This is a genomic window from Mesorhizobium sp. LSJC269B00, from assembly GCF_000502815.1.
In the GTDB taxonomy this organism is placed as follows: domain Bacteria; phylum Pseudomonadota; class Alphaproteobacteria; order Rhizobiales; family Rhizobiaceae; genus Mesorhizobium.
On record NZ_AYVN01000008.1, the window covers coordinates 54,436 to 166,418 of the forward strand.

At 62.2% G+C, this 111,983-nt stretch carries 112 protein-coding genes, 2 tRNA genes and 2 pseudogenes (2 of these 116 only partly in view); 42 read left to right on the forward strand and 74 right to left on the reverse strand.

The window, feature by feature from the left end; translation table 11 throughout:
* Positions 1-442, reverse strand: partial view of a septum site-determining protein MinC gene (gene minC, locus X771_RS145520; protein ID WP_023689023.1) — the 5' portion only. It extends 383 nt beyond the left edge of the window; only the first 442 of its 825 coding nucleotides appear in the window; the start codon lies at positions 440-442; its stop codon lies beyond the left edge, outside the window.
* A gap of 278 nt (positions 443-720) precedes the next feature.
* Here minC and X771_RS1000000168820 point away from each other — a divergent pair, with 278 nt between their 5' ends.
* A complete protein-coding gene (locus tag X771_RS1000000168820) occupies positions 721-3,615 on the forward strand; it encodes a hypothetical protein (protein WP_198025845.1) in 2,895 nt (964 codons plus the stop codon).
* A gap of 7 nt (positions 3,616-3,622) precedes the next feature.
* Positions 3,623-4,201, forward strand: a complete 579-nt coding sequence (locus X771_RS1000000165950; RefSeq protein ID WP_280941960.1) for a C-terminal helicase domain-containing protein — start codon at positions 3,623-3,625, stop codon at positions 4,199-4,201.
* Between the two features lie 58 nt (positions 4,202-4,259).
* Here the strand turns inward: X771_RS1000000165950 and X771_RS145515 are convergent, their stop codons facing one another.
* From X771_RS145515 to X771_RS145500, 4 genes are all read right to left on the reverse strand, one after another.
* A complete protein-coding gene (locus X771_RS145515; RefSeq protein WP_023689024.1) occupies positions 4,260-4,577 on the reverse strand; it encodes a DUF2934 domain-containing protein in 318 nt (105 codons plus the stop codon).
* A gap of 85 nt (positions 4,578-4,662) precedes the next feature.
* Positions 4,663-5,253: a BA14K family protein gene (locus X771_RS145510; protein WP_023689025.1), complete on the reverse strand. Its 591-nt coding sequence runs from the start codon at positions 5,251-5,253 to the stop codon at positions 4,663-4,665.
* Between the two features lie 190 nt (positions 5,254-5,443).
* The gene (gene metH, locus X771_RS145505; protein ID WP_023689026.1) at positions 5,444-9,253 is read right to left on the reverse strand and encodes a methionine synthase; all 3,810 of its coding nucleotides are present in this window, start codon (positions 9,251-9,253) and stop codon (positions 5,444-5,446) included.
* A 147-nt stretch (positions 9,254-9,400) separates the two neighbouring features.
* Positions 9,401-10,522, reverse strand: coding sequence for a KamA family radical SAM protein (locus tag X771_RS145500; protein WP_031202855.1), 1,122 nt, complete (start codon positions 10,520-10,522; stop codon positions 9,401-9,403).
* Between the two features lie 201 nt (positions 10,523-10,723).
* On the opposite strand from X771_RS145500, the gene X771_RS145495 reads away from it, so the two are divergent.
* The 3 genes from X771_RS145495 to X771_RS145485 all read left to right on the forward strand — a co-directional run bounded on the left by X771_RS145495 (position 10,724) and on the right by X771_RS145485 (position 16,392).
* Positions 10,724-12,370 carry an acyl-CoA synthetase gene (locus X771_RS145495; RefSeq protein WP_023689028.1) on the forward strand — a complete coding sequence of 549 codons (1,647 nt, stop codon included), beginning with the start codon at positions 10,724-10,726 and terminating at the stop codon, positions 12,368-12,370.
* Between the two features lie 244 nt (positions 12,371-12,614).
* Positions 12,615-13,508 (forward strand): hypothetical protein, encoded by an 894-nt coding sequence (locus X771_RS145490; RefSeq protein ID WP_023689029.1) that lies wholly within the window; start codon positions 12,615-12,617, stop codon positions 13,506-13,508.
* 262 nt (positions 13,509-13,770) lie between these two features.
* Positions 13,771-16,392 carry an EAL domain-containing protein gene (locus X771_RS145485; protein ID WP_023827696.1) on the forward strand — a complete coding sequence of 874 codons (2,622 nt, stop codon included), beginning with the start codon at positions 13,771-13,773 and terminating at the stop codon, positions 16,390-16,392.
* 45 nt (positions 16,393-16,437) lie between these two features.
* On the opposite strand, the gene X771_RS145480 is transcribed toward X771_RS145485, so the two are convergent.
* From X771_RS145480 to X771_RS145460, 4 genes are all read right to left on the reverse strand, one after another.
* Positions 16,438-18,060 carry an ABC-F family ATP-binding cassette domain-containing protein gene (locus tag X771_RS145480; RefSeq protein WP_023689031.1) on the reverse strand — a complete coding sequence of 541 codons (1,623 nt, stop codon included), beginning with the start codon at positions 18,058-18,060 and terminating at the stop codon, positions 16,438-16,440.
* A 378-nt stretch (positions 18,061-18,438) separates the two neighbouring features.
* Complete coding sequence (locus X771_RS145475; RefSeq protein WP_023689032.1) at positions 18,439-19,182, reverse strand: 2OG-Fe(II) oxygenase; 744 nt, start codon at positions 19,180-19,182, stop codon at positions 18,439-18,441.
* Between the two features lie 570 nt (positions 19,183-19,752).
* Positions 19,753-20,292, reverse strand: a complete 540-nt coding sequence (locus X771_RS145465) for a hypothetical protein (RefSeq protein WP_023689034.1) — start codon at positions 20,290-20,292, stop codon at positions 19,753-19,755.
* Positions 20,293-20,336: 44 nt separating this feature from the next.
* Complete coding sequence (locus X771_RS145460) at positions 20,337-20,759, reverse strand: OsmC family protein (RefSeq protein ID WP_023689035.1); 423 nt, start codon at positions 20,757-20,759, stop codon at positions 20,337-20,339.
* A gap of 200 nt (positions 20,760-20,959) precedes the next feature.
* Between X771_RS145460 and X771_RS145455 the strand changes: the two genes are divergently transcribed.
* The 7 genes from X771_RS145455 (at position 20,960) to X771_RS145425 (ending at position 26,637) form a co-directional block, all read left to right on the forward strand.
* The gene (locus tag X771_RS145455; RefSeq protein ID WP_023689036.1) at positions 20,960-21,691 is read left to right on the forward strand and encodes a 3-keto-5-aminohexanoate cleavage protein; all 732 of its coding nucleotides are present in this window, start codon (positions 20,960-20,962) and stop codon (positions 21,689-21,691) included.
* Between the two features lie 102 nt (positions 21,692-21,793).
* Entirely contained in the window at positions 21,794-22,303 is a 510-nt protein-coding gene (locus tag X771_RS145450) for an Lrp/AsnC family transcriptional regulator (protein WP_023670324.1), read from the forward strand.
* Complete coding sequence (locus X771_RS145445; RefSeq protein WP_023689037.1) at positions 22,300-23,463, forward strand: saccharopine dehydrogenase family protein; 1,164 nt, start codon at positions 22,300-22,302, stop codon at positions 23,461-23,463. Before X771_RS145450 ends, X771_RS145445 begins: the two co-directional genes overlap by 4 nt.
* A 108-nt stretch (positions 23,464-23,571) precedes the next feature.
* On the forward strand, positions 23,572-24,360 hold the full coding sequence (locus X771_RS145440; RefSeq protein WP_023684789.1) for an ABC transporter substrate-binding protein: 789 nt from the start codon (positions 23,572-23,574) through the stop codon (positions 24,358-24,360).
* A 129-nt stretch (positions 24,361-24,489) separates the two neighbouring features.
* Complete coding sequence (locus X771_RS145435) at positions 24,490-25,167, forward strand: amino acid ABC transporter permease (RefSeq protein ID WP_023684788.1); 678 nt, start codon at positions 24,490-24,492, stop codon at positions 25,165-25,167.
* Positions 25,164-25,838 (forward strand): amino acid ABC transporter permease, encoded by a 675-nt coding sequence (locus X771_RS145430; RefSeq protein ID WP_023684787.1) that lies wholly within the window; start codon positions 25,164-25,166, stop codon positions 25,836-25,838. The genes X771_RS145435 and X771_RS145430 overlap by 4 nt, the downstream gene beginning before the upstream one ends.
* 70 nt (positions 25,839-25,908) lie before the next feature.
* The gene (locus tag X771_RS145425) at positions 25,909-26,637 is read left to right on the forward strand and encodes an amino acid ABC transporter ATP-binding protein (protein WP_023670319.1); all 729 of its coding nucleotides are present in this window, start codon (positions 25,909-25,911) and stop codon (positions 26,635-26,637) included.
* Positions 26,638-26,845: 208 nt separating this feature from the next.
* Here X771_RS145425 and X771_RS145420 read toward each other — a convergent pair whose 3' ends face one another.
* From X771_RS145420 to X771_RS145380, 9 genes are all read right to left on the reverse strand, one after another.
* Positions 26,846-27,913: a cyclic nucleotide-gated potassium channel gene (locus tag X771_RS145420; protein ID WP_023689038.1), complete on the reverse strand. Its 1,068-nt coding sequence runs from the start codon at positions 27,911-27,913 to the stop codon at positions 26,846-26,848.
* A 146-nt stretch (positions 27,914-28,059) separates the two neighbouring features.
* Positions 28,060-29,130 (reverse strand): adenylate/guanylate cyclase domain-containing protein, encoded by a 1,071-nt coding sequence (locus tag X771_RS145415; protein ID WP_023689039.1) that lies wholly within the window; start codon positions 29,128-29,130, stop codon positions 28,060-28,062.
* 3 nt (positions 29,131-29,133) lie between these two features.
* The gene (locus tag X771_RS145410; protein WP_023689040.1) at positions 29,134-29,628 is read right to left on the reverse strand and encodes a Rab family GTPase; all 495 of its coding nucleotides are present in this window, start codon (positions 29,626-29,628) and stop codon (positions 29,134-29,136) included.
* Between the two features lie 11 nt (positions 29,629-29,639).
* Positions 29,640-32,318 (reverse strand): OmpA family protein, encoded by a 2,679-nt coding sequence (locus tag X771_RS145405; protein WP_027048849.1) that lies wholly within the window; start codon positions 32,316-32,318, stop codon positions 29,640-29,642.
* 7 nt (positions 32,319-32,325) lie between these two features.
* Entirely contained in the window at positions 32,326-32,991 is a 666-nt protein-coding gene (locus X771_RS145400) for a hypothetical protein (protein ID WP_023670314.1), read from the reverse strand.
* Between the two features lie 196 nt (positions 32,992-33,187).
* Positions 33,188-33,589 (reverse strand): GFA family protein, encoded by a 402-nt coding sequence (locus tag X771_RS145395; RefSeq protein WP_023689042.1) that lies wholly within the window; start codon positions 33,587-33,589, stop codon positions 33,188-33,190.
* A gap of 21 nt (positions 33,590-33,610) precedes the next feature.
* A complete protein-coding gene (locus X771_RS145390; RefSeq protein WP_023689043.1) occupies positions 33,611-34,669 on the reverse strand; it encodes a Gfo/Idh/MocA family oxidoreductase in 1,059 nt (352 codons plus the stop codon).
* A 103-nt stretch (positions 34,670-34,772) separates the two neighbouring features.
* A complete protein-coding gene (locus X771_RS145385) occupies positions 34,773-35,558 on the reverse strand; it encodes a ThuA domain-containing protein (RefSeq protein ID WP_023689044.1) in 786 nt (261 codons plus the stop codon).
* A gap of 215 nt (positions 35,559-35,773) precedes the next feature.
* Positions 35,774-37,288: a DUF2778 domain-containing protein gene (locus X771_RS145380; protein WP_023805630.1), complete on the reverse strand. Its 1,515-nt coding sequence runs from the start codon at positions 37,286-37,288 to the stop codon at positions 35,774-35,776.
* Positions 37,289-37,818: 530 nt separating this feature from the next.
* On the opposite strand from X771_RS145380, the gene X771_RS145375 reads away from it, so the two are divergent.
* The 3 genes from X771_RS145375 to X771_RS1000000166975 all read left to right on the forward strand — a co-directional run bounded on the left by X771_RS145375 (position 37,819) and on the right by X771_RS1000000166975 (position 39,319).
* Positions 37,819-38,370, forward strand: coding sequence for a cytochrome c (locus X771_RS145375; protein WP_027048847.1), 552 nt, complete (start codon positions 37,819-37,821; stop codon positions 38,368-38,370).
* A 127-nt stretch (positions 38,371-38,497) separates the two neighbouring features.
* Positions 38,498-38,920, forward strand: a complete 423-nt coding sequence (locus X771_RS145370) for a hypothetical protein (protein ID WP_023684778.1) — start codon at positions 38,498-38,500, stop codon at positions 38,918-38,920.
* Positions 38,921-39,157: 237 nt separating this feature from the next.
* Positions 39,158-39,319 carry an FCD domain-containing protein gene (locus X771_RS1000000166975; RefSeq protein ID WP_023689048.1) on the forward strand — a complete coding sequence of 54 codons (162 nt, stop codon included), beginning with the start codon at positions 39,158-39,160 and terminating at the stop codon, positions 39,317-39,319.
* A gap of 324 nt (positions 39,320-39,643) precedes the next feature.
* Here X771_RS1000000166975 and X771_RS145365 read toward each other — a convergent pair whose 3' ends face one another.
* Both X771_RS145365 and X771_RS145360 read right to left on the reverse strand, forming a co-directional pair.
* On the reverse strand, positions 39,644-40,576 hold the full coding sequence (locus X771_RS145365; RefSeq protein ID WP_023689049.1) for a dimethylarginine dimethylaminohydrolase family protein: 933 nt from the start codon (positions 40,574-40,576) through the stop codon (positions 39,644-39,646).
* A gap of 19 nt (positions 40,577-40,595) precedes the next feature.
* Complete coding sequence (locus tag X771_RS145360) at positions 40,596-42,197, reverse strand: peptidase M20 (protein WP_031193513.1); 1,602 nt, start codon at positions 42,195-42,197, stop codon at positions 40,596-40,598.
* Positions 42,198-42,280: 83 nt separating this feature from the next.
* Between X771_RS145360 and X771_RS145355 the strand changes: the two genes are divergently transcribed.
* From X771_RS145355 to X771_RS145330, 6 genes are all read left to right on the forward strand, one after another.
* Entirely contained in the window at positions 42,281-43,177 is an 897-nt protein-coding gene (locus X771_RS145355) for a LysR substrate-binding domain-containing protein (RefSeq protein WP_023684774.1), read from the forward strand.
* 103 nt (positions 43,178-43,280) lie between these two features.
* Entirely contained in the window at positions 43,281-44,372 is a 1,092-nt protein-coding gene (locus tag X771_RS145350) for an ABC transporter ATP-binding protein (RefSeq protein ID WP_023689051.1), read from the forward strand.
* A gap of 82 nt (positions 44,373-44,454) precedes the next feature.
* Positions 44,455-45,570, forward strand: coding sequence for an ABC transporter substrate-binding protein (locus X771_RS145345; RefSeq protein WP_023689052.1), 1,116 nt, complete (start codon positions 44,455-44,457; stop codon positions 45,568-45,570).
* 21 nt (positions 45,571-45,591) lie between these two features.
* Positions 45,592-46,425: an ABC transporter permease gene (locus tag X771_RS145340; RefSeq protein ID WP_023670301.1), complete on the forward strand. Its 834-nt coding sequence runs from the start codon at positions 45,592-45,594 to the stop codon at positions 46,423-46,425.
* The gene (locus tag X771_RS145335; RefSeq protein WP_023689053.1) at positions 46,425-47,231 is read left to right on the forward strand and encodes an ABC transporter permease; all 807 of its coding nucleotides are present in this window, start codon (positions 46,425-46,427) and stop codon (positions 47,229-47,231) included. The genes X771_RS145340 and X771_RS145335 overlap by 1 nt, the downstream gene beginning before the upstream one ends.
* An 89-nt stretch (positions 47,232-47,320) precedes the next feature.
* Positions 47,321-47,953: a LysE family translocator gene (locus X771_RS145330; RefSeq protein WP_023684770.1), complete on the forward strand. Its 633-nt coding sequence runs from the start codon at positions 47,321-47,323 to the stop codon at positions 47,951-47,953.
* Between the two features lie 45 nt (positions 47,954-47,998).
* Here X771_RS145330 and X771_RS145325 read toward each other — a convergent pair whose 3' ends face one another.
* Positions 47,999-48,856, reverse strand: a complete 858-nt coding sequence (locus X771_RS145325; protein ID WP_198031602.1) for an alpha/beta hydrolase — start codon at positions 48,854-48,856, stop codon at positions 47,999-48,001.
* A gap of 32 nt (positions 48,857-48,888) precedes the next feature.
* Positions 48,889-49,224 carry a hypothetical protein gene (locus tag X771_RS145320; protein ID WP_023738659.1) on the reverse strand — a complete coding sequence of 112 codons (336 nt, stop codon included), beginning with the start codon at positions 49,222-49,224 and terminating at the stop codon, positions 48,889-48,891.
* A gap of 166 nt (positions 49,225-49,390) precedes the next feature.
* On the opposite strand from X771_RS145320, the gene X771_RS1000000168825 reads away from it, so the two are divergent.
* Entirely contained in the window at positions 49,391-49,771 is a 381-nt protein-coding gene (locus tag X771_RS1000000168825) for a hypothetical protein (protein WP_023684767.1), read from the forward strand.
* A gap of 160 nt (positions 49,772-49,931) precedes the next feature.
* Here X771_RS1000000168825 and X771_RS1000000169260 read toward each other — a convergent pair.
* The 3 genes and pseudogenes from X771_RS1000000169260 to X771_RS145305 all read right to left on the reverse strand — a co-directional run bounded on the left by X771_RS1000000169260 (position 49,932) and on the right by X771_RS145305 (position 50,746).
* Positions 49,932-50,253, reverse strand: a pseudogene (locus tag X771_RS1000000169260) (HigA family addiction module antitoxin).
* Positions 50,254-50,303: 50 nt separating this feature from the next.
* A tRNA-Arg gene (locus X771_RS145310) sits at positions 50,304-50,380 on the reverse strand.
* A gap of 60 nt (positions 50,381-50,440) precedes the next feature.
* Positions 50,441-50,746 (reverse strand): ETC complex I subunit, encoded by a 306-nt coding sequence (locus X771_RS145305; protein ID WP_023670294.1) that lies wholly within the window; start codon positions 50,744-50,746, stop codon positions 50,441-50,443.
* 173 nt (positions 50,747-50,919) lie between these two features.
* Between X771_RS145305 and X771_RS145300 the strand changes: the two genes are divergently transcribed.
* The 4 genes from X771_RS145300 to X771_RS145285 all read left to right on the forward strand — a co-directional run bounded on the left by X771_RS145300 (position 50,920) and on the right by X771_RS145285 (position 53,375).
* Positions 50,920-52,104 (forward strand): NAD(P)/FAD-dependent oxidoreductase, encoded by a 1,185-nt coding sequence (locus X771_RS145300; protein ID WP_050587464.1) that lies wholly within the window; start codon positions 50,920-50,922, stop codon positions 52,102-52,104.
* Positions 52,105-52,155: 51 nt separating this feature from the next.
* Positions 52,156-52,232, forward strand: a tRNA-Pro gene (locus tag X771_RS145295).
* 179 nt (positions 52,233-52,411) lie between these two features.
* Entirely contained in the window at positions 52,412-52,723 is a 312-nt protein-coding gene (locus X771_RS145290) for a hypothetical protein (RefSeq protein ID WP_023689055.1), read from the forward strand.
* Between the two features lie 391 nt (positions 52,724-53,114).
* A complete protein-coding gene (locus tag X771_RS145285) occupies positions 53,115-53,375 on the forward strand; it encodes a hypothetical protein (RefSeq protein ID WP_023689056.1) in 261 nt (86 codons plus the stop codon).
* Positions 53,376-53,682: 307 nt separating this feature from the next.
* Here the strand turns inward: X771_RS145285 and X771_RS145280 are convergent, their stop codons facing one another.
* From X771_RS145280 to X771_RS01000000165180, 5 genes and pseudogenes are all read right to left on the reverse strand, one after another.
* Entirely contained in the window at positions 53,683-54,099 is a 417-nt protein-coding gene (locus X771_RS145280) for a type II toxin-antitoxin system VapC family toxin (RefSeq protein ID WP_023689057.1), read from the reverse strand.
* Positions 54,096-54,350, reverse strand: coding sequence for a plasmid stabilization protein (locus X771_RS145275; protein WP_023670289.1), 255 nt, complete (start codon positions 54,348-54,350; stop codon positions 54,096-54,098). Before X771_RS145275 ends, X771_RS145280 begins: the two co-directional genes overlap by 4 nt.
* Positions 54,351-54,473: 123 nt before the next feature.
* Positions 54,474-55,178 carry a DnaA regulatory inactivator HdaA gene (hdaA, locus tag X771_RS145270; RefSeq protein ID WP_023689058.1) on the reverse strand — a complete coding sequence of 235 codons (705 nt, stop codon included), beginning with the start codon at positions 55,176-55,178 and terminating at the stop codon, positions 54,474-54,476.
* Positions 55,179-55,180: 2 nt separating this feature from the next.
* Complete coding sequence (locus X771_RS145265) at positions 55,181-56,374, reverse strand: AI-2E family transporter (RefSeq protein ID WP_023684761.1); 1,194 nt, start codon at positions 56,372-56,374, stop codon at positions 55,181-55,183.
* Positions 56,346-56,901 (reverse strand): annotated as a pseudogene (locus X771_RS01000000165180) (CDP-alcohol phosphatidyltransferase family protein). Before X771_RS01000000165180 ends, X771_RS145265 begins: the two are co-directional and overlap by 29 nt.
* 187 nt (positions 56,902-57,088) lie before the next feature.
* On the opposite strand from X771_RS01000000165180, the gene purM reads away from it, so the two are divergent.
* From purM to X771_RS145250, 3 genes are read left to right on the forward strand one after another with little or no spacing between them, the layout of a single operon-like run.
* Complete coding sequence (gene purM, locus X771_RS145260; RefSeq protein WP_023689059.1) at positions 57,089-58,168, forward strand: phosphoribosylformylglycinamidine cyclo-ligase; 1,080 nt, start codon at positions 57,089-57,091, stop codon at positions 58,166-58,168.
* Positions 58,165-58,872 (forward strand): phosphoribosylglycinamide formyltransferase, encoded by a 708-nt coding sequence (gene purN, locus X771_RS145255; protein ID WP_023689060.1) that lies wholly within the window; start codon positions 58,165-58,167, stop codon positions 58,870-58,872. Before purM ends, purN begins: the two co-directional genes overlap by 4 nt.
* 23 nt (positions 58,873-58,895) lie before the next feature.
* A complete protein-coding gene (locus X771_RS145250; RefSeq protein ID WP_023689061.1) occupies positions 58,896-59,402 on the forward strand; it encodes a histidine phosphatase family protein in 507 nt (168 codons plus the stop codon).
* Between the two features lie 193 nt (positions 59,403-59,595).
* On the opposite strand, the gene X771_RS145245 is transcribed toward X771_RS145250, so the two are convergent.
* The 6 genes from X771_RS145245 to X771_RS145220 form a co-directional block, all read right to left on the reverse strand.
* Positions 59,596-59,829, reverse strand: coding sequence for a DUF680 domain-containing protein (locus tag X771_RS145245; RefSeq protein WP_023689062.1), 234 nt, complete (start codon positions 59,827-59,829; stop codon positions 59,596-59,598).
* Positions 59,830-60,066: 237 nt separating this feature from the next.
* Positions 60,067-60,840 (reverse strand): 4-hydroxy-tetrahydrodipicolinate reductase, encoded by a 774-nt coding sequence (gene dapB, locus X771_RS145240; protein WP_023689063.1) that lies wholly within the window; start codon positions 60,838-60,840, stop codon positions 60,067-60,069.
* 63 nt (positions 60,841-60,903) lie between these two features.
* On the reverse strand, positions 60,904-61,707 hold the full coding sequence (gene speB / locus X771_RS145235; protein WP_023689064.1) for an agmatinase: 804 nt from the start codon (positions 61,705-61,707) through the stop codon (positions 60,904-60,906).
* Positions 61,708-61,803: 96 nt separating this feature from the next.
* Complete coding sequence (locus tag X771_RS145230) at positions 61,804-62,976, reverse strand: amidohydrolase (RefSeq protein ID WP_023689065.1); 1,173 nt, start codon at positions 62,974-62,976, stop codon at positions 61,804-61,806.
* Between the two features lie 15 nt (positions 62,977-62,991).
* On the reverse strand, positions 62,992-64,218 hold the full coding sequence (locus X771_RS145225) for a Zn-dependent hydrolase (RefSeq protein ID WP_031202860.1): 1,227 nt from the start codon (positions 64,216-64,218) through the stop codon (positions 62,992-62,994).
* 2 nt (positions 64,219-64,220) lie between these two features.
* Positions 64,221-65,423, reverse strand: coding sequence for a diaminopropionate ammonia-lyase (locus X771_RS145220; RefSeq protein ID WP_023689067.1), 1,203 nt, complete (start codon positions 65,421-65,423; stop codon positions 64,221-64,223).
* Positions 65,424-65,526: 103 nt separating this feature from the next.
* On the opposite strand from X771_RS145220, the gene X771_RS145215 reads away from it, so the two are divergent.
* Positions 65,527-66,003: an Lrp/AsnC family transcriptional regulator gene (locus X771_RS145215; protein ID WP_023689068.1), complete on the forward strand. Its 477-nt coding sequence runs from the start codon at positions 65,527-65,529 to the stop codon at positions 66,001-66,003.
* Between the two features lie 57 nt (positions 66,004-66,060).
* Here the strand turns inward: X771_RS145215 and X771_RS145210 are convergent, their stop codons facing one another.
* From X771_RS145210 to X771_RS145200, 3 genes are all read right to left on the reverse strand, one after another.
* A complete protein-coding gene (locus X771_RS145210; protein WP_023689069.1) occupies positions 66,061-68,169 on the reverse strand; it encodes a molybdopterin oxidoreductase family protein in 2,109 nt (702 codons plus the stop codon).
* Positions 68,170-68,328: 159 nt separating this feature from the next.
* A complete protein-coding gene (locus tag X771_RS145205) occupies positions 68,329-68,742 on the reverse strand; it encodes a GFA family protein (RefSeq protein ID WP_023689070.1) in 414 nt (137 codons plus the stop codon).
* Positions 68,735-69,649 carry an NAD(P)-binding domain-containing protein gene (locus X771_RS145200; RefSeq protein ID WP_081730967.1) on the reverse strand — a complete coding sequence of 305 codons (915 nt, stop codon included), beginning with the start codon at positions 69,647-69,649 and terminating at the stop codon, positions 68,735-68,737. Before X771_RS145200 ends, X771_RS145205 begins: the two co-directional genes overlap by 8 nt.
* 125 nt (positions 69,650-69,774) lie before the next feature.
* Between X771_RS145200 and X771_RS145195 the strand changes: the two genes are divergently transcribed.
* A complete protein-coding gene (locus X771_RS145195) occupies positions 69,775-70,113 on the forward strand; it encodes a helix-turn-helix domain-containing protein (protein WP_023689072.1) in 339 nt (112 codons plus the stop codon).
* 224 nt (positions 70,114-70,337) lie between these two features.
* On the opposite strand, the gene X771_RS145190 is transcribed toward X771_RS145195, so the two are convergent.
* The 5 genes from X771_RS145190 to X771_RS1000000168830 all read right to left on the reverse strand — a co-directional run bounded on the left by X771_RS145190 (position 70,338) and on the right by X771_RS1000000168830 (position 75,008).
* Positions 70,338-72,215, reverse strand: coding sequence for an ABC-F family ATP-binding cassette domain-containing protein (locus tag X771_RS145190; protein WP_023689073.1), 1,878 nt, complete (start codon positions 72,213-72,215; stop codon positions 70,338-70,340).
* 137 nt (positions 72,216-72,352) lie between these two features.
* A complete protein-coding gene (locus X771_RS145185; RefSeq protein ID WP_023670270.1) occupies positions 72,353-72,799 on the reverse strand; it encodes a MucR family transcriptional regulator in 447 nt (148 codons plus the stop codon).
* Positions 72,800-72,966: 167 nt separating this feature from the next.
* Positions 72,967-73,200, reverse strand: coding sequence for a hypothetical protein (locus X771_RS145180; protein WP_023684750.1), 234 nt, complete (start codon positions 73,198-73,200; stop codon positions 72,967-72,969).
* Complete coding sequence (locus tag X771_RS145175; protein WP_245262692.1) at positions 73,193-74,161, reverse strand: DMT family transporter; 969 nt, start codon at positions 74,159-74,161, stop codon at positions 73,193-73,195. The genes X771_RS145180 and X771_RS145175 overlap by 8 nt, the downstream gene beginning before the upstream one ends.
* 13 nt (positions 74,162-74,174) lie before the next feature.
* Entirely contained in the window at positions 74,175-75,008 is an 834-nt protein-coding gene (locus X771_RS1000000168830) for a hypothetical protein (protein WP_023689075.1), read from the reverse strand.
* Positions 75,009-75,118: 110 nt separating this feature from the next.
* On the opposite strand from X771_RS1000000168830, the gene X771_RS145165 reads away from it, so the two are divergent.
* Positions 75,119-76,087, forward strand: coding sequence for a LysR substrate-binding domain-containing protein (locus tag X771_RS145165; protein ID WP_023689076.1), 969 nt, complete (start codon positions 75,119-75,121; stop codon positions 76,085-76,087).
* A gap of 240 nt (positions 76,088-76,327) precedes the next feature.
* Here the strand turns inward: X771_RS145165 and X771_RS1000000168835 are convergent, their stop codons facing one another.
* On the reverse strand, positions 76,328-76,480 hold the full coding sequence (locus X771_RS1000000168835) for a hypothetical protein (RefSeq protein WP_023670265.1): 153 nt from the start codon (positions 76,478-76,480) through the stop codon (positions 76,328-76,330).
* Positions 76,481-76,616: 136 nt separating this feature from the next.
* Here X771_RS1000000168835 and X771_RS1000000168840 point away from each other — a divergent pair, with 136 nt between their 5' ends.
* The 3 genes from X771_RS1000000168840 (at position 76,617) to X771_RS145155 (ending at position 79,414) form a co-directional block, all read left to right on the forward strand.
* The gene (locus X771_RS1000000168840; RefSeq protein WP_023689077.1) at positions 76,617-76,784 is read left to right on the forward strand and encodes a hypothetical protein; all 168 of its coding nucleotides are present in this window, start codon (positions 76,617-76,619) and stop codon (positions 76,782-76,784) included.
* 38 nt (positions 76,785-76,822) lie between these two features.
* Positions 76,823-78,877 carry an ATP-dependent helicase gene (locus X771_RS145160; RefSeq protein ID WP_023689078.1) on the forward strand — a complete coding sequence of 685 codons (2,055 nt, stop codon included), beginning with the start codon at positions 76,823-76,825 and terminating at the stop codon, positions 78,875-78,877.
* Positions 78,878-79,111: 234 nt separating this feature from the next.
* Positions 79,112-79,414: a DUF982 domain-containing protein gene (locus X771_RS145155; protein WP_023670262.1), complete on the forward strand. Its 303-nt coding sequence runs from the start codon at positions 79,112-79,114 to the stop codon at positions 79,412-79,414.
* A 34-nt stretch (positions 79,415-79,448) separates the two neighbouring features.
* Here the strand turns inward: X771_RS145155 and X771_RS1000000169265 are convergent, their stop codons facing one another.
* Together X771_RS1000000169265 and X771_RS1000000169270 are read right to left on the reverse strand one after the other, a co-directional pair.
* The gene (locus tag X771_RS1000000169265; RefSeq protein WP_245262694.1) at positions 79,449-79,625 is read right to left on the reverse strand and encodes a hypothetical protein; all 177 of its coding nucleotides are present in this window, start codon (positions 79,623-79,625) and stop codon (positions 79,449-79,451) included.
* A 192-nt stretch (positions 79,626-79,817) separates the two neighbouring features.
* Entirely contained in the window at positions 79,818-80,225 is a 408-nt protein-coding gene (locus X771_RS1000000169270; protein WP_245262697.1) for a sterol desaturase family protein, read from the reverse strand.
* A gap of 688 nt (positions 80,226-80,913) precedes the next feature.
* On the opposite strand from X771_RS1000000169270, the gene X771_RS145150 reads away from it, so the two are divergent.
* The gene (locus X771_RS145150; protein ID WP_198025846.1) at positions 80,914-83,946 is read left to right on the forward strand and encodes a glycosyltransferase; all 3,033 of its coding nucleotides are present in this window, start codon (positions 80,914-80,916) and stop codon (positions 83,944-83,946) included.
* Here X771_RS145150 and X771_RS0134455 read toward each other — a convergent pair.
* The 6 genes from X771_RS0134455 to X771_RS145125 form a co-directional block, all read right to left on the reverse strand.
* Entirely contained in the window at positions 83,933-84,751 is an 819-nt protein-coding gene (locus X771_RS0134455; RefSeq protein WP_084566792.1) for a methyltransferase domain-containing protein, read from the reverse strand. The two genes, X771_RS145150 and X771_RS0134455, sit on opposite strands and share 14 nt — an antisense overlap.
* Before the next feature lie 272 nt (positions 84,752-85,023).
* Positions 85,024-86,532 carry a hypothetical protein gene (locus X771_RS145145; RefSeq protein ID WP_023689081.1) on the reverse strand — a complete coding sequence of 503 codons (1,509 nt, stop codon included), beginning with the start codon at positions 86,530-86,532 and terminating at the stop codon, positions 85,024-85,026.
* Entirely contained in the window at positions 86,532-87,953 is a 1,422-nt protein-coding gene (locus tag X771_RS145140; RefSeq protein ID WP_023689082.1) for an MBOAT family protein, read from the reverse strand. Before X771_RS145140 ends, X771_RS145145 begins: the two co-directional genes overlap by 1 nt.
* Positions 87,954-88,374: 421 nt before the next feature.
* Positions 88,375-89,160, reverse strand: coding sequence for a GGDEF domain-containing protein (locus X771_RS145135; RefSeq protein ID WP_023684736.1), 786 nt, complete (start codon positions 89,158-89,160; stop codon positions 88,375-88,377).
* Between the two features lie 393 nt (positions 89,161-89,553).
* Complete coding sequence (locus tag X771_RS145130; RefSeq protein ID WP_023689083.1) at positions 89,554-90,204, reverse strand: hypothetical protein; 651 nt, start codon at positions 90,202-90,204, stop codon at positions 89,554-89,556.
* Positions 90,205-90,651: 447 nt separating this feature from the next.
* Entirely contained in the window at positions 90,652-91,164 is a 513-nt protein-coding gene (locus X771_RS145125; RefSeq protein ID WP_023673440.1) for a DinB family protein, read from the reverse strand.
* A gap of 304 nt (positions 91,165-91,468) precedes the next feature.
* Here X771_RS145125 and bluB point away from each other — a divergent pair, with 304 nt between their 5' ends.
* On the forward strand, positions 91,469-92,104 hold the full coding sequence (bluB, locus tag X771_RS145120) for a 5,6-dimethylbenzimidazole synthase (protein ID WP_023689084.1): 636 nt from the start codon (positions 91,469-91,471) through the stop codon (positions 92,102-92,104).
* Between the two features lie 9 nt (positions 92,105-92,113).
* Here bluB and X771_RS1000000168240 read toward each other — a convergent pair whose 3' ends face one another.
* Positions 92,114-92,275 carry a hypothetical protein gene (locus X771_RS1000000168240; RefSeq protein WP_023689085.1) on the reverse strand — a complete coding sequence of 54 codons (162 nt, stop codon included), beginning with the start codon at positions 92,273-92,275 and terminating at the stop codon, positions 92,114-92,116.
* Positions 92,276-92,575: 300 nt separating this feature from the next.
* On the opposite strand from X771_RS1000000168240, the gene ndk reads away from it, so the two are divergent.
* A complete protein-coding gene (gene ndk, locus X771_RS145115) occupies positions 92,576-92,998 on the forward strand; it encodes a nucleoside-diphosphate kinase (RefSeq protein WP_023684731.1) in 423 nt (140 codons plus the stop codon).
* Positions 92,999-93,084: 86 nt separating this feature from the next.
* Here ndk and X771_RS145110 read toward each other — a convergent pair whose 3' ends face one another.
* Positions 93,085-93,540: a MarR family winged helix-turn-helix transcriptional regulator gene (locus X771_RS145110; protein ID WP_023673444.1), complete on the reverse strand. Its 456-nt coding sequence runs from the start codon at positions 93,538-93,540 to the stop codon at positions 93,085-93,087.
* A gap of 64 nt (positions 93,541-93,604) precedes the next feature.
* Between X771_RS145110 and X771_RS145105 the strand changes: the two genes are divergently transcribed.
* Complete coding sequence (locus X771_RS145105) at positions 93,605-94,084, forward strand: cupin domain-containing protein (protein WP_023689086.1); 480 nt, start codon at positions 93,605-93,607, stop codon at positions 94,082-94,084.
* Positions 94,085-94,086: 2 nt separating this feature from the next.
* On the opposite strand, the gene X771_RS145100 is transcribed toward X771_RS145105, so the two are convergent.
* The 6 genes from X771_RS145100 to X771_RS145075 all read right to left on the reverse strand — a co-directional run bounded on the left by X771_RS145100 (position 94,087) and on the right by X771_RS145075 (position 99,265).
* Entirely contained in the window at positions 94,087-94,854 is a 768-nt protein-coding gene (locus tag X771_RS145100; RefSeq protein WP_023689087.1) for a YbaY family lipoprotein, read from the reverse strand.
* Positions 94,855-94,924: 70 nt separating this feature from the next.
* Positions 94,925-95,398 carry a molybdenum cofactor biosynthesis protein MoaE gene (locus X771_RS145095; RefSeq protein ID WP_023689088.1) on the reverse strand — a complete coding sequence of 158 codons (474 nt, stop codon included), beginning with the start codon at positions 95,396-95,398 and terminating at the stop codon, positions 94,925-94,927.
* 4 nt (positions 95,399-95,402) lie between these two features.
* Entirely contained in the window at positions 95,403-95,660 is a 258-nt protein-coding gene (gene moaD, locus X771_RS145090) for a molybdopterin converting factor subunit 1 (RefSeq protein ID WP_023689089.1), read from the reverse strand.
* Between the two features lies 1 nt (position 95,661).
* A complete protein-coding gene (gene pgsA, locus X771_RS145085) occupies positions 95,662-96,258 on the reverse strand; it encodes a CDP-diacylglycerol--glycerol-3-phosphate 3-phosphatidyltransferase (RefSeq protein WP_023673449.1) in 597 nt (198 codons plus the stop codon).
* 170 nt (positions 96,259-96,428) lie between these two features.
* A complete protein-coding gene (uvrC, locus tag X771_RS145080) occupies positions 96,429-98,504 on the reverse strand; it encodes an excinuclease ABC subunit UvrC (protein WP_023689090.1) in 2,076 nt (691 codons plus the stop codon).
* Positions 98,501-99,265 (reverse strand): SDR family oxidoreductase, encoded by a 765-nt coding sequence (locus X771_RS145075; protein WP_023684725.1) that lies wholly within the window; start codon positions 99,263-99,265, stop codon positions 98,501-98,503. The genes uvrC and X771_RS145075 overlap by 4 nt, the downstream gene beginning before the upstream one ends.
* Positions 99,266-99,676: 411 nt before the next feature.
* Between X771_RS145075 and X771_RS145070 the strand changes: the two genes are divergently transcribed.
* Positions 99,677-100,327, forward strand: coding sequence for an outer membrane protein (locus tag X771_RS145070; protein WP_023684724.1), 651 nt, complete (start codon positions 99,677-99,679; stop codon positions 100,325-100,327).
* Positions 100,328-100,390: 63 nt separating this feature from the next.
* On the opposite strand, the gene X771_RS145065 is transcribed toward X771_RS145070, so the two are convergent.
* From X771_RS145065 to X771_RS145055, 3 genes are all read right to left on the reverse strand, one after another.
* A complete protein-coding gene (locus X771_RS145065; RefSeq protein WP_023689091.1) occupies positions 100,391-100,987 on the reverse strand; it encodes a glutathione S-transferase family protein in 597 nt (198 codons plus the stop codon).
* A 340-nt stretch (positions 100,988-101,327) separates the two neighbouring features.
* Complete coding sequence (locus X771_RS145060; protein WP_023673454.1) at positions 101,328-101,717, reverse strand: hypothetical protein; 390 nt, start codon at positions 101,715-101,717, stop codon at positions 101,328-101,330.
* A gap of 579 nt (positions 101,718-102,296) precedes the next feature.
* Complete coding sequence (locus tag X771_RS145055; RefSeq protein ID WP_348625474.1) at positions 102,297-102,899, reverse strand: DinB family protein; 603 nt, start codon at positions 102,897-102,899, stop codon at positions 102,297-102,299.
* Here X771_RS145055 and X771_RS145050 point away from each other — a divergent pair.
* Complete coding sequence (locus X771_RS145050; RefSeq protein WP_023689093.1) at positions 102,898-103,488, forward strand: TetR/AcrR family transcriptional regulator; 591 nt, start codon at positions 102,898-102,900, stop codon at positions 103,486-103,488. The genes X771_RS145055 and X771_RS145050 overlap by 2 nt on opposite strands.
* Positions 103,489-103,584: 96 nt before the next feature.
* Here the strand turns inward: X771_RS145050 and X771_RS145045 are convergent, their stop codons facing one another.
* From X771_RS145045 to X771_RS145020, 6 genes are all read right to left on the reverse strand, one after another.
* Positions 103,585-104,031: a hypothetical protein gene (locus X771_RS145045; protein WP_023673457.1), complete on the reverse strand. Its 447-nt coding sequence runs from the start codon at positions 104,029-104,031 to the stop codon at positions 103,585-103,587.
* A 202-nt stretch (positions 104,032-104,233) separates the two neighbouring features.
* Positions 104,234-104,656, reverse strand: coding sequence for a VOC family protein (locus X771_RS145040; protein WP_023689094.1), 423 nt, complete (start codon positions 104,654-104,656; stop codon positions 104,234-104,236).
* A 70-nt stretch (positions 104,657-104,726) separates the two neighbouring features.
* The gene (locus X771_RS145035) at positions 104,727-104,987 is read right to left on the reverse strand and encodes a MarR family transcriptional regulator (protein WP_023689095.1); all 261 of its coding nucleotides are present in this window, start codon (positions 104,985-104,987) and stop codon (positions 104,727-104,729) included.
* Positions 104,980-105,204 (reverse strand): hypothetical protein, encoded by a 225-nt coding sequence (locus X771_RS1000000168245; RefSeq protein ID WP_023689096.1) that lies wholly within the window; start codon positions 105,202-105,204, stop codon positions 104,980-104,982. The genes X771_RS145035 and X771_RS1000000168245 overlap by 8 nt, the downstream gene beginning before the upstream one ends.
* A 192-nt stretch (positions 105,205-105,396) precedes the next feature.
* Entirely contained in the window at positions 105,397-106,245 is an 849-nt protein-coding gene (locus X771_RS145025) for a 23S rRNA (adenine(2030)-N(6))-methyltransferase RlmJ (RefSeq protein ID WP_023673460.1), read from the reverse strand.
* A gap of 7 nt (positions 106,246-106,252) precedes the next feature.
* A complete protein-coding gene (locus X771_RS145020; RefSeq protein ID WP_023673461.1) occupies positions 106,253-106,867 on the reverse strand; it encodes a hypothetical protein in 615 nt (204 codons plus the stop codon).
* A gap of 182 nt (positions 106,868-107,049) precedes the next feature.
* On the opposite strand from X771_RS145020, the gene X771_RS145015 reads away from it, so the two are divergent.
* Positions 107,050-108,207, forward strand: a complete 1,158-nt coding sequence (locus X771_RS145015; RefSeq protein WP_031202872.1) for a hypothetical protein — start codon at positions 107,050-107,052, stop codon at positions 108,205-108,207.
* Positions 108,208-108,220: 13 nt separating this feature from the next.
* Here X771_RS145015 and X771_RS145010 read toward each other — a convergent pair whose 3' ends face one another.
* The 4 genes in view from X771_RS145010 to X771_RS09400 are tightly spaced (each overlapping or abutting the next) and all read right to left on the reverse strand, a layout consistent with a single transcriptional unit that may run on beyond the window.
* Positions 108,221-109,225, reverse strand: coding sequence for a Rieske (2Fe-2S) protein (locus X771_RS145010; protein WP_023689098.1), 1,005 nt, complete (start codon positions 109,223-109,225; stop codon positions 108,221-108,223).
* Positions 109,222-110,355, reverse strand: coding sequence for a GNAT family N-acetyltransferase (locus X771_RS145005; protein ID WP_023689099.1), 1,134 nt, complete (start codon positions 110,353-110,355; stop codon positions 109,222-109,224). Before X771_RS145005 ends, X771_RS145010 begins: the two co-directional genes overlap by 4 nt.
* Entirely contained in the window at positions 110,352-111,608 is a 1,257-nt protein-coding gene (locus X771_RS145000; protein ID WP_023689100.1) for a F390 synthetase-related protein, read from the reverse strand. Before X771_RS145000 ends, X771_RS145005 begins: the two co-directional genes overlap by 4 nt.
* On the reverse strand, positions 111,605-111,983 hold the 3' portion of the coding sequence (locus X771_RS09400; RefSeq protein WP_023689101.1) for an MBL fold metallo-hydrolase. 446 nt of this gene lie beyond the right edge of the window; only the last 379 of its 825 coding nucleotides appear in the window; its start codon lies beyond the right edge, outside the window — the gene reads right to left on this strand; the stop codon is at positions 111,605-111,607. The genes X771_RS145000 and X771_RS09400 overlap by 4 nt, the downstream gene beginning before the upstream one ends.

The following is a 111,983-nucleotide window of genomic DNA, read 5'->3' on the forward strand; positions in this document are numbered from 1 at the left end:
GTTTCAACTCGCCTGCCTTCAAATCTGCCTTGATGTCACCGGCCGCCTTCATGTCGCTTGCCGCCGTGGCATCCTCCGCCCTGCCCGCCTTGCGGCTCGGCTGCAGCAAAAGCCCGTCGGTGGTCGCCTCCTTGGCGCCGACCAGCGCCGGCGGCAGATGCGCGCCGAGTTCGCCGCCGCCATCGAGTTCGATGGCATAGATGCGGATGCCGCGCTGGCCGAGCAAATCGACCAGCGCTTCGATGGCCACGACATCAGGCTTCAGCACGTTCAGATCGAGCACCACCGGGCGCCCGGCAAAATATCCCGGCGAGTTGCCGACCCAGCGATCCAGGCTCTCCAGCCACACATCCAAAGGCGCCTCCGGCGTCAGCGTGAAAGCGACGAAAGAGCGGGCGCGAAAGCGAATGGATTTGGCCTCGAGGGGAGCGGCAAAGGTCACGGCGGGCGATTCCTTACTGAGAGGTAAACGCTAGGCCGAGCATGGTTAATGAAAGGTTAATGAGGGTTGGATGGGCGATCAGAATGGCTGGACTGACAGAGGGCTGACGGGCATGCAAGCGCGAACATATTCGGCAGGTTCGCTATAGACTGGGACAGCCGTGAAGAGGCACAAACGGACAGACACGTTTCAAAGCACTGACGGCACTGAGATGGCGCACCGGAAATCTGAGGTAAAATAAAAGAATTATGACTCGCAGACCACTAATACAAAAAGGTGTGGCGGAGCTTGAAAAGCTTTTCGATCACCAACGCGATGATCCGGATTTTCTGAAGGTTCTAATTGCTGAACTTTCGGAGAGAACAGTACCTCGTGCGCAGGAACTAAAGCGCCGAGCGATCCAGGCGGTTGGGACCAATTCAAGGACGGCGCCCCAACAACGCAACCACAGCCAAAATCAGGATGCTACAGCCACCGTCGCCGTGTCCACCCCCGGTGCGGCAACGCCTTTGCCACAAACTGATGTCAAAGAGTACCCGCTGCCGGAAAAAGCTGCGATTCCGCTGGTATCGCGCCCCGCACTGGAGCGGCCGCCTATCACGAACAAAGCAGCTGATGTGTTGTCGACATGGACCGCAATGGAGGTATTGTCGCCTCCATCCTTCCGCAAACCTGAGGACCTAACGAGCGGCGATCGTTCCCGAATTGCACCGTTAGATAAGCCTTACCTTCCATGGGAGAATAAAGGAGAACGCAGTCGACCAAAGCAGAAACTCTACTATCAGATCATTCTGGGCAGCGTTGATATGGAAGCCGCCATTTCCGCGCTGCTGCAGGTCTATACCGATAGCCGAATTGAGAGGCCGGCGGCGCGGGGCGAGGCTGTACTTGCAACCATCATGGTGGATCGCGAGGGTCGCCCCGTTGAAGATGACTGCGTAGCTATCTCCAGTTTCGGCTGGGGTATGCCTGTGGCACTAGCCGGGCGACTGAGTGACCTCGGCACGTGGTCCCAAGTCGAGCGGCATTTGGTCGAGGAACTCAGTCAGAAAGTTGTAGCCAAGGACAAAGAGGGTCGGCCGAAGCCTCTAACGCGAAAATCGATCGAGGCGGCGCACCGCTGGCTGGTGGTAAAGATCGGGATCGATTCACACTTTACGAAAGCTCCTGCCTTTGCCGTACGCTCGTATCAATATTTTAAATTACAGGACCCGCCGGAAGCGATCTTACTAAACTCGTTCTTTCTCGAAGACCTTGCCCGAGCACAAGCGCTGGTCGCGGACGGAAAGGCCACCGGCAATTTCAAACGGTACATCGGAACCACAAAGCCGAAAGCACGGCGAAATTTGATGAGCGACAACCGCGCTATTGCAGACGCGTTGGAGCCCGCGAAGTTTCCCTTAGGCTCTTGGCCCGGCAACGGACGACACCCTTTGGCAATGCTCCAGCAATGCGCCGTCAATCTTACCCTGCACGATTTGAAAACAGAGGGAATTGTTGCCGTCAACGGTCCACCAGGTACAGGCAAAACCACCCTGCTACGGGATGTTGTAGCGGCCATCGTTACGAATCGCGCCGAGCTTCTTTGCTCGTTCAGCGATCCAAAAGATGCGCTGTCGGCTTCTGGCCAAAAACTCAAAAGGGGCAATTCGTTTATTCACCTCTACAAGCTGGACGACAAGCTTCGCGGACATGAAATCATTGTCGCCTCCTCTAACAACAAAGCGGTGGAAAATGTCAGCGCCGAGCTGCCGGGAATGGGCGCCATCGCTGAGGAGGCAACCGGCCTGCGGTACTTCAAAACGGTTTCAGATGCGCTGTTGGGGCGCGATAGTTGGGGCGTTATTGCAGCTGTGCTCGGCAACGCCCGAAACAGAAGTGATTTCCGGCAAACCTTCTGGTGGGATGAGGATGTTGGGTTTCAGCGCTATTTGCAGCAGGCAAGCGGCAATCCGCAGCTAATCGAGGAAAAGACTGAGACCGGAACACGCCGAAGACCGCCTCGTATCGTCGCGCAGGAAAACGCGCCGGAAGATCATGACGAAGCATTGCGGCGCTGGGGTACGGCACGTCTGCGCTTCACTAAGGCACTCGCACAGGCGAAGACAGCTCTCACGGATTTGCAGGAGATCCACGACCTTCTGATTGCTTTTGCAAAGGGTCAGGTCGCAATCGCCACGGTTGACTCTGAGATCACGTCCCTTCAGCCACTTCTGGAGCGCTCTGCCCACCTTGCTCAGGCTGCAGCTCTCCTACACCAAAAACAGCGACCGAATGTAGAGACGCTTGAGCGAGATGCCACAGTTGCCATGCGCTCACGGCCCGGCTTTTTGGGCCGCCTTTTCCGAACTGCAGCTTACCGCAGATGGCAAGCAGAGCACGGTGCCTTATTGACAAGCCTGATTGAAGCGAGAAGCAAACTAGCTTTGCTGAAGAACGCGGCCGATGCCAAGAGCGCTGAGCATTCTCGGCTGGCGGGAGATGTTGAAAGGCTGCGAAAGTCACATGCGAGCCTAATAGCTGCGCTTGAGCAAAACAGACAACGCCACGCATCTCTTGTGCGCCAGTATCCCGGAACATCTATATCGGAGGATTTTTTTGAGCGGCGGCACGCGGATAAGCAAAAGACCGCGCCCTGGTTGGACGAAAAAAGTGCCCGGCTTCGCAATGATGTTTTTGAGGCGGCGATGGCACTACATCGCGCATTTGTCGACGCGGCGGCACAGCCAATTCGGCATAACCTTAATGCATTGATGGACGGATTCGGCACTCGCTCACTTGGCAGTGAGGAGAAGGACGCGCTCATTCCACACCTGTGGTCGACCCTTTTTCTTCTCGTGCCAGTGGTTTCCACGACGTTCGCGTCAGTCTCCCGCATGTTCCCCAAGATCGGGCCAGAAGAATTCGGCTGGCTTCTGGCTCGACGAGGCCGGTCAGGCATTGCCGCAGGCCGCTGTCGGAGCCTTGATAAGAACCAAGCGTGCAGTCGTTGTAGGCGACCCGATTCAGATCGAGCCTGTTGTGGTTTTACCAGACCAACTGACCGAAGCGATGTGTCATCAATTCGGGGTCGATCCCTTGATCTACTGCCCGCCCGGGGCGTCTTCACAGACGCTGGCAGACAGCGCCACAGAATATTACGGCACCTTCGAAACCAAATTTGGCACACGTGAAGTTGGGGTGCCCCTTCTGGTTCATCGTCGATGCGAAGAGCCGATGTTCAGCATATCAAATTCAATTGCCTACGAGAATCTGATGGTCCAGGCGAAAACTGCCAAGACCTCAGCTATCCGGGATGTCCTCGGTCCTTCATGCTGGATCGATGTGGAGGGACGCGGACAGGAAAAATGGTGCCCGCAAGAAGGCGAGATGTTGTTGGGTATGCTCCGGCAGCTTCGCCAACAAGGGGTTGTGCCTGACTTCTACATTGTGACGCCGTTTGTGGTGGTGCAGGACCGTATACGTGAAATGCTGCGTTCAAGCGGATTGCTTGATGAATGGGTCGAGAACCCTTTTGCCTGGGTGTATGAGCGTGTCGGAACCGTCCACACGGTCCAAGGGCGGGAAGCTGAAGCGGTTTTTTTCGTCCTCGGAGCTCCCAATGCCGAGCAACGCGGGGCACGAGGATGGGCCGGCGGGCGGCCTAATCTACTTAATGTAGCCGTCACCCGAGCGAAGGAAGCCGTATATATTATCGGCAACCGAACCCTCTGGAAAAGTGCAGGCGTGTTTCAGTCGCTTGATAAACTTATGCCGTAGGAAGCGGCGATGGCTACGGTGTCGCCGCCTTGCGCGAATGAATGCGGCGTCGGACCGATCATGACTTCGCCCGCCTCTTCCCCTCGATCCCCCTCGCCGCCTGCTCAACTGCAGCCCGGTCCGTGCCCAGCCTGTCAATCAGCTCCTGTGCCTCGTCGCCCGATATGCCGGTGCGCACGGCGAGTTCCTCGACCGCCAGGACGTCGGTGCTGGCGATCTCGCGCGGCAGGGCGTCGTCGGCCGTCAGCGGCAGCGCCGCCTCGCGGTCGATTTCGGCCTCGGCCCGGTGCCAGTGGTGCTCGGGGTCGCCAGTGCCTTCGCGCTCCCAGATCTGATAGGCGCGCTGCTGTATCTTGTGATGCCGGTCGTCTTCCATGGTGGTTCTCCCCTGGGCTTTGAGGACGATCCGAACGATCTCAGAAATCGCGCGGTCGCAATCGTTGCGGCGCCCTTCGCGCTGGCTATTCGCATTGCCGTCTCGGCCCGCCGGAATATGGCTGGTAGCTGTTGTCTTCCGGACGGTAGGAGCGATAGCGGCTGAAGCAGGAGGCGACATGGTCCGGTTCGCCGCCGGCAGCCGCGTAGGCGCCCGCGCCCTCGACGTAGCTTGCCTCTCGCGGCGCGACGCGGTCGGCGGCGAGATAGGGCGATACGCAGGTGCGCTGCTGTCCACTGTATGACATGTAACTGTTGTCGTCGGGATCGTAGGAGCGGTATCGGCTGGCGCACCAGGCGAGATGCGGCGGCGGCAGTTCGGTCCGCGCGATGGCGCCGGTGACTGTGGGATCGGGCTGCTGCCTGGCCGGGTCCTGAGCCGGCTCCTTGGCGGCGATGTCGGCAGGCGCGGACTGCTCGGGCGGCACACGTTCGAAGTCCTGCGCCGTCTTGTCCACCGGCCGCGCTTTCCGGGTCCACAGCTCCGCCACGCTGACGGTCGGCCTTGCCTCCCGCGCTGGCTTGGCGGCAAGCAGCCAGGCCGCGAAAACCAGCCCGCTGCCGAACACCGCAAGGGTCAGCACGAAGCCGCCGACCAGTCCCAAAATCGCTTTCACTCGACACTCCTTGTGTCCCTGCCAATAAAATGCGGGACATCACGGCTTGTTCCAGAAAAGCAGGCGCGAGGGACCTAAGTCTGACCGACCGACAACCGGCAGCTCGCCGAGAACCGGGTGCGGCGCGATTTTTTTCGACGGTGAAAAATCAAGGGAGCGGTCGAGCAGCCATTGGGCCACGTCGCAGCCGCTATTCCGCCGCCTCGGCATAGTGCTGAGGGACATAGTTGAGGATCGGGCCGAGCCAGCGCTCGACATCGGCCAGCGGCATGGCTTTGCGCCGGGCATAGTCCTCGACCTGGTCGCGTTCGACCTTGGCGACGCCGAAATAATAGCTTTCGGGATGCGCGAGATAGATGCCGGACACCGATGAGCCCGGCCACATCGCATAGCTCTCGGTCAGGCTGACGCCGGCATTGCGCTCACCATCCAGCAGTTGGAACAAGGTCGCCTTCTCGGTATGATCGGGCTGCGCGGGATAGCCGGGCGCGGGGCGGATGCCGCGATAAGGCTCGCCGATCAGTTCGTCGGGCGCCAGCTTCTCGTCTGATGCATAGCCCCAGAATTCCTTGCGCACCTTCTCGTGCATGCGCTCGGCAAAAGCTTCGGCGAAACGATCGGCCAGCGCCTTGACCATGATCGAGGAATAATCGTCATTGGCGCGCTCGAAGCGCTCTGATATCGCCACCTCCTCGATCCCCGCGGTGACGATGAAGCCGCCGATATAATCCGGCTTGCCTATGTCCTGAGGCGCGACGAAATCCGACAGCGCGACATTGGCCTTGCCGTCGCGCCTGGTCAGCTGCTGGCGCAGCGTGAAGAAGGTTGCCAGTTCCTGCGAGCGTGCCTCATCCGTGAACAACCTGATGTCGTCGCCGACGGTGTTCGCCGGCCAGAAGCCGATGACGGCGCGCGGCGCGAACCATTTTTCCGCGATGATCTTTTTCAGCATCGCCTGCGCGTCCTCGAAAAGCTGGCGCGCGGCGGCTCCCTGCTTCTCGTCGTCGAGGATCTTGGGGTAACGCCCCTTTAGCTCCCAAGTCTGGAAGAACGGCGTCCAGTCGATGTAGCGCGCGAGCTCCGTCAGGTCCCAGTTGCCGAAAACCTTGACGCCGGTGAAGGACGGCTTCGGCGGCTCATAGGTCGACCAGTCGACCTTGTGCGCATTGGCCCTGGCCTTGGCCAGCGGCAGCCGCCGCTTGTCGGCCTCGGAGCGGGCATGCGCGTCGGCGACCTTTTCGTACTCGGCCCGCACTGTGTCGACGTAGCCGCCCTTGGTCTCGTTCGACAGCAAGGACGAGACGACGCCGACCGCCCGGCTGGCGTCGTTGACATAGACCGTCTGTCCCTTGGAATAGCGCGGGTGGATCTTCACCGCCGTGTGCACGCGGCTGGTCGTGGCGCCGCCGATCAGCAGCGGAATGTCGAAGCCTTCACGCTCCATCTCGGCGGCCATGTGCACCATCTCGTCCAGCGACGGGGTGATCAGGCCGGACAGGCCGATGATGTCGACATTTTGCTCACGCGCCGTCTGCAGGATCTTTGCCGCCGGCACCATGACGCCGAGATCGATGATCTCGTAATTGTTGCAGGCCAGAACGACGCCGACGATGTTCTTGCCGATGTCGTGGACATCGCCCTTTACAGTCGCCATCAGGATTTTGCCGGCCGTCTGGCGCTCGCCATTGTCGATGCCATTGGCGGCGTTGGCCAGTTTTTCGGCCTCCATATGCGGCAGCAATCCGGCCACGGCCTGCTTCATCACGCGCGCCGACTTCACCACTTGCGGCAGAAACATCTTTCCCGCGCCGAACAGATCGCCGACGACATTCATGCCGGCCATCAGCGGGCCTTCGATGACATGCAGCGGCCGCTCGGATGCGAGGCGCGCTTCCTCGGTGTCGGCGTCGATGAATTCGGTGATGCCGTTGACCAGCGCATGCGAAATCCGCCGCTCGACCGTCCAGTCGCGCCAGGCGAGATCGCGCTCCCTGGCTTCCTTGCCGGCGGTGCCCTTGAAGCGCTCGGCGATCTCCAGCATGCGTTCGGTGGCGGTGCCGCCGGCCCTGGGCGCGCGGTTGAGCACGACGTCCTCGCAAGCCTCGCGCAGTCCCGGTTCGATCGTGTCGTAGACGGCAAGCTGGCCGGCATTGACGATGCCCATATCCATGCCGCGCTGGATGGCATGGTAGAGGAACACTGCGTGCATCGCCTCGCGCACCGGCTCGTTGCCGCGGAAGGAGAAGGACAGGTTCGAGACGCCGCCCGAGATATGCACATGCGGCAGCGTGGCGGTGATCTCGCCGGTGGCCTCGATGAAGTCGACGCCGTAATTGTCGTGCTCCTCTATGCCGGTGGCGACCGCGAAGACATTGGGGTCGAAGACGATGTCTTCGGGCGGGAAGCCGGCCTGTTCGGTGAGCAGCTTGTAGGCGCGGGTGCAGATCTCGACCTTGCGCGCCCTGGTGTCGGCCTGGCCGGCCTCGTCGAAGGCCATGACGACCACGGCCGCGCCATAGGCGCGCACCAGCTTCGCGTGATGCAGGAACGCTTCCTCGCCTTCCTTCATCGAAATGGAATTGACCAGCGGCTTGCCCTGCACGCATTTCAGCCCGGCCTCGATGATCTCCCATTTCGAGGAGTCGACCATCACCGGAACACGGGCGATGTCCGGTTCGGCGGCGATCAGGTTGAGATACTCGACCATCGCCTTTTTCGAATCGATCAGGCCTTCGTCCATGTTGATGTCGATGATCTGGGCGCCATTGGCGACCTGGTCGCGCGCCACGTCGAGCGCGGGGACATAGTCGCCCGCCGTGATCAGTTTTCGGAACTTGGCCGAGCCGGTGACGTTGGTGCGCTCGCCGACATTGACGAAGGGAATCTCATCGGTCAGCGTGAACGGCTCCAGCCCCGACAGGCGCATCTTGCGCTCGATCTCGGGAATGGCGCGCGGTGGATACTTCTTGACAGCCTCGGCAATCGCCCGGATGTGCTCCGGCGTCGAGCCGCAGCAGCCGCCGACGACATTGACCAGCCCTTCCCTGGCGAAATCCTCGATCTGCGCGGCCATGAAGTCCGGGCTCTCGTCGTATCTGCCGAATTCATTGGGCAGGCCGGCATTCGGATAGGCGCAGACGAAGGTGTCGGCGACGCCTGAAATTTCGGCCAGATGCGCGCGCATCGCATTGGCGCCGAGTGCGCAGTTGAGGCCGATGGTGAAGGGGCTGGCATGGCGCACCGAATGCCAGAAGGCGGTCGGCGTCTGGCCCGACAAGGTGCGGCCGGAGAGATCGGTGATGGTGCCGGAAATCATCACCGGCAAACGCACGCCCTTTTCGAGAAAAATCTCGTTGCAGGCGAAGATCGCCGCCTTGGCGTTCAGCGTGTCGAAGATGGTCTCGATGAGAATGATGTCGGCGCCACCGTCGACCAGGCCGCGCAACTGCTCGCCATAAGCCAGGCGCAATTCGTCGAAGGTCACCGCGCGGTAGCCGGGATTGTTGACGTCGGGCGACATCGAGGCGGTGCGGTTGGTCGGCCCGAGCGCGCCGGCGACGAAGCGCCGCTTGCCGTCCTCCTGCTGTGCCCTCGCCGCTGCCCGACGCACCAGCCGCGCGCCGTCCCGGTTCAGCGCGTAGACGGCATCCTCCATGCCGTAATCCGCCTGGGCGATCGAGGTCGAGGAGAAGGTGTTGGTCTCGAGGATATCAGCGCCAGCGATGGCGTATTGATAATGGATCTCCTCGATCGCCTTCGGCTGCGTCAGGATCAAGAGGTCATTGTTGCCCTGCTGGTGGCAGGCGCAGCCGGCAAAAGCCTCGCCACGGAAATGCTCCTCGTCGAAACCGAGACCCTGGATCTGCGTGCCCATGGCGCCGTCGAGGATGAGGATGCGCTCGCGTGCCGCTGCCGTCAGCGCCGCAAGCACTTCGGACCCATCGGGTCTGGCCGCGACGGGGCCGAACAATGCGTCCAGCGATGCAGAATTCTGCGACATTTTTTATCCTTGAGGCGACAACCATCACATAAGGATATCTTTATGTCAACATACGGAATGCAGGCGAACGCGTCGTGGCGATAGTTTGGTGCGATCGGTCGTTCTGATCGACAATGTGGGGCGGTCATTGGCGCCGCTGCGCCGTGCCTACACCACCACCTCCCGATATACCCTCACCTCGCCATCCTGGCCGCGGATGCGCCAGTCCTGCCCTTCCCGTCCCTCGACATGGCATGGCCCGAGCGGCACCTTGCCGCCGCCTTCCGGCAGGTCCAGCACATAGATCGGATTGCAGATGCCCGACAGGCGGGCGCGCAGCGCGCCGGCCAGCGCCTGTCCCTGCGCAATCGTGGTGCGCCTGTGCGCCATGCCGCGCGCGAGGTCGCCATGGTGCAGGTAATAGGGTTTGACGCCGAGCCGGTACATCAGTTCGCGGCAGAGTTCCTCCAGCACCTCGACCGTATCGTTGACGCCCTTGAGCAGGACGGTCTGGTTGAGCAGCACGAAGCCTGCCTGGCGCATGACGCGACAGGCCAATTCGGTGGCCGGCGTGATCTCCCGCGCATGGTTGAAATGGGTGACGATTGTGACCATCAGCCGGCCCTGCAAGGCGCCAACCAGCCCCGACGTGATGCGCGCCGGCAGCACGACAGGCACGCGCGTGTGGATACGCAGCAGCCTGACATGCGCGATCGCCTCGATGCGGGCGCGGATTTCAGCCAGCGCCTTGTCGGGCAGCGAAAGCGGATCGCCGCCGGTCAGGATCACTTCGCGGATTTCGGTATGGGCTTCGATATAGGCAAAGGCGTCTTCGAGCGCCTCGCGCGTATAGCCGCGGCCGATCGAGGTCAGAGACTCCTTGCGGAAGCAGAAGCGGCAATAGACCGCGCATTGGTAGGTCGCAAACAACAGCACGCGGTCGGCGTGGCGGTGCGTCAGTCGCGGCACCGGACTGAAGGCATGGTCGGCGATCGGATCGTCGAGCTCGCCTTCCGTTTCCGTCAGCTCATCCGGCGATGGAATGATTTGCGCGCGGATCGGGTCGGCGGGATCGTTCCAGTCGATCAGGTCGAGATAGGTTTTGGGGGCACGCACCTTGTGGCGTACGACCGCCTCCTGCGCCGCCGCGCGCTCGGCGGGTGACAGCGGCAGGGAGGCGAGATCGCGGACGCGGCGCACGCCCGCGCGGATGTCGTTTTGCCAGGCGGTGTCGGCATCGCGTTCTTCGTCGGCTGTGGCCGCGTCATCGAAAGTTGAGTCTGGGGTCATTGGGGCCTCGGGGCAATTCTGGCGGTGCTATCGGCCGGATGGACGGTTCGGTCAACTCCAGTGGCTGCGCGCGGATTGTCGCTGCGCTGCGATCCTTCGCATCCCCCGACTATCGCCGTAATCGACCAGCGCAGCAATTTCAGGCAATCTGACCGATAAGGCGCTCCAAGGGAGATGGGCGCCGCCTAGGGGAGGACCGCCATGAGCAAAATGCCGCGCTATGAGGATGCCGCTCAGCGCTTTCGCATCGAAGATGAGATCGCGCAGTTGTATGGCAACCCTGGAACCGGCATCAATGCCTATGTCGAATGCTGCGGCCGCTACACCGGACAAAACCGGCTGGCGCTGCGCGCGATCTCGGCCGGCGGTGAGCTTCGCGAATTCAGCTTCGACGATCTCGCCGACATGTCGGGGCGCGCCGCCAATGTGCTCAAGGCCGCCGGGGTCGGTGCCGGCGATGTCGTCGCCGGCATGCTGCCGCGCGTCCCCGAACTGGTGGCGCTGATCCTCGGGACATGGCGCATCGGCGCGGTCTACCAGCCGCTGTTCACCGCCTTCGGTCCGAAAGCCATCGAGCACCGCCTCGGCTATAGCGGCGCCAGGATCGTGGTGACCAACCCGGCCAATCGCGGCAAGCTCGACGAGGTCGAGACATCAGCGCAAATCGCCACCATTCTTGGCAATGGCGGTGTGCTACCTGCAGGCGACATCGATTTCCGCGCCGCGCTTGCCGCCGCCTCGCCCGAGTGCCAGCCGGTGATGCGCAAGGGCGACGACTTGTTCATGATGATGTCGACGTCGGGAACGACCGGCCTGCCCAAGGGCGTGCCGGTGCCGCTTCGCGCCCTGCTCGCCTTCGGCGCCTATATGCGCGACGCGATCGGCTTGCTGCCCGACGACATCTTCTGGAACATCGCCGACCCCGGCTGGGCCTACGGCCTCTATTACGCCATCACCGGCCCGTTGCAGCTCGGCATCGCCACGACCTTCTATGAAGGCGCCTTCAACGCCAAGAGCACTTACGACATCATCGAGCGGCTCGGCGTCACCAGCCTTGCCGGCTCGCCGACCGCCTATCGCCTGCTGATGGCGGAAGGCGCGGAAGCTGCGGCCCGCGTCAAAGGCAGACTGCGCGTGGTGAGCAGCGCCGGCGAGCCGCTCAACCCGGAAGTCATCCGCTGGTTCGACGCAAATCTCGCCGCGCCCATTCACGACCATTACGGCCAGACCGAGAACGGCATGATGGTCAACAACCATCATGGGCTCTCGCATGTCGTTCGCGCGGGCTCGGCCGGCTTCGCCATGCCCGGATATCGCATGGTGGTACTGGACGAGGCCGGCAACGAGCTCGGCCCCAACCAGCCCGGCATCCTCGCCGTCGACATCGCGAAGTCGCCGCTGCGCTGGTTCGACGGCTATCACCAGGCGCAAACGCCGGCGATCAGGGGCGGCTACTACCGCACGGGCGACACGGTGGAGTACGAGCCGGACGGTTCGGTCTCCTTCATCGGCCGCGCCGACGATGTCATCACTTCGGCCGGCTATCGCATCGGCCCGTTCGACGTCGAAAGCGCGCTGATCGAGCATCCGGCGGTCAACGAGGCGGCCGTGGTCGGCGTACCCGATCCGCAGCGCACAGAGATCGTCAAGGCCTTCGTCGTGCTGGTGCCGGCTTACAAGGGCAACCCCGACCTCGCCGAAGAGCTTGCCCAGCACGTCAAGAAACGGCTGTCGGCGCACGCCTACCCGCGCGAGGTCGAATTCGTCACCGAGCTGCCGAAGACGCCGAGCGGCAAGATTCAGCGGTTTTTGCTGAGGAAGGCGGAGGTGGAGAAGCGCAAAGGGTGATGTAGGCGCCAATCTCCCCCCTCGAGGGGGAGATGTCGCCGAAGGCGACAGAGGGGGTCGTTGCGCGTGAAGCGCTAACGTCGTCTCGCGCTGCAAAAGGAGTCAGCGCTTCACGCGCGGCGACCCCCTCTGGCCTGCCGGCCATCTCCCCATCAAGGGGAGAGATCTGCAGCTCCACGCCGTCTTTTTTCAGCCCAATGTTGTCATGTATCCTTGGAATCGAACGTAGAGCAGGGTTTATATCATGCGGTGGGTCTGGACGTTTCTGTTTGCGCTGGTGAGCAGCGTGGCTTTCGCGGCCTCGCCGGAGGACGACTATGTCGCCGCGCGTGACAAGGCGATGGCTGATATCGCGGCGCTGAACAGCGCGAACGCGGCAATCGAGACCATCGACGCTGAGAACGAGAAGGCCTTGGCCGATCTCCAGCATCGTCTTGCCGGCATCGTCGGCCCGCTGGCGGTCAAGGACTTTCCGCCAACCGGCACAATCAATATCGAAAGCCTCAGCGACTCCGATATCGGCTATGGCATGCTCGATGGGCTGCGATACACCAAGGACGACGACGGGCCTAGCCTGGTGGCAACGACGCGAGGGCTGCTGGAGCGCTGGCTCCAGTCCAGAACCGCCGAGACCGACGAGAGTTTCAAACTGCCCGTCGGCATCGATGAGGCGCTTAAGCTCGATGCCTTCTACACCCAGGCGATCAACAGCGACGCCGCCTTCGAGGGAACGCTCGACTTTCCATTGAAGAAGCCCGAGGGCGCCGACATCGCCTTCGCACGGCTCGGCGGCTGGACGCAGGACGTCGGGCCGATCTACGAGCAGGAAGTCGTCATTACGCTCGTCAAAGGCAACAGCGTGAGAATTATCGCAGCGCCGGCAGCCCCAGCCGTTCCGAAGATCGCCGCCTGCGACGCCGTGTGGGCTGCTGCGGACGCCGCCGCGCAGAAATTCCAGGAGGCCTACCAGGCATCGGACCTGAAGGACGAAAAAGCGTTCGATTCCTCCAACGCCGCCTGGGACAAGGGCGACAGCGACTACCGGGCCTGCATGGCGCAGCGCCTGCCGACTGACCCGGCTTTCCCGGCGCTGCTCGCCCAGGCGCAGGCGCTGGCCGGTCAAATGGCTGGGAAGTAAGCCTCCCGCAAGGGCCCGCGCGGCAAGATCAGGCGGCTTGTTGCAATCTGAGGCGAATATGACTTCGCCGCTGGGTTGCAGAACGCTGCAACCTGGCGTCCTACTTTCGGACACTCATTCAGATTTCGGCTGGACCCTGGCAGCCAAAAGCTTACCGTTTGTTCTCGGATTCGTCTCGAAGCTCAAACTTAAGCTTTAGCTACTATGGTCGACCGAAGGACTACTGTCCTGGAAAGGTCTTCGGATCGAGTTGGCAGGTGCAATGCTCAATTCCGGCCGGTTGAAACGGGCCGTTTTTTCTTCCGCCAACTTGCCGGCGGCGATTGCCTTTGTCGTGCTTCTCGTCTGCGCCCTGGTTGCCGACCAGAGGAACAGAGAGGTCTCCGATCAGCTGGCGCGCGCCGACGTCCTGGCCAAGGTCAACATCATACGCGCCAAGCTCGAAGGCAACATAGGCGGCAATCTCCAGCTGGTTCAGGGTCTCGTTTCGACAATCGTTACCGAGCCCTATATGGGCCAGCAAAGATTTGCGGCACTCGCCCGTAATCTGTTCGAGCAAAAATCGCAGTTGCGCGATATTGCCGGCGCCCCCGACCTCGTCATCGCGCTGATGTATCCGCTGGAAGGCAATGAAAAAGCCATCGGGCTGGACTACCGCAAGAGCGATACGCAACGCATGGCCGCGCTTCGCGCCCGTGACCAGCGCGCGCTGGTGCTCGCCGGGCCGGTCAAACTGGCGCAAGGCGGACGTGGCTTCATCGGCCGTATCCCGGTCTTCGTGCCGACGGCGGGTGGCGGCGACCGTTTCTGGGGTATCGTCTCGGCCGTGATCGATGTCGATCGGCTCTACGCTGCCAGCGGACTGACCGACCCTGATCTGGATATCGATGTGGCGCTTATCGGCAAGGATGCGCTCGGCGGCGGCGGGGAACTGTTCTTCGGCGGCGATAATGTCGTGTCCGGCAATCCGGTGATGGCAGAGGTGCAATTGCCTTCAGGCTCCTGGCAAATTTCAGCCATACCGAAGGGCGGCTGGCCGACCGCTCCGAAAAATGAGTGGCTGTTGCGTCTGCTCATGGCGCTTGCCGGCGCGCTGGTGGTGCTGCCGATCCTCGTGGCAGGACGTCTTTTCGGTGAGCGGCAGAAAAGTGACGCCGAGTTGAGGCGCCTGTCCCGGCGGCTGGAGCTGGCGTTGGAAGCCTCTGCTATAGGCGTGTGGGAGCACGATACCGTCAGCAACGAACTCGTATGGGACGACCGCATCAACGAAATCTATGGCAAACCCGGCGGCGGCAAGACCCGTAGCTATGACGACTGGGCGCTGGCGATCCATCCCCAAGACTTCGAACGGGCTAAAGCAGATTTCGATTCGGCTGTTGCAACACAAGGCCCCTACTCTTCGCAGTATCGGCTCCTGCGGCCGGACGGCACCATTCGCCATGTGCGCACCCGCGCCAGTTTCTTCCGGGACATCGACGGCACGCCAAAAATGATCGGCGCCGAATGGGATGTGACAGGCGACGTGCTGCTCAACGAGAATCTCGTGCGTGAACGTCGCCTTTCAGAATCGAAAAATGCCGAACTGAACCTGGCCAAAGCCCGCATCGAGCATGTCGCGATGCATGATTCGCTGACCGGTCTGCCCAACCGTCGGTATCTGGACGAGATGCTTGCCGAAAACCGCGAAGCCGACGGCCGTGCGGCGTTGCTGCATCTCGACCTTGACCGGTTCAAGCAGATCAACGACACGCTCGGCCATGCAGCGGGCGATGCATTGCTGGTGCATGCTTCGAAAGTCATCAAGGCCAGCGTCGGCAGTGCCGATTTCGTTGCGCGCATCGGCGGCGACGAGTTTGTCGTGCTGAGCCATGGACGCGACGACAAGGAACTCGCCGCGCTGGCCGACCACATTATCGATGCGATGCGCCAGCCGGTCGACTATCTGGGTCACCAGTGCCGGTTCGGCGTCAGCATCGGCATTGCGGCCAATAGCGGCGTCGATGCAAGGCAGTTGCTTGTCAATGCCGATCTGGCGCTGTACCGGGCGAAAGGCCGCGGCCGCAACCGCTACGAGTTTTTCAACGAAGAGCTGCAGAGCGAGATCGTGCGGACCAAGCAGACCGCCGACGAGATTCTGGGCGGGCTCGAGCGGAACGAATTCATCGTCTACTATCAGCCGCAGTTCGACGCCAAGACGCTGGAGATCGTCGGCGTCGAGGCGCTGTCGCGTTGGGATCATCCGCAACGCGGCATGCTGACCCCCGACGCCTACATCAAGGTGGCTGAAGAACTTAATGTCGTGGCGCTTATCGACCGCACCGTCCTGGAGCAGGCGCTCGATAATTTTGAGCGTTGGTCGCGCAGCCACCTCAACATCCCGCGCGTCTCGGTCAACGTTTCCGCACGGCGCCTGGAAGACAGGGACCTGATCAAGGGTTTGCGCAAGCTTCCGATCAAGGAAGGGACCGTGTCGTTCGAACTGGTGGAGTCGATTTTCCTCGACGAAAACGACGAGCTGGTCAGCTGGAACATCGAACACATCAAGGGGCTCGGCATCGACGTCGAGATCGACGATTTCGGCACCGGGCATGCCTCGATCGTCTCGCTGTTGAAGTTGCGGCCCCGTCGCCTCAAGATCGACCGCCAGCTGGTCACCCCCATCACCAGCTCAACCGCACAGCGGCAGCTTGTGTCGTCCATCATCGACATCGGCAAGTCGCTCGGGATCGAAGTGATCGCCGAGGGCGTCGAGACGATGGAGCACGCGCGCATCCTGAAAGAGCTTGGCTGCGACATCCTGCAAGGCTTCCTGTTCGGCTACCCGATGGATGCCAAAGCCTTCAAGGCCTTCGCGCAGTCGCGCAAATGGCTGGCGGCGAGCTGACAAATCCTGGCTTTGCTGGACGCAAATGCGGACGCAGGACCTGCGTCAGGTCCGCAGCCCCGGCGCCTCGTGCCCGGTCCTCTCCACATATTCGGTATAGCCGCCGCCATAGGTGTGGATGCCTTCTGGCGTCAGTTCCAGCACGCGGTTGGAGAGTGCGGCCAGGAAATGGCGGTCGTGCGAGACGAACAGCATGGTGCCTTCGTATTGCGACAGCGCCGTGATCAGCATCTCCTTGGTCGCGATGTCGAGGTGGTTGGTCGGCTCGTCGAGCACCAGAAGATTGGGCGGATCGAACAGCATCAGCGCCATCACCAGGCGCGCCTTTTCGCCGCCTGACAGAACCCGGCATTTCTTCTCGATCTCGTCGCCGGAAAAGCCGAAGCAGCCGGCGAGTGCCCTGAGCGGCGCCTGGCCGGCTTGCGGAAACGCGTCCTCCAGCGTCTGGAACACGGTGCGTTCGCCCTCCAACACCTCCATGGCGTGCTGGGCGAAATAGCCCATTTTCACACTCGGCCCCCGAGCAACTGTGCCGGCATCCGGGTCAGACGCGCCGGCCACCAGCTTCAGCAGTGTCGACTTGCCGGCGCCGTTGACGCCCATGATGCACCAGCGCTCGCGGCGGCGGACCTGGAAGTCTAGCCCCTCATAGATCGAGCGGCTGCCATAGCCCTTGTGGACGTTCTTCAGCGTCACGACATCCTCGCCGCAGCGCGGCGCCGGCTGAAAATCGAAATTCACGATCTGACGGCGCTTGGGCGGCTCGACACGATCGATCTTGTCGAGCTTCTTCACCCGGCTCTGCACCTGGGCGGCGTGTGACGCCCGCGCCTTGAAGCGCTCGATGAAAGCGATCTCCTTGGCCAGCATGGCCTGCTGGCGCTCGAACTGCGCCTGCTGCTGCTTGTCGGCGATCGCCCGCTGCTGCTGGTAGAATTCGTAATTGCCGGAATAGGCGGTGAGCGAACCGGCGTCGATCTCGACCACCTTGTTGACGATGCGGTTCATGAACTCGCGGTCGTGCGAGGTCATCAGCAGCGCGCCCTCATAACCTTTCAGGAACTGCTCCAGCCAGATCAGGCTTTCGAGATCGAGATGGTTGGACGGTTCGTCGAGCAGCATGACATCGGGCCGCATCAACAGGATGCGGGCCAGCGCCACGCGCATCTTCCAGCCGCCGGACAGTTTGCCGACATCGCCGTCCATCATTTCCTGGCTGAAGCCCAGGCCGTCCAGCACTTCGCGGGCGCGGCCATCGAGCGCATAGCCGTCGAGTTCCTCGAAACGGTGCTGCGCCTCGCCATATTTCTCGATGATCTCATCCATCCGGTCGGCCTGCTCGGGATCGGCCATGGCCGCCTCGAGTTCGGCCATTTCGGCCGCCACGTCGCTGACCGGCCCGGCGCCGTTCATCACTTCGGCCACAGCACTGTGGCCGGCCATGTCGCCGACATCCTGGCTGAAATAGCCGATGGTGACGCCGCGATCGACCTGCACCTGGCCCTCGTCGGGCTGCTCCTGGCCGGTAATCATGCGAAACAAAGTCGTCTTGCCGGCGCCGTTCGGACCGACAAGGCCGATCTTCTCGCCCTTCTGTAGCGAGGCCGAGGCCTCGATGAAGACAAGCTGGCGGCCGTTCTGTTTGCTGATGCTTTCAAGACGGATCATGCGACTGGAAGAACCTTGGAGGATTTTCCCCGGCCCTTACGCGATCGGCCGCGCCAGAGGAAGCGCCCATTTGACGCCGCGCGCAAAAGCCGCTGCGGTCCGCACCTCCAGAATGCAAAACAGCCCGCCGCGCGATTTTGCGCAACGGGCTGTTTTTGAACCAGCTTCTGTACTCAGTTCGGTGCGGGCACTTCCGCTTCTATTGACGGCACCTGCTGGGCGGCGAGCGAGGCGAGCTTGCCCCGTCTGACGAGTGTCGGCTTCTCATAGGATCGTTTCATAAATGCCCCTCTCTTACACAAGCGGAGACTGTTCCGCCGAACTCGCCATGTCAATAAGCAGCGGTAGTGAGGTGCTTTGGCTGTGTCCGACGAATTGTCACTTCGCGTCGTGGAAAATGATCCCCACTGTATGCCGCCTGCCGGAGCGCAGGCGGCTGACGCCGTGCCTGAGGTTGACGCGGTAATGGCCTTTCGTGCCTTGCACCGGGCGGTTGTGGACAGCAAAGATCACCGCATCGCCCCGGGTCAGCGGCACCACTTCGGCACGGCTTTGCATGCGCGGGCGCTGTTCGGTCAGGACGAATTCGCCGCCGGTGAAATCCTCGCCGGGCTGCGACAACAGGATCGCCACCTGCAGGGGAAAAGCGAGATCGCCATAGAGGTCCTGATGGAGGCAGTTGAAGTCGCCGGGGCCATATTGCAGGAGAAGCGGCGTCGGCCGCGTTTGGCCGCTTTCGTGGCAAAGCTGGAGGAAGGCGGCGTGGTCATCGGGATAGCGCTGTGCCACGCCCATGCGTTCGTTCCAGTCGTTGGCGACGCCGGCCAGCCTCGGATAGAGCGCGGTGCGCAGGCCACCGACCAGATCCGGCAGCGGATAGCGGAAATAGCGGTACTCGCCCTTGCCGAAGCCATGGCGGGCCATCACCACATGGCTGCGGAAATGGTCCTCATGCGGATAGAGACCGGCGATCTCGGCGCACTCCTCGGGTGAAAGCAGCGCCGGCATGACGGTGCTGCCGTGGCTGTTCAGGTCGCCGATCAGAGCACTCCAGTCCTGCGCTGCGGCGCGCGCTTCGGCCGAATGGGCTGCGCGTTTGGTGCTTATCGAATGGATGGTCATGGATGCCTCCTTTGCTTGCGGTCAAAGTGGGGCGAACGAGGCGCCTGGGCCACCCGATTCCTGCGACGAACATTGTCATCTGCTGCCGGCAGCGATTAACTGTGTACATGCATCTTTCGATCGAACCGCTAAATGGCGTCAAAGGGCTTCCTCTCGGATCGTCTAAGGCGACTGTCAGATCCTTCTTTTCAGGAGAGCTCAAGGTCTTCCGGCGGAGCCCAACCAGCGTTCCGGCCGACTATTGGCCGGACCTTGGAGTATTCGCCTATTACAAGGCCGATGGCGCACTCGAAGCGCTAGAATTCACCTCGCCTGCGATCTTGGAACTGGGTGGCGCGTCGCTGTTTCCGATTTCCATGGAGGTTGCGCTGAGGTTCTTGAGACAAACCGACCCCAATGTGAAGGTCGAGATCGATAGCGCGATTTCGAATGCTCTCGGCATCAGCATCTGGACAGCCATAGGAAAAGAAGCGGACTCCCAGGTGGAAACACTTTTGCTGTTTGGAGCCGGCTACTACGGCGGATCCTTCTGGGCGATATCCACTGCAGATCGACTGCGTATCGATCGCATCAGACCGGATCGGCACCCTTGCGGCGATACGCCTCCAACTCAGGGTCCAGATCGACCCTCACCGCATTCGTGAACACGCAGGTCGCCACCATGATGCCGGCGAAGGCGACGAGGTTGACCAGCAGTGTGTCGTCATAGCGAGCCTTCAGCGCTGCCCAGATGTCGTTCGGAATGACATTGGCATCGGCGGCGACTGCCTTGCCAAATTCGATCAGCAACGCCTCGTCGGAAGTTGGCTGGATTGCCTCGGGATCAAGGCCACCATCGATCAGCGCGCGGCGGAAGAAGGTAAGCGGTATCTCGGCGCGGCATCTCTCGGAGACCGCCAGCGACAACAGCCAGATGGCGCGGTCGTCGAGCGTGGGCTTGAGCAGATCGCGCAGGGTGAACCATTCGGCATAGATGCGGTGGGCCGCCGGTGAATGCAGCAGGATGCGCTTCATGTTGGTCATGCGCCCGCGCAGGCCAAGTTCCCTGTCGTGCTCGGCGCGGATCTCTTGCGATGCCGAGGCGTAGTCGATCGGCGGGATCATGGCCATGGGACGGTCCTTGGTTGGTGGTAGGGAGGCATTCTGCGAAGCCCTCACCCAAGCGTCGTATGCAATTGCGGCGCGGCGCGCAGCGTGTTGGACACCGTGCAGATCGCCTCGGCGTCCTTGACGATCCGCTGTTTCGTCGCCGCGTCGAGATCGCCTGCAATGTCGAGCCTGATGTTGAGCCTTTCGACGCGCGACGGCTCGTCCTTGGCTTTCTCGCCGCTGACTTCGGCGCGCACCTCGCCAAGCTCGGCGGCAACCCCGAGGCGCGAGGCGGCGATGCGCGCGCTCAGAACCATGCAGGCGGCGAGCGAGGCGTAGAGCAGGTCGAGCGGATTGAAGCCCGGCGCGCTCACGCCGGTGACTACGTCGACCGCGCCGCCGGTCGGCGTCGTGACAGCCGGCAAGCCGCCTGGCTGAAGCGTCGCCGTCGCGCCGGTGACACGGGTCCTGACCTTCAACTCAGCCATCGCAAATCCTTCTGGCCGGCAGTCCGGCAAAGGGGTAAGGATCGCCCGTGGCGTGTCCTGTCCCGCTATATGGTATGTCCTGGGCCGATACCGCAACCTCCGCAGAAGCGGCACCCTGTCACCAATCTTCACCACGCCCGTTCCCTCTCCGCCCTGCCCTGCGGTAGGCTCGCGCGATCCGCAACAGGATCGCGAGAGCCATGATCGTCCAGGCCTGCATCAATGGCGCGCGCGCCGCCGATTTTCACCCCACACTGCCGCTCGACTCCGACGCTATGGCGCGCGACGGGGCGGCTTCGATTGCCGCGGGCGCAGCTGAGCTGCATGTCCATGCCCGCAGCGCGGACCGCCGCGAGAGCCTTGCGCCGGCAGCGATGGATCCGACCATCGCAGGGCTGCGCCGTGCCTGCCCCGGTACGCTGATCGGCGTCTCCACCGGCGCCTGGATCGAGAATGACGATACAAGCACGCTGGTCGCCATCGCCGGCTGGCGCGAATTGCCGGACTATGCCTCCGTCAATCTCAGCGAGGCGGCGGCACCCATCGTCATGGAGAGCCTGCGCCAGCGCGGCATCGGCATCGAGGCGGGTCTGGCCTCGGTCGCCGACGCCGAGCGCCTCGTCAGCCTCGACCATGGCGGGCGCGTGCTGCGCGTCCTGATCGAGATTTCCGAGCAGACGCTAGACGAGGCTTTTGCGGTCGCCGGCGGCATCGAACAGGTCCTGGAGCGCGCCGGCATTCGCCGTGCCATCCTGCTGCATGGCGAGAACGCGACGGTGTGGCCGTTCGTGCGCCGTGCCGCGGATCGCAATTGGTCGACGCGCGTCGGGCTGGAGGATGGGAAGCATCTGCCGGATGGCGCGGCGGCATCCGGCAATGCGGCGCTGACAGCTGCGGCGGTAGCGATGTTCCAATCGATTCGATCAGCGTAGCAACAAACTCACCTCTTGCTGTTATTATAAATATCTCGTAGGCTATTTTCATATCAGGAAGAAATTCCACCACATTTTTCTCCTTTATGAAAGCCTTGCCTTTTGCGTGAGCATCTCGATCAAACCGATCGACGGCTGGTAAAGCTGTTGTCGCAGGATGCCCAGCCCGGTATCAACCGGCTCGCCGAGACGATGGCGATCTCGGTGCCGACGGTGCGCTCAAGGTTGCGCAATCTGCTCGACCGCAACCTCTTGAAGATCGTCGGGCTGCTCAATCTGACCGAACGCCCCGAGCTGATCTCGGCCATTGTCGGCATCAACGCTCAGGGACGTGGCCGCGCCCGGGAACTGGCGCAGCGCATTGCCGAACTGCCTTTCGTCAACTCGGCCTCGGTGGTCACCGGGCGCTTCGACATCATCGTCGACGTGACCGTCGCCGGCGATGTCGCCGACCTCTACCGCATCACCAGCGAGCTGATTCCGGGCGCCGGCATTCCCGGCGAAGTCGTGCGCAGCGAAACCTTCGTCGTCATGGCTTCATGCAACAAATGGGTCAGCCTTCCCGAAGGCTGCTGGTCGGAAGAAACACCGTCACGCAAGGAGCCGGCATGAGAATAGCTGTTCTCGGCGGCCTCGGCCTGCAGGGACGGGCGGCCATCGCCGATCTCGTCGCCAGCGCCGGTGTCGAGGAAGTCGTCTGCGTCGATACGTCGGCTGACGGCCCTGCCCGGCTTGCCGGGCTGACCGACCTTTCCCGCGTGCGTTTCGTCATGCCCGAGGGCGCGATCGGTCCGGCGCTTGCCACCGTGCTGGCGGATGTCGACGCCGCCATCGATCTGTTGCCGCAGCCATTGATGCGCGAGGCGGTGCAGGCCGCGATCGCAACGCGCACGCCGCTGGTCACTACCAATTACGGCAAGGCGATTGCCGATCTGGCGCCGGAGGCTGAACAGGCCGGCGTTTCGATCATGACCGAATGTGGGCTCGATCCCGGCATCGACCTCGTGCTCTATGCGCGCGCTGCAAAGCAGTTCTCTACGATCTCCTCGATCGATTCCTATTGCGGCGGCATCCCCGAACCGAAGGCGATGGCGAAGCCGCTTTGCTACAAGGTAAGCTGGAATTTCGACATGGTTCTGGTCAGCCAGAACCGCGACAGCGTGATGATCGAGCATGGCAAGCGCGTCGAAGTGCCGGCCGGCCGACAGCACGACAATGCCTTCATCCACGAGATCGAGGTCGCGGGCCTCGGCCGGCTGGAAGCTTTCCCCAATGGCGACGCTCTGCACTATGTCGAGATGCTGGCAGCCGCCAAGGGATTGCAACGCTCGGGCCGCTATACGCTGCGCTGGCCGGGATGGTCGGCGTTCTGGGCGCCGCTGAAGGAACTCGGCTTCCTCTCCGAAGATAAGGTGCCCGGCACCGGCGCCAGCCCACGCGAATTTCTCGGCCGTCTGCTCGGCCCGCAACTGCAATATGGCGCCGACGAGAAGGACCTTTGCGTGATGCGCAATGTCTTTTCCGGTTTCGAAGGCGGCCGCGCCAAAACGGTGACGTCGGACCTGATCATCGAACGCGACCTGGCATCAGGCCTGTTCGGCATGAGCCTTGGCGTCGGCTATCCCGCCAGCATCGTGGCGCAGATGCTGGCGCGGCGCGAGATCGCCACACCAGGGCTTTTGAACCCGCTGCTGCATGTGCCAGACGGGCCGTTCTTCGACGAGCTGGCCAGGCGTGGCATCAAGGTTGCCGAGACGGTGGCCTGGGACTGAGGATTTTCGAACGGTGGCTGCCGCCGGCAAACGGTGCCGCCGCTCAAAAAACACCCAAAAGGGTGGAATAACAAAGTGGAACAACAACGATAACAGGAGGAATGCCAAATGAAGATTGCCAAGCTTTTCATCGCCGGACTTGCGCTTGCGGGCCTGACCGCTGCTGCCAGTGCCGGAACGCTCGACGAGATCACCAAGCGCGGCGAACTGCGCGTCGCGGTACAGACGCAAGGACCTCCCTTCTCGCTGGTCGGCGCGGCCGGCGAGCGCACCGGCAGTTCGGTCGAACTCGCCGAACTGATGGCCAAGGAAATGGGCGTCAAGATCACCTTCCTCGACTATGATTGGGACGGGCTGATCCCGGCGCTGCTTTCGGGCAAGGCCGACCTGCTCGTCGCCGACATGACGCCGACGCTGGCGCGCGGCATGAAGGTCGCCTTCACCACACCTTACATGTATACGGGCAGCACCGTCTTCACGAAGGCCGACAGCAAGTTCAAGACAACCGAGGACTGCAAGGCCAAGGGCACCAAGATCGCCGTGCTGTTGGGCGCCACCGGCGAAAAGGAAGCCAAGAACGCCTTCCCGGATGCCGACATCAAGAGCTACAAGGGCGGCGGCCCGCTGCTGCTCGACGCGGTCAACAACGGCCAAGCCGATTGCGGCGTCAACGACGTCTCGGCGGTCAAGGGTCAGTCGACAGCCTATCCCGCCGGCACCTTCACCATCATGCCGGACCTGTTGTCGAAGGAGCCGCTTGCCTTCGCCACCCGCTACGACGAGCCGGACCTGTTGATCTGGATGAACCTGTTCCTCAACCAGGTCAGCATCGACGGCCGCCTGCAGAAGAACCTCGACTACTGGGTCAATTCCGACGCCTGGAAGAAGGATCACTAAGCAGAGGTAAGCAGGGAGTAGTGAGTAGGAAGTAGTGAATGGTGAATGGTGAATGGCCATTCCGGACGCCCTTCACTGCTCACCACTTACTACTCACTACTCCCCATTCACCATTCACAATTCACCGCCATGCTCGAAAATTTCAGCTTCCGCACCATCGTCGAATATCTGCCGCTGTTCGGGCAGGGTCTGATCACGACCGTGTGGCTGTCGGCGCTGTCCTTTGCGGGCGCGCTGGCCGTCGGCATCGTGCTCGCCGCCATGAACCTGCAGCGCGGCCAGCTGTTTCGCGTGCTGGCCAAGGGCTATATCGATGCCGTGCGCGCCACGCCGTTGCTGGCGCAGCTCTACTTCCTCTATTTCGGCCTGCCGCGTCTCGGCTTCGTCCTGCCCGAGCTGGTCGTCGGCATCATCGCTCTGTCGCTGAACAGCGGCGCCTATGTCGCGGAAATCATCCGCGCCGGCATCCTGTCGATCCCGCGCGGCCAGGTCGAGGCCGGCGTCGCCTCGGGGATGACCTATGTCCAGCGCATGCGCCTGGTCATCCTGCCGCAAGCCTTCAAGGTGACGATCCCGCCGCTGCTCGGCCAGGCGATCGTGCTGGTCAAGGATTCCGCGCTTTTGTCGCTGATCTCGGTTTCCGAACTGACGCGCGCCGGCCAGTTGCTGGCGTCCGACCGCTTCATGCCGGCGGAAGGTTTCATCACCATCGCCGCCTTCTATCTGCTGCTCTATTACGGCCTCAAAGGACTGGCGGGGCTGTCCAGTCGCTGGCTCGGTCTGCAGCCGGCAAGGAGCAGCACATGATCTGGCAACAGCTGCAAAGCCTGGCCGGCAGCTACCCCCTCGCCTTGCGCGGCCTTGGCATGACCGTGATGCTGTCGGCGATCAGCCTGGTGCTGGGCACGCTGCTTGGCTTCGGCCTCGGCATATTGCGCACCGGCGGCAACCGGCTGATCTCGAGCGTGATCGGGGCCTGGGTCGACCTGATCCGCGGCACGCCGTTCCTGGTGCAGATCTTTCTGATCTTCTTCATCCTGCCGGAATTCGGCATCGAGCTCGATGCCTTCACCGCCGGCATCATCGCGCTCACCAACCTCGCCGCGTGCTTCATCTGCGAGATCGTCGCCGCCGGCATCCGCTCGGTGCCGACCGGCCAGGTTGAGGCAGCTCTGGCGTCCGGCCTGTCGCGCTGGCAACGCATGCGCCAGGTGGTGCTGCCGCAGGCGATGCGCATCGTGCTGCCGCCGCTGGTCGGGCAATATGTACTGTTGATCAAGGATTCTTCCGTCGTCTCGGCGATCGGGCTGACCGACCTCACCCGCGTCGGCTGGCTGGTGGTGCAGCGTGTGCCCAACGGCCTGCTGGTCTTCTTCCTGGTCGGCGTCGGCTATTTCGTCGTCTGCTATCCGCTGATCATGCTCGCCCGCCGGCTGGAGCGCCGCATGGGCGCGGCGCATGGCGAGGTGCAGCTGTGACATCGAACCCAAAGGGCTGACCGCCATGACCAATCCAAGCCCGACCAAGACAAACCTGACCAAAACGGGCATGATCGACTTTCGCGGCGTCAACAAATGGTTCGGCTCGCTCAATGTGCTGAAGGACATCACGCTCAGCGTCGAGCCGCGCGAAGTGGTCGTCGTCTGCGGCCCAAGTGGTTCGGGCAAGTCGACGCTGATCCGCTGCATCAACGGCCTGGAAGCGATCAAGGATGGCGACCTCGTCGTCGACGGCCAGCGCCTCGGCGACCCCGCCACCAACATGACGCAGCTGCGCACCGAGATCGGCTTCGTCTTCCAGTCGTTCAACCTCTACCCGCACAAGACGGCGCTGGAAAACGTCACGCTGGCGCCGATCCATGTGCGCAAGATCCCCCGCGCCGAGGCCGAGCAGGCCGGGCGCGACTTGCTGGCCAAGGTCGGCCTCGCCGACAAGGTCAACGCCTACCCGTCACAGCTGTCCGGCGGCCAGCAGCAGCGTGTGGCCATCGCGCGCTGCCTCGGCATGCGCCCCAAGATCATGCTGTTTGACGAACCGACCTCGGCGCTCGATCCCGAGATGATTTCCGAAGTGCTCGACGTCATGGTCGCGGTGGCCGAGGAAGGCATGACCATGATGGTGGTAACGCACGAAATGGGCTTTGCCCGCAAGGTGGCGCAGCGCGTGGTGTTCATGGACGCCGGCGCCATCGTCGAAAGCGGCACGCCGGAAGCGTTTTTCTCCGACCCGAAGACCGACCGCAGCCGGGCTTTTCTAAGCAAGATTCTAAGGCATTAGAGTTTAGCCAAAGCCGGTCGTCCGAAAGGCCGCGGGGCAGGAACTGTCGACGCACAGCGCCAAACAACGAGCCGCCGGTAGAGTGGATCGGCTACGTTTAGGTCTCCGGCTACGCCTCTGGGACCTTCCACGTGCCGTCCAGAACCTTCGCGCGTGGTCGATAGAGCCGTACCATCCAGTTCCAGCCGGGCCACCATCGGCTGTACGGTCAAGCCACCGGCGCCGCGCCGCGCCGCTCGAGCGCGGTCCTGCGGATGATTTCCGCGATTTCCGGGCTGCTGCTGCACAGCATCTGGAAATCCGCCGCGTGCAGCGACAGGAGTGAGACAGAAGTTGCGGCAGTGACGGTCGCCATACGCGGTTCGCCGCTGATCAGCGCCATCTCGCCGAAGAAGGCGCCAGGGCCAAGCTCCACCGGGTTGGGCGTCGCGACGCTGACGCGGCCCTCCACGACGAAGAACATCCGATCACCGGTCTCGCCACTGCGGCAGATCACGGCGCCCGCCGGCACCGTGCGAGGCCTTAACGCGCGCACGATCTCGACCAGCGTGGCCGGGCCAAGCTTCTGAAACAACGGAACGCCGGCAATCAATTGCCAATTGCGGACGAAATCCTCGCGACGGACTTCTTGATAAAAGCCGGAGGCAAGAATGCCGGCCCAGAGCCCGAAGATGCCGATGCCACACATCATGACAGCCCCGGCAAGGACGCGGCCGGCGAAGCTTTGCGGAATGTCGTCGCCATAGCCGGTAGTGGACAGCGTGACCACCGCCCACCACATTGTCTCGGGGATGCTGCCGAACTTTTCCGGTTGGACGTCGCGCTCGATGACATAGGCCGCGAGTGCGACACCGAACAGAACCAGGCCGAAGACCGTGGTGACGCCGACCAGGTTGCGCGCTTCGTTGGCCAGAACCCTGCCAAGCAGCGGGAAGAAGGTCGAGTCGCGCAGCGGCTTCAGCAGCCAGACAGCACAGTAGAGGCTCCGGTCGGGCGTGCCGTCGAGCAGAAATGCGGCGACTGGAACCAAAACCGCGAGCACATCGATCGCGATTGCCGGCGTCCTGTCCCTGAGGTCTCCCGCCCAGCGCTTGAGCAGGGTCTCAGCCATCTGCAGAAGATAGGCGGCCCAAATGACAGCGAGCACGGCAGCCAGAAGCAGTCTGCTTCGTCCGGACATGTTCGGCATCGTGAGCGCAGCCACCGCCAGAAGCCCAGGCGCAGCCAGCACCGCGTTTAGCGGCGCGTAAATTCTCAAGAAAGGCAGTACCGACATTCTATGCCCACCAGCGGCCACTGTGCTCCAGAATAGATGCCTTCCGGGCAAGCGCAAAGGGTGCTTTGCGATCGCAAGATCTGGTCACGCCAACTCCTGTCGGGCGCCCGCTATCGGCGCTCCACGGTCGCACTGCAGGCGACGGATCAGCTCGGGAGCCGCCACATTCGCACGCGACCCGCACCGCGCAATTCCGTTTCCTCGAGTGGGTCGCAAGCAAATTTCGGTCCAAGCAGCTGGTAAGTTGCATCGGAAATACGGATTTCATCGGGCTCCGCGGACGTTTGAATACGCGAGGCGAGATTAACGGTCTCACCCCACAGGTCATAAGCGAACCGCCTCTTGCCTATGACGCCGGCGACGATCGGTCCTGAGTGAATTCCAATTCTCAGCCTTATCGGCTCTCCTGCGAAGCGTTCCCGCTTGACCGCTTTGCGCAGCTCAATCGCATAGCGCGTGAGGGCCTTTGCATGATCGGATCGCGCCGTGGGCAGGCCGGCGACCACCATCACACAATCGCCAATTGTTTTGATCTTTTCGCAGCCGTATCGCTCAGAGAGCCGATCCGCCGCCTTGAAGAAGTAGTTTAATATAGCGAGCGTCGTCACCGCTCCGACGCTGCGCGCTCGTTCCGTAAAACCGACGATGTCGGCAAAAAGCACACTCACCTCTGCGTGGTTGTCGGCAATTTTCTTTTGCGCTTTCAATCGCTCCGCGATCGAGGCCGGGAGAATGTTGAGGAGCAGGTTTTCGGCGCGCTGATATTCACGCGCCAATCCCTCCTGGCTCTTCCTCAACGCCTCGTTCGTCGATTGCAATTTTTCGTTGAGTTGACGCTCCCTCTCTTGCAGGAGCGTCATTTCATAGGCCTTCTGTTGAAGCCGCTGCCTGTTGTCTCGTTCGGCAGTGGCGTCCAGAAAAAGCAGCCACACGAACGCATTGTCAGCAAAAAAATGGAGGTCGGCGACACGCCCGCCGGGCAGTTCAACCATGTCCATGCGAAACGGAAGCTCCGGGCAAGGCAGCAAACCCTCCATGAATTCAAGCTGCTCGGCAACAGGCTTGCCGATGCGAAGTGATGACAGCCCGTAATGTTCAACATTACCGCCCTTGGCAGCTATGCAAAGCTCAGGGTCGATTTTCAGATAAGCGACAGCGTGCCCGTCGAAGAAGAAATTGAAAAACCAATTTCTGACTTCTTTTGGCAATTCATGCATGGTCTATTTGGTGACCATCAAGGCAAGTTGACGAAAGGCGTCATCTACCTGCTCGCCCGAGAGCGCACTTGTTAGATAGATTTGCCATCCACGTTGCCTCAACTCGTTGATCTCACGATCCGATATCGCCCACCGATCGGCCAGATCGGACTTGTTGAACAGCAATACGAACGGCATGGCGCCGAATTCGGCCTCGACCCGTTCGCGCAGCGTGAGTGCCACGGCAAGAGTAGCAGCGCGGGTTCCATCGACGACTAGCACGAGCCCGGTTGCACCTCGAACATAGCTGACGCGGAATGAGCCGATATCGTCTTCGCCGGCCAAATCCCACAAAATCAGATCCACGGTTTTGTCCGGCAGCGCGACGCTCTTCTTGTCGATTTTCACTCCAACGGTGGTCAAGTAGGTTTCTGAGAAGATGCTCTGCACAAACCTGCGGACCAGACTCGTCTTTCCGACAGCGAAACCGCCCAGCATGCAGATCTTTTTTTGCAACATGTTGAGCTCCGCTAGTCCAGGTTTACGGTAATCGAAACCCGGCGATTGGTGGAGCTACCGGTTAGACTGTTTTCAGGTACAGCCGGCTCAAAAGTGCCCGCGCCCCGAACCAGCAGCAATTCGGGAGCGACGCCCCGCTTGTTGAGAAGCGCACGAACTGTCTCGGCGCGGGCGGCGCTGATCGACGCGTTGGCCGTCTCACGGCCCGTGGTGTCCGAATGCCCGGTCAACATGAACCGCGCCGTTACGCCGGAATTGCGGGCACTCTGGGCGAATTCCTTTATTTGATCCGCCAACCTGTCGAGAACCGGCGTCTGCTCCGGTCCCGGCACAACCTTGCCGGAAGAGAAGAAAATATCGGTCGTCTGGATGGCCTGCCTCAAATGATTAAGTTCTGCAAGGTTCAGCTCACGCAGTTGCGAGACATCCAGAACCACTCCGTCCGCCGAAAGTTGTTCAGCGGCGGCCCGCGCGCGGTTGATCCAGCCGGCAGGAGCCTCACCCACGGCCACGATGCGACCCTGGATGATCGAGAGCTGAACGGTTTTCGGCGGGGACAGCGCCGCCGTCAGCCGCTTCACCACAAACTTCGGATCAAGGCTCTGATAGAATTGCCACTGTGCATGAACGCGGGCAGGATCAACGTCCGTTCCGGAGAGCAGGGCTTGCGGGTCGGCGGCAAGCGGGTCTCTCAAGCCGGAAATGTAGAAATGTCCGCCCCTCGCGCTTTGTTGGGCGACGATGATTCCCGATTGGGCCTCAAGTCGCGACACATAATACTGCCAGTGCTCCGCCGCGCGTGCTTCGGGGCTCACGTCACGAACCTTGGAGATGTCGAATTCGGGTCCGCCTGCCGAAAGCTGCCGGGCCGCCGCGCGCGCGCGATCGATCCAGGTGTCTGGAGCCTCACCCTCGGCAACGATGCGATCATCGACGATCGAAAGTCGTACTGTATCCGGCGGATACAGCGACGCCGTCAGCCGCTTCAGCACGAACTCCGGCTCAAGGCTCTGATAGAACTGCCACTGCGCATGAACCCGGGCGGGATCGACCTCTGTTCCCGACAACAGCGACTGCGGATCGGCGCCAAGCGGGTCTCGCAGGCCGGCAATATAGAATTGGCCGTCGCTTATCTTTTGGTCTGCAACGATGATGCCCGGCTGGGTCTCCAGTCGCGACACATAGGCGTGCCAGCGCTCCGCCTCGCGCACTTGGGGACTTACGTCACGAACCCCCGAGATATCGAAGACCGGCCCGCCTGCCGAAAGCTGCTGGGCCGCCGCGCGCGCCCGGCTGATCCAGGTGTCGGGAGCCTCACCCTCGGCGACGATGCGGCCATCGACAATCGAAAGTCGCACTGAATCCGGCGGAGCCAGCGACGCCGTCAGCCTCTTCAGCACGAACTCCGGCTCAAGGCTCTGATAAAATTGCCATTGCGAATGAACCCCGGCCGGATCGACTCCCGTGCCTGACAACAGCGACCGCGGGTCGACGGCAAGCGGGTCCCTCAGGCCGGCAATATAGAACTGGCCATCGCGTACCTGCTGTTCGGCAACGATGATGCCCGGCTGGGCCTCCACTCGCGACACGTAAGCCTGCCAGCGCGACACGTAAGCCTGCCAGCGCTGCGCTGATTGCCAGGAAAGAAAGTACCAAACGCCTGCCAGACTCAAGAGCAACAGGGCAACGGCCGCCACCAGCCACGGAAATCCGTCGTTTGATTCCTCTTGCTTGAGCTCGACGCAGGTCTGCAACTGCGCCTCTACGGAGGCCAGCTGCGAACCGTCGCCGTCGAACTGCTCTAAAGCCTCTGAGGATTGCTCATGGATGCGAAGCAACACATCGCGAACGATTTCATGCAATTCCTCCGGCGGATTTCCCCGGATCACCGAAACCAGTGTCGCAAACGGTCCAACTTCCGACCAGAGACGAAGCTCGCCGAAACGGATTGTGTCCAGGCCGCTCTGCTCTTTCTCGTTAAATGAGTCTTTTACAAAATCCTGAATCGCACTGAGCATCGAAGAAATGAGCTGAGGATCTTCGCTCGTCGCATTGTCGGCAGTTACATGCGCTATCAAAAGGCCGGAATTCCGATGAATGAGAAAGGCATGTTCCACACGGTAGACAAGGGAATGCTTCAGAACAACTGCGGAGAAGCTTGCCCCTGTTCTCCAGGCTTCAAGTCTCCACTTGAGCCCGTGCCAGGTGAATATGTGCCTTAGAGTTTCATTCAGCGACTGAAAGGTCTGGTCGATCTTTTCGCCGATCGACTTGCGAATTGCCGGCAGAAACACCGGGTACAATATGTCCGTCAGCGTGCGCGGGCTCTTCTGGATCGACCGTTGCACAGCCCGTTCGACAGCTGGCGCAAGCGCCTCGCCGAGTTGCGCGTAAGGCGCTCGTCCGGCAGCACTGGGAAGAACGTCGCCCACGGCCGCCGCAAGCTGCTCGGGTTCGTCGAGCAGATGCGTGACGCGTGAAAGCTCGGAGATTTCGCGGCTGACCAGCAACTGCCGCAGCGTTTCCATGCGCGGATCGGCGGTTGGAACCGCCTCGAACTGCGCACGGTAGTCCGGATCAACGTTCCGGGCAATTTCGATCAAAAGACGAGCCAGAGCCTCGCGATCAATCTCTGTATCGTTCGAGGCTGTTCTTTGCGGAAGGTTGAATGGGTCGACGGTGGACGTCAAGGTCCCATCAACTCACTTTCCAGCTACGGTCCGAGTTGCTCTTGCTCCCGACGGGATCCTGATTGAGACACTTTGCAACCTCGACAAACAGGCCAGCCAAAAGATTTCGGTCGGTCTTGACGTTGCTGAGGTCGGCAAACATCTTCTCGATCAGCATCTGAACGCCTTCATTCTTCTGCTTGATTTCCTCACGCAGCAAATGATCGTTTCGATTTATCCGGTCCGAAACGTCGCGCTCGAGCGCGCTCAACTGATCCGACAACGTGCGCACCTGCTTTTCAAGAGCCTGGTTTTGCTCGCGAAGATTCCGGTCGATCTCTTTGTCGGCATCGGCTCGTGAATCTTTTTCGCTCCGTAATTGCCCTGCAAGCGAATCGATCTGCTTCTTTGCATTCGACTCGTACATTTCGAGATTGCGCTTGGCCTCGGACTCGACATCCTTGAAGCGCTGCAACACCCGTTCTTCAAGCTTGGAAAAACGGCGGTCATAGTCCTGCATCTGGTTGCCGAACAGCAGGTCACGGATCTTGTCGACACCGACGGCGTCGCCGGCGGTTCCGTTTTCGCGAGCCTGAACTCCCATGAAGTTCAGCCCGTTTCCTTCTGTGTTACCTATCAGATTTACGTCCGCCTTCTTTTCTGAAGAAGCGGAATTCGAAGATTCCTTAGCCATCCATATACCCCCATTGAACACATGCCGTCAGGTAAGCATGTCAGCAATCGGGCCGCAAGCCGGATTCGTCTTGACTTATGCCTATTCATGGGGCAGCCGAGCGCGATGGCTAACGGCCCGGCAATGGCAATCAGGGGCGATGCCCTCTTGAAGGCGCGGAGCGTGCGGACGGTTCCGGGTATCCAAAAAGCGGCCTTCAGTCGAACGTCGCCAGCGGCTCGGCATTGATCTCGACCCACTCACAGCGCCGGCTTTCGTGGTAAAAAGACTGAAATGGCGGCGGGAACGACGGGTCGGCGAAGGCGCCGACGGGAATGGCGATCACGCCGGGTTGCGTGTCGATGCGATAGTGGACGGCGGCGCCGCACTCCGGACAGAAATTGTAGATGACGCGGCCGCCCTCGTCGCCGGTGCGCGTGAACTGCTTCGCCCGCCCCTCGATCGATACATCAGCTTGCGCAAACCGGACATTGTAGCTGAAGGCACTGCCGGTGCGGCGCTTGCAGTCGAGGCAGTGGCAGACCGAGATGCGCACCGGCTCGCCCGAACAGACGGCTGAAAGCTGGCCGCAGAGACATTGCGCGCGGCGCGAGACCATAGTTTCTTCCTCCCCTTCACATCACTGCGTATCGGCGCTGGCCCTCAGTTCCGTCCGCTTCTGTTCCGAAACCATGGCCAGATCCAGCACCTTCTGCAGTTCGGCGGCATGGTGGAATGAAGGCTCGGCCTGCACGCCGCTGCGAACCGCATCGACGAAGCGCTGGTAATTGGTCGGCACCGTGCCGGCGTCGAGCACCTGCCATTTGGCGTTCTCGATACCCCCGCCGACACACGCCTTCAGTTCCGAACCCTCGAGATTGTGCACGACTTCGATGCCGCCCTTGTCGCCATAGATGCGCAGGCGCAATTCGTTGATGTGGCCGGTCGCCCAGCGGGTGGCGTGAACGACGCCAAAGGCGCCGTTGGAGAAATCCAGCGTCATGGCGAAGCTGTCATTGGCGTCGAGGTCGTATTCGCCGATACGGTTGCCTGGCGCCTTGTCGAAGGTGCGCAGCCGGCAAAACACGTGGTCGACATCGAGTGCGGCGCCATAGCTAGCGAAATCGAGGATGTGGATGCCGACATCGCCGAGCACGCCGTTGGAGCCGTGGTCGCGCGACAGCCGCCACAGCCATTTCGGGTCGGTGCGCCAGTCGCCCCAGAATTTCGAGACCAGCCAGCTCTGTAGATAGGAGGACTCGACGTGGCGGACGGTGCCGATCTCGCCGGCCAGCACCATCTGCCGCGCCTTCTGCAAGGCAGCGACATTGCGATAGGTGAGATTGACCATGTTGACGATGCCGGCGGCCTCAGCCGCTTTGGCCATCTCGCTTGCCTTGCCGAAGTCTTCGGCCAGCGGCTTTTCGCACAGCACCGGCTTGCCGGCCGCGATCAGCGCCATGGTGGTCGGGTGGTGAATGCGGTCGGGCGTGACGTTGGCGACCGCATCGAACTCGCCCCACGCCAGCGCGTCTTCCAGCGATGTGAATCGCTTCGGTATCTTGAACCCGTCGGCAAATTCGCCAACGCGCTTTTCATCGACGTCGACAGCACCGACGATCTCGACGCCGTCGATACCGCCGAAGCGGCGGGCATGCTCCTGCGCCATCCAGCCGGTACCCAGTATCAAAAGCCGCATTCTCTGCACTCCGAGCGAATTGGTTCGATTCAATCATATGGCGCAGATACGGTCTAGGAAACCCATGCGGAAAACCGCTACGCCTTTTTTCCTGGATTTTGCTTTAGCGGAAGCCGGCCTCGCCCGAAGCGTGCAGCTTGCCGCCGCGCTCGACGATCGGCTCCAGCGCCTTCTCGACCGGCACGTTCGGCGCCTCGAGGATCGCCGACTTGGTGCCCTGCGGATTGTGCGCCCACTTAACCGCATTGCGCAGCACCTTGTGCACATTGGCGTCGTGATAGGTCGGATAGGTCTCGTGGCCCGGGCGGAAGTAGAAGACATTGCCGGCGCCGCGGCGATAGGTCAGCCCAGAACGGAACACCTCGCCGCCCTGGAACCAGGAGATGAAGACGGTCTCCAGCGGTTCGGGCACGGCGAACTGCTCGCCATACATTTCTTCATTCTCGAGCTCGAAATATTCGCCGACGCCTTCGGCGATCGGATGGCTGGGACTGGTCGCCCAGAGCCGCTCGCGCTCACCCGCCTCGCGCCATTTCAGCGTGCAGGGCGTGCCCATCAGCCGCTTGAAGATTTTCGAGAAATGGCCGGAATGGAGAACGATCAGCCCCATGCCTTCAAAGACCCGGCGGGCGACGCGCTCGACGATCTCGTCGGCAACGGCGCCATGGTCCTTGTGGCCCCACCAGACCAGCACGTCGGTCTCGGCCAAGCGCGCCTCGGGCAGGCCATGCTCGGGCTGTTCGAGCGTGGCGGTCGAGGCGGAGATCGCCTCGTCGGCATTCAGCGCCTTGGCGATGGTCGTGTGCATGCCCTCGGGATAGAGGGCTGCGACCACCTCATTGGTCCGCTCATGGATGTTCTCGCCCCAAACGACAGCGCGTATTGTCATGATGTCCTCGTGGTGAAGCCGACCCGCAGGGGTCAGTCATAATCTGCCTGGGGGTCAAAAGGGAATAGGCAGTGGGGAATAGGCAATAGGGGCAGAAAAACAAGGAACAGGCGATGGACGCTCCTGGGCCCTACTGCCTACTGCCTACTGCCTACTGCCTACTGCCTACTGCCTACTGCCTACTGCCTACTGCCTACTGCCTACTGCCTACTGCCTTACGCTCCCCGGCCTTCCTGAGCGACCCGCGTCAGCGGCTTGGTCAGGCGCGGCACGACGACGAGGCGCTTGATCTTGCCTTTCTTGTAGGCGGCAAGGAAGCGGGCGTAGTCCTTGAAGACGACGCAGCCATTGGACTCCGCACGGCCGCCGCGCAGCATGTAGGTGTGGGCGAGCAGGCCGTCGCGACCGTACTTGTTGCCGCCGCTGACGGGAGTGAGACGGAGCGCCTCGACGCCATGGAAGCGGGATTCTCGAAGACGCAGATCATAGGTGTTGGGCGGCGTCGGGCCGACATTCTTCTTGTGCACGAAGCGCGGCTGGTCGACCATCGAACCCAGCCCCGAATGGGCCTCCAGCCGCGAGCCGTCCGGCATGTAGACGGTCTTGGCCGAGATATCGTAGACGGCGACGCCGCCGCCCATTCCGGGCGTGGCGAACAGATCCTTGAAGGCGCGACCGACACCGCCCGCCGGGACGTCCGGCTTGGCATAGGCCAGCATCTCGCCGGCCTGTGTCTTCGACCGTTTGCCAGGCTTGATCCGGCTTGATTGGATGCTCTGGCTGTCTGGCACGCCAGGCAGTGCGGCGACCTCCGAAGTACTGCGTGGCGAGCGCGGCGACGAATTGCCCGGCGACTGGGGTGCGGGGCTCTCGGGCGTCCTGTCGGTCTGTGGCTTGGCTGCCCTGGGCTTGCTGGCTTGCCGAGCCTCGGCAGGCTGAGCGGTTTCGGCCCGTGGACGCCAACCGGGCAACGCAATGTTGTCGGGCAGATCGTCCTGCGGCGGCAGCGAAGCGACCTGAACCTCGGCCTGCTCAGGATCCTGCCCTCCGGCGATTGCTTCAACGGCCGGCGGCGGGGCCAGCATGTCAGCGTCTTCCGGCAAGCTGTTGGCCAGCGCCAGCGCCAGGCGCGATGAGCGTTCGATCTCAGCCACTTCCGGCCCAAAGCGTTCCGAGGCCGGGCCATGCTGATCGGGCAGCCGGACTTCGGCGAAACGGGCAGCGACCGGAAGGCTGGCAAGCATGAAGGGCGCATTCGAGGCCTTGGCGAAGGCGGCAGCCAGCTTTTGCGGCGACAGCTCTGCCTTGGCCACCACGCCGTCGAAGCGCATGCCGCGCGAAGTGGCGAGAGCGACGCTGGTGTTTGGCGCAATGTTTGAGGCGACACTGCTCGGGGCCACAGCGGGCGTGGCCGGCTTCAGCCGCGCCATCTTGCCGTCATGCGCGAAGTTCGCGGCGGCATGCGCGCAGCCGGCGTCGCATTGGCTGAGCAGCGAGGCCTGTGATTTTTGCGCCGAAAGCCGCGGCGCCCACGAATTGGCGAGGCTGCGGCGCGAATCGGCAAGTGCTGCGTTCGGCAGAAGCAGACTGTGCGGAAGGCTGTTGGAGGCTGCGGTGAGGGAGGCGCCGAGCGAATAGAGGCCGGCCATGGTTGCCACGGACCACAGCGCCAAGGCCGCGCCGACAACCGGCACCACCACCCAGCGCTGGCCGGATCTCTTCGAAGTCAAACCCCGTTCAGGAGTGTCGCCCCGGTCTTTCAAACGCAAAAACGCCATACAACCACTCTCAATCGGCATGCAGGCTTGCGACCCTCGCATCCGTGACATCCACAGTTCGCTGGTGCCCCCTGCACATTTCGCGTCTGTTGCCGATTGAATCAAAAGATGGACAAAGTTGGTTAACCAATCCCTCCATCAGCCACCGATTATGCGGCGCCTGATACGAAAAAAAGAGCACTCCATGGTCTGCGCCACGGTAGAATGCTCTCCCTCACCCCCGCCTTGCTGCCCGTTTTTGCGATCCAAGTCAAGGAAACGCTGCGTCAGCTTGCTGCAAGCCTGTGCTGATTGCCCGCTGATCGGCCTTCTTAATCAGTTGACCTTCCGGTGGCTGGAAGGTCTATCTGCTCAGAGACGGAGACCTCCGGCGACGGAAATTTACCGATGAGAACCGGCATCACGACCGAAGAATCCGACTGCAGGTCGAACCCCTGCCGCGGCTGGCTGAGCACGGATGGATGGGGCAAGGACATGGCGCCGTGAGATGGACTGTGAAAGCGGCGCTGCTGTGGCTGGTCTGTGCCCTTACGATGGGCGCCTCCGTCGGCAGCGGACCGATCGTCGCGGCCCGCCAGGCGTCGATGAAGGAGATGGCGGCGGCTGCGAAAACCATTGCCGGCATGTTCGACCGCAGGCAAGCCTATGACGCGGCAGCCTTCAAGGCGGCAGCGGACACGCTGCGCGCGCGCACCGGCCCTGCCCTGATTGCCGAATTTCCGAGCGGCTCGCTTGGACCGCCTTCGCAGGCCAGGCTGGAGATCGATCAGTCACGGGCGGAATTCGAGGCCCTGGCAAATCATATCGGAACGCTGGCCGACGCTCTGGCCGCCAAGGCCGAAAGCGCGCCGGCCGTCATCACCGATGACATGCGCATGGGCACCGGCCTGGCGATGGGCGGCGGCAGCCTGCTCGGCAAGCGCTCGATTCCAGAGGAAGCCGATCCGACCAAACTGCCGGCGGAGCATATCCTGCATCTCATCCTGCAGGATTGCTCGACCTGTCATTCGAAATTCCGGCAAAAGGTACAGTGAGCGACATTATCCGGCGGAGCGTTTCTTGCTGGCCTGCGCCACAGTCACTTTGCATACAAGTAAATTCGTTTGTGCTAATATATCGCGGTCGTGCATATCCATGCATGACGAGCATCGGGAGGATGCAATGAAAACCATGAATCGCAGGTCTGCAATTGCCCTCGGTCTGACGACCGCCGCGGTAGCGCCTTTGTTCACCTTGGCGGCATCGGCAAAAATCAAGAAATACGGCCCGAAAGAGGGCAAGGAGATTGCGCCCGGTGTCAGGGTGGTGGAGGTCGGCACCGGCAATGCTGACATTCCCGCCTACAAGAGCATCGCAATTATCGACGTTGTGTTTCAGCCCGGAGCACATGCTCCTCAAACCGTGATGGACAACGACATGGTGTGCACCATTACCTCAGGTGCATTCACGATCAAGAAAGCGGACAAGGAATTCAAGCTCAAGACGGGTGATATGTACACCTGCTCCAAGGGCAAGACCGATGAAGCGACGAATACAAGCAAGGAGGTCGGCGTGCATCGCATCGCCGTATTGATACCCGCATAGCAGATGGAGTTCCGGCCGGACCACGCCGTCGCGAGTCCGGCCGGCCAGACGAGGCGATCTCGTTCCGTCGTCAGCGCGGCCATCTCACGCCAGCCACTCCCTGATCGCCGAGCGGGCGGGAACGGCGCGCATGTGGTCTTCGCGCTATGGCTTTGTTTGGGCATGATCTTTTGGGAAAGCTGGCTTGGTTTTCAAATCATCGGCTAGGTCGAATGGCTGATCAACCAGCGCATCCACGTGGCCAATACGGAGATCGAAAACCGCAGGAGTTTTGCCGGCCACCAGGCGGTGTTCGAGGCGATCGAGCGCCACGACCCGGAAGCGGCCGGCCAGGCGATGCGCGCGCATCTGGAAAACGCCCGGCGCAAGTTCAATTCAGGGTCGGGAAGACTGGGCTAGCCAGTTGACGCGGCGGCGCTCTGGCGCAAAGCAAAAAGCCCGCCGTTCAAAGCCGGCGGGCTCCCTTCAATCATACAGCGCGATCCGCTCGCCGGTAACCAGGACGACCGAATTTCGGCCTTCAGCGGCTGGTTGCGCTCAGGGGGCGGGCTTCGACGGGTTTGAAGCGACCAGCGATCCGAGTTTGCCGGCTTTGGCCAGACTCGGCTTTTCGTAAGTTTTCTTCACAGAATCCCTCCTCTAATGGCATCAATTTCCTCTGCCAGGCCTGTTTTGTCAAATCTGACAGCAGTCCGTCACAGGTCCCGGCGGCAATTCCTGCCCTTACGCCGGCTCGCGCTTGAGCGCCTGCGCCATGCAGTGAATGCCGCCGCCGGTCTTGGAAATCTCGCTCATGTCGACGGCAGCAACCTCGAAGCCGCGCGCTTTGAGTTGGCCGATCAGCGACTGGCTCGACGTCGGCGCGATCACCCTGTCCTTGCCAAGCGACATGAAGTTGCAGCCGAGCGCCAACGTGTCCTGGAACGGCACGTCGATGATCTCGTGGCCCTTGCCCTTCAGCCAGTCGACGATGCCGGGCTCGGTGCAGGCCAGACACACCGCGGTGAGTTTTTCGGCGATCGGCACCACCATCAGGTCGATATGGACGTAATATTCGTCGATGAAGGCGAGGCGCGTTTCCCAGCCTTCCTTTTCGAACCAGTCCTGCACCTGGCGGGCGCCCTCTTCCTGCGTGCGGGCGCCGCCGCAGCCGATCAGCACCACGCCCTCCTCGATGACGTTGAAGTCGCCGCCTTCGAAGGTGCCAGCCGTGACCATGTCGTAGATCGGGATGCCGAGCTTTTCATAGGTGCGGATGGCGGCATAGTTCTCGCCGCGCCGCCACCAATTGGCCATGGCGGTGATGAAGGCGCCGTAGGGCGTCATGACGCTGGAGTCTCTGGAATAGACCTGCATCGGCAGTTCCGGCGTCGGCTCGTGCCAGTGGATGTTGACGCCGAAATGCTCATAGGCGGCGACGAGGTCCTTGTGCTGCGCCTGGGCGATCTGAACGTTGCAGGGCGCTTCGCGCAAATGCTTGCGCGAGAGCGAGCTGGTCGAGAGGTGGCGCAGGAAGTTTGGCGACCCGAGCAACACGTCTGTCAGCACGTCGGTCTCGTTGGCAAAGCCCCATGATTTCAGCGGCTTGGTGCCGCCGGCGGGATTGCGGCGCTGCAGCGAGAACGGTTCGGCGATGATGCGATCATGGACGGTCATAAGGTTCTCCTCGATTTGACTATGCAGCTTGATTGGATTGGCTGCTCGGAATCCACCAATCGCGTCCGCGCGCGGTGGTGACATATTCCGGCCAGCGGAAATTGATCGGCGGGTCATAGTCGCAAAGCGGCGCGATCCAGTTGGAGCCACCAATGCCGCCGCCGGTGCGGGTGACGAATTCGTCCATGGCCGCATCGCGCGCGGACTTGTCCTCGAGCAGGCGGAGGGCTGCAAGCGCAACCGTCTTGGCGGCGCAAATGACCATCGGGTCGATGGTGGCCGAGATACCGCCCAGCGCGTTCATCGCCCAGGATGGATAGGCATGGCCATTCGCCGAGCGCAGCGCCGGGCGGGCGACATAGAAGCGTGCGGTCGGCGTGTGCCACGACATGTCGGTGTAGTCGTCGGAGGTCGAGTTGATCTGCGACGGAGGCAAATCGCGGCGCAGGATTGCCTCGGCCTCTTGCGGCGCAACCAGCCGCTCCATCTCGTCGATGAAAGGGTTGTCGGTCGCGGTGCCGCCGGCATTGACCTGGACCTCGCGACCGATCGCTTTCGCCGCCTCGTCCCAGCTCGGAGCGCCAACGGTGGACAGCGCCTCATAGGCAATCCCCGCCATGGCGTGATTGGCGAGGCCCGGCCTCGACTTCGACACCCAATGGCGCTCATAGCGACAACCGCTGATCGCCGCGGCCGCGGCCGCATTACGGTCGAGCACCGCGGTGACCTGCTCTGCCATGGCAATGGTCGGCACGCGGATCATGTACTGGATCTCGGCCAGCCCCGCCGGCAGATTGTCGGCGGTCGCCTGCCCGGCGGTGAGGATCGCCTCGCTGATCGACCAGCCGCCCTGGTGAGGCAGCATGGAATCGCGCAGCGCCTTGGAGGTCATGTACATCGTCATCAGCGCGTCATTGGCGCCGGGCGCCCGCACCGCCGAATGCGCCTGCGGGATCGGCGCGCCATCGCTTGCGCGAACCCAGTTTTCGGGTTCGTCGCAGACAAAACGGTAGATCATCGCATAGGCGGCGCCGCAATGCGTGTCCCAGCGCGCCGTGTTGCAGAGCGGCAGCATATAGAAGGGGTGGAAGGAGATCATGCCGGCAAGGCCGTCATAGTAGCCCTTGGCCGCATGGATCGGCTTCGAGCCCCTGACCTTCTCGGCCGGCTCGCCGGTGAAGCGCAACGTCCCCTCGATGCCGTGGCGTTGCATTGCCGCCTTGGTGGCGAGAAGTCCGCCGAGGCCGGCAATGCCAAGCCCGGAATGCGGATCGGTGTGGCCGCCGGCCTCGCTGCCGAGGCCCGGCCGCGATCGCTTCACCGTTGCCGCGTCCTGGCAGTTGCCAGGCACGGCGTCGTATTCGCCGTACATGCCGATGGTCGGCCCCGGGCCATTCGTCCAGTGGGCGCAAAAGGCGGTCGGCATGCCGGCCGACCCTTCCTCGACCGAAAAGCCCTCATGCTTCAGCCGCGCGACATACCAGGCCGCCGACTGGTATTCGCGCCAGGCTGTTTCGCCGAAATCGAAAATGGTGCGCGTCCACGCCGACAGCGACGGCTGGATGCTATCGAGACAGGCAAGCGCGGTGGCTTGCGCCGAGGTCGTCACCGGTTTCTCCATGCGGCCCAAGAAAGCAGTGAAGCGGCATTGCAAAAAGTGATATGTTTTTCCGGTTCATGCAAATTCGGTTCACCTGAGGCCTCTTGCGAATACCTTCCACACAGGCGCTGCGCGCCCTCGACAGTTTTGCCCGTCACGGCAGTGTCTGGCGCGCAGCCGATGAACTGCATTTGACCCGCAGCGCCGTCAGCCATCAGTTGCGGCTGCTCGAACGCGACCTCGGCTTCGACCTGCTGGAGCGCATCGGCAAGGGCGTGGCGCTGACACCGCGCGGCCAGCGCTATGCCGCCGATGTGAGAAAGGCGCTGACGGTGCTCGGCGATGCGGTGACGCGCCAGGCCGGCACGGGCGTCGGCGGTTCGTTCGCCGTTTCCTGCACGCCGGGCTTCGCCTCTCTGTTCCTGTGCACGCACATCGGCGAGTTCCGGCAGATGTATCCGGACGTGGCGCTGTCGATCCTGACGCCCAGACGGCTGGACGATGTCAGCAATCCGGACGCCGATGCCTTCATTGCCTTCGGCGTCGGCAACTGGCCGAACCGCTCGGTGGAGTTGCTGTGCGAAATCTCGTTCACGCCACTTTGCAGCCCGACACTGCTCAACAAGGTCGGCGGCTTTTCAAAACCGGCCGACGTGCTGCGCGCCAATCTCCTGCATCTCGGCGACACCGAGGACTGGGCGCGCTGGCTGGCGCTGTCCAAGGTGGAAAACCCCGACACCGAAGGCGGCATCTTCTTCTCGGACATGAACCTCGTTTTTTCCGCGGCGATCGCCGGCCAGGGCATCGCCATGGGCGACGAGTTGACCAGCCGCCGGGCGCTGAGCGAAGGCCGTCTGGTGCGCCCCTTCGATATCGCGATCCCCTCGCCGCGCTCGTATTTCCTGGTGTCGGAACATGCCAAGGCCAGCCACCCGGTGCTGGAAGCATTCAATGGGTGGTTGAGGTCGAAGCTGTCGGAGAACCGGATCAGCCCGTACTAGCCTCCCATCCGTGAATCAAATTTGCCGATCAGGCGAAAACTATTCGGTTGCGGTGAGCCGGGGCCCTGCCCTACGCTCAAGCCACGACCAAGGAAGAGGCAGGATGCAGCAACCCGGCCGGGCCGCAGAGATCAAGGCAATCGGGATCGGCAAGAGCTTCGGCTCGTTCCGGGCGCTGGACGACCTGACGCTCAATATCGGCCGCGGCGAGTTTCTGACGCTGCTCGGTCCCTCCGGCTCGGGCAAGACCACATTCCTGATGATCCTCGCCGGCTTCGTGCAACCGACCGCCGGCAAGCTTTTCAGCGACGGCATCGACATCACCGAGCGGCCGGCCGAACAGCGTGCCGCCGGCATGGTCTTCCAGGGCTATGCGCTGTTCCCGCACATGTCGGTCGAGGCCAACATCGCCTTCCCGCTCAAGGTACGCAAGAAATCGGCTTCCGAGATCAAGCGCCGCGTTGCCGAGATGATCGAGCGCGTCGGCCTCAAGGGCCATGAGACGAAACTGCCGGCGCAGCTTTCCGGCGGCCAGCAGCAGCGCGTGGCGTTGGCCCGCGCTTTGGTGTTCGAACCCGGCGTGCTGCTCCTCGACGAGCCGTTCTCGGCGCTCGACAAGAGCCTGCGCGGCCAGATGCAGGCCGAGATGAAGCGGCTGCATCAGGAGACCGGCACCACCTTCGTCTTCGTCACCCACGACCAGAGCGAGGCGCTGGCGCTGTCGTCGCGCGTCGCCATCTTCAACCACGGAAAATTGCTGCAGGTCGGAGCGCCGGACGAGGTCTACGACCGGCCGGACAACCGCTTCGTCGCCGAGTTCCTTGGCGAGATCAACATGCTGCCGTTGAAGGGGGTCAAGCCCGCCGACAATGGCTCGACGGGCCTCTGCGAGGACCGCGCGGTCAACATGCTCTGCAAGGCCGAGAAAGTCCGTGGCGATGCCATATTGGCGATCCGGCCCGAACATATGTCGATCACGCGCGAAGCCGCCGCCGGCGAGAACGGCATTGCCGCCACCGCCATCGGCTCGACCTATCTGGGTGCGGCGACCAAACTCGATCTGACGACACGCCAGGGCGCCAAGGTGACCGTCTCGGTGCCGAACGAGGTCGCGGCGGCTGCACTCAGCAAAGGCAATTCCGTCTGGCTGACATGGCCGGCGGAAAAGGGTTTCCTCCTTCCGGACGGAGGATGACGACGAGAACGGCGAAGTCTTCCAGCAAAGAATCTGGAGCGCGCCATAACCACCGGAACCAAAACGAAAAAGGGGAACTAAAATGACAAACCAAAGCAAAAAACAAGCCATGGACGGGCTGACCGCCCGGGCTGTGCGCGGCGAGATTTCGCGCCGGCAATTCACCCAGCTTGCAGCCCTCGTGCTGGCCGGCACACCGATGCTGCTGCGCTCGACCGGTGCCTTTGCGCAGGCCAAGGAGCTGGTGCTGGTCAACTGGGGTGGCGATGCCCTTACCGCTTATGACGCCGCCTACGGCCAGGCCTTCACCAAGGAAACCGGCATCACCGTCAAGATGGACGGTTCGGGCCCGACCGAAGGCGCGATTGCCGCACAGTTCAAGAGCGGCGCGCCGACCTGGGACCTTGTCGACGTCGACCCGTTCTCGGCCATCACGCTCGGCGCGCAGGGTGCGCTCGAGCCGATCGACTACGCCATCGTCGACAAGAAGAAGATGCGCGAGGGGTTCGGCTGGGAATACGCGGCGTCGACCTATTTCTTCTCCTATGTCATCGCCTATGATTCCGAGAAATACGGCAAGGACGCGCCGACCGGCATGGCCGACTTCTTCGACGTGAAGAAGTTTCCGGGCAAGCGCTCGCTCTACAAATGGGGCGTGTCGAGTTGGGAAGCAGCGCTGCTTGCAGACGGCATCGCGCCGGCCTCGCTCTACCCGCTCGACCTGAAGCGAGCGCATGACAAGATCGCCGCTTTCAAGGAAAACGTCGTGGCTTACTGGGGCGGCGGCGCCGAGAGCCAGAGCGTGCTGCTCAACGGCGAAGCCTCGATGGCGATCGTGTGGTCGACCCGCGCCTCGCTGATCGAGCAGGACTCGGGCGGCAAGATCAAGTTCATCTGGGATCAGGGCCTGATTTCGCCCGGCGCGCTGGCCGTGCTCAAGGGCAACCCCGGCGGCAAGGACGCAGCGATGAAGTTCATCGCCAGCGCCCAGGATCCGCAAAAGCAGCTGGTGATGTTCGACAAGCTCGGACAGGGTCCGGCCAATCCGGCCGCCGATGCGCTGATCCCCGCCGACAAGAAGCGCATCAACCCGGTCGATCCCGAAAACATGAAGAAGCAGATCGCGCTCGACATGGACTGGTACGCCAAGAATTACGGGGCAGCACTCGACGAATACACCAAGATCATCTCGGCCTGACCAGGCCGGGCACGAGCTTCGATGAGAGGCACCCTCTCCGACAGGATGGGCGCGGCGGTGCTGATGGCGCCGCTGCTTCTGTTCCTTGTGCTGGCCTACGCCTGGCCGTTCCTCGGCGTCGTCAAGTGGAGCGTCACCTTGCCGACACCGGGGCTCGGCCAGTATGGCGCGCTCGCCACCGATGCCCTGGTGCAGTCTGTGTTCATCCGCACGCTGCGCATCGCGCTGATCGTGACCGTGGTTTCCGTGGCGGCGGCATACGCCATCACCATGGTGTGGGTGCGCGGCAGCCCGGCACAGCGCATAATCGCTGAATTCTGCATTCTCGTCCCCTTCTGGATCTCGGTGCTTACCCGCGCCTTCGGCTGGGTGGCGCTTTTGTCCAACCGCGGCCTGATCAACACCTGGCTACAATCGATCGGCTTCATCTCCGAGCCGCTGGCGCTGGTGCGCAACGAGTTCGGCGTCATCGTCGGCATGACGCATTTCCTCATTCCCTTCGCGGTGTTCCCGCTGGCCTCCGCCATGCGCAGCCTCGACGAGCGCGTGCTGCTCGCGGCGCGCGGGCTCGGCTCCAGCCGTATGCGCACCTTCTGGACCGTGTTCGTGCCGATGACGCGCTCCGGCATCATCGGTTCGGCGATGATCGTGTTCGTCTTCTCGCTCGGCTTCTTCGTCACGCCGGCGATCCTCGGCGGCGGCCGCAGCGTGATGATCGCCGAGCTGATCTATCTGCGCATCTTCCAGAGTCCCGATTGGGGACTGGGCGCGGCGATCAGCGTCGTGCTGGTGCTGTTCGTCGGCGCGCTGATGGCGCTGCTGTTCCGCTATGTCAGACCGAAGCAACTGATCTGATGCCGACCTATCGCCCCGGTCCCGTCTCGCTGATCCTCGCCGTGCTGGTGGCACTGTTCCTGCTGCTGCCGCTGCTGGCGGTCATCCCGGTGTCGCTGACGCCAAGCCGCATGCTGGCTATGCCGACGGGCGAACTGTCGCTGCGCCACTACCGCGCGCTGATCGAGGATCCGCGCTGGCTCGACGCCATCCTGCTGTCGATCCGCATCGGCATCGTCAGCAGCGTCATCTCCACCGTGCTGGCGCTGTGCTTCAGCCTTGGCGTCTGGATGTTCCAGCCGCGCTTCACGGCCACCCTTGTCGGCTTCGTGCTGTTGCCGATGGTGGTGCCGCCGGTGGTCTCGGCGATCACGCTCTACTTCCTGCTGACGTCGATCTCGGGCATGAGCTCGTTCTTTGGCTATGACACATGGCTCGGCGTCGCCATGGCGCATTCGGTGATGACGGTGCCTTTCGCCACGGTGCTGATCCTGGTCTCGCTCAGCCAGCTCGACCGCCGCATCGACCTTGCCGCGCGCGGCCTTGGCGCCGGCGTGTGGGAACGCGCGACGCGCATCATCATGCCCAACATCAAGTTCGGCATCGTCACCGCTGCACTTCTCTCCTTCGTGCTGTCTTGGGAAGAGATCGGCGTGACCCTGTTCATCACCTCGGTCAACGCCATCACGCTGCCGCGGCTGATGTGGATGGGCCTGCGCGACAACATTGACCCGGCGATCGCAGCCCTTTCGGTGATCCTGATCATCATCACCGTGCTGGTCCTGGCGGTGAGGACTGTGGTGGTGAAGATGCGCGGCGGGCACTGAGCCAAGGTGGCCAACAACAATCGGCGATAGCCAAGCCGCTGTGTGAAGGGCATTACGGACGGTGAGCGCCGGGTACATTACGCGGCGTCATGGGAAACCTGCCGCTGGTGACATTTGCCTTCGTGTCGGTGCTCGGAATGGCGGTTCCGGGACCGGACGTCGTGCTCGCTATCACCAACGGCTCCCGCTACGGTTTTCGACGCGCGTTTCTCGGCATGGCCGGCGTCGTACTGTCTGATTTCGTTCTTATCAGCATCGTCGCGCTGGGCTTCGGCGCTCTTCTGCTGGCTTCGGAATTCTATCTCTCGGCTCTCAGGATGTTCGGCGCGGGCTATCTGCTTTTCGTCGCCATTGGTACCCTGCGCACCGCGTCCCGACCTTCGTTCAACCCTAACGTTCCCGAAACACGCCATTCAGCCAAGGCACTCATTGGGCGCTGCTTCCTGGTGGCGGTCACAAATCCGGCGGCCTGGCTGCTTTTCCCCGCGATCCTGCCGCATTTTGTCCGCGTGGATGAGCCGATCGCGATCCAGTATGGCATCCTGGCCATTATCGCCGCGCTTGCCGATGTGTTTGTGCTGACGTTTTACGCAGCCCTTGGCGCGCGGGCTGCAAGGCTTCTGGCTGGGCCAAACGCCGTGTGGATCGACCGGTTGTACGGTATCGCCCTGCTTGGTCTTTCGAGCACTTTGATCCTGCAATCCCTCGGGCATCTGAGATAGTCGACACAGGACTACACAGGGCCGGATTTAGCAATCGGCCCGTAGTCAGCTTGCGAAGAATCTCGACAGCCTTGCAGCCGTGTCTTCGGGGTGCTCTTCCGGGAAGAAATGCCCACCCTTGACCGAGCCGCCTCCGACGTTATCAGCCCATTGCCGCCAGATCGCCAACGGGCCGCCCTCCTCCGCATACCAGTTCTCCAACCCGCCCTCGCCGCTCCAGAGCGCAAGCAGCGGGCATCTGATGCGACAGCCATCAGCCTGGTCCTGCGCGTCGTGCTCGCGGTCGATGCCTGCGGCGGCGCGATATTCCTCGCAGATGGCGTGGGCATGGGCGGGATCACGCAGCGCCTCGATATAGGCGGCCCTGACCTCAGCGGGAAAAGCATCTGGAGCCGAGCCCCAGCCGGCGATCGCATTGTCGACAACTGCGTCGGGTGCTGCGGACAACAGGCGCTCAGGCAGCGGTTCCGGCTGGGCGAGCAGGCTCCACGGCCAGAAGGCCAGCGCCAACCTGGCATCGGCCCGATCCCAGGCGGAGGCCGTGGGGACGATGTCGAGAACGGCGACTTTCGACACGGTTTCGGGATGGTCGAGCGCCAGCCGGTAGGCGACGCGACCGCCACGGTCGTGGCCGGCAACCATGAAACGGTCGAAACCGAGAACGTCCATAACCTGCACCATGTCGCGCGCCATCGCTCGTTTGGAATAGGCGGCATGATTGGCTCCGGAAGCCGGACAGCCGCTTTGTCCGTAGCCTCTCAGATCGGCGGCGACCACGCTGAAATGCGGCGCCAGGGCCACGGCGATGTCCCGCCACATCACATGCGTTTCGGGAAAGCCATGCAGGAGCAGCAACGGCGGCCCTGAGCCACCGGCCCTGACGAAGATCGATGTCTCCTCCATTTGAACGGTCCTGGCGTCAAAGCCCGCAAACATCAGCTGCCGCCAACCAGTCCGTGGCTGGAACGGATTCGCAGCACCTGGACACCCTTCGGCAATTCGATCAGGAACTCCTTGTCGCGGTCGAGATGGTGGATGCTTTGCGGATCGCCGCCGGTAAAGGCGGCCATCGCCTCGACGCTCTCCCAATAGGAGATGGTGATGAATTCCGAATGCGTCGGCGTGTCCTCGCGAAAAGTCTGCACGCCAAGCGCTTTCTCGATCAGCGGCTTGATACCAGCCTCGTAATTGTAGCGCTCATAGGCGTCGGCCCTGCCGGGCGAGGTCCTGCCGCGCCAGATGCGCGCAATGGTCGGGGTTTTCGGTGCCATCTCCTATAACACCCGAAGGCGCGCCGCGTTCCGACTATCCTGACTGGCCGCACAACTGGCTGATAGTCGACGTATGGCAAAGGTTCCGTACAGTAACTTGCACTGGACACGCGGCTATCCTGTCAAGTCCAAACGTGCTCTCTTGTGCTCAACTTGGGAGGGCACAATGAAACTACGTCTAGCTTTCGCTGTATTCACCGCAGGAATTTTCTTCGCATTGTCGGCTGCCTCGGCCGGACAAGGGGAACAGCAAAACATCAACTTCCTGGCTCGGATGTCCGATGCAAGGTTAAATTCGGCCGCCAGAATGGCCGGTGACCTCGTTGGCGTAAGGCAAAGATGTCCGGCGTTGAGGCCAACGGAAGACGGAAAAGCAATTTTCGCCGTCCCGGTCCTTTTGTATGATGGGCGGGACAAACACCTGACCCCAGACCCCCGAAAGTTCAACATGGCCATCCATACCTATGAGAGGGCTTTCGCAATGGCGGCCCAGAGATCGGCAAGTTGCCAAAGCGAGAGGGCCAAATACCCGAAACTTTACCGGTAGATGGCTAACAAGGACGACCTTCAGTCTCCGGCGCCGCGACGCCTCACCTAAGGTATTGAAATTATTGGCAGGATTCGAAGCTGTGACCATCGGCTTAGAAGGCCGGTGCTCTATCCGGCGGAGCTACGGGACCGCTGCCGTCAGCGAACGCGCTCTACCTTCAGGCAGCATGCAGGGTCGGGATGGCGCTAACGTCAACTTCGCGCTCCGCATGCCAGGCATCATACGCGGCCTGCATCCTGAGCCAGATCGCGGCACCATCGCCGAACATCTTGCCAAGGCGGGCGGCCACGGCAGGCGATACCGGCTTCTTCTCACGGATGATATCGTAGAGCTGCTGGGCGCGAGATTCCGAGCAGATTGGCGATTTCCACCTTGGTCTTGCCGGCGGCGGGAACGATGTCGTCGAGCAACGCGCCAGGATGGGAAGGGCAGCGCTCGGTCGTTCTGTTTCGTTCGTACACCTTCAGAGTGCTACCCATATGCCAGGTACAAACCGTAACCTATGTGTCCGGAATGGACCCGGCAAAATTGGCGATCCCGACAGGATTCGAACCTGTGACCATCGGCTTAGAAGGCCGGTGCTCTATCCAGCTGAGCTACGGGACCGCTGGCCGGCATTTGATATCTTGGCCGGCTGGTGTCTATGTGCCAGGCGCTGACCGGCGGTCAATGCGTCCAGGGTATCCTGCGGTCATAGCGGAAATTTTCCGCATAGGAAATCTGCCGGCGCTTGGTCTCTTTCGGCTCCTCGACACGGAAGGCCAGCCCCTGCTTTTCGGCATAGGCCACCGCCTCTTCCCTGGTGTCGAAGGTCAGCCTGATCTGGCTCAGCATGTCGCCCGATGTGGTGTAGCCCATCAGCGGGTCGATCTTCTTGCGTTGCGCGGGATCGAATTCCAGCACCCAATGGCCGGTCTTGGCCTTTCCGGACTGCATCGCGGTTTTGGCTGGGCTGAAAATTCGCGCGGACATGGGCACCTCGTAGCTGCGTTGGCGGTAGCGCCGCCTTATTTCAGTCAATACTGTGCAACACTGCCGACGGCAAGGCCGAAGCGGCCTGCAACCAGGTCGCTTCGGCAGCGGCATAGGCTGGATACACTGGCCTAGCATCAAAAGTCATGGTCATGATGGCGACACAAAGAGGCATGGACGCAGGGATTTTGCACGCCGAGGCCGGCAGCCAAGCGATTTTCGACGGCGCGATCGTGATCGGCGCCGGGGCAGCCGGCTTGACCGCAGCCCATGCGCTGCTCAAGACGGGCGTGCCTGTGATGGTGTTGGAAAAGGAAGCCCGGCTGGCCGAGCCATGGCACGGGCGGCACGAGCGACTGCATCTCAACACGCACCGCGACCTTTCGGCGCTGCCGGGCGTTTCCTTTCCCGCCGGCACCCCTGCCTTTCCGCACCGAAACACCATCATCGGCCATCTGAACGAATTCCGCGCCATGCACCGGCTGCCGGTCGAGTTCGGCATCGCGGTCGAGGAGATAGGCTTCGAGGGCGACCACTGGCTTGTGCGGACCAGTGCCGGGCCGCGGCTGGCGCGCCATGTCGTCATCGCCACCGGGCGCGACCGGCAGCCCTTCGTTCCGGCCTGGAAAGGCATGAAGGCCTTTGCCGGACGCATCATCCATTCGGCCGCATTCGGCGACGCCAAGGCCTATGCGGGCAAGAAAGTGCTGGTCGTCGGCGCCGGCAATTCCGGCTTCGACGTTCTCAATCACTTGGCGGCAGCCGGCACGGGACAGATCTGGCTGTCGGCGCGCAACGGTCCGGCACTGCTACCCAAGCGCCTCGGCCAGATCGCCGTCCACCGATTTTCGCCAATCCTGGCGCGGCTGCCGTTCAAGCTCGCCGATGCGGTGATGGCGGCGACGCAGCGATGGGCCTTCGGCGACCTCACGGCCTACGGCCTGCCGCCGACGCCTTCGGGCGGCGCAAGCCGGCTGGCGTCGGATTATACCGCCATCGCCACCGATGACGGCGCCGTCGATGCCATCAAGGACCGCAGGATCATCGTGCTGCCAACCGTGCGGGAATTTACCCGCGACGCGGTCGTTTTCGACGATGGCGCGACGATCCAGCCGGATATCGTCATCGCCGCGACCGGCTACCGCACCGGGCTCGAGGCCATGTTGGGCAAGCTCGGCGTGCTCGACCAAAAGGGCGTGCCGCTGTTCAACGGCGCCGACAGCGACCCGAAACTGCCGGGCCTGTGGTTCACCGGCATGCGGCCAAGCATCCGTGGCTGCTTCGCCAATGCTCGCATCCAGGCCAAGGCGATCGCAGCCAGGATTGCGCGGGAGCGCATACCGCCAAGCCCCGTTTGATGTTTTAGGGGTTGCGCGACAGGGTCCGGAACCGTATACGCCGCAGGGCCTCGGAGTGTAGCGCAGCCTGGTAGCGCATCTGGTTTGGGACCAGAGGGTCGGGAGTTCGAATCTCTCCACTCCGACCATTTTTTCCCACAAAGCCAGTCCTTGCCCAAGGTATCACTCCCAAGGTCGCCAATGGCTGCCTCGCCGGTAGCGCATGGCGGCACGCATTGCCCAAGCAGCAGCCGCTCGCCGATCGGACCCTACATTGGAACACCAGTTCGCTCCGAGAGTTGTGTATGTTCAACCCAAGGAGCAAACAATGAAAACCCTTCTCATCGCCTCGATGATCGCGTTCGCCGGAACGGCGGCTTTGATCGCACCGGCGCAAGCCGCCAGTCTGACTATCCAGTCCGATGACGACGATCAATATTCGTCCGACGATGGCGATATACAGATTCTTCGCCATCACCAGCGCCACAAAGACTATAGCGACGACTATGGCGACGACTACAGCGACAACCAGGATGGCCAATGGCGGCGCCACCATCGCCATCACCGCTGCCATATCGAACTGGTCAGGCACTGGCGCCATCACCACAGGGTCGTCGAAGAGGTCAGGGTCTGCGGCTGATCCGATCGCTTTAGACCTGCTACGGCCGAGTTTGGCGACCGGAGCACCAATCTGACCTAAAGCGCGTCTCATTTGAACGGACTCACGCGACGCGCTTGAGGTCTTGTTTGATGCATGTTTGATGCATGCGGTTCTCTCAAAACCGGGGCCACTTGAGCGACATGCATCAGGCGCCCGTGTCATCGAACAGCATCCCTTCGGCGGGTTTGGCTGAAAATCGACGCAGGGATAATCCCCTCGCTTCCACCTCTATCGCCGGTCTAAAAGCGCGTCGCGCTGAAACGTATCCAGGCGACGCGCTTTGATTTTTGTTTTGATGCATGTCGTTCTCTCAAAACCGGGACCACTTTTGAGCGACATGCATTAGACTCCGGGCAAGGGGAGATTCTGGATGCTTGGTCTCGAGGCATGGCTTTCGCTGATTGGCCCTGCCTACTTCGCTTACATCCGCATCACGGTTCCGTTCGTCGTCGTCTGGGCCATTATCTGTGCAGCCCTGTGGATCTGGAACAACCGGCCGAGCAAGAGGCAAGGCCGTCCCCGGTCGTGGCCCGCCAGCGTGCTGTTCTTTGTCGTCGTCGTCGCGTGCTACGTGGCAGCGCATACGGTGGTCTATCTGCTGGTCCGGTATCTGGCGGCGTTGTGGCTATAGGGCACCCTCCCGGACACTCCGGTGACTGCTCTACGAAGGTAAGCTCGCCGGGCGAGAACCCCAATCATCACTCCCGGCGAGCCTACAACCCGATCAGGAACGCGACCAGGACCGGGGTCAGCCGGCAAGTTCCCAGGTGCAAGACGGATGCCAGATAATGTTTCCCGAAATGGGACAGCGGCCCTCATGCGGCGGTGGGCACGGAGAGATCGAGTGTATTCATTCGAACACGCTGTCGTCGCTGTAGAGGAAATCCTGCGGAAACGCATGTTCGCAGCTCGCGCTCTGGTCGGGCTGCCGTACCTGATTACGGCTGCCAAGGATCGATGACAGGCACGCCGGCCGCATGGAATGGCGCCGTGTCACGCGAGGCGAGATGAAAGCCGTTTGCGGAGGCGATTGCCGCGATGTAGCCGTCGGGCACAGGAAACCCCTTGCCGGCTGCCCTCGCCTTCACTGCAAGTCGGGCATAGTGCCGGGCCGCCTCGGTATCGAAAGGCAGGATGCGGCGCTCAAACACGGCGCACACACCGGCGAAGGTTTCAGCGAGCGCAGCCTTGCGACGACCCGCCGGCATGGCCTCGATGCCGAACAGCACTTCGGCGAGCGTCACACTGGAGAGGTAAAGCGTTTCCTCGGCCTGGTCATCAAGCCAGGCCAACACAGCTTGATGCGGTTCGGGCTTCATGGCCTCCGAAACGACATTGGTATCGAGGAGGATCATTCGAACCCCAGCGGTTCGGCCGGCGCCTTGTCGCGAGCCTGCTCCAGGACCTCCACGTCTTCATTGGTCAGCCCGGCGCGTCGGGCAATGTCTGCCAGAACGGAGCCGAGTTTCACACGGCCGTCCGGCCGCACCGCGTTTTCCAGAATGTCGCGTATCTCGGCCTCGGTGCTGCGACCGTGCAAGGCCGCCCGTACACGCAGAGCTCGGTGGGTCGCTTCCGGAAGATTTCGGACGGTCACTGCAGGCATTGATATCGCTCCGATGTCATTGATTGAAAGTATCATATTGTTTCAGGTGATGTCACCATGCATGTTTTGAAAACGTCGCACGGGCGGGATCGACAATCGCCGTCCAGGGAATTGCAGCAGGATCTAAACCTCGAACTCGCCCTGCCCTTCGTCCATTGCGCTGACGGTTTCGGCGGCGAGCGCCCTGGTGATCGGCGTCTTGCGCTCGAGCGCGGTGCGGTCGAGGCGCTCGACCACGCGCATGGCGGTGGCCAGCGAGCGCTCGATGCGGCGCACCAGATATTGCACGACGTGCGGCTCGACCTCGACTTGGCGGTCGGCGAAGAGTTTGGTGATGACGCCGGCCAGAAGCAAATCGTCGGGTTCGTGGATCTCGACTGTTGCCGCCGCCTTCAGCCGCGAGGCGAGATCGGGCAACGTCACCCTCCAGGCGGCGGGGAAGCGCCGCGCCGTCAACAGCAAGGTGGCCCCGGCGCCGCGCACTTCATTGATGAGATGGAACAGGCCCGCCTCGTCGATGGCTGTCTTGTCGACATCGTCGATCAGCGCGGGCCTGCCGCCAAGCCCGGTGATGGCATTGCCGATGCGCTGGGCATCGACCGCCACAGCGTTGGCCCGCGCCTGCCAGATCGAACCCAGATGGGTCTTGCCGGAGCCAGCCGGGCCAGCGAGCACGATCACCGGCGATGGCCAGTCCGGCCAGCGGTCGACAAGGGCTGCCGCCTCACGGTTGGTGGCCGACACCACCAGTTCGTCGCGCGAATAGCCGGTGCCATGCCCAAGGTCTAGCGGCAGCTGGCGCGGCGGTTCGGTCTTTTGATCCGCCACGTTCAGCCGCGCGGCGAGCGGTGGCCGCCGCCGCGATCGGCAGGCAGCGGCGGGACTGGCTCGGTGGAGTGTCCCTTGTAGAGCGGCGATTCGAGATAGCGGGCAATGGCAAAGCGCACCAGCACGGCAACCGCCGCCGAAGCAGGAACGGCGATCAAAAGGCCGACGAAGCCGAACAGGGCGCCGAAAGCGAACAGCGCAAACATCAGCCAGACCGGGTGCAGGCCGACGCTTTTTCCGACCAATCTGGGCTGCAGGATGTTGCCTTCGATGAACTGGCCGATGAAGAACACCACGGCGACAGCAACGATCATGGTCCAGTCCGGCCAGAACTGGACGAAGGCGACGCCGACGGCCAGGACCAGTCCGGTCAGCGAGCCGACATAAGGGATGAACGAGATCAGCCCGGCGAAGAGGCCGATGAGGATGGCGAAATTCAGCCCGGTCAGCGTCAGGCCGGTGGCATACATGCCGCCGAGCACCAGGCACAGCGTGCCCTGGCCGCGCACGAAGCCGGCGGTCGCGGTGTTGATGTCCCTGGAGATCGCCCTGACCGTCCCGACATAATCGCGCGGCACCCAGCTGTCGACGACCGCCACCATGCGATCCCAGTCGAGCAGCATGTAGAAAGCGACAACCGGAGTGACCACGAACAGGCTGACCACCGACACCAGAGCAACGCCGGAACTCCAGATCGAGGTGAAGACGGTGCTCAGCAGGCCGAAACCGGAAGTGAGCAGCGAATTCAGCCCGTCGCGCAGGCCATTGGCATTGACGCCGAATTTCTGCTCCAGCCATTTCGGATCGAAGCTGGTGATCAGCGACTGCAGCCGGGTCAGATATTCCGGCAGCTTGCTGGCGAAATCGGCCATCTGCGTGGCCAGTACCGGAACCAGGATGACGAAGGCCAGCACCAAAAGGACGATGAAGGCAATCAGGATGACCACCGTCGCCATCAGCCGGGAGAGGCCGAGGCGTTGCAGCCGGTCGGCGACCGGGTCGAGAAAATAGGCCAGCACCATGCCGGCAACGAACGGCAACAGGATGCTGGAAAAAATGTAGAGGAACAGCGCCAGGAAGATTGCCGTGCCCAGCCAGAAGAAAATCTGGCGGCGAAACGCCAGGGACGCAGCCGCCTCTGCCAGCGCGGCAGTCGCGGCATTCTTGTCAACTACCCGGGGTGGAGCCTTCGCCATAGCCGCTCATATGCCTCAGCCAAGCCACGAGATAGGCCGCGGCCGAAGCCACGGTCAAGACCCCGGACAGCAATATGAGCGCAGGCCTGAGCGGGTCGAGGTGGAGGCCAAGGGCAAGTTCGCCCAGCACCACGGCGCCAGCACGATCTGGGCGGCGGTGTTGGCCTTCGACACATAGAGCGGCTTCATCTCGACCGGATGCGCCATGACCGTGGACAAAAGCACGGCGCAGATGATCAGCGCATCGCGTGACACCATGGTCACCACCAGCCACAGCGGCAATTGCCCGATGAAGCCCATGACCACGAACACCGAGACCAGAAGCACCTTGTCGGCCATCGGATCGAGATAGGCGCCGAGTTCGAATGCTGGTTGAAGCGGCGGGCGATGAAGCCGTCGACGCCATCGGAAATGCCTGCAACAAGAAAGCCGGCAAAGGCCCAGTCCCAGCGCATGTTCAGCATCGCCAGTACGACGGCCGGAACCAGCACGAAGCGCAGGATGGTGATGAGGTTGGGAATGGTCAAAGGCATGTCCCGCCATGCTTATTCTGCAGATAGATGATGGAGTTGGATTGTGGGTGCAAGGACCAGCGGTGAAGGGGCGACTGTCCACGTATTTATCTTGGGCAAAAGCCCGGTATCCTGTCGTCATCCTTGCCCCCCGAAACCATTCATGCGAAGAGCCGCCGAGGGAAACAGGGATGCGCCGACGATGAGCAAGGGCGACCGGGCCAAGCGCAAGAACGGGCTCACCTATGCCGAGGCGGGCGTCGACATCGATGCCGGCAACCTCATGGTCGAGAAGATCAAGCCGCTGGTGCGCGCGACGCGCCGGCCGGGCGCCGATGGCGAGATCGGCGGTTTTGGCGGCCTGTTCGACCTCAAGGCGGCGGGTTTCACGGATCCGGTGCTGGTTGCCGCCAATGACGGCGTCGGCACCAAGCTGAAGATCGCCATCGATGCCGGCAAGCACGACACGATCGGCATCGACCTCGTCGCCATGTGCGTCAACGACATCGTCGTGCAGGGCGCCGAGCCACTGTTCTTCCTCGACTATTTCGCCACCGGCAAGCTCGACCCCGACCAGGGGGCGGCAATCGTCGGCGGCATAGCAATCGGCTGCCGACAGGCCGGCTGCGCGCTGATCGGCGGCGAGACGGCCGAAATGCCCGGCATGTATCACGACAAGGATTACGACCTGGCCGGTTTCGCCGTCGGTGCTGCCGAACGCGGCCAGTTGCTGCCGACCGACGATATCGTCGAAGGCGACGTGCTGCTTGGCCTGGCTTCCTCGGGCCTGCATTCGAATGGCTTTTCGCTGGTGCGCCGCATCGTTGGCGTCAGCGGTCTTGCCTGGGGCGATCCGGCGCCGTTCAACGATGAGGCGACGCTGGCAGAGGCGCTGCTCGAGCCGACCCGCATCTATGTGAAGTCGGTCCTCAAAGCGATCCGTGGCACGCACGGCATCAAGGCGCTGGCCCACATCACCGGCGGCGGTTTCCCCGAAAACATCCCGCGCGTCCTGCCAAAGGACTTTTCCGCAGAGCTCGATCTCAATGCCATCGATGTGCCGCAGGTGTTTTCCTGGCTGGCGAAGACTGGCGGCGTGGCGCCGGAGGAGATGATGCGCACCTTCAACTGCGGTATCGGCATGATCCTCGTCGTCGCCTCCGGCCAGGCCGCACAGGTCGCAGCCGTGCTGCAGGAGGCCGGCGAGACGGTGACGCCGATCGGCCGCATCGTGCCGCGCCGCGACGCCGGCGTTATCTATCGGGGCTCGATCGGCCTATGAGCAGGAAACGCACGGTTGTTTTGATCTCGGGACGCGGCTCGAACATGACGGCGCTAATCGCGGCGGCGAGCGACCCGGCCTATCCCGCCGAGATCGTTGGCGTCATTTCCGACCGGGCCAACGCCGCCGGCCTCGGCATCGCGGCCGCGCGCGGTATCCCGACCAAGGTCATCGTGCGCGCCGACCATGCCAGCAAGGAAGCCCATGATGCGGCGATCGACGCCGCGCTGATTGCGTTCAATGCCGAGATCGTGGCGCTGGCCGGCTATCTGCGCATTCTCTCCCGCGGCCTGGTCGAGAAGTGGCAAGGGCGCATGCTCAACATCCACCCTGCCCTGCTGCCGGCCTTCAAAGGGCTCGATACGCATGCGCGCGCCCTGCGCGCCGGCATTCGCATTCATGGCTGCACGGTGCATTTCGTCACATCAGAGATGGATGACGGCCCGATCATCGCGCAGGCAGCGGTGCCGGTGATGGTCGGCGACAACGAAGACACGCTGGCCGCCAGAGTGCTGAAGGCCGAGCACCGGCTTTATGCGCTGGCACTCGGGCTGGTCGCCGACGGCAAGGCGCACATGGAAGGCGGCCGCACCGTGCTGGCGCATTTCGCCGACGATGCCGAAAACGGAACTTCCGTGGTGATGGCGCCCGACCCGCTGCGCGAAGAACGCGATCTCGAACATCTGGCGCGGATCACGCCGTAGGCCGACATGCTACACCGAGACAATTGCTCCTGCTGCGCCACGCCAAGTCGAGCTGGGACGACCCGGCGCTTGCTGATTTCGACCGGCCGCTCGGGCCGCGCGGGCTGAAGACGGCGCCGCTGATGGGGCGCGAACTGGCCCGGCGCAGTTGGCTGCCTGACCTGGCGCTGGTGTCGCCGGCGCTGCGTACGCGCGAGACATGGCGGCTGGTCTCGGCGGAACTGTCGGCGAGCGTAACGGTGGAGTTCGCCGAGGCGCTTTTCGAAGCCACGGCTGGCGACATTCTGGCCGAGCTGCAGCAGGCAGTCGCATCGGCTAGCTGTCTCCTGGTGCTCGGCCATAATCCCGGCCTGGAGGACTTTGCCCGCCGGCTCGCCGGTCCGCGATCGGGTGTGGCTGCTCTCAGGAAACTTGAAGAGAAATTCCCGACCGGCGCCCTTGCCCGCTTTGTCATCGACGGCGACTGGGCGGATCTCGGCTTCGGCGCGGCCCGGTTGACGCATTGCATCAAGCCGAAGGATCTAAGCTAGACCAAGCTGCCTAACGGGCTAGCCGCAGGTGACAGCCGCAAACCGTGTTTTGAAAAGACCACGGTCAAACAAGGAGATAGGACCAATTGCTGGCGGATTGATTCAAGATCTTTGCGGCCCCGAGTCGATTGCATAAAAACAAGAGCGGTGGGCCGGGCCCACCGCTCTTTGTGGTCGTAGATTTCTCAGAAAATCAACGACCCCAGATGCCCTGGCCGGATTCCGGCTGGTTCGAGTCGCCCTTGATCGTGAAATCGCCGAGGCTGGCCGGCTTGCGGATCGAGGCGGTATAATTGTGATCGATGTTGCCGGCGGGCGCTGTTACAGCAGGCTGGTTGACGCTGTCGGAGCCGTAGTGGTCGCTGCCTGCGAAAGCGGTGCCGGTGGCAAGGAGGATGGCAGCAGCGGTAAGTGCGATCTTGGTCATTTCAGGTAATCCAGATTTTTCAGTTCTGTCCGTCAAGTGGCGTGCCTTGGGAGGAATTCGCGTCGCTCGGACCACCCCGAAATGGGTGTGCGTTGCTGCCATTGCCAATCACAAAAATGTGCGAACCGAACCGTTCGGTTCGGTCTAGGAAGGCGCGAAATGGCGTAGTTGTTGCTATATTCTATTCTCTATACGGCTCCGACCTCGCAACGCCCCTCGTTGCGTTACGCTTGCATCTCAAAAGGTCGTGAAGCCCAGTACGTCGCGCATGTCGTATTCGCGGGGCGGCCGGACGGCGACCCAGCGTGCTGCCGCAATGGCGCCGCGCGCGAACATCGAGCGGTCGGCGGCCGAATGGGAAAGCGTGAGCGTCTCGCCCTCGGCCAGCAAGCTCACGCTGTGCTCGCCGACGATGCTGCCGCCGCGCAGCACGGCAAAGCCGATCTCGCCGGCAGGGCGTGGACCTGTAACGCCGTCGCGGATGCGTTTCGCCACATCGTCCAGCCTGACGCCATGTCCGCGAGCGGCCGCCTCGCCCAGTATCAGCGCCGTGCCCGACGGTGCGTCGACCTTCATGCGGTGATGCGCTTCCAGGATTTCGATGTCGGTGTCGGGACCAAGTGCTCGCGCCGCCTGCTCGACCAGCCCGGTCAGCATGCTGAGCCCGAGCGAGTAGCTGCCGGAGCGAACGATGGCGACGGAGTTCGAAGCAGTAGCGATGGCGGCGAGATCGGCCGGCTCGAAGCCGGTCGAGCCGATGACCAGCGCCGGGCCGCCGCGGGCCGCGCAAGCTTGTGCAAGATCGACGGAGGCCGCAGGCGTGGTGAAATCGATGACGACATCCGCAAGCGCCAGTGCTTCGTCGCGCTCGACCAGCCCCTCACCGATGCTGCCCGGCCTGTGAAAGCGGGCGACGAGCGCCAGCCTGGGATCGGTCTCGACGGCCAGCGCCATCTCCCTGCCCATGCGGCCGAGCGCACCGGCTATGGCTATTTTCAATGGATGCGGCATGGCGGCTTTCACTGGAAATGCGAGTCGCAACAATGATCTACCATGCCGCCCTGCCAGATTGATTCAGCCGGCGCCATGCGTCTTGAGCATCATGCCGGCGATCTCCTTGACCAGCTTGGCGGCAACCAGCGCGGTGAGATTGGAGACGTCCTGGCTTGCATTGTATTCGACGACATCGGCGCCGACGATGGGCTGGTCGATCCGCTGGATCAGGTTGATCACTTGCCGGGTTGTAAGACCACCGGGTTCGCGGTGCGACACGCCGGGCGCACAAGCCGGGTCGAGGCCGTCGAGATCGATCGAGAGATAGACCGGCGTCTTGAGATCGAGCTGCAGATCCTCGCTGAAATGCCGCGCCTCGATCATTTCGACGCCGAAGCGCTTGAGCTGGTCACGAAGCTCATCATTGAGGGTGCGCAAGCCGATCTGGATCAGCCGGTCAGCCAGCCCCTCCTCCAGGATGCGCGCGAAGGACGAGGTGTGGGACCGCCTGTTGCCCTGATAGGCATCGTAGATGTCGGGATGGGCGTCGATCTGGACGATCGTTAGCCTGGCATGGCGGCGGCGCACGGCACGCAGCACCGGCCAGGCGATGGCATGATCGCCGCCGAGGCTGATCAACGGGTGGCCGGCATCCAGCGCGCGGCCGACCTCGGCCTCGATTCGCTCCCACGGATCGCCGGCGCCTGAAAAGTCGATGTCGCCGTGGTCGACGAAACTGTCCGCCACATCGAAGCCGGTTTCGCTCCACGAGCTGTGCGCGTCGCTTTTGAGTTCGCGCCGGATCAGGGCCGGCGCTGCAGCCGCGCCCTTGAGATAGGACGAGTTCTCGTCATGTGGTATTCCCAGAAGCGAAACCCTGGTCATCGGCGTGCGATCTCCGGCAACAGGCAATCTCCCTAAACCCGGCATCTGGCTGGCGATAGCAGTGCCGCTTGGGCCAGTTGCGAAGGCGATCAGGCGTCACTTCCCGATCGCGCCGCCCAGTCTTTGCCTGACGATCGCGATATGGAAATCCGTGCCGTGCAACAGCCCGTCATCGTTGAAGTCGTAGCTGGAATTGTGCAGCGGCGGCGAGGTCTCGCCATTGCCGAGAAAGACGAAGCAGCCCGGTACGTGATCGAGGAAGCGGGCGAAATCCTCCGAGGCGGTCATCGGCTCCGCCGCGATGCTGGCGGCGCCACAGGCCAGCACGCGCCTTGCGGCGACAAAGGCCGCGTCCACCAGGTCGGCATCGTTCTGCAGCGGCACGAATTCCCTGCTATAGGTCACGTCGGCGGTGACATTGTAGGCAGCGGCGGTGCCCGCCGCGATGACCCGCATCTGGCGCTCGATCTCGGCGCTGACCTCGGGACGAAAACTGCGGGCGTCACCGAGGATGCGGGCGAGGCCGGGCAATGCGTTGCGGGTGCCGTCGGTGATCAGCTCGGTCACCGAAACCACCGAAATGTCGGCGGGACTCAGCCGGCGCGAGACGATGGTTTGCAGATTGGTTACCAGCGCGCAGGCGGCGACCAGCGTCTCGTTCCCGGAATGTGGCCGCGCCGCATGGCCGCCGATCCCCTTGAGCACGATCTCGAAATTGTCCTCCGCCGACATGAACGGGCCGGCACGGGTCTCGAAATGTCCAATGGGCAGGCCCGGCATGTTGTGCAGGCCAAAGATCTCGTCGAAGGGAAAGCGCTGCAGCAGCCCGTCATCGAGCATTGCCAGCGCGCCCTTGCCCCACTCCTCGGCCGGCTGGAAGATGAAACGCGCGGTGCCGTCGAAACCGCCCTCGGCGGCGAGCAGCTTTGCCGCGCCGAGCAGCATGGTGGTGTGGCCGTCATGACCGCACGCATGCATGATGCCGGGGTTCTGCGAGCGATAGGCTGTCGCGGACTGCTCGGTGATGCGCAGCGCATCCATGTCGGCCCTGAGCGCAACCGTCCGGTTGCCGCTGCCGCGCTTCAACGTGCCAACGACGCCGGTGCCGCCGACCCCCTCTGCAACATCGTCCAGCCCGAATTCGCGCAGCTTCGCGGCGACAAAGGCAGCGGTGTGCTTTTCCTCGAAGCCGAACTCGGGGTGCGCGTGCAAATCGCGCCGCCAGCCGGTCATTTCCTGCTTCAGCACATCACGATCGAGCTCAGCCATTTCTTCTCCCCCGACCTATCTTGCAAGCTCACTGGCGACATCAAGCAGGATGTTGGCGCCGGCGACAAGCTCGGCATCTTCAGTGTGTTCGCGCGGATTGTGGCTGATGCCACCGGCGCTCGGCACGAAGATCATCGCCGCCGGTGCGATGCGTGCCATCATCTGCGCGTCATGGCCGGCGCCCGATGTCATGCGCCTGGCGCCAAGACCGCGGTTTTTCGCGGCCGCCTCGATCAGTTCGACGATGCCGATGTCGAATAGCACCGGTTCGAAGCGGGCGAGCCGCTCGACCGAGATCGATACGTTCTCCGAAACCTCAAGCTCCTCGAGATAGGCAGCAAGGGCCGCCTCATGCGCCTGCAGGCGCTGTTCGTCGGGATCGCGCAGGTCGATGGTGAAGACGGCGCGCGCGGGAATGACGTTGATGGCGTTGGGTTCGAAGCGCATCGTGCCGACCGTGGCCACGGTTGGCCCATTTGAAGCCCTGGCCCGATCGTGCAGGAAGGTGATGATGCGGGCGGCGGCGTGGCCGGCGTCGCTGCGCATCGACATCGGCGTGGTGCCGGCATGGTTGGCGGCGCCGTCGATGGTGATGCGCTGCCAGGAAATGCCTTGCAAATTCTCGACCGCGCCGATCGGCACGCCTTCACGCTCCAGCACCGGCCCTTGCTCGATATGAAGTTCGAGATAGGCATGCGGCTTGAGGAAGCCGGGTTCGCGGTCGCCGGCATAGCCGATGCGGGCGAGCTCCTGGCCGAGCACGCTGCCATCCGTGCCGATGGCGGCCAGCACGGCCTCGGCGCTGACGCCACCGGCATGGCATAGCGAGCCCATCATGTCAGGCGTGTAGCGCACGCCTTCCTCATTGGTGAAAGCGGCGACCGCGACCGGGCGCGACGGCGAAAAGCCCGAAGCCTGCAGCGTCTCGATCACCTCCAGCCCGGCCAGCACGCCGTAGCAGCCATCATAGATGCCGGCATCGATAACGGTGTCGATATGCGAACCGATGAGCAGCGGCGCCTGCCCGGCATTGTCGGGGCTTTGCCAGATGCCGAAGATATTACCGACCCGGTCGATGGCGACTTCCAGCCCGGCCTGCCTGAGCCAGCCGACAAAGAGGTCACGGCCCTGTCTGTCTGTGTCGGAGGCGGCGAGCCGGATCAGCCTATCCTCACTGTCGCGGCCAACGGCGCCGAGTTCCCGGATGCGGCCAAGCAGACGCTGTGCATCGATCCCGATCATGGCTATGCCTCGGCCTTCAGCTTGCCGGCCAGCACATCGGCGGGGCTCTGCCCGACCAGCTCGGTATAGCGATGCGGGTCTGTGGCGCCTTCGGTGTTGATCAGCAGCACGCGGGATTTGTCGTCGAGCCCGAGCGCGGCCTTGTGGTCGGCCACCGCCCGGATCAGCCCGGCCAGACCGACGCCGCCGCTTTCGCCGGCGACGATCACTGGATCATTGCCAGCCGGCCGTGCCAGCCGCCGCATCACCGCGACCGCCTCCTCCTCATCCACTGTCATGAAGGCATCGGCAACCCGCGCCAGAACGCGCCAGGCAACTTGCGAGGCCTCGTAGCATTCGAGCATCGCCATCACCGTCGGCTGATCGTGTGCGACCTTGACCACGTGGCCCGCCCGGGCGGCTGCGACAACGCAGGCGGCGCGGGCCGGCTCGACGACGATGAAGGTCGGCCTGGCGTCACCGAGCACGATGGCGAGATGGCCGGCCAGGGCGGCGGCAATACCGCCGACACCGGCCTGCACGAAGACATGGGTCGGCGGCTGCGGCAACTGGCCCAACGCTTCGCGCACGATCGCCGTATAGCCCTGCATGACCAGACCGGGGATGCGCTCGTAGCCCGGCCAGGAGGTGTCGGACACCACGGTCCAGCCTTGCTCCGCTGAAACCTCGGCGGCCTGCCTGACCGAGTCGTCATAATTGCCGTCGACGCGGATCATCTCGGCGCCATAGCGGGCTATTGCTGCAATGCGCGCCTCGCTGACGCCGGCGTGAACGAAGATTGCCGCTTTCGCGCCAACCAACTGTGCACCTTGCGCGACCGAGCGGCCATGATTGCCGTCGGTGGCGCAGGCAACCGTCATGCCGGCAGCGACCGCCCGGACGTCGAACCGGTTGAGATCGGCCACGTCAACGGGCCGATGAAGCGATCGGCTCGCCTCCTCCAGCACCAGTCGAAAAACGGCATAGGCGCCGCCGAGCGCCTTGAAACTGCCGAGACCGAGGCGAAAGCCTTCATCCTTGATGTGGACGGCGCCGAGGCCGAGTTCGCCGGCCAGCGTCGGCAATGCATGCAACGGAGTTGCGAGGTGATTGTCGCGATGGGCAAGAAAGCGCTCGACCGTAGCGGCACCGGCATTCCCCAGCGTTTCGGCATCGACCGGATCGAGCGGCCGGCGGTGCAAGGCATTGCTGTTGAGCAGGAACACGGGTGGCCTCCTTTGGGTGTGACGAAATCATATTGCAGCCGAGGCGCAAATAGCGCTGTTATTGGCGCTTCGAAATGCAAGTTTGTTTCGCCAGGATAGCGCTTTGCCTCGATCGCCTTCGCTCGACAGTTTCGACCTCGCCATCCTTGCCATCCTGCAGCGGGACAACACGACGCCGCAGCGGCTGATCGGCGAAGCCGTCAACCTGTCGGCGCCGGCGGTGCAGCGGCGCATCAAGCGCATGGAACAGTCCGGCGTCATTGCGGGCAATGTCGCCGTGGTCGACCCGGCGGCGGTCGGCCATCCCATCACCATCTTCGTCGAAGTGGAACTGGAGAGCGAACGCTCGGACCTGATCGACGCGGCCAAGCGGCAATTCTCGGCAGAGCCCGAAGTGCAGCAATGCTACTACGTCACCGGCGAGGCCGACTTCATCCTAGTCATCACCGCGGCCGACATGGGCGCCTATGAGGCCCTGACGCGCAGACTGTTCTTCGACAGCAAGAATGTCCGAAAATTCCGCACCTTCGTTGCCATGGACCGTGTCAAGGTGGGGCTGACGGTGCCTCTGCCGGGATAGCCAGTCACTTCTATGCAATTCCGGACGGAAACCGCTCACACTTTTCCTGGAATTGCTTTAGCCCGCCGGCCGCAGCCAGACCTTGTTGTCGTGGAAGGCCGCACCGCCATAGGGCGCTGGTGCGTCGGCGCCGGTGAGCACATTGATGCCTTCGCCACGCTCATGGGCGCTGTTTGGCCAGATGCCCTCGGCGATCACCACGCCGCGCTTGAGGCCATCGAACAGCTTTGCGTGCAGCACCACCTCGCCGCGCCGGTTGCCGACCTCGATACGGTCGCCGTCGTCCAAGCCAAGCGCGGCAGCGTCGTCCGGATGCAACAGGAGTTCCGGCCGGCCTTCCTTGGCTCTCGACACCGGTGTCTCGGCGAATGTCGAATTGAGAAAATTGCGCGCCGGCGATGTGGCGAGCCGGAACGGATGCTCGGCATTCGCGACCTCGATCAGGTCGACATGGTCGGGGAATTCGGGGAGTTCCGCCACCGGCCCGAACAGGCCCATGCTTTTCGGCGGCCGGTTGGGCGCCGCCTGCCCGCTCCAGTTGGCGCGGAAGTGAAATTTCTTGTCGGCATGGCCGAAACCATCGATGAAATGCGCCGCCTCGAAATCCGGCTGCAGGTCGACCCATTTGTCTTCCTTGAGGCTGGCGAAGGAGCCCAGCCCGCGCTTGCCCAGGATGATGTCGATATGCTGCTGCTCGGTCAGGCCAAAGCCCGGCCGGTCGGAGACGCCGAGACGCTGCGCCAATTGCTCGATGACGAAGTGGTTGGTGCGCGGCCCTTCCGGCGGTTCGATCAGCTTGGGACCGAGCGTGATGTGCTGGTTGCCACCGCCCTTGTAGACGTCATCATGCTCGAGGAACATCGTTGCCGGTAGCACGACATCGGCAAGCTTTGCCGTGTCGGTCATGAACTGTTCGTGCACGCAGGTGAACAGGTCATCACGGAGAAAACCATGTTTCACCAGCCGCTGCTCGGGTGCGACATTCACCGGGTTGGTGTTCTGGATCAGCATCGCCGTCACCGGCGGGCCACCGTAAAGCGCGTCCGCTGCGCCGGTCAGCACCGGACCGATGCGCGACTGGTCGAGATGGCGAATATTGGGATCGCGCATCGCGGTGCCTTCCAGCACATCCTGGTTGAGCTTGAAGATGCCGGAATTGGAATGGAAGGCGCCGCCACCCTCATATTGCCAGGCGCCGGTGACGGCGGCGATGCAGGATGCCGCGTGCATGTTGACCGCGCCGTTGCGCTGGCGGGCAAAGCCATAGCCGAGGCGGAAATAGGTTTTCCTCGTCGTGCCGACGAGGCGTGCGAAAGCCTCGATCTCGGTGACGGCAAGACCGGTGATGGCGGACGCCCATTCCGGCGTGCGCGTCTCCAGATGCGCTTCCAGCCCCTTCGGATCGTCGGTGTATCTTTCGAGATAGGCGCGGTCGGCCATGCCTTCCCTGAACAGCACATGCATGACCGCGCAAGCCAGCGCGCCATCGGTGCCGGGCTTCAGCACAAGGCCCATATCGGCCTGCTTCATCGTCGCGTTCTCGTAGACGTCGATGACGACGACCCTGGCGCCACGCTCCTTCCGCGCCTTGATGGCGTGGGTCATGACATTGACCTGCGTGACCACGGCATTGGTGCCCCAGATCACCACGCAGTCGGACTTCGCCATCTCGCGCGGATCGGGACCGCGCAAGGCGCCCGCTCCCATCATCCAGCCGGTCCAGGCCAGATTGGTGCAGATCGAGCCGAAGAAGCCGGAGTATTTTTTCGCATGGCGCAGCCGGTCGATGCCGTCGCGCTGCACCAGCCCCATCGTGCCGGCATAGAAATAAGGCCAGACGGTCTCGGAGCCGTATTTTTTCTCGGCCGCGATGAATTTCTCGGCGATGAGGTCGAGTGCCGCTTCCCAGCTGGATTCCTTCCAGACGCCGGCGCCCTTGGCCCCGGCGCGAACAAGCGGCTTCAGCAGCCGGTCGGGATGGTGGACACGGTCGGCATAGCGCGCGACCTTGGCGCAGACCACACCAGCCGTATACGTATTGGACTTGGCGCCATGGACACGGCCGATGCGGTTGCCATCGAGCAGTTCGACCTCGAGCGCGCAGGTCGAAGGGCAATCATGCGGACAGGCGGAGTGGCCGATTCTGAGCTTGGCGTGCTGGTTCATGCGGGGTTTTTAGCGGGTTTCGCGGGCGGCGTGTAGGGCCAGAAGTGGCGCACCGCTTTGCCTCTGCGAGCAATGCCCCTTGCCTTCTCCCCTGGGGAAGAAGGCAAGGACACTGCCAAGCCGATCGCCACCCAAGACTGGGCCGGTCAGCTATCTGCCTCAGGAGGCTTCTGCCTGGGGCACGCCTTCCAGGCAGAGCCATTTGTGCTTCCTGTTGGGCCAATGAAGAATTGCCGGAGGCAGAAATTCCAGGTCCTCCAGACAGCCGACAGATACCGACAGCGCTTCCGTCAGGCCTTCGGCACGCATGAAGACGATCGATCCGCATGTGGTGCAAAATGTCTGCTCCAGCCATTGCCCTGACGAGCCGTTTCGTCGCCAGGATTTCGTCTCGCCTTTTCGGTCGACTATGGCGGAGTCGTCATAAATGGCTCGGTATGAGAACGCTGCGCCCGTGCATCTCTGGCATTCCAGGCAGCTGCAGGCATAGACGCGCCGAGGCTCCCCGGCGAGCACCAGTTCCACCCCGCGACACGAGCAGGTCGCCCGTCGCCTGGTCTTGCCATCACGCATTCGCAGGCTCCCTGCCATGATGCGGCGAACTATTTCCGAACAGGGGCGAGAGAGATGCAAAATCATCATCTGCGCGCCCGCCAGAAAGCGCCTGCTGGAAAATTGCGTCCATGGCGCGCGGCATGGCAGCGTCGAGACCTCGTTCCTGGCATGCTTCGAGCAGATGCCGGAAGGCGCTGTAGTGGGCGCCCAATGACGCGAGCGTTGCGTCGTCGCCGGCAAAACGGCGCGCCTTCGTCCGGTCAACCACATCGAACAAGGCGGCATCGACAACCGGCTTGAATGCAGTCAGATGGCTCCTGAACGTCTCCAGATCGAGACCTTCGGCCTCGGCGACAGCCATGCCCTGGAGCGCGCCAAAGAGCCCGCCCCACATCTGCGTGAGCAGCGCGGTATCAAGCGCGGAGGCCTGGCCCGGCACCTCGCCGACATAACTTGTGCCGCCGCCAAGCGCAAAGAGCAGGGTCTTGTTCGTTTCGTAGACGGCGCGGGAGCCTGAATAAAGCAATGCTGTGTCGGGTTTGCCGATAAAATCCGGGGTCGCCAGGATCGCCCCGTCCAGATAGCTGGCGCCATGCGCTTCTATCCAGCGCGCTTCCTCCCGTGCCAAGCGCGCTGAGCCGGAGGTGAGTTGCACGATGGCTTTGCCGGCCAGTGCCGAAGCAACACTGCGCTGCTTGAGCAGCGCATCGCTAGCGGCATAATCCAGAACATTTATGATCACGACATCGGCCGACCGGATTCCATCCTCGACTGAAGAGGCTACCCTCGCACCAAGAATACCTAGGGGCTGGCACCTGGCCGCAGTACGATTCCACACCGATGTTGGATAATTTCGGTCGAGCAACGTTCGAACAATGGACGAGCCCATGCGGCCCGCGCCGAGCACGCAGACATTGGATTTCATGACGATTTCTCCGATAGCGATAGCTGGTTTGTCTTTGGCGCGCTAATCTGAAGATATATATTCTTCCTGCGTTGAGAAGTACGCACCTTGAGGTAAGTTATTGGAATCATGTCAGGAGTAGTCACATGAGGAGCAAGGAAACAGACAGCTGCGGCTTTGCTGCCGCGATGCAGGCAATCGGCGGAAAGTGGAAAACCTCGTTGTTGTGGGAATTGCACCTGCGGCCTCACCGCTTCGCCGAATTGCACCGGCGGTTGTCGGGGATCAGTGAGAAGATGCTCGCGCAACAATTGCGACAGATGGAGGCCGACGGGCTTGTCAGCCGACGCGCCTATGACCAGGTACCGCCGCGCGTGGAATATTCGGTGACGCCACTGGGCTTCAGCCTGAACGATGCCGTGACCGCAATGTCGGCATGGGGGAAGCGGCACGAGACGTGGAAAGTTCAGCGGAAAGCCGCCTGAAAGCAGGAGCTCGTTTGGTGATCCGCGCGAGCCAAATTACGGTCCGCTTCTCGACGCCGAAGACGGCAATAAACACCGGGCCGCGTCGCCCGGGTGCGTAAGAGAAGCCGTAGCAAGAGCCTCGGTGCCGAAGGCTTTTCAGCCCCCTGTTGGATCCCCCGCTGCTTTGCAGCGTCCCGGCGTTCGCTGGCCTTTCATCATGCGACTGGGCGCAACCGGCCGCTTTACTCCGCCGTGCCCTCTTCATACTCCGCCGACATGGTCAGCCACTTTTCCTCGTGACCGGCAAGCTGCTGGGCCAGTTGCGAGCGCTCCTTGGCGAGCCGGGTCGCCGTCGACGGATCCTTTTCGTAGACGGCCGGATTGGCGAGTTCGTCCTCGATCAGGTCGATGCGCTTGCGGATGCGGTCCATCAGCGCTTCGGTGGCGCGGATTTCCTTGGCCAGCGGCTCGAAGGCGGCGCGGCGCGCCGCGGCATCGCGGCGGCGATCGGCCTTGGATGCCTTCTCGGCCTCGCGCTTGCCGCGTCGATCGCCGGACACGCCGGTGACCAGCGTCTTGTAGTCCTCAAGGTCGCCGTCATACGGGTTGACCGCACCATCCTTGACCAGCCACAGCCGGTCGGCGGTCGCTTCCAGCAGATGGCGGTCATGCGAGATCAGGATGACGGCGCCGGGAAACTCGTTCAGCGCATGGATCAAGGACTCGCGGCTGTCGATGTCCAAATGGTTGGTCGGTTCGTCGAGGATGAACAAGTTTGGCCCCTCAAAGGCCGACAGGCCCATCAGCAGGCGCGCCTTCTCGCCGCCGGACAGGTCCTTGGCGGCGGTGTTCATCTTCTCGGTGGTGAGACCGAACTGGGCGACGCGGCCACGTACCTTGGATTCCGGCGCCTCCGGCATCAGCCGGCGGACATGCTCGTAGGCGTTTTCATCAGGCCTGAGATCGTCGAGCTGATGCTGTGCAAAGATCGCCACCTTCAGGCCCGGCGCCACCGTCATGGTGCCGGTTTCCTGCTTCAGCCGGCCGGACAGGAGCTTGGCGAAGGTCGACTTGCCGTTGCCGTTGGCGCCGAGCAGCGCGATGCGGTCGTCGGCATCGATGCGCAGCGTCATCTTCTTCAGGATCGGCTGGCCCTCGGTGTAGCCGACATTGACGTTGTTCAAGGCAATGATCGGCGACGCCACCGTTTTCACCGGTTCGGGGAAAGAGAACGGCCGCACCGTGTCGTTCACGATCGCCGCGATCGGCTTCATCTTCTCCAGCGCCTTGATGCGCGACTGCGCCTGTCTCGCCTTCGAAGCCTTGGCGCGGAAGCGTTCGACGAAGGACTCCATGTGTTTGCGCGCGGCTTCCTGCTTGACACGGCCCTTCTCCTGCAACTCCTTCTGCTCGGTGTACTGGCGCTCGAACTGGTCGTAGCCGCCGCGCCAGAAGGTCAGCTTCTTCTGGTCGAGATGAACGATGGAATTGACGGCGCGGTTGAGCAGGTCGCGATCGTGCGAGATCAGAAGCACCGTGTGCGGATATTTCGACACGTAGTTTTCCAGCCAAAGCGTGCCTTCGAGATCGAGATAGTTGGTCGGTTCGTCGAGCAGCAGAAGGTCGGGCTCGGCAAACAGCACCGCGGCGAGCGCCACACGCATGCGCCAGCCGCCGGAGAAGGACGAGGCCGGGCGGCGCTGCGCGGCGTCGTCGAAGCCAAGGCCAGCGAGGATGGTGGCCGCGCGAGATTCCGCCGAATGCGCATCGATATCCGCCAGCCGCATATGGATGTCGGCAATGCGGTGCGCGTCGGTGGCGGTCTTTTCCTCCTCGAGCAATGCGGTGCGCTCGAGGTCGGCCTTGAGCACGATTTCGATCAGCGGCTCCTCGGTGCCGGGCGCTTCCTGCGCCACCTGGCCGATGCGGGTGTTCTTGGGCAGGCTGATCGAGCCGGTCTCGGAGGGAAAGTCGCCGGTGATGGCCTTGAACAGCGTCGTCTTGCCGGTGCCGTTGCGGCCGACGAGGCCGGCCTTGGTGCCGGCCGGCAAGGTCAGCGAGGCATGATCGAGAAGCAAGCGTCCGGCCATGCGGAGCGAAAGATCGTTGATGATAAGCATGCCGGGGCTTTTGCACGGGAGGGCGGCGCTTCGCAAGTGCCTGGGCGCTGGCGGGGGCATAAGGCATGAAGACGGCGCGCCCAAAGCGCGCCGTCCATCACTGCTAACTGCAGACTGACTTTAAGAGGCTGCCTGGTTCAGGCTTTGGGTTTGCGCTTCGTCACCTTGGCCGCGGCGGCCGGAACGGCCGGCTTGCGGCCGAGGCCCGAGGACTTGGCCAGTGCCGAACGGGTCGCGGAGTAGTTCGGCGCCACCATCGGATAGTCCGACGGCAAGCCCCATTTGCCACGATATTCCTCCGGGCTCAGACCATGGTCGGTCATCAGGTGGCGCTTCAGCGACTTGAATTTCTTGCCGTCCTCAAGACAGACGATGTGATCGGGAAACACCGACCGCTTCGGATTGACAGCGGGGTTCAGCGCGGGGCTTTCCACGGCGGCAATGCTGCCCAGCTTGCGCACCGATGCGCTGACGCTGGCGATCAGATCCGGCAGGCCAGACGCAGGGAGAGGATTGTTGCCGACATAGGCCGAGACGATGTCAGCAGTCAGTTCAATAGCGGTCTTGCTGTCGATGGTGTGCAATTCTGTTTCTCCCGCCGGTCATGAAGTTGCCGGCTTTTTTTAAGACTTCTCTTGATGTATCGACCTAGCTGCACCCCCCAACGGGTCGCTAAAGTCTCAATAAACGATCAAGAATCGGAACAGGAGGATGTTTCCACAACAGGTTGCAACGTTGCAAATTAGAAAATCTAATACTTGGAAACGGCCGACTTCGCGCCAGCAGATTTCAACTGCACGGACGCCGCAGGTTTAGAGTCGGCCAGTATGTCCAGAATGCGCTTCCAGCGGGCGCACCGGCCGAAATCTTTTTGCTCTATCGCCTTTTCGGCCTTCATGGCGGCGTAGAGCGGCGCCTCGGCGCCGAACTCCTTGAGCAGCCAGAATGCTTCCTGTCTGGCGAGGCGTTCATCGTCGTCAAGCATGTTCAGCCTCCGAGCGTTCTATGCCCACCGCAATACAGCTGCCGATGACGAGGACCGCACCGGCTATCGCGGTCAGCGTCAGCCTTTCGCCCGAAAGTGTCAGCAGCAGCGTCGATGCGATCGGGGTCAGATAGGCGATGACCGCAACCTTGCCGCCGCCTTCAAGCTTCAAGGCGCGCGACCAGAAATAATATCCCAGCCCCATCGGGCCGGCACCGAGATAGAGGCCAAGCAGGAGGTGCTCACTGGATGGCCAGGCAGCGCCGTCGTGAATACACCACAGCAAGGTCAGGCCGACGCCGACCAACGCCGAAGGCAAAAGCAAACGCTCCGACGGTGTGGCCAGGCGGGCGACCGCAATCGAATAGAAGGCCATGCACAGCGCCGAGCCGAAGGCAGCGAGATAGCCGACGATGCTGCCCTGGAGAAAAGGCTGGCCGCGGCCACCCGAGATCACCAGCGCCACGCCGACAAAGCCGAGCACGGCAGTCAAACCCAGAAGCACGGGGCGTTGCCGCTTGCCCAGCACGATGACCGCCGCCGCGACCATCAGCGGCCAGGTGTAGGCGACGAGATTGGCCTCGATCACCGGCATGGACGCAAAGGCGATGTATTGCAGCACCATGGTGCCGACCAGGCCAATAAAGCCGACCGCGACCGGCGCCAGGGTGCCGTCAGCACCCTTGGAAAAGGCTGCGTCTTGCAGGCCCCTCTTCCGGCTCGCCAGATGGATGACGGCGAACACCAGAGCCGCTCCACAAAATTGCAGCAACTGCACCAGCGACACCGGATGGCTGGCCAGCAGCGATTTGCCGACCAGCGCGTTGGTCGACCACAGGGCGACCGCGCCGGCGGCGAAGACCAGGGCCGATGGCGAGCCCGATCCATCCCGGAATCGCCGAGACGGTGCCTTGTCATTATCGCCGACCATGATGTTACCGACGGCCAAACCGGCGTCCACTTCTATGCTCTGGCTACCAGGATTCCCTTGACCCGCCCGGGACCGGCGCATCGGCCGCCGCCGTAACCGGACGTTCTTCCTCGAAGCGGCGATAGGCCGGCAGCTGGTTCGTCCAGACGTCTTCGGCGAGCTCGTTGACCCATTCGCGATCTTGATCATTGTCGGCTGCGAGATAGAACATGCGATTGTCGTCGACATAAGGCTTGGCCACCGAGCGCTGGTTGAGGACCAGCGTGACGCGCGAGCCGAGCTGGATCGGCGCGGTGCGGTGCAGGACGCCGAGAAACTGGCCGAGCGTGGCGTAGTTCATCTTGTGGTCGATGCGCATGACCTGGTTGCGCGGAATCTCGCGGCCGGATTCAAGGATGGCGCGGCCGGTCTCGGAATCGTCGCAGTAGATTTCGAGATGGCCGCCGACCAGCGGATTGCTGATCGACAGCGGAATGAGTTCGGTGACCGGGACACCGTCGCAATGCCAATCGACGGCGCCGTCCTTGGGATTCATGAAAGTGACGGTCGAGCCGACGATCGACAGCGGATAGGGCTCGAGCTTGGTGCCCATCATGTCGGACAGACGTTCCAGGCGCAGCTTGTCATGCAGCAACTCCTTGATCTCCGGGATAAAACGGTCGGCGCCGGTGATGAAGGTCAGGTCGAGGTGCTTGTGCACGGCGTGGCTGGCCTTGAGCTTCAACGCCGCCTCTTCGATCGCCGCCAGCAGCGCCGGGTCGTAGCCATGCAGATACTGCGCAACGCCGAAACCCGACACTTTCCAGGCCGTCTCATGACCGATAATGGCTTCTCGGCTCATCGCGTAGCGCAGTTCAGGTATGGTATGGGCGTTCATTCTACTTCTCCAGGATGGGGCATCACTTGGTAAACTGTCGATTAATTTCCCCACCCCTGTAAAATTAGGAATGCTGGTGCTAGTGTAAGCCCAGCTTAAGGTCGAAACGCGTGCGTCTGCTCAGTCAGGTCAACCTCAATTCGCTGAAGATTGTCGAAAGTGCCGCCCGGCACCGTAACTTCACGCGCGCCGGCGAAGAGCAGTTTATTACTGCTTCCGCCGTCAGCCAGCGCGTTAAAAGCCTCGAGGACCAGCTGCGCTTCAAGATCTTCCAGCGCGGTGGCAATGCGGTGTCGCTGACACCCGAAGGCGAGACCTATGTGTCGCGCGTTCGCGAGGCGCTGGAGCGCATCGTGGCGGCCAGCATGGAGGCGACCGGACAGTCGCAGGCGCATGTGCTGAAGATTTCGGTGCTGCCGACGTTCGCGGCGCGCTGGCTGTTTGCCCGCCTGCCGCTGTTCCAGCGGCAATATCCCGAAATCGAGATGCGGGTCTCGACCTCCTACGCCACCAATGAGTTCGCCACCTCCGAGTTCGACCTTGAGATCCGCTATGGCGACGGCAGCTTTCCCGACCTCAAGGCGGACCTGCTGTTCAAGGAGGATTTGACGCCGGTGTGCAGCAGGAAGCTGTTCCACGAGGTTCTCGGCGACACGCAGCCGTCACAGGTGACGCCCGACGACCTCAGGCATTTCACGCTGCTGCATTCCGACACCTGCACGCAGAACTGGCAGTCGTGGCTGGGTTTTGCCGGCGCGAGTTCCGTGCTCGGCGAGACCAAGAGCATCTATTTCGATTCCTGCATGATGTCCTATGAGGCGGCCAATGCCGGCATGGGCTTTGCAGTCGCCAACCGCGCCTATATGGCGAGCGAGATCCGCGCAGAGAGACTGGTGGCGCCGTTTGCCGTGCATCACCCCAACACCGCCGGCTGGTATTTCGTCTGCCCGGTCACCGCGCCCTACACGCGCAAGGTGGAACTGTTCAAGCAGTGGATAATGGCCGAGGCGGCGCTGACGCAGTGCCAGCTGGACGCCGGGATTGCCGGCGGCCCGGTGCTGCGCAAGGCCATTGCCTGAGGTCCTCCCGTCGAGTTTCGTTCCGCACGCCATCTGACATCGAAGTTGTTTTGTGCAGAAGCGCCGTCATGAAGCAGGTCGATGCGGCCCACCTCATGACGCAGGCGAGAGACTCAGCTATGTTCGGTTGTTGCGGCGGACCTGATATCCGCCTGGCCGGCGCTATCGGCTCACCTCCCAAGCGGCGCCGGCCTTCTTCTCCCGAAGGCCACCTTCAGCCTTGTCGTCCCGCTAAAACGATCATTGTGCCAGCTGATCGCCGCCGGCCGCCGGCTTTGGCGTCGCATCCGACTGCGGGGCCCGGTCGAGCAAGGGTGCTTTGGTCGGCTGGATATTGTTGTCGCAGGCGGCGAGCGCGAAGCTGGCGGCTAGCAGAATCAGAAGCCTCTTCATGGCGACCTCCTAGGTCTGCCCTCTCCTTCGTAAGGCAACGAGGTGGTTCGGCTTTGGTTGCACGCTCGCAAACGACGCGGCGTCGGCTGGAACCAAACGGCGGCTCTGAGGTTGGTTGCCCAAAGGAGATCGCGCCATGATCCGTCTGCTCATTACCGGCCTTTTCGCTTACGTGACCTATCGCATCGCCAAGGAGATCATCAAGGACGTGCCCGACAATTTCGATCCGTTGCCGGTGCCTGGCGACGAACGCGCCACCTTGCGGCGCCAGTCGGCGGCGACGGGTGTCGCGCCACGGCGATAAGATCGGAAGAGCACACGTCTGNCATCAATGATTCGTCCTTGCAGCCCGCCTATCTGACGAAGCTCAACGCCGAGCAGCGGCTCGCCGTCGAACATGGCGACGGCCAGGTCGCCGGGCCGCTGCTGGTGATCGCCGGCGCCGGCTCCGGCAAGACCAACACGCTCGCCCACCGGGTTGCGCATCTGATCGTCAAGGGGGCTGATCCCAGACGCATTCTGCTTATGACATTCTCGCGCCGCGCCGCCACCGAAATGGCCAGGCGGGTCGAACGCATCGCCGGCGAGGTGCTGGGCCGAGACGCGTCCGTCATCGCGGATGCGCTGGCCTGGGCCGGCACGTTTCACGGCATCGGCGCCAGGCTGCTGCGCGACTATGCGCTGACGATCGGCCTCGACCCCGCCTTTACCATCCATGACCGCGAGGATTCCGCCGACCTGATGAATCTTGCCCGGCATGAACTTGGATTCTCGAAGACCGAAAGCCGTTTTCCGACCAAGGGCACCTGCCTGGCGATCTATTCGCGCGCGGTCAACGCGCAGGCGCCGCTCGGCGAGGTGCTGGGTTCGGCCTTTCCGTGGTGTGCCGGCTGGGCCGAACAACTGAAGGCTCTGTTCGCCCGATATGTCGAGGCCAAGCAGGCGCAGAACGTGCTCGATTACGACGACCTCCTGCTCTACTGGGCGCAGATGGCCGCCGAGCCGGAGATCGCGGCGCATCTCGGCTCGCGTTTCGACCATGTGCTGGTCGACGAATACCAGGACACCAACCGGCTGCAGGCCTCGATCCTTTCGGCGCTGAAGCCGGACGGCGCCGGACTGACGGTGGTGGGCGACGACGCGCAGTCGATCTATTCGTTTCGCGCCGCGGAAGTGCGCAACATCCTCGATTTCCCGCAACAATTCGCGCGAGCCGCCGATGTCATCATGCTGGAGCGCAATTACCGCTCGACCGAGACTATTTTGGCGGCAGCCAATGCGGTCATCTCGGAGGCGTCGGAGCGATTCACCAAGAACCTCTGGTCGGAGCGCAAATCCTCGCAAAAGCCGAAACTGGTCAGCGTGCGCGACGAGGCGGAGCAGGCGAACTATGTCTGCCAGGCCATCCTTGCCGAGCGCGAGGCCGGCACGGTGCTGAAGTCGCAGGCGGTGCTGTTTCGCGCCTCGCACCACAGCGGCCCGCTGGAGATCGAACTGACGCGCCGCAACATCCCCTTCGTCAAGTTCGGCGGGCTCAAATTCCTCGACGCCGCCCATGTCAAGGACGTGCTTTCGGTGCTGCGTTTTGCCGAGAACCCGCGCGACCGCGTCGCCGGCTTCCGCGTGCTGCAGCTCCTGCCCGGTATCGGCCCTTCGGCGGCGAGCACCATCGTCGAGGCCATGGCGACATCGCTCGACGAGGAAATGGGGTTGGCCCGCTACCGGCCGCCGCAACGCGCGGCTGAGGACTGGCCGGCCTTCGTTGCGCTTTATTCCGGCCTGCGCGCCCGGTCGGGGAAATGGCCGGCCGATCTCGAACAGGTCAGGCTGTGGTACGAGCCGCATCTTGAGCGCATCCACGAGGATGCGACGACGCGGCGAGCCGACCTCATGCAGCTCGAGCAGATCGGTTCCGGCTATGCTTCGCGCGAGCGCTTCCTGACCGAGCTGACGCTGGATCCACCGGATGCGACCAGCGACCAGGCCGGGCCGCCGCACCGCGACGAGGACTATCTGATCCTGTCGACCATTCATTCGGCCAAGGGCCAGGAATGGAAGAACGTCTTCGTGCTCAACACCGTCGATGGCTGCATCCCGGCCGATCTCGGCGTCGGCACCAAGGAAGACATCGAGGAGGAGCGCCGGCTGCTTTACGTCGCGATGACGCGGGCCAAGGACGGCCTGCATCTGGTGACGCCGCAGCGCTTCTTCACTCACGGCCAGGCAGCGCGCGGCGACCGCCACGTCTATGCCTCGCGAACCCGTTTCATCCCGGCCTCGATCCTCGGCGCCTTCGAGCAGACGTCGTGGGCGAGCGTCCACGCCAAGGACGATCCGCGCCACAGACCTGAAGTCCGCGTCGACCTCGGCGCCCGCATGCGCGGCATGTGGAAATAGAAGCCGCCGCAACCGCGGATGCCGGCCGGGGAGCGACCTCAAGAAGCAAATCGGCCTGTCATGGCATCTCTCAGGGAACCTCGGGCCGCCAGCCGCGTTTTCTGGCGTCCAACCCGCGATCGGAGAGCGGCGACCGCCGCCTTTCCGCCCATCCNGCCAGCCGCGTTTTCTGGCGTCCAACCCGCGATCGGAGAGCGGCGACCGCCGCCTTTCCGCCCATCCAGAGAGGCCAGAATGCACGATGCGATGTTCTTCACCCCGGTTGCCGTTAGCGTTGGCGCCGGCCACAAACGCATGCTCGCCTCGCTGTTCGAGATGCATGATTTCCTGACCGAATTTCCGCCGTCACGCCGGCGCCTGAGCTATGGCGCGGCCGTCAGGGCCTGCGAGGCGGCACGCGCCGGCGAAATCTCGACCGAGGCCGCACGCGATGCCCTGATCACCTTTGCAGTCACGGCAGGCATCCTCTGGCCCGCGGTCCAGCCGGCCGTCTCGGTCAAGCCTGTCGCACACGGTTATGGCGGCTACGCCGTCTGAGACGGCCGGGACCGGGCCTGCCCAGCAAAAAAGATCACTCGGACTTGCCGGCAGACGTCGGCGAGGCCTCTGCCAGCCTTGCCGGCGGGGCGGTCTGTTCGGTGTTGCCGACAAAGAGTTGATCGCCGACAAAGGGATAGGCAAGCTGCCGATGATAGAGCGAGGGAACCGGGTCATCGGTGCCGTATTTCTGCGGCATCCTGTCGGGCATGAACAATGTGCCTCCCAGCATGTCGAGCAAAGGGCAGCCTGCCCGGCGAAATTCTTGTCCCAGGCTTCGCGCTCATTGGCATGATGCCAGTGATGAAATCGCGGTGACGCCAGCAGCCATTTCAACGGTCCGACCCTGATACGCGTGTCGAATGGATGAACAGCGACTGCCACTGATAGACCAATGTGAAGATCAGTATGGCGGGGGTCGAAAATCGAGCGCGAAGACCGGCAGGAACGACGCCGATTTGGTCAGGATCTGTTCGACAGGATGGACGCGGTGCGCTGCCAGCCAATCCATCTCCTCGACGCCGTGGTGGATCGAATGGAAGCGCCACAGGAGCGGGACGGCGTGAAAGGCGCAATGCGCCAGGTAGAAGCCGGTATCGGCCAGCACCAGAACCTCCACCGCCTGCAGCCAGACCGGCTGCGGCCGCAGCGCCTGCGTAAGTCCGGCCGGAACAAGCTGGTGCAGCTCCAGCATGGCTGTGCCGACGACGATGATCAGACCGATCTTGATGATGATGCCGTTGAACAAGAGGTAGACGACGTCGTTCGGCCAATGGCCGCGCGCCGACGATCGCTCCGCATGCAGCGGCAACAGCCGCTCCAGCGGAATGAAATAAGCGCGATGACCAGCACCGCCTTGAGGTCTACGAGATTGGACACCCTGCCCTCGTTGTGGCCGAAGATCAGCTCGCCAGAGATTAACGCCAATTGCTGACGGCGGCTGGCCACGGATTGCTGCCATTTGCCGGCACGGGCCGAATGTCTGGCCAAATCAGGTCTCAGGTTTGGCGAACCGCCAGTCCATCCGACAGCGCAGGGGCAGGCAGCGGCACGACGGCGACTGGAGTGCTTGCCGCCATCGGCCCGGATCGCGTCGGCCCTTTGAACAGGTTTCGAGAAGGACATGCCATCGCGCCTCGTCCCCCACTCCGCATGCCTACCTCTAGGAAAAACGATATTTTCCGCCAAACAAATTGAATTTCGCGGTTGTTCGTGTTCTTTCGCCCAGGATCTACATTGCCAGACATAAACGACAAAATATAACTTTTCACAGTGGAAGCCAATTTATGTGCAAATTTCTGCGATTTGAAAGCTGAGATCGGTATTCTGTTAAAAGTATAAGATAAAACATGAAGACAAGCTTCGAATTCATGTTGTGAAATTGAGCTCTCATGGCTACCCTGCCATCACAGCACGAGGAACGTCACGATATTTTTTCTAGATCCTCATGTCATAGACCGGTATGGAAAAACAATATCGGCGCGCAGATGGGTGGACACTTGGCGAATACACGCGATGTATTATCACGCACGACAAGTAACCGGTGGAATAGCGCCAATGTCGGCGCCCTGTTCGCTGCGGTAAGACAACTCGGCATCCAGCAGTTTTTTGAATTCCGCAAAGAACCTGTCGCCGACAAAGACAACTCACTACCTGCCAAAATTCCGGTCGCCGGAATCCCTATAACCGGGCAGCCAGATTTAAGAGAAAATACGCCTCAGCATCCCAAGCTTATGTGCGGACTCGACGTTCCGTCGAGCCGCTCGTTTCACGTCGGCAAGGGGCTTGCTTTGTATCTGCAGGGTTGGGCTTTCTGTCCCGGCAATCCGATCAGGCGGCTCTATGTCCTGGACGGAACCAGGCAGCACGAAATCAAGAACCATTCCTGGGCTCGGCCCGATGTCGTGCACTACTTCCATCCCGCACAGGATCCGACCGGCGGCAGCCTGTTTTCCGAATTCATCACGATATTGCCGATCGAGGAGATTGCCGAGCCGGAGAGCCGCGAACTGCGACTGCTCGCCGAGCTTAAATCGGGAGAGATGATCGAGCAGTCGCTTGCTGTCTTCGAGTTCCAGCCTGGGGCCAACCGTCGTCCGGTGAAGGTGAAGTGGCCTGCCAAAGGGGCCAAGGTTGCCATCTGCATGGCGGCTTACAATCCGCCGCTTGAGCTTCTGAAACGGCAAATCGGATCGATTCGGGAGCAAAACCATAGGAACTGGATCTGCATCATCACCGACGACAGTTCCAGCGCAGCCTCCCGCAACGACATTCTGGACCTGATCGAAAACGACAGCCGGTTCGTCTATGTCAAAAACAAGGAGCGCAAAGGCTTCTACAACAATTTCGAGGAATGCCTTTCGCTGGTGCCCGTCAACGCCGAGTTCGTCGCACTGGCGGATCAGGACGACTATTGGCACTCCGACAAACTGACGAAGCTCATCCATGCTTTGCCGGAAAGCAAGAAACTTGCATTCAGCGATTGTCGCATCGTGACCGGCCGCGAGGTTATCTCCGACACATATTGGACCGACCGCAAAAACGAATATACGGATTTTCTTTCGCTGTTCCTTGCCAATAGCGTGACCGGCGCCGCGAGCCTTTTTCGCAGCGACATCCTAGACCGTATCCTGCCGTTTCCGCAGCGGCTGATGGACGCCTACCACGACCAATGGATCGCGCTTGCCGCCGAGGTTGCCGGCGGGATTTCCTATATCGAGGAGCCTCTGTACGATTACCATCAGCACGGTGCTAACGTTATCGGGCAGGTTATCAAGCGCTACCGCGGGGTCTCCTATTCAATAGGAGCCATCCTGAAAGGCGCAAAAAACAAGCGCGCCCTGCTCGACGCAGGCAGGACCTTGCTGCAGCAAGCACGCGCGGATTTTTCGGGGGCGCTGGAAAAGGCGGTATTCGCCGAAACACTTCGGCTGCGAAACCCTGGAATGTCGAGCACCCTCAAGAAGACGGCCAACCGAATCCCGCGTTTGACGACCGGTATCTTCGAACCGATACGTCTGAAAATTTCAAGAATATTGCGGCGTCATTCGACATTGAACGTCGAGGGCCTGCTGATGAACGCCGCCTTGGGGGCCAGAGCAAGAAATCTCGCCTATCGATTAAGGAAAACCAAATACTTGCGATATGTCCGCAAGATCAAGACAGGGTCCGAAGTTCTACCGATGGCCGTCGCCGCCGGCGGGATACTGAGCATCGAAGATATGGAGAACAACTGGATTTTTCGCAATATCCAGCCGTTGACGTTGCACGTATCGCGCCGCGAGCCAAAGCGCGTCAACATCCTTCTGGCCACGATCGACTTCAAATACATTTTCGGCGGCTATATCGGCATGTTCAGCTTGGCGCTTCGCTTGCGCCGGGAAGGTTTTCTCGTCCGGATCGTGACTATGGAACGTACGGAGTTGGACATGACGCTCGCCCGCGAGCGCATCAAGGGCTATCCAGGCATCGAGCGATTGTTCGACGACATCGAAATCGAGCATCGGCATGACCGCAAAGAGGAATTGTTCGTCAGCCCCGACGATCGCTTCATCGCGACCAATGGCTGGGGGGCTCATGTCGCGCACCGCGCCAGCCGAGAATTGGGACAGGACCGTTTCATGTTCATGGTCCAGGAATATGAACCCTATTTCCTGCCTATGAACACAATCGCCGCGCTTTTCCAGCAGTCTTACCGCTTTCCGCAATTCCAGCTTTTTTCGACGCCCTTGCTGCGCGATTTTTTCAAGCTGAACAGGATCGGCGTCTTCTCGAAGCCCGGCGCGGACAAGAACCACGCCGTATTCCGCAATGCCATTCAGAAATTCAAACCATCGATAAACGACATGCGTGATCGCGAGCGGCGCATTCTTTTCTACGCCCGCCCGGAGGCCCACGCCGCGCGCAATATGTTTGAGCTCGGAATGATGGCGCTTGCAGAGCTAGCTCGTTCTCCTGATTTTGACGCCGACAAGTGGAAATTCTACGGCATGGGCTCGATCGGCGGCGCCAGCAAGATCAGGCTGACGCGCGACGTGGTTCTGGAGATGATGCCCAAGACCGACCTGCAGACGTATACTCAACGTCTGCCGCACCACGATGTCGGCCTCTCGTTGATGCTGACGCCGCATCCCAGCCTGGTGCCGCTCGAGATGGCCTCGGCCGGTATGTGGACCGTGACCAACACGTTCGAAAACAAGACGGCGGAGAGCCTGCGGGATATCTCGACCAATCTGATCCCGGTGGAACCGACACTGGAGGGCGTGGTCGCCGGGCTCAAGGACGCCATCTCGCGCGTCGATCAATACGACAAGCGGCTGCAGGGCTCGCGCTTCAATTGGCCGACAGACTGGGACGACGCGTTCTCGCCAGCAGCGATGAAGAAGATCGTCGACTTCCTGTCTGATCGGCCGACCCTGTCCGTTCCGATCCGCTCGCCTCCGAATGGACTGGACTCAGTTCGCGCTGCGGCGGCCGGTCATCACCGCCCCGCTGCCTTATATCACCGGAGGAAGCCGGTCAGGGAACCCTAACGACCCACTCATCCTGCAAGCCCCACCATCCGGCTGGCTTGAACGATACGATGCGTGCATTCGTGGCATCGTAGATCGCCTTGATGACATACGGTGGCAACACGACGGTGGAGCCATAGATAGACGGATCTAGATCCTTCTGATCAGACCCGTCAAGATAGCCATATTGTTGGCCATTGCTGATGACTTCGGCAAGTTGTGGAACAACGCTTGCAGCATGCGCGCCGTGCGTGGAGAACATCAGGTACCCGCCCGGTTTGAGAGCGGCGCACACCGCAGACAGCCAGCGCTGAAACAAGCCGTCCGGAAGATGCGACCATAGCGAAATGGCGAAGATGAAATCGAACTTTTCGCCAGGTTTCCAGTGTTCGGGAATGCTGGCCGAAGGAATAGCCGCAACACTCAGCACCTCAGTGCAAAAGGACACCGCTTCGGGATGAATGTCGCAGGCAACTAAATTCAGGTCCTTCAAATGTCGCGTCACGCGACCATAGCCGCTTGCAAATTCCAGCGCCCTGGCATCCCTGGGCAAGCCCAATGATGTCATAAGCTCTCGCACCTGTTGCGCATTGGCGGCGCCATTCTCAAAGTAGTGCTTCAGTGCTTCGAATAACTTTATTTCCTCGCCTGTCGACAATCGAGCGACCAGATGGCCGAAAATGTGATCATATTCATGAAGTTCCGGAGTGACCGAGTATCTGTCCGCCCATATTTTGGCGAGGGAGCGCAGAAAATCGTTGGCTTCAAACGCCTTTGACGACCGGACCGGCGGGCTGTTGTGACTCGGTTCCTTCATTGGCAACATCGTTGACTCCTTCCTTTTGCCTTTAATTCACCGAGTGCGGCGGAGGCCTCAAGCAGTTCTTGGACAATTACTGATCCTGATATCTCCACCGGGCCTCACAGAATATATTAGGCTCGCTCCCCAGCATACTGCTGATCTGAATGCCCGCGGTCCTTCTTCCTATTATCCCCCTGGCTTTCAACATTGATGTTTCTCTCTTTCTGCGTCGTAGCCATCACTTCACCGTCAAGGGTTCCGGCATTGTCGCGAAAATGACCTGCCCAGGAACAGGATCATGGAGTCGCTTCGCTCGAATGCCAACCAAACTGTACATCCCTCATGATCGTTTGCTGCCCTGAATCTCCTGGGTCGATACGAATGGAGCGTCCGGCAAGATAGTTGGGCAGAACCAGCGCAATCGCGTGGTCGCCAGTACCGAGGGGTAGTTGAATCGACCGGCCGGCCACAAAAGCTCCATCCTCGCCTCCGTGTGGTGAAAAAAAGATCTCGAACACATCTGGGCTGTTCAGCGTAAGCTGCAGGCGAACACAGGGGGTTGTGCGGCTGCTATCCGAGACGGGCACGGTGGCTATCATTTGTGGATCAGGGGCGGTCGCAAGAAAACCACTCGCGCCAACAACCATAGCTTGAAGCTTCGGCTCACCGGTGGCAGGGGCAAAATCTCTGCATTCCCTAGCAGCCAACTCGTCGCGCGCGACCAGAGCCTGACCCAGCGTGCTGGACCACGAAAGAGGGCCGATCAACACCGAATCGACGACCGCTCGCTCGACGCGGCTGACGATCAGCCGCTGGCTGGCGAGCACCGCGTTCGTGATCCCCTGTGGATCGGAAAGGTCCATAAAGTATTCGACGGCGTGTCGGAATGGCTGCGTCAAGCCTATGACTTTATTGTAGAACGAATCATGCAAGATTACGGTGGAGACCGCTTGGTCGACCTGCTTGAACGAAGAAAGCGCCTCTATTTCCGCCGGGGTGTCTATCTCACTTTCGGGTTCGCCGTTACCTACCAGCAGCATACGCGTCTCGAGATCTGTCGGATTCTGAGCCATTTTCCCGGCTAGTACTGGCGGCCGCACCCCGTTGCCATCGGGGAAGATCGCTACGAGCAATTGGCGAAAGGCGATGGCCGCACCAAAGTAGCTCCAGTGGGTGTCTGTCTTGCGATACAGATCGGTGCCGTTTGAACGTCCTTTTGCCTCCTGCAGTGCGCTTAAGTGATCAACAATCCGAGGTGCTTTGGCTCTGATCGTCGATCGCAGAAGGTCGGCACTCTGCTGTTTGCAGGCCCAGTATTTTTCAAAGTGGGGGTCGAGAAATTCTGGATATACTGTCGACTTATCAGGCGCTATCGTAAAATACATCTCAATGCCGGAAGCACCGGCGACGTCAATCATGGCATCCATACGTGAGACAGCCAATTCCACGTTATACCGTTCCTGACATTTCCCCTCGAACCAGTCGCCTTTCCAGTATATCCAGCCGTCTCTTCCAGTAGCGATGTTGTTGTGGTCGTATTGGCGAACGACTTTGAGTAATACGGTATTTCGAATGGAAATGGCGGACCGCTTTAACCAGGAACGCTCCAGAAGGGCGGAAGCCAGCTGATCGAAAGCGCCGCTTGAACTTGCCCGCAGAGATTCCGGCGCAGGAAAAGCGGTAAAGTCCTTCTGACCATAAGGTTCAACGGCGCCGCGAACAGCCAGCACCAACAGCGGCGACGCGATGATGACCACGAAGGCCGCGGTGACTATTGCGCTGCATATTTTTCTGGCTGTTTTCATCAGAATTGGAAATACAGGAACGGAGTGTAGCCGCCGCTCAGCGCCAACACCTGACATACCATCAGGGCAACAACCGTGTAGCAGGCGCCAGTGACATACAGCCTATCGCCTCTGGTCTCGCTTGTCAGCAACTGGCCGAACGAAAGCCGGCCGGGCAAAACGTAAATTGCTGCACCTACCACAAGGGCGATCAAGCTGGTCGTGGCTATTGGCGCAGCCGCATCGAGGCTGAATGCACCAGCGGCGCCGGGCGAAGCCATCGCCTTCCACAAAGACATTGCCTGTTCAAGCGACGTCGAGCGGAACAGCGGCCAGCTCAGCGTCACGACCGGCAGGAAATAGGCATATCGCAGCCACCCCTTCTCCAGCACTTTCGGCCAAGTGCCGGTGGCCACGCGCTCGACCAGGATGAAAAGCCCGTGGAACATACCCCAGCAGAAAAACGTCCAGGAGGCGCCATGCCAGAGGCCGGTTACCGCGAAGACGATCAACAGGTTTCGATAGGTCGCGATCCTGCCATGCCGGCTTCCTCCCAGCGGGATGTAGAGATAGTCGCGAAACCAGCTTGAAAGCGAGATGTGCCAGCGTCGCCAGAATTCGGTGATCGAACGGCTGGCGTAGGGCCTCTGAAAATTCTCGGCAAAGCGGATGCCGAACATGCGGGCAAGCCCGATGGCCATGTCGGAATAACCGGAGAAGTCGAAATACAACTGGATGCCATACGTCGCGGCCGCCAGCCATGCCGTGGCAAAACCTATGGTGTCGTGGGGTGCGGCGAAAATGGCATCGGGGATCGGCGCAATGCCATCGGCTATGATCACCTTTTTCACTAGGCCGTGAGCGAAGCGGGTGGCCCCGGTGGAGAAGTTCTCGAGAGATATTCTCGGCGCTCGAAAATCATCCACGACGTCCCGGAACCGCACAATCGGGCCGGCAATCAGGTGCGGAAAAAATGTGAAGTACGTACTGAAGAGCACGACATTGCGCTCTGCAGGAATTTCACGACGGTAGACGTCGATCAGGTAAGACAATGCCTGAAAGGTAAAAAAGGATATGCCGATCGGGAGGATTACGCCGGCGAATGTCGCCGACAGATTGCTGCCTGAAGTGAGGTCAACGTTCACCGCTATGAAATCGAGATATTTGAAGAACACGAGAATGCCGACCAGCAGCACGATTGCCGCCCCGACAACTGCATTTCTCAATTTCGCGCTTTTGCAAAGGTCGACAGCCAGCGCGCCGAAATAGGCGATGACTACATCCGCAATGAGTATGATTACATAGGACCCTGACGACCAGTAGTAGAATGCCAGGCTCAGAACGAGCAGGCTTGGCCGAAAGGCAGAGGGCTTGGCAAAAAGAGCTATGGCAAGTGCGATAGGCAGGAAGAAGAAAAGAAAATTACTTGCCGAAAATACCATCCTGCCTCCAACCACGCCCACGCTCGGTGACCACCTCAGCTCTAAGAGCCAAATTTGCCACCCAAGACCTCACCATCTATATCGAATATAGAGCGCAAGGATCGGCCAAAATACAAAAACATGTCCCAATGGCGAAAATATCGACAAAATGAATGAGCATTCGGCAATTCTCTCTGAATCATCCCTGCTGAGATAGTAGACGCCTCGCCTGATCTGTAAATGCTTATCACTATGCACAGGTTGTTGATAACGCGCCCAAGCCGCTAGAGCGTTTCATCGTTTAGGGAAACGGCGAAACACTCTATCTCTTGTTCTGACGCAATTCCGAAGGAAAGCGCTAAGCGCTTTCCTGGGAACACACACTTTTCTTGGAATTGCTCTAAGGCGCTACGCCGAGCTGTCGGCGCACCGGTACCAGCCCTCAATGCAACGTCGGATCACCGGCCAGCAGGCTGCGCGGCCCGGTCGTTTCGAAACTGACCTGGTCGCGGCCGTTGGACTTGGCCTTGTAGAGGTGCCGGTCGGCCGTCAGGAACATGTCGGCATAGGTGGTGGGTCCGCTGAAGGCGACGCCGCCTATGCTTACCGAGAGCGGACAGGGCCGCCCATCCGGGGCAAACTCGACCTCGCGGATGCGCCGCCGGATCCCCTCGGCAACCAGCCAAGACTGCGACGGGTCGGCGCCGGGCAGGAAGATGGCGAACTCCTCGCCGCCGATGCGTCCGACGATGTCGGCGCCGCGCAGCTGGGCCTTGATCGTCTGCGCAATAAGCTTGAGCGCCTGATCGCCGCAATCGTGGCCCAATCGATCGTTGATGGTCTTGAAATGATCGGCGTCGACGATCAGCAGGGCGCCGGCATCGACGACGGCCTGGCTGCGCGCCTGTTCGAGATAGGCCTCTACCAGCATCGAAAACGCGCCGCGGTTGAACACCGCGGTCAGGCTGTCGGTCGCCGCGACGATGCTCAGATTCTTCTGGGCGATCGCCAGCTGGCGCATCTTGTACATCAGGAAAGAGAAGAACGATCCACCCAGCACGAGCGGCAGCAACAGGTCGGTGAGCTGCGCCCAGCGCAACGCTTCGGGCGACAGCGACGGAAAATTGTAGGAATCGACAAGGAAGGCCGCCGCGATACAGATCGCCGTGCCGACAACCGTGACTGCTATGACCCTGCCCAAGCTCGTGGGCGAAAGATCGACCCGCATGCCATTTCTCCCACTGTGTTCGCCATTTTGCAGCGGGAACACAAATGAAACCCTAAAATCTTACCTGCAATTCGAATGTGGTTAACCAGAACAATTCCAGGAAAGTGTGAGCAGCTTTCCCGGGAGAAGCGCGTGGGCGCTTTCCCTGAGAATTACCAAGACAAAGGGATAGCGCGTTTCACCGTTTCCGTTAAACGATAAAAAGCTCCGGCAATCGAAAGGCGCGATCGGTTGCCTTGTGAGTGGCGACAAAAAGCCCGCCACTTGCGTGGCGGGCTTTCCGACTGGCCGGAGGCTTCTCGTCAGCGCATGTCCCTCGGGAAGTCTGGGCCATGCGGTAGGAGAGTGCCGTAAAGCCTCACGGCTGGCTCGACACTCCCGGCGAAACCTGTCTCAGCGACGCGAGATCATAAGGCATAGCTGCCGCAGATCGCTGTCGTAGGTGCCCTCGCTGGCGAGCACATCGACGCAGCGCTTCTTCATACGTGTCAGCTGGCTGTTCGACATGCTGGCGACGATACCGGGTGTCCCAGGGGTGCCTGGTGTTCCAGGAGTTCCTGGAGTGCCGGGGGTACCGGGCGTGCCCGGCGTTCCGCCAATGCCGACGCCGACACCGACGTTGATGCCGCTGCCGACGTTGACGCCGACACCGGCATTGATACCTCCGCTGCCGCCGACCGTGGCCCCAACACCGGCATTGATGCCACCGGCTCCGCCGACCGTCGCGCCAGCGCCGGCCTTGATGCCGCTGCTACCGCCGACTGAGGCGCCGAGGCCTGCTGTAACGCCGCTATTGCCGCCGACCGTTGCGCCAGCACCCGCCTTGATACCGCCGCTGCCGCCAACCGAGGCGCCGGCACCGGCCTTGACCCCGCCGCTGCCGCCGATCGAAGCGCCAACACCGGCATTGATGCCGCCAGCACCGCCGATAGATGCGCCGACACCGACGCCAATTCCGCCGCCTGCATTCGCGGGAGCGGCAAAAATGACGATAATTGCACCCGCCGCCAGTGTTCTAGCGATTTTTTGAGTGATATTAACCATGACACTCTCCTTGTTGCCGTTCTGCTTTGTGCATTGCAACATGCCAGCAAACCAAAGCAGACATATGCTTATGCACTCACAGCTACGCACGAGTCTTCCTTATAGTTTCTTTATTTTTTCCAAGAATAAGGATTGTAGTTCTCAAGGCGTGCACTGGTCTGCTAAAAAAAAATATGTTTTTGCTTCAATATTTAAACTTTGTTTAATTCTCTCGACAGAAATTCCACCGGAGTTGGAGCGGGTTGTGGCTGCGGCGGCCTGGAGCCGAAGGCCCACAAAAGGCGGGCCACTGACAGCCCAGCCACCTGGCCCAGTCACCGGGCAGCGTTGTGCCGACAGGGTCCTCAAAACCCGGCTTGGATCCAGAGCTGGTGCCGGGCATCGACGGCCGCGCAAATGCACCGGTTAACGCTCCCGTGCGTTTAAACGGGAAGCGCGGTCAGGAGATCAGGCGTAGGCGCGGCCTTCGTCGGTGCGTTGGAAAAACGCCAGGTCGAGCTGCACCGAAGGCCGGCCGAGAATGGTCAGGATGGTATGCGCCTGGCCGCGGTGATGGGTCTGGTGGTTGAAGACGTGTCCCAGCGCCGGCGCCAGCCGCTGCGAGACGGTGCGCATGTCGGAAACGGTCATGTAGGAGAAGCGGCCGGACAAAGCCTTTTCGGTCAAACCGCCGACCCAGTCGACGATCCGCCTGTCCTCGGCCTCACGCGCCAGCTTTAGGCCAGGCAATGCGCGGTGCAGGATGGCGTCGAGCTTTGCCGGCGCGTCGCCCTCGCCGGTGAAGCGTTTCATCCAGATGCGGTCGGTGGCCAGCAGATGGTTGAGCGTGCCCATCATCGAGCCGAAAAATGCGCCGACATCGCGGTTGAACTCTTCTTCGTCAAGTGCGGCGACGGCATCGTAGATGCGGCCATTGGCCCATTGATTGTAGGCCGCGAACATCATGAAATGCTGTTTCATCTTTTTCCCGCCGACGAGTTCCGCTTCAGCCGCAGGCGCCTAATTAGACCGCGAGGACGCAGCCGCCAATGACCATTCTGTTCTATGAACTCGTCGGACACGACGCGACTCGTCCGCTCAACCGGCATTGCTGGAAGGAGGCGGCGGCAGCAGCTTAGGGAATAGGCAGTAGGCAATAGGGTCTGAGCGCTGTACTGCCTACTGCCTACTGCCTACTGCCTACTGCCTACTGCCTACTGCCTACTGCCTACTGCCTACTGCCTACTGCCTACTGCCTACTGCCCACACAAGTCTCCTGATCGCCATGCCACCACCCCCCGATTTCACCGATGATTTTCGCGCCGGGCTGGTCACGCTGCTGCGCTGGCGCCGGGATGTGCGGCGCTTCGAGCGGACGGCTTTGCCCGAGGGTACGCTGGAGCGGCTGCTGGAGCTTGCCAGCGTCGCGCCGTCCGTCGGTCTCAGCCAGCCGTGGCGCTTCGTGGTGGTCGAGAGCGCCGAGCGGCGGGGCGCGGTGAGAGACTGTTTCGAGCGCTGCAATGCCGAGGCGCTGGCATGCTTTTCGGGCGAGCGCGCCGCTCTCTATGCCCGGCTGAAGCTCGCCGGTCTCAATGAAGCGCCCTGCCAGTTCGCGGTTTTCGCCGACCGCACGACGCAACAGGGCCACGGGCTCGGCCGCATGTCCATGCCGGCGACCATCGACTATTCGGCCGTCATGGCGGTGCACACACTGTGGCTGGCGGCGCGGGCGGAAGGCATCGGCATGGGCTGGGTGTCGATCCTCGACGCCGCCGAGATGGCCGTAATCCTGGACACCCCGCCTGAGTGGACGCTGATCGGCTATTTCTGCCTCGGCTATCCCAGCGAGGAGCATGAGATGCCGACGCTGGAGCGCGAGGGCTGGGAGCGCCGGCGGCCGCCGGTAGTGATCAGGCGGTAAAGCTGCCCATCACTTCGTCTCTTCCTTGGCGATGAGCTTGACGCAGATCGGGTCGCCCTTCGGCATCGGAGTGCACTGCCATTCAGGCCCGAAACCGAAATTCGTATCTGTGCGGCGACCCAGAAGGAGCAGCAGAACAAGGCCCACGGCAGCAAAAATGCCGATAATCAATAGGCTCCCTTTTATGTCGCCCGGCCTGAGGTGGTGGTAGGCCAGCGCGTCCCGTCAAACATGGTCCGATGTCTTTCCGTTCCGCTGATTTCCGTTCGAAACCGTGCGTGCCTGCGCAATCGCCATTTTCCCGCAAAGCCTTGCCTTTGACCAGAGCGTTGCGAACAGCCATGCGGGCGGTCGCGGCCGAATAACGCTGCCGGGGCGCGTCCCCTTGGCAATGGGCCGGGCGGCTTGTATAGAGCCCGCCACTCCACATTCCGATCTCAAGACTTTCCATCTCAAGACAAGGACGACCCCATGGCGCTCGAACGCACCTTTTCCATGATCAAGCCGGACGCGACCCGGCGCAATCTTACCGGCGCCATCACCAGGATGCTGGAAGAGGCCGGCCTGCGCGTCGTCGCCTCACGTCGCGTGTGGATGAGCCGCCGCGAGGCCGAAGGCTTTTACGCCGTCCACAAGGATCGTCCGTTCTTCGGCGAACTGGTGGAATTCATGTCGTCGGCGCCGACCATCGTGCAAGTTCTGGAAGGCGAAAACGCCATTGCCAGGAACCGCGAAGTTATGGGCGCGACCAACCCCGCCAACGCCGCCGAAGGCACCATCCGCAAGGTCCACGCGCTGTCGATCGGCGAGAATTCCGTGCACGGCTCCGACGCGCCGGAAACCGCTGCTGAAGAGATCAAGTACTGGTTCTCGGACACCGAGATCGTCGGCTGAGCCGACGCGAACCAATGTATGCAAGAGGCCGGCACTTCGCCGGCCTTTTTCTTTGGTCAGGTCCCGGCTTCGGCTTCATGCCGCTTTCAACGGATGAGCGGCGTGTCCCAGAGGTCGCCGAGCAGCGTTTTCAGCTCCGTGAAACGCTTCTCGCCCAGTTCCTCGGCCCATTCCCGTTCGACGTCGAGCAGGATGTCGGCCATCTTCTGGTATGCGGCGCGCCCGCGGTCGGTGAAGTGGACGACGGTCCCGCCGCTCTCATCGGGTGCCGCCGAGCGAGTGATATAACCCATCGCTTCCAGCGTCTTCAGCAGTTGATTCATGGCCTGCTTGCTCATCGCGGCGCGCTCGGCGAGCGCGCTCGGCCGAAGGCCATCCGGGCCGGGATATTGGATCACCGCCATATGCGGCGGGCTGAGGTCCTCGAAACCCGACGCCCTGAGATCCCTGATCAGCTTGCGGTGAATGGCCATGGCCGGAACGCGCAGCAGTGCACCGATCAGCGGTGGCTTCTTTGGCGGTGCTTCCGCGGATAATGGCATTGACACTCTGGTAAATTGAGTTTACTCATTTCGGTAAATTCAATTTACCACGTGGGAGGATGAAATGCTAGACAGAGCTAGCCAGATCAGCGTCAATCCGGCCGACGAGACAATCAGCCATGGCGGCCTTGCCGTGCGCTTCCTGCTTACCGGCGACCAGTCGAACGGCAGCATCGCCGCCTTCGAACTGACGGTCGCCGGCTCGCAGCGCCTGCCCGCCCCGGCGCACAGCCACGATCACTATGAAGAGACGATGTACGGGATCGAAGGCGTGCTGATGCTGACCGTCGACGGACACCGGCACGATATCGGGCCGGGCCAGGCGCTGTGCATTCCGCGCGGCGCGGTTCACCGCTTCGACAACGACACCGCCGCGACCGCCAAGGTGCTGTGCGTGGTGACGCCGGCGGCGATCGGCCCGGACTATTTTCGCGAGGCCTTCGCCATCTTCAGCACTGGTGGCCCGCCAGACCGCACCAGGCTGATGGACCTGATGCGCCGGTTCGGCCTGACGCCGGCGCCCCCGCCGCCGCCGCAGTCTTGATCTTAACTCGCTGCGTTAAATCGCAAAATGTCACGGCCGTCCTTGTCGGCGATGATCAGCTTGCCGCCATCGACACGGTTTGACGCCGCCTTGGCGAGCGCCTCGAACAGCGCCTTTTCCTCGGCCATGATCTCCGGCGCGCAGGCCTTGTAGGTCGAGCCGATGTCGCTGATGACGATGGTCTCGCCATCGACCTTGGCGGTGGCGAAATAGGCGTTGCACGGGCCGCTGCCGCCCGCCTTGCCGGCTTCGCTGACCCGGAACGTCGCCTGCGGCTCCGAAATCACGCCGATACCGTCGATATACTCGACCAGCCAGCTCTGGCCGAACAGCGAGGCCGAGGTCGGCTTGTCGCTCGGCGCCACCATTTTCAGCACAATGGCCTGCGGCGCCTCGCTGAGCGGATCGACCTGATAGCGCGAGTCCGTGACGAACAGCAGCTTGTCGTCGGCGGTGATGCGCGCCTGCAGCGCATAGGTCATGTTGGGCCGGATCACCGTTGGATCGAAGCTGATCTCGAACTTGATCGGCACCTGGCCGGCCGGCGCTACCTTGCGCTCGCCGACAATGGCGGCCGGCGCATCGGCCAGCGATACATCGGCAAGTTGAACCGACAGCACGGCGTTGGGCGGCAGCGCGATGCGCTCGCGATACATCACCTCGCCCTTCAGGGTTTTCTCGGCGGCGACGGAAGGCTCGGGAACGGCCAGAACGCCGATAACCAGCGGCACAAAACCGAAGACGAAGAATTCGGCGATCCTGTCCAGCATGCCCTTGCTCCCTTTTTGGCCGATGCGATTTGGCCAAGGGAATGCGGTCAATACATGGCTGCGCCGAGATTTATTCGGGCCGCGCCTTCCAGCGCGCCGCAGCCTGGTCGTCGGCGTCCTTGGCCTCGACCCAGCCGCCATCGGTGCCGTCCACGCGGTGCTCCTTCTTCCAGAAGGGTGCACGCGATTTCAGGAAATCCATCAGGAAATTGGCCGCTTCGAACGCCGCCTGCCGGTGCGAGGACGCCGCCACCACCAGCACGATGTTTTCGCCCGGTGCGATCTTGCCGTGGCGATGGATGACGGTCAGCCCTTGCAGCGGCCAGCGCTGAAGCGCCTCGCGGGCGATCCGGCTGATTTCGGCCTCGGCCATGCCTGGATAGTGCTCGAGTTCCAGCGCCGACAGCTGGCCCTGCTCGTCGCGGCAAAGTCCTGAGAAGGACACCACGGCGCCGATGTCGGCGCGACCCCCGGTCAGTTTCGCGATCTCGGCGGCAACGTCGAAATCGTCGCGCTGGATGCGCACCGTCGGCGCGCCGGACATGGTGTCAGCCCCCGGTCATCGGCGGAAACAGCGCGATCTCGCGCGCGCCGGCTATCTTCTCGCGATGCTCGACATGTTCCTGGTTGATGGCGACGCGGATCACATCAGGATATTGCAGCGCGTGCTCATATTCCTCGCCACGCGATTTCAGCCAGCGCAGGAGGTCGGCCACCGTCTCGATACCGGCGGGCAGTTCGACATCCTCTTCCGGCTTGCCGATCCGTTCGCGCACCCAGGCGAAATAGATGAGCCTGGTCGACATCTCACTCGTCCATGATGTGCTTGAGGCCGGCGCGGAAATAGTCGTAGCCGGTGTAGAGCGTGACGAGGGCTGCGATCCACAGCAGCACCAGTCCGGTCTGCGTGGTCAGCGGGAAGATCTTGTCGCCGGCAGGCCCAGCCAGCAGGAAGGCGATGGCGACCATCTGGATGGCGGTCTTCCATTTGGCGAGCTGCGTCACCGGCACCGAGACTTTCAATGCCGCCAAATATTCGCGCAGTCCCGAAACCAGGATTTCGCGGCACAGGATGATGATTGCCGCCCACAACGACCAGCCTGCGATGCCGGCATGGCGGTCGGTGTCGGCGGCGAGCAGCAGCAGGCAGGTGGCGACCAGCAGTTTATCGGCGATCGGATCCAGCATCTTGCCGATGTTGGACGTCTGCTGCCAGGCGCGCGCCAGATAGCCGTCGAGATAGTCGGTGATCGAAGCCAGCAGGAAGATGATCAACGCCGACCAGCGGGCGAAGTCGCTCGATTTCAGATGCCCCTCGAGAAAAAAGCACAGCACCACCAGCGGCACCGCGACGATGCGGGCATAGGTAAGCATGTTGGGCAGGTTGAACGCGCGCTTGGCCATATCTCAGGGACTCTTTCTGCCTGCGTACTCAAATCAGAACCGGATGTAGGGGGTCAACAGGCGAGATTCGATTGGCCAGACGAAAATAGCGCGCGATTGCCGGGATTCGAGTGGCCTGCGAGAAAAGAACGGCTGCTGCCATTTGATCGGGACAGCGGCGTCACCGGCGCTCAGCTCTCATGGAAATGATTGTAGACGAGCTTGGCGACCTGCTCTGAAATACCGTCGACCTTGACCAGATCCTCGACTGCCGCGCGGCTGACCGCCTTGGCAGTGCCGAAGGCCAGCAGCAGCGCGCGCTTGCGGCCGGGACCGATGCCGGCGATCTCGTCGAGCGGGCTCTTGACCAATTCCTTCTTGCGCCGCGCGCGGTGCGAACCGATGGCGAAGCGATGGACCTCGTCGCGCAGCCGCTGGACGAAATAGAGCACGGGATCCCGCACGGGGAGCGAAAACGAGTCCCTGCCTCTGACGAAAAAACGCTCGCGGCCGGCATCGCGGTCTTGGCCCTTGGCGATGCCGATGGCCGCCACGCGATCCTCGATGCCGAGGTCGGCGAGGATCTTGCGCACCGCGCTCATCTGGCCCTGGCCGCCATCGATCAGGATGACGTCCGGCCAGGCCGGGAAGCTGCCGGAGATGTCTTCCTCGATGTCGTCGCCTGCTCCACCGGCTGCCGCGTCGTCGGGAACGACATCGCCATGTTCCTTCAGCAGCCGCGAAAAGCGCCGTTCCATCACCTCGCGCATCATGCCGAAATCGTCACCGGGCGTGATCTCGGTCGAGCGGATGTTGAATTTGCGGTACTGGTTCTTCACAAACCCTTCCGGCCCCGCGACGACCATGGCGCCAACGGCGTTGGTGCCCATAATGTGCGAATTGTCGTAGACCTCGATGCGCACCGGCGGCTTCGGCAGGCCGAAGGTCTCGGCAAAGCCGGCGAGCAGCCGGCCTTGCGTGGAGGTTTCGGCCAGGCGGCGGCCGAGCGCCTCGCGGGCATTCTGCAGCGCGTTGTCGGTCAAATCCTTCTTCTCGCCGCGCTGCGGCACCGAGATCGACACTTTACGGCCGGCGCGGGTGGACAGCGCTTCGGCCAACAGTTCCTGATCCTGGACACCTCGCGACAGCAGAATGTTCCGTGGCGTCGGCTTGTCGTCATAGAACTGCGCCAGGAACGAGCCCAGCACTTCCGCCCCCTCCAGTGCCGGGTCGGCCTTGGGGAAATAGGCGCGGTTGCCCCAGTTCTGGCCGGTGCGGAAGAAAAACACCTGGATACAGACCTGGCCGCCCTCCTGATGGATGGCAAAGACATCGGCCTCGTCGACCGTGGCCGGGTTGATGCCCTGATGGCTCTGCACATGGGACAGTGCAGCCAACCGGTCGCGATAAATGGCGGCGCGCTCGAAATCGAGCTCCTGCGAGGCCTGCTGCATGGCGGCAGAGATTTCGGTCTTCACCTTCTGGCTGCGGCCCGACAGAAAATCCTTCGCCTCGCTGACCAGCTCGGCATAGTCGCTATGCGAGATCTCCCCGGTACATGGACCGGCACAGCGCTTGATCTGGTAGAGCAGGCACGGCCGGGTGCGGTTTTCGTAAAAGGAGTTGGTGCAGCTCCTGAGCAGGAAGGCGCGCTGCAGCGAATTGATGGTGCGCCCGACCGCGCCGGCCGACGCAAAAGGTCCGAAATAGTCGCCCTTGCGCGAGCGCGCACCGCGATGCTTGTAGATGCCGGGCGAGACGTGATCGCCGGTCAACAGGATGTAAGGGAACGACTTGTCGTCCCGCATCAGCACATTGAAACGCGGCCGCAAGCGCTTGATGAGATTGGCCTCGAGCAGCAGCGCTTCGATTTCGGTGCGGGTGACGACGAACTCCATCGTCGATGTCTCGCGCACCATGCGGCCGATGCGGGCGGTGTGGAACCGGCCTTGCGCGTAGTTGGTCACCCGCTTCTTCAGGCTGCGCGCCTTGCCGACATAAAGCACGTCGCCGGCAGCGTTCATCATGCGGTAGACGCCGGGCGCATTGGGCAGCCGCTTGACCAATGTCTGGATGACCTCCGCGCCGACCATGCCGTCGGCGTCGCCGGCATGCGGCGCCCAGTCTATCGCTGTGAAGGCGACATCGGGCCCGGTGGCCTCGGGCTCGACGATCTCCTCGACCGCTTCATCCTCAAGCTCGATGTCAGGCGGCATATCGTCGGCGGCGCCGGCGCGCGTCTTGTGTTTCTGGTCTGCGGGACTCATTCCACCATGCCTGTCACATCCGGCGTCTGCCATGCAAGATGCTGGCCGCCGTCGAGCGCGATCATCTGGCCGGTCACCGAGCGCGCCTCCCAGAGATAGCGGATGGTGGCGCCGAATTCGGCCAATTGCGGGCCGCGCTTCAGAATCAGGCCATCGACCTGCTTTTGGAAATCATCATCGTCCTGGCGCGCATTCTTCAGCGCCGGACCGGGACCGATGGCGTTGACGCGGATGCGCGGACCGAGCGCCTGTGCCAGCATTTCGGTCTGCGTCCACAGGGCCGACTTCGAGAGCGCATAGGAGAAATAGCGCGGCGTCGGCCGCCAGACGCGCTGGTCGATGATGTTGACGATCAGCCCCTCCTGCCCTTGCGGCAAGGCGCGGGCGAAGTTTTGCGCCAACAGCGCCGGCGTCTTCACATGGATGGCGAAGTGAAGGTCCCATGCCGCCCAGTCGAAGTCCTCGACGCTATCGTCGACGAACAGCGACGCATTGTTGACAAGAAGCGTGACCGGGCCGAGCGCTGCCGCGGCGCGGCCGACGAGATCGCCAACCGCATCCATGTCGGTCAGATCGGCGGCTACCACGCCGGCGCGGCCGCCTCCGTCCCTGATGCTCGCAGCCAGCGCGTCGGCCTCGGCGGTCGAGCGGTTGGCGTGGATGGCGACGGCAAAACCGTGCGCGGCCAGATCCTCGACGATCGCCTTGCCGATCCGCTTCGCCCCGCCCGTCACCAGCGCCGTTCCGGCGGCTTCGATCATCTGTCAATCCTCAATCTGCGCCTCAATTCGGCTAGCGGCACATTGTGACGCGTCCAGGGGTTAAATGCCGTTTCCACCTGGGGCAGGAATGTGGCGAAACGGCTTTTTCGCCGCCGGCACCGCCCCGGATTCGGGTCGGCAGGACCGCAATATAGGACGCTGAACCCGTTGCACCAAGCCGAGTGCAGTGCAGCATCGCCTGCGTACTGACATTTCGCTGTTGCGAAGATGCAACGTCAAGCTTCGGCCTCATTCGTGCCGGGGAATGACCCATTTTCAGGTTCGCTGCCGCCGCATTTTGACACGACATTCGGAACCGTTGAGTGCCAGATCCGTTTCGCCCCCCGGACGGGTTGATGGCGCTCAGGACAAACAAGCCTACGTGTCTTGTGGCTTAAGGAGTAAACAACAATGCAAACCAATCTCAAATTCGCGCCGCTCGCGGTTGCGCTCGGGCTCTTCGCCCTCAGCGGTACCGCTTTTGCTGCCGATGTCGTCTCGGAAGAGCCCCCGGCGCCGGCCCCGATCGCCGAGCTCCCCGTCGCTTCCTGGGCCGGCCCGTATGCCGGTCTCAGCGCCGGCTACGGCTTCAGCGGTCATGCCAAAGTCCATGACGGCGGCCCGGACATCAAGACCAAGGGCTTTGTCGGCGGCGTTTTCGGCGGCTACCAGTGGCAGCAGGAAAACTTCGTGTACGGTGCTGAAGCCGATCTCGGCTACAATGGCGTCAAGGGTGACAGCGGCGGCGTCAATTCCAAGGGCGGCTTCGAAGGCTCGCTGCGCGCCCGTCTGGGTTACGCCGTGACCCCGGAAATCCTGCTCTACGGCACCGGCGGCGGCGCCCTGAAGAACCAGAAGGTCTCGGTCCCCGGCGACAGCGACAGCAACACCATGCTCGGCTGGACGGCCGGCGTCGGCACCGACATCAAGATCACCGACAATGTGTTCGGCCGTGTCGAGTACCGCTACACCGACTTCGGTTCCAAGAGCTTCGACAGTGTCGGCACCAAGGTCAAAGAGAGCGACAACCGCGTCACCTTCGGCGTCGGTATGAAGTTCTAACTGTCGTTCAAGCCACGACACAAGAAAGCCGGGCCTCGCGCCCGGCTTTTTTTGTTTCGCCCGTCAGGCCGGCACAGCCACCTTCAGCCCCGGAAACTTCTCATCGAAACGCGCTGCCCAGCGGGTCAGGCGGCCGCGGCCCTTTTCCCATTTGCCGGCGAAGCGCAGAGAGAGGTAGCCGAGGCATGCACGCAACGCCAGCTGGCCAAGCGTGATCTTCTTCGGCAGCTTCGGCGGATTGGCGTTGAGGAAATCGAGTGCGGCGGTGATCTTGGTCCACTGGCGATCGAGCCAGGGTTGATAGACCATCTCCTCCGGACGCGTGCGCCGCTCATAGACCATCGACAGCGCGCAGTCGCATATGCCGTCGGCCAGCGCCTCCAGCACTTCGGCCTCGAGGCGCTTGTCGGCATTGCGCGGCAACAACAGGCTCTTCGAAGCGCGGTTGAGATGCTGAGTGATCGCGCGGCTGTCATGGATCGAGCGGCCGTCGTCGAGCACCAGCACCGGAATCTTGCCGAGAGGATTGGCTGACATCAGTTCAGCAGGCTTGTCCTCGGTCTTGACCGGCACGAGCTCGACGGCAATGCCGGCATGGAGTGCTGCCATGCGCACCTTGGAACTGTAGGGGGATGAGGACGCGTAGAGCAGCTTCGGCATGATCGGTTCCCTGTTTTCGGACGGCCAGTGCATGTCGCTCAAAAATGCGATTCCGGTCTTGAGAACGACGCACGTAAAACAAAGGTCTAGAGCGTGTCGCCTGAACCCCATCGAATGCGACCGCCTTAGTGTTGGCCGATCTTCCCTGAGGGAGCAACTGCCAGAAGGGCAAAACCAGGCGGCCAATCCGCCGACAATGAAATCGCCATGCACGTCTCACAGAAGTGGCGTCAATTTCGAGAGAACGACATGCATCAAAACAAGACCTAAATCACAACAAAAAAGCTCCCGGGAATCTGCCAGTCGGCAAAGTTCCCGGGAGCTTTGAGATGGACCGCTGTTACTTCTTCTTGGCGGCTGGCTTTTTGGCCGGTGCAGCCTTCTTCACAGCGGCCGTCGACTTGGCGGCGGCGGCCTTCATCGGAGCCTTGGCGGCGGGTTTTGCCGCTGCCTTGGCTGCCGGCTTCTTGGCGGCGGGCTTGGCTGCTGCCTTCGCAGCAGGCTTCGCCACAGCCTTGGCGGCCGGCTTCTTGGCGGCGGGTTTCGCTGCTGCCTTGGCGGCGGGTTTTGCTACTGCCTTAGCTGCCGGCTTTGCCGCTGCCTTGGCAGCCGGCTTTGCCGCTGCCTTCGGTGCTGCCTTCTTTACTGCTGCAGGTTTCGCGGCAGCTTTCGGTGCCGCTTTCTTTGCCGGCGCTTTCGCCGCCGGCGCCTTCGTCGTGGTCTTTGCCATGCGATGCCCCTTGCGTTTGTGCCGATGGCCGTGAGTGACCCGGCGAGCTAATGCATATCTGACTCGTGCGTATCTAGCCAGCGAAGCATTACATAGAATTTTGCAGATTAAGTTTCGGTTACGCTGAGAGCAAGATCGCAATGATCGGCACAGAAATCGGCAAAGAATCTTCCCGCTTCGCAGCGAACTATTGCGAGAGAAATCTCTGATATCGCGACTCACACGATCTTCTCGTCAAGCTCACATTGTCTTGCAACGCCGTCGATCTCACGCGGTCATCGGCGGCCTATCGGATGGCAACAATCATCGCACAGCAGAGGCTGATCTTGCTTCATCCCCACGGTTGCAGGAACAGCACTAAACTAAACGCGAGCTTTTTACTCGTATATCGAAAGTGGTTGGATGGAAGCCAGGAAAGACAGCACTTGAAGGGACAGCCTGTTGTGTCGGAGTTTCCCAGACGAGAAGGGAGATCGCCAGCTTCGGCGCAAGAGATGCCTAACGGAAATGGGAAACGAAGATCGGGGAATCCTCCTCCCAGGAAGCCGCGATCCCTTGGAAGCCAAGGGGTGCAGGCCCCTAAGCGCCAACCCGCTCGCGCACCTGCAGCCGGCGCGAAGGCTCGGCGTGGTGGAGGTGGACGGCAAACGTATCCCACGGCGGCGCAATTCCGATCTGCATCAGGATCCGCCCGATCTCGCCGCGGTGATAGCCGCCATGCGTGACGACATGGGTCAGCATTTCCTGGCGTGACATCATCGCCCTGTCGCCGTCGGTGAAGGTGAAAGGCACAGGCTCTGACATGAGCTTTGGCGAGACGGCTTCGATATAGTCGAGATACCAACGATCCATCGCAGCGACATCAGCGCTCAATTCATCGAGTGCTGTCGTGTCCACGGTGTTGTCGGACGCATAGCCATGACGCGTGCCGGAAAGATGCGCGGCGAATATCTTCGATACGACGAGGTTGTGGTTGATGAGACGGGTCGCCGTGTGGCGCTGATCGACATGCTCCTGCTGGTCGAGGCCCGCAAGCTTCTGCAGCAATTCACCATTCGCCCAGGCTTGATAAACGAAGAGGCTGCGGTCTGTATCCTTTGCAAAAAATGTGAGTATATTATCTATATTCTTGGCTGCTGGAGCAGACATGTCTACTCGCATTGCAAAGCCGCGCTCACGCATGCGCAAGCAGCCGCGCCAGGCGCGTTCGAGAGCGACGGTCGAGGCGATCATCGAAGCCGGTGCTCATGTTCTAAGCGCGCTCGGCTGGGCCGGCTTCACCACCAACAAGGTGGCCGATGCGGCCGGCGTCAGCATCGGCTCGCTCTATCAATATTTTCCCGACAAGCTGTCGCTGGTCGAAGCAATTCGCCGGCGACATTTCGATCAGGTGCTGTCGGTGATCGCCGAATCAGCAGAAGGCGACAAGCCGCTCAAGCGATTCGCGCAGGAGCTGGTGCGCGGCATGATCGATGCGCACAGCATCCATCCGACGCTGCATCAGGTGCTGCTCGACGAGGCGCCGGGCGATCGCGGCTCACGCGCCGCCCATGCCTCGTTCCAATCGCGCTATCTCGATCACTACACGACGGCGGTGGCGCAATATCGCAGGCGCAGAAAGGACAATGAGGCCGTGGCCCGTGTGCTGTCCTCGGCGGTCGAGGGCGTCATCCACAATGCCGCGCGGCGAGACATGCTCGACGCGCCGGAGCTGCAGAAGCAGTTGGTCGAGCTGATCTGCGCTTACGTGTCTGGTGGGAAGGCGGTGTGAGGCAGCGGCAGCAGTTCGGAGATTGGCGAAACCGGAGCGACATCAGATCTCCCCCTTGCGGGAGATGGCAGGTTCAACGGCGGTTCTTATCCGACCTTAGCGCAGGACGCGGCAGCGGCCGTTGTAGACCATCCAGCGGTCGAAGCCCGAGACGCAGAATTCGACATTGTCGCCGATCGAGGCAAAACCCTGGCCTTCCTCGATCAAGTACCAGATGGTGCGGGCGCGGCCATCGGAAAGGCTGACGGTGGCGCCGCAATAGCGGCGGCCGATCGGCCATTCTTCGCTGGCCGGGAGATAGCGATGCTGGTGGATGCGCTGGAAATCTGTGATCGAAACATCCGGCAGATGCGGCACGTGATGCACCTGGTAGGAGAAGCGGCTGGAGATCTTGCTTAGCACCCAGGCCTCGCCGCAAACGCCGCTGTCCTCGTCGGAATAGACGGAAAGGTCGGCGGCCTGTGCTGGCTGGCCGAGGGGTGCGGCCAGCGGCGTGCAAAGCGAAATCAGGGCAGCAAGAGCGGATTTGGCAAAGCGAGTCATGGCAGCCTCTCAAAGGTCGACTGCGCCCACTTTGCGGATTCGGCGGCGCGCGGTCAAGCGGTCGCCCTGACGATGGTTTCCCGCTCCGCAACCGGTTTTGCCGGTGCGAAGCTGCGAAACCACGTCCTGACCTTCGAAAAAGCTCGCCTTGCCCATTAGGAAAAGCGGCCTGCCCATGGCCGGCGGGCCGCCGAAACCCGGTTCAGCCTTGCTTGGCGTCGCCCTGCGGTATGGCGGCCGGGTCCATCCACATCGCTTCCCAGACGTGGCCGTCAGGATCGGCCAGGCTGCGATTGTACATGAAGCCATAATCCTGTTGGGCGTTGATGTCGGCGGCGCCGCCATTTTTCGCCGCCGCCTCGTTCATCGCATCGACCGCCGCGCGGCTGTCGCAGGACACGGCAAGCATGACCTCGCTCGAGGTGGCCGGCGGGATGGGGCGATCGGTGAACTGACGCCATTTGGCGTGGGTGAGCAGCATGACGTTGATCGTTTCGCTCAGCACCATGCAGGCTGCGGTGTCGTCGGTGAAGTGCGGGTTGTTGTCGAAGCCGAGGGCTTTGTAGAATGCCATCGACGCAGCGAGATCGGCGACGGGCAGGTTGACGAAGATCATGGGGGGCATAGGGTCTCCTTGACAGTACACACTTGAAACCGGACCGGCGTTTCGCCGGACCATCCTCCGATGCCTTCTCTCAACGCACCGGTTTTGCTTTGCCGCGCACCCTCTCGGTCTGCGCCTCCTGCATCGCTTCGACCTCTTGATAAGCCGAGCAAAAACTGCATCTCGGCCGCCGAATATTCTCCAGCAATGCGGCGCCCGCCTCGAGGATCGGATGGTAGCAGCGCCGGACGAGTTCCTCGGTCTTCTTGCCCGCCGCGACCATGACCTTGCGCCTGTCATCGGGATCCGGCTGGCGGCTGACGAAGCCGCGCTTTTCCAGCCGGTCAATCAACGTCGTGACCGCCGCCGGCGTGAGATTTGTCTCCCTCGCTACGAGGTTTGCCGGCCCCGCCGGCCGTGATTGATCGCACCGAGACACAGCGGCGCTCGGCAGCGCTCAGCACATAGATTTCGGCGACGGTCCCATCGAACGTTTCGACGGCATCCTGCCAGCGCGACATCGCGAAGCCTATCGCGTTGACCAGTTCCTCTTCTGTCGATCTTGGCATTCGATTCGAAATCTAATAATTAGATATCTATCTCTCGGATTCTGGGATTAGCGTCAACGCCGAGCCGATTAGATGTGCATCTCCATGGTTTCGGTTCGTTGAACACAGCTGAGCATTCGCGGATGGCGCCACCGTCAAAACCTCTAGCGACTTTGTGTCTTTGCCGCGGGCGTCGCCCGCTGCGAAGCGTCGCTACTCCCCGGCCAGCCATTCCAGCGACCAGTGCGCCGGCTTTTCGACCGCCAGCAATCTGTGCAGGACCGGCAGCACGATGCGCAGTTCGCGCTCCAGCGTGAAGGGCGGGTTGACCACCACCATGCCGCTGCCGTCGAGGCTTGGTTCACGCGATGCCGGCCGGATCTCGAACTCGATGTCGAGCAATTTTGGGACGCCGGATTGCTTGAGCGCCTTGCGGAAGGCGATGATCGCTTTGCGATCCTTGATCGGATACCACAGCGCGTAGATGCCACCCGGCCAGCGCCTGTGCGCTTTCTGCATGCCGTCGACGAGGCGGTCGAATTCGCCGGCTTCCTCGAACGGCGGATCGATCAGCACCAGGCCGCGCTTTTCCTTTGGCGGCAGATGCGCGCCAAGCGCCAGCCAGCCGTCGAGTTCGATCACCCTTGTCTGGAAATCGCCGGCAAACAGCGTCTTCAGCCTGGCGGCATCTGCGCCGTGCAGTTCGATCGCCGACAACCGGTCCTGCTTTCGCATGAGGTGCCTGGCGATCAATGGCGAGCCCGGATATTTCTTCACCCCGCCATCGGGATTGAGCGAACGCACCGCTTCAAGATAGGGGGCAAGCAGCGCAGCCGCCGATTTTTCGATCGGGGCGTCGATGAGGCGGCCGATGCCGCCTTGCCATTCGCCGGTCTTTTGCGCTTCCGCCGACGAAAAATCGTAGCGGCCAATGCCGGCATGAGTGTCGAGGACACGGAACGCCTTATCCTTCTGCTTCAGATAGTCGAGCAGAAGGCTGAGCACGACATGCTTGACGACGTCGGCGAAATTGCCGGCGTGATAGGCGTGACGGTAGTTCATGCCGCGCTCATGTCGAGGAGCCTCTGCCCCAACGCGGCGGTGGCGGCTTCGAGTTCGGGTTCTCCGGCCGGCGACCGCCGAAAGCCAGAGTAAGCAGGAAGCCGATCAGGCCGACGGCCATCAGCCCATAGCCAACCGGCCGTGCGCGTTGATCGATCTCACCGGCGCCGGAGCGCAGTATCAGATCCACTGCGCGTATCGGGATATCGTCGGCGTCGCCCGGGCCGGCGGTGAAGAGATAGGCGCCGGGACTGACGGTTTCGATCACGCCGGCCTCGTCGCGAAAGATCTTGTCGGGCAGTTGCGGGCTGACCTGGCGCGGATTGTCGGCGTGGTTGAATTGCAGCGTCGAGGCAAGCACCGTGCGGCCGGCTGTGGCGGCAGTCAGCGTCAGCACAGTGCGCTGCTGCGAGACAATGCGCTCGGCCCTCGCCGTCAGGTCGACCAGCACTCTGACCGGCGCGTCGCCAGCTTTCAGCGTCACCGTCACAGGCCTAAACCGTCCCTGGTCGTAGACGCGCCAGGCGCCGATCTCGTGGCCGGAGAAATTGCTCATGGCCCAGGGATACACGAAGCCAATGGCGGCGCCGGCAAGCAGTATCAGGACAAACAGAAAGCGCATTGAGGAGATCCGGGTGTTCGACAGATTGCCAATAACGCCCCGAAGGCCAAAAAGCGATGGCTGACGCAGCGGAGCCACCTTTGTGGAGTGCGTTGGCGGCACGCAAGCCATGTGGCACTTATGGCGAATGAAGCCTTCCGCAGAAGCATCGACTCGTCTTTTCCAACCGATGCCGGTGGCTCATGCCCAATAGCACCGTGCTGATCACCGGCGCCCGCGCGCCGGTGGCGCTGCACCTGGCGCGGCTGCTGCATGGCGCCGGTCGCCGGGTGATCCTGGCCGACAGCCCGGCCCGGCCGATCGCCGCAGCGAGCACGGCCTGCGCCGCCTACCATCGCCTGCCGCCGCCGCGCTTTGCCGCCGACGCCTATGCCAAGGCGGTGGATGCGCTTGTCCGCGCGGAAGGCATCGAACTCGTTATCCCGACCTGCGAGGAAGTCTTTTATCTCGGTCGTCTCTGGCAGCACCGCGCCATGCCGGCCCGCCTCTTCGCACCCGAGATGGCGATGCTCGCCCGCGTTCACGACAAGCATGCCTTCATCCGGCTGGCGCAGAGCCTTGGGCTCGACGTGCCGGAAACGATACTGCTGCAAAGCGAGGCCGATCTCGACGGCGTTCGTGGCCAATCGCGCGAATTGGTGTTCAAACCTGTGTGGTCACGTTTTGCCCGTGACGTACTGCTGCGGCCATCGCCGGACGAACTCGACGCCGTCCGCCCCTCGCCCGCCGCTCCTTGGGTGGCGCAGCGCTACATCGCCGGTGAAGAGATCAGCGCCTATGCGGTGGCGATCGAGGGTGAACTCAAAGCGCTGGCGCTCTACCGTTCGCTCTATCGCGCCGGCAAGGGCGCCGGCATCTGTTTCGAGCCGGTCGAGGATATCGCGGCGCGGCGCTTCGTCGAAACCTTCGTCGCCGGCGCCGGCTGGACCGGCCAGATATCCTTCGACCTGATGCGCGAGAACAACGGCAGGGTGCTGCCACTGGAGTGCAATCCGCGCGCCGTGAGCGGCCTGCACTTCTTTCGCGATCCGCGGCGCTTCGCCGACGCGGTCCTGGAGGATGGCGCCGAGGTGAAGCCCGACGTGACGGCGCCGCAGACGGTGAGGCTGGCGATGTGGATCTACGGGATGCCGGCGGCACTGCGCTCCGGTGGTCTCGGCAGCTTTCGCCAGGCGATGCACGATGCCGATGAGCTGCTCGACTGGCCGGGCGACCCCGCGCCGAAGCGGGCGCAGTGGCGCACGCTGGCCGAGATCGCCGGGACGGCGATCAGCCAGCGCATCAGCCTTCAGGCCGCGTCGACGCGCGATATCGAGTGGAACGGGCCGGAGCAGGACTGAATAGAGCGCTTTCCTACAGCTCGATCTGGTACACCCTCGGCTCAGCCGCTGCCGGCGGCATCTTGCCGTCCATGATCGCCGCAATGTCGCGGCGCAGGAAATCCAGCGGGCCGATCGCCGGCTGAACCTGCGGCGATATACGGGCGTTGTCGCTGGCCGATTTCAGCACACGGCGATCCTGCTGCAGGGCAAAGGCAAAGAGCGGCCGGAAAGCAAGCGCCTTGAGTTCGCCGAACAGGCCCTGTCGCGGGCCGATCAGCCAGCCGACGCCTTCGACGGTCCGTTCGTCCGCCTGACGCAAATGGAAAGTGGTCGCCAGCGCCAAGCCGCCCTTGCCCCAATATTCGAGTTCGACGATGCCGGGATGGCGGTAGCGGCCGATGGTCCTGGCGCGCTCGCCTTCCAGCAGCCGGCTGACCAGCCCCTGTTGGCGGTCCTCGCCGGTGTAGCAGCTTTCGACCCAGCCCTTGCCGCCGGTCACCTCGACGCGCACGAGATGGCGCTTTGCGGTCAGGCCGCGCAGCACACCCTTGTGGGTGAAGTGGGTGTGAGTGGCGTCGAGAATGTTCTCGGCGGCGTCGAGCACCGTCGATCGCGCCGAGCTTCGCACCCGCTTCACGACGACATCCTTGCCTTGCATGCAATGGAGATAGGGCTCGCCCTCAGGCGTGCCTGCCGAGACGAAGACGACGCCGTCGCGCTCGATCGCGCTGTAGCGGCGGATACGGTAATGCGGGACGTCACCGACATGGCCGGGAATGGCGGTGCAGCGCCCTTCCCCATTGTAGCGCCAGCCATGATAGGGACATTCGATCTCGCCACCGACGACCTTGCCGGTCGAGAGTTCGACCAGGCGGTGAGCGCAGCGGTCGAAGAGGGCGGCAATGCCTTTCGCCGAGCGGAACAGCACCAGTGGCGCGCCGTCGAACAGGATGCGCTTCGGCTTGGCTTTGATGTCGGCAGACCGCATCACCGCCTGCCAATAGTCTTTGTCTTTCTGCTGCCGGGTGTCGCTCAAAGTTCAAATCTCCTGAGCAGGGGAATGCCGATCTTCGCGAGCACAAATTCCATGATCCGCACCGCCATGCGTTGGCGGCGCGGCAGATGGGCAGCATAGACGGCGTTGTATTCCACCGTCGCCACGGCGCCGCGCAAGCGTTTGAAGGCGGCGGCACCGGCGCTCATGTTGAAGAACAGGCTGTGCGCCATCGCATGATCCTGCGCCAGCGCCATCATCATGCGGTAAAGGCCTTCGCTCACCGGGAGGCCGGTGTCGTAGCCGACGATGGGCTGCGTCAGTGTCCTGCCGTTCTGAGACAAAGCGGCGACGGCGACCAGTTCACCGCCGGGACGACGCAGGCCTGCCAGTTGCAGGATGCCGCGACGGTGCGTCTCGCCGATATAGCGGGCCGTGTAGTGCGGGTTGAGCGGCGTGTATTTGTCGAGATAGAGCATCCGGTAGAGCGCTTCGGCGCGCGCATAGTCGGCCTCGGTGAAGTCGCCATTGCCGACCTGCTCGAAAGGCGTCGTGGGCAGCCGCTTGCGGTCGCGCTTCATGTCGTTGGTCATGGCCGAACCGTCGCCTGCGAAGATGTAGATCTGCCGCGCCGCCAGCATTCGAAAACCCTCCGCCTTCAGCACTGCGATTGTCGAGGGATCGGCGATCTCGTTCAGGGAGCGGATGAGAACAGCGCGATCGGGAAAACGCGCGGTGAGATCGTCGCGCATCGCCGCGACCGCGTTGCGATCGAGCAGCGGCACCGGATTGGTCGAATAGAGCCAGTTGTTGACCTGAACCTGATGGTCAAGGCCGCTCATCCTGACCAGCGGCGCGCACAGGCCGATCAGCATCCGCATCGTTTTTTGCAGCAAGGGCGAGGAGACGAAATTGCGGGTCTCGTCGATGGCATAGTCGATATAGGCGCTGGACGGGCAGCAGATGTAGCAGTTCGGCGCTTCGCTTCTGTCGTTCAGCGTCAGCGGAAAGGAGCGGCCGGCGATCTCGAAGGTTTCGACAGCCACTGTCAGATTGCGCACGAGGTCGCGCACCGGCACCTCGTTGAAAAGCTGAACGAAGGCTTCGACCTCACGCGGGTTGTTTTCCACCCGGTTCGTCTGATCGAGTGGCAACATAGCGAGCCGGTTCATGATGCCGCTCCCAGGTGGCATTCGACCCGACGCAGTTTGCGGCCAGTCTCCAACGGCAGGTCCCTGCGAACAAGGCTGACCGAAGCTGTCGCCTGGCGCGCCGCCAGCAAATTGCGCACGGACTGATGGGCGGCGGTGGCGGCTTCGTCGGCAAGCCCGGGGGCCAGGCTGAGTTCGATTGCATCTTCAGCGGTCTGGACCAGGCGGAAATCGTCGATGCGCCGGTCGGCCTTGAGCACCGCATTGCGTAGTATGTCGGGCGTGACGAGGAGCTGCCCGTGCGGCGAGGCGAGCCGGAAAGCGTCGTCCATGCGGCCGACGATCTCGTCCAGCGTGCGCAGCGGCGAGCCGCAGCGGCATGGCTTTTCGGACAGCCGCAGCAAGTCGTTCATCCGGTAGCGCGCCATGATCTGGGTCCGGCGGCGAAAGGCGGTGATCAGCGGCATGACCAGGCCGTCGCCGGCCGGTTCGAACTCGAAGAACACCGAATCCTCGGCCAGATGGAGCCCGCCCTGGCGGCAGGTGACGGCGAACAGCCCTTCCGTCGCCATGTAGATCTGGTCGAGCTGACGACCAAAGAATGCCTGGATGACCGGCCGGTCAACCGGGTCGAGCGTTTCGGCGGCGCTGAAGACACGCTGCGGCTTGAGCCTAAAGCCCTCGGCCGCGAAGTGCCGCAGCATCTTCGGCGGCGCGATGATCACCGTCGGCGCGAAATCTTCGAGAGCGCCGCGCCAGCTCTCCGGACCGCGCGTCAGATCGAAGAAGCGCAGGTCGATACGCCGCGATTTGCGCGCGCTATCGTAGAGCCCGGTGTTTTGCGGCAGGATCACCGCAACGCGCTGCCGGCGCCAGAGCAGATCGGGCACGGCTTTGGCCAGGATGGTGCCCAGCCAGCGGTATTTTTCCGCCTCGGAAATGACGAACAGGCCACGATTGCCCGACGTGCCGGTGCTGGAGCCGACAGTCAGCTCGCCAATGCGGCTATCGCCGGCCTGCGCCTTCCAGGCCTCGGCGGCCGAGACGCCATGAATGTTGAAGCGCTCGAAATTGCCCATCACCGTCGCCTTGTCGGTCACCGGCAGGTCGCCGAGAAGACGCGGCGCCTTGCCGTAGAACGGCGCGCGCGGCAGGTCGCGGTCGAGAAAGCGGCGCAAGGCTTGCGCCTGCCAGCGCTCGAAACTCTCGCGGCTTTTGCGCGAAACCCATTGCGTCAGCGCAAACGAGCGGATCGCTTCGGCCGGCCCGTTCACGCGCTCTCTCCGGCCACATCGTAGGCCGTCACCGCCGGATCATGACAAAGAACAACCTCGCCGCCGGTCGCCAGAAACCGACGCAACATTACGCTGGTCGGCTCGATCGCGGCGGCATCCTCGGCCAGCAGGGTTGCAGGCAGACCGAGAGTTCGGTTTTCCACCAATGCTCTGATCAGCCATTGCGCATCGACGGCGTAGAGCAGCGGCCGCTCCAGATTGGGGAACAAAAGGCCGAACTGGCCATCGGCATGGCCGGGCAGATCGACTGCGACGACGCTGCCGTCGCCGAACAGATCGGCGCCGCCTGGCACGCCGCCGCGAGGTTCGATCCGCCGCTTCGACGACAGCCCGTCGAGTCGGGCCTCGAAGTCA

Excerpts from the sequence above, each read along its gene's own strand:
- X771_RS145475 (WP_023689032.1), bottom strand. The coding sequence starts at position 19,182 with ATGACCATCCATTCGATAAGCACCAAACGCGCAGCCCATTCGGCCGAA.
- X771_RS145065 (WP_023689091.1), bottom strand. The coding sequence starts at position 100,987 with ATGCCGAAGCTGCTCTACGCGTCCTCATCCCCCTACAGTTCCAAGGTG.
- X771_RS145195 (WP_023689072.1), top strand. The coding sequence starts at position 69,775 with ATGAGGAGCAAGGAAACAGACAGCTGCGGCTTTGCTGCCGCGATGCAG.
- X771_RS1000000168830 (WP_023689075.1), bottom strand. The coding sequence starts at position 75,008 with ATGAACGCCCATACCATACCTGAACTGCGCTACGCGATGAGCCGAGAA.
- X771_RS145050 (WP_023689093.1), top strand. The coding sequence starts at position 102,898 with ATGCGCAAGCAGCCGCGCCAGGCGCGTTCGAGAGCGACGGTCGAGGCG.
- X771_RS145495 (WP_023689028.1), top strand. The coding sequence starts at position 10,724 with ATGAGCAAAATGCCGCGCTATGAGGATGCCGCTCAGCGCTTTCGCATC.
- purM (WP_023689059.1), top strand. The coding sequence starts at position 57,089 with ATGAGCAAGGGCGACCGGGCCAAGCGCAAGAACGGGCTCACCTATGCC.
- X771_RS0134455 (WP_084566792.1), bottom strand. The coding sequence starts at position 84,751 with ATGTTGCCAATGAAGGAACCGAGTCACAACAGCCCGCCGGTCCGGTCG.
- X771_RS145325 (WP_198031602.1), bottom strand. The coding sequence starts at position 48,856 with ATGGAGGAGACATCGATCTTCGTCAGGGCCGGTGGCTCAGGGCCGCCG.
- X771_RS145180 (WP_023684750.1), bottom strand. The coding sequence starts at position 73,200 with ATGCTTGACGACGATGAACGCCTCGCCAGACAGGAAGCATTCTGGCTG.
- X771_RS145340 (WP_023670301.1), top strand. The coding sequence starts at position 45,592 with ATGAGAGGCACCCTCTCCGACAGGATGGGCGCGGCGGTGCTGATGGCG.
- X771_RS145100 (WP_023689087.1), bottom strand. The coding sequence starts at position 94,854 with ATGCTGGACAGGATCGCCGAATTCTTCGTCTTCGGTTTTGTGCCGCTG.
- speB (WP_023689064.1), bottom strand. The coding sequence starts at position 61,707 with ATGACCAGGGTTTCGCTTCTGGGAATACCACATGACGAGAACTCGTCC.
- pgsA (WP_023673449.1), bottom strand. The coding sequence starts at position 96,258 with ATGGCCAAGCGCGCGTTCAACCTGCCCAACATGCTTACCTATGCCCGC.
- X771_RS145465 (WP_023689034.1), bottom strand. The coding sequence starts at position 20,292 with ATGGCCATGATCCCGCCGATCGACTACGCCTCGGCATCGCAAGAGATC.
- X771_RS145300 (WP_050587464.1), top strand. The coding sequence starts at position 50,920 with ATGGACGCAGGGATTTTGCACGCCGAGGCCGGCAGCCAAGCGATTTTC.
- X771_RS145285 (WP_023689056.1), top strand. The coding sequence starts at position 53,115 with ATGCTTGGTCTCGAGGCATGGCTTTCGCTGATTGGCCCTGCCTACTTC.
- uvrC (WP_023689090.1), bottom strand. The coding sequence starts at position 98,504 with ATGAGTCCCGCAGACCAGAAACACAAGACGCGCGCCGGCGCCGCCGAC.
- X771_RS145015 (WP_031202872.1), top strand. The coding sequence starts at position 107,050 with ATGCCCAATAGCACCGTGCTGATCACCGGCGCCCGCGCGCCGGTGGCG.
- X771_RS145110 (WP_023673444.1), bottom strand. The coding sequence starts at position 93,540 with ATGCCATTATCCGCGGAAGCACCGCCAAAGAAGCCACCGCTGATCGGT.
- metH (WP_023689026.1), bottom strand. The coding sequence starts at position 9,253 with ATGTCGCAGAATTCTGCATCGCTGGACGCATTGTTCGGCCCCGTCGCG.
- X771_RS145320 (WP_023738659.1), bottom strand. The coding sequence starts at position 49,224 with ATGGCACCGAAAACCCCGACCATTGCGCGCATCTGGCGCGGCAGGACC.
- X771_RS145190 (WP_023689073.1), bottom strand. The coding sequence starts at position 72,215 with ATGCTTATCATCAACGATCTTTCGCTCCGCATGGCCGGACGCTTGCTT.
- X771_RS145370 (WP_023684778.1), top strand. The coding sequence starts at position 38,498 with ATGAAAACCATGAATCGCAGGTCTGCAATTGCCCTCGGTCTGACGACC.
- X771_RS145395 (WP_023689042.1), bottom strand. The coding sequence starts at position 33,589 with ATGGTCTCGCGCCGCGCGCAATGTCTCTGCGGCCAGCTTTCAGCCGTC.
- X771_RS145460 (WP_023689035.1), bottom strand. The coding sequence starts at position 20,759 with ATGGCTGAGTTGAAGGTCAGGACCCGTGTCACCGGCGCGACGGCGACG.
- X771_RS145155 (WP_023670262.1), top strand. The coding sequence starts at position 79,112 with ATGCACGATGCGATGTTCTTCACCCCGGTTGCCGTTAGCGTTGGCGCC.
- X771_RS145130 (WP_023689083.1), bottom strand. The coding sequence starts at position 90,204 with ATGGTTAATATCACTCAAAAAATCGCTAGAACACTGGCGGCGGGTGCA.
- X771_RS145245 (WP_023689062.1), bottom strand. The coding sequence starts at position 59,829 with ATGACCAAGATCGCACTTACCGCTGCTGCCATCCTCCTTGCCACCGGC.
- X771_RS145345 (WP_023689052.1), top strand. The coding sequence starts at position 44,455 with ATGACAAACCAAAGCAAAAAACAAGCCATGGACGGGCTGACCGCCCGG.
- X771_RS145140 (WP_023689082.1), bottom strand. The coding sequence starts at position 87,953 with ATGGTATTTTCGGCAAGTAATTTTCTTTTCTTCTTCCTGCCTATCGCA.
- X771_RS145210 (WP_023689069.1), bottom strand. The coding sequence starts at position 68,169 with ATGAACCAGCACGCCAAGCTCAGAATCGGCCACTCCGCCTGTCCGCAT.
- dapB (WP_023689063.1), bottom strand. The coding sequence starts at position 60,840 with ATGCCGCATCCATTGAAAATAGCCATAGCCGGTGCGCTCGGCCGCATG.
- X771_RS145420 (WP_023689038.1), bottom strand. The coding sequence starts at position 27,913 with ATGTCGGTACTGCCTTTCTTGAGAATTTACGCGCCGCTAAACGCGGTG.
- X771_RS145330 (WP_023684770.1), top strand. The coding sequence starts at position 47,321 with ATGGGAAACCTGCCGCTGGTGACATTTGCCTTCGTGTCGGTGCTCGGA.
- X771_RS145480 (WP_023689031.1), bottom strand. The coding sequence starts at position 18,060 with ATGATCCGTCTTGAAAGCATCAGCAAACAGAACGGCCGCCAGCTTGTC.
- X771_RS145265 (WP_023684761.1), bottom strand. The coding sequence starts at position 56,374 with ATGGCGAAGGCTCCACCCCGGGTAGTTGACAAGAATGCCGCGACTGCC.
- X771_RS145445 (WP_023689037.1), top strand. The coding sequence starts at position 22,300 with ATGAGAATAGCTGTTCTCGGCGGCCTCGGCCTGCAGGGACGGGCGGCC.
- X771_RS145200 (WP_081730967.1), bottom strand. The coding sequence starts at position 69,649 with ATGAAATCCAATGTCTGCGTGCTCGGCGCGGGCCGCATGGGCTCGTCC.
- X771_RS145515 (WP_023689024.1), bottom strand. The coding sequence starts at position 4,577 with ATGGAAGACGACCGGCATCACAAGATACAGCAGCGCGCCTATCAGATC.
- X771_RS145230 (WP_023689065.1), bottom strand. The coding sequence starts at position 62,976 with ATGGCTGAGCTCGATCGTGATGTGCTGAAGCAGGAAATGACCGGCTGG.
- X771_RS145400 (WP_023670314.1), bottom strand. The coding sequence starts at position 32,991 with ATGGCTAAGGAATCTTCGAATTCCGCTTCTTCAGAAAAGAAGGCGGAC.
- ndk (WP_023684731.1), top strand. The coding sequence starts at position 92,576 with ATGGCGCTCGAACGCACCTTTTCCATGATCAAGCCGGACGCGACCCGG.
- X771_RS145365 (WP_023689049.1), bottom strand. The coding sequence starts at position 40,576 with ATGACCGTCCATGATCGCATCATCGCCGAACCGTTCTCGCTGCAGCGC.
- X771_RS145415 (WP_023689039.1), bottom strand. The coding sequence starts at position 29,130 with ATGCATGAATTGCCAAAAGAAGTCAGAAATTGGTTTTTCAATTTCTTC.
- X771_RS145430 (WP_023684787.1), top strand. The coding sequence starts at position 25,164 with ATGATCTGGCAACAGCTGCAAAGCCTGGCCGGCAGCTACCCCCTCGCC.
- X771_RS145125 (WP_023673440.1), bottom strand. The coding sequence starts at position 91,164 with ATGAAACAGCATTTCATGATGTTCGCGGCCTACAATCAATGGGCCAAT.
- X771_RS145020 (WP_023673461.1), bottom strand. The coding sequence starts at position 106,867 with ATGCGCTTTCTGTTTGTCCTGATACTGCTTGCCGGCGCCGCCATTGGC.
- X771_RS145060 (WP_023673454.1), bottom strand. The coding sequence starts at position 101,717 with ATGGCAAAGACCACGACGAAGGCGCCGGCGGCGAAAGCGCCGGCAAAG.
- X771_RS145335 (WP_023689053.1), top strand. The coding sequence starts at position 46,425 with ATGCCGACCTATCGCCCCGGTCCCGTCTCGCTGATCCTCGCCGTGCTG.
- X771_RS145095 (WP_023689088.1), bottom strand. The coding sequence starts at position 95,398 with ATGTCCGGCGCGCCGACGGTGCGCATCCAGCGCGACGATTTCGACGTT.
- X771_RS145040 (WP_023689094.1), bottom strand. The coding sequence starts at position 104,656 with ATGCCCCCCATGATCTTCGTCAACCTGCCCGTCGCCGATCTCGCTGCG.
- X771_RS1000000168835 (WP_023670265.1), bottom strand. The coding sequence starts at position 76,480 with ATGAAGAGGCTTCTGATTCTGCTAGCCGCCAGCTTCGCGCTCGCCGCC.
- X771_RS145145 (WP_023689081.1), bottom strand. The coding sequence starts at position 86,532 with ATGAAAACAGCCAGAAAAATATGCAGCGCAATAGTCACCGCGGCCTTC.
- moaD (WP_023689089.1), bottom strand. The coding sequence starts at position 95,660 with ATGTCGACCAGGCTCATCTATTTCGCCTGGGTGCGCGAACGGATCGGC.
- X771_RS145440 (WP_023684789.1), top strand. The coding sequence starts at position 23,572 with ATGAAGATTGCCAAGCTTTTCATCGCCGGACTTGCGCTTGCGGGCCTG.
- X771_RS145435 (WP_023684788.1), top strand. The coding sequence starts at position 24,490 with ATGCTCGAAAATTTCAGCTTCCGCACCATCGTCGAATATCTGCCGCTG.
- X771_RS145500 (WP_031202855.1), bottom strand. The coding sequence starts at position 10,522 with ATGACCCCAGACTCAACTTTCGATGACGCGGCCACAGCCGACGAAGAA.
- X771_RS145485 (WP_023827696.1), top strand. The coding sequence starts at position 13,771 with ATGCTCAATTCCGGCCGGTTGAAACGGGCCGTTTTTTCTTCCGCCAAC.
- X771_RS145390 (WP_023689043.1), bottom strand. The coding sequence starts at position 34,669 with ATGCGGCTTTTGATACTGGGTACCGGCTGGATGGCGCAGGAGCATGCC.
- X771_RS145005 (WP_023689099.1), bottom strand. The coding sequence starts at position 110,355 with ATGAACCGGCTCGCTATGTTGCCACTCGATCAGACGAACCGGGTGGAA.
- X771_RS145305 (WP_023670294.1), bottom strand. The coding sequence starts at position 50,746 with ATGTCCGCGCGAATTTTCAGCCCAGCCAAAACCGCGATGCAGTCCGGA.
- X771_RS145290 (WP_023689055.1), top strand. The coding sequence starts at position 52,412 with ATGAAAACCCTTCTCATCGCCTCGATGATCGCGTTCGCCGGAACGGCG.
- X771_RS145070 (WP_023684724.1), top strand. The coding sequence starts at position 99,677 with ATGCAAACCAATCTCAAATTCGCGCCGCTCGCGGTTGCGCTCGGGCTC.
- X771_RS145045 (WP_023673457.1), bottom strand. The coding sequence starts at position 104,031 with ATGACTCGCTTTGCCAAATCCGCTCTTGCTGCCCTGATTTCGCTTTGC.
- purN (WP_023689060.1), top strand. The coding sequence starts at position 58,165 with ATGAGCAGGAAACGCACGGTTGTTTTGATCTCGGGACGCGGCTCGAAC.
- X771_RS145410 (WP_023689040.1), bottom strand. The coding sequence starts at position 29,628 with ATGTTGCAAAAAAAGATCTGCATGCTGGGCGGTTTCGCTGTCGGAAAG.
- X771_RS145360 (WP_031193513.1), bottom strand. The coding sequence starts at position 42,197 with ATGGAGAAACCGGTGACGACCTCGGCGCAAGCCACCGCGCTTGCCTGT.
- X771_RS1000000168840 (WP_023689077.1), top strand. The coding sequence starts at position 76,617 with ATGATCCGTCTGCTCATTACCGGCCTTTTCGCTTACGTGACCTATCGC.
- X771_RS1000000168245 (WP_023689096.1), bottom strand. The coding sequence starts at position 105,204 with ATGCCAAGATCGACAGAAGAGGAACTGGTCAACGCGATAGGCTTCGCG.
- X771_RS145350 (WP_023689051.1), top strand. The coding sequence starts at position 43,281 with ATGCAGCAACCCGGCCGGGCCGCAGAGATCAAGGCAATCGGGATCGGC.
- X771_RS145055 (WP_348625474.1), bottom strand. The coding sequence starts at position 102,899 with ATGCGTGAGCGCGGCTTTGCAATGCGAGTAGACATGTCTGCTCCAGCA.
- X771_RS1000000169265 (WP_245262694.1), bottom strand. The coding sequence starts at position 79,625 with ATGCCCGACAGGATGCCGCAGAAATACGGCACCGATGACCCGGTTCCC.
- X771_RS145275 (WP_023670289.1), bottom strand. The coding sequence starts at position 54,350 with ATGCCTGCAGTGACCGTCCGAAATCTTCCGGAAGCGACCCACCGAGCT.
- X771_RS145135 (WP_023684736.1), bottom strand. The coding sequence starts at position 89,160 with ATGCGGGTCGATCTTTCGCCCACGAGCTTGGGCAGGGTCATAGCAGTC.
- X771_RS145205 (WP_023689070.1), bottom strand. The coding sequence starts at position 68,742 with ATGCGTGATGGCAAGACCAGGCGACGGGCGACCTGCTCGTGTCGCGGG.
- X771_RS145490 (WP_023689029.1), top strand. The coding sequence starts at position 12,615 with ATGCGGTGGGTCTGGACGTTTCTGTTTGCGCTGGTGAGCAGCGTGGCT.
- X771_RS145425 (WP_023670319.1), top strand. The coding sequence starts at position 25,909 with ATGATCGACTTTCGCGGCGTCAACAAATGGTTCGGCTCGCTCAATGTG.
- X771_RS145280 (WP_023689057.1), bottom strand. The coding sequence starts at position 54,099 with ATGATCCTCCTCGATACCAATGTCGTTTCGGAGGCCATGAAGCCCGAA.
- X771_RS1000000168825 (WP_023684767.1), top strand. The coding sequence starts at position 49,391 with ATGAAACTACGTCTAGCTTTCGCTGTATTCACCGCAGGAATTTTCTTC.
- X771_RS145075 (WP_023684725.1), bottom strand. The coding sequence starts at position 99,265 with ATGATCGAAGCCGCCGGAACGGCGCTGGTGACGGGCGGGGCGAAGCGG.
- X771_RS145025 (WP_023673460.1), bottom strand. The coding sequence starts at position 106,245 with ATGAACTACCGTCACGCCTATCACGCCGGCAATTTCGCCGACGTCGTC.
- bluB (WP_023689084.1), top strand. The coding sequence starts at position 91,469 with ATGCCACCACCCCCCGATTTCACCGATGATTTTCGCGCCGGGCTGGTC.
- X771_RS145455 (WP_023689036.1), top strand. The coding sequence starts at position 20,960 with ATGATCGTCCAGGCCTGCATCAATGGCGCGCGCGCCGCCGATTTTCAC.
- X771_RS145385 (WP_023689044.1), bottom strand. The coding sequence starts at position 35,558 with ATGACAATACGCGCTGTCGTTTGGGGCGAGAACATCCATGAGCGGACC.
- X771_RS145105 (WP_023689086.1), top strand. The coding sequence starts at position 93,605 with ATGCTAGACAGAGCTAGCCAGATCAGCGTCAATCCGGCCGACGAGACA.
- X771_RS145225 (WP_031202860.1), bottom strand. The coding sequence starts at position 64,218 with ATGATCGGGATCGATGCACAGCGTCTGCTTGGCCGCATCCGGGAACTC.